The following is a 115,343-nucleotide window of genomic DNA, read 5'->3' as shown; positions in this document are numbered from 1 at the left end:
CTTACTTCAAGCTGACCATCGATGGCAAAGAGCTGATTGAGATCGACACCGTCAATATGGTGGAAATCGTCAATGGCGTTGACCGTCTGGCGGAACACCGCACCGCGCTCGGCCTGTAATCCCCTTCCCTGAGCCGGCAGAACCTTGCCGGCTTCATCTCCGTCAACAGGAAAACTCATGAGCCAGACTGAAAACAACACCGTCATTTTGGATGTGCCGCTAAAACGCGGCGAAACCGAAATCACCGAAATCCAGGTCACTAAACCGACTGCGGGAAGCCTGCGCGGTATCGGCCTTGCCGCGCTGGCCAATGCCGATGTCGACGCGTTAATCACTATTTTACCGCGCATTACGATGCCCAATCTGACCAAAGAAGAATGCACACGCCTGGAACTGCCCGACCTGATTGCGCTGGCAGGCAAGGTGATTGGTTTTTTATCGCCGAAACCGGAGGCGTAAAAATCGCGCCCCGCCTCACCGTCGATGACCTGATGGCAGACATCGCGGTGATCTTCCACTGGCCACCGTCCGAAATGGGCGGTATGTCGCTCACTGAACTCCTGAACTGGCGACATAAGGCTTTGCAACGCAGCGGAGTAAAATCTGATGAGTAATCTCGAACAATTACCCACGACGCTGGGAAAAATGAACGACGAACTGGCGTCGCTGCGCAAGGCGACGGCCAATGTCTGGCAAACCTATACGACAGTGCCCGACAAGAATTTATTCAGCACGATGTCGGAAGATATTGCTGATGCCTCTTTATCGCTTCGCGAGTCGGTTTTTGCCCCAGATAAACCGGCTGAAAAAGAGGCCTATCGTGGCGTAAAAAAAGTCGCAAACGATCAGTCTACGGAGGAACGCCGCCAGCAAGGCCCTGCGCTGATTCAACAAAAAGGGCTGGAGATCGGGCTGCAATATAAAAAGCGTGAACAGCAAGCCGGACAACTTAAAAACGCGGCTTCGTCGGCCCTCGCTTTTGCACAGCCGAAACTCGAGCTGGCCAAAAGCGTTCTCAAACCCGGCGCAGATTTTGAGGCGGGGCTTTCCGAAGTTCAGTCTCAGCTCCGCTTGAAAAACGACGATCCGCACGTTGCTGCGCTGCGCCAGCAGGGACTTTCTATGGCGGCCTCCGGCCATGCACCTTCTGAAGTCGTGGCAAAACAAAAAGACCTGGCCGCAAAAGGCATGAATGCCGAACAGGTTCTGGCGCAAACGCCTGGCGAACTGAATGGCGTTACGCCCGATGCGCAAATGGCCGTGACGGTGAAAGGCGACAACCTGGATGGCGACATCAAAAAACTGTTCGCAGGCTGGGACACGCTGCGCATCAACTTGTTCGGGGGTCAGAATTCCGCGCTGCGCGAGCTGACGCAGACGGCTGCCGGATGGCTAAGCACGCTAAATACCTGGATCACCGATAACCCGCAGCTGGTGAGTTCACTGCTCGGGCTGGCATTAGGCGTCACCGGCATTGTCGGCGGGTTGGGCTCGCTGGGCATGGTCATTGCGCCGGTTCTGAGCGGTGTGAATATGCTGATCGCCGGTGCCGGTCTGTTAGGCACTATTTTTACCGGCACAGGCGGTGCGATTGCCGCAGCTTTCGCCGCCATCGGGCTTCCGCTTCTGCCCATCATCGCACTGATTGCCGGTATTGGGATTGCCGTGGTGAAACTCTGGGAGCCGATCAGCGCCGTTGTTGGCGGCATCATTGAAGGCTTCAGTTCCGTGATGGGGCCGGTCAGCGAAGCGTTTGCACCTTTCAAAAGCGCGCTGGGCTGGATCACGGATTTGTTCGAACCGATAAAATTCAGTCAGGACGAGTTGAGTAAATACACCAATTTAGGCAAAGAAATCGGCATCGCCATTGGTGAAGTCTTTGTCACGCTGAACAAGGCGGTTTCCCAGATCGGCGAAATCTTTAGCTGGGCTAAAAAAGGGTGGGATTCCATTTTCAGCGGCGACGAACCTGGCGCTGCCCCGGATATTTCAACGCCGTCTGTGGAGAGCATCTCCCCTACGGGCGGCGTTCTGGGCATGTATCAGCCGGCCAAAAACAGCGTGGCGAATAACCTGACCGACAACCGGGCAACCACTGTCAATGTCAGTTTCACCGCCACGCCGGATACCGATCAGAATCAAATTCGCGAGCTTATCGCGAACACGATGAACGAGCGGGATTGGAACGCCACCAACGCCGGATACAGCCAGTTTACTAACGGAGGGTTTTACCGATGATGATGTCACTGGGTTTGTTCGTTTTTAAACTAAACACCCTTCCCTACCAGACGATTCACCGGGAGGTGAATTACAACTGGCAGGAAAACACCCGTATCGGGCAGCGTCCGGTTTCCCAGTTTCTGGGGCTGGGAAAGGAGTCGATGAAACTCAGCGGACTGCTTTTGCCGGAAGTCACCGGTGGAATAAGCTATTTGCAAGTTTTAGAAGGTATGGCCGAGTCCGGGCGGGCGTGGCCTTTGATCGAAGGCAGCGGGACAATCTACGGCATGTTTATTATCGAGAACGTGACGCACGATAACACCGAGATTAATTCGAACGGTCAGGCCCGGAGCATCAGCTTTTCGGTCCTGTTAAAACGCGTCGATGAATCTCAGGCGGCCATGTTTGGCGATCTGCTGGCTCAGGCTGAAGGGCTCTTTAACAAGGCCAGTTCGGCAGTCAGCAACTTCATTCACGGAGCCTGACCATGATTACCGATTATCAGTTACCGGCTGGCGCGCGCATTGCGCCAGCGTTTACCCTGACGGTAAAAAACAAAGTCCTGGAAGAGAATATTTCCAGCCGCATCATCAGTTTATCGGTGACGGATAACAGCGGTTTTGAGGCGGATACTCTGAACCTGACTTTCGACGACAGCGACGGTCGCTTGCAGATGCCGGTCCGGGGAACCGTTTTGCATTTGCATCTGGGGTGGTCCAAGCTGGCGTTATACGACTGCGGCTATTTTATTGTCGACACGGTGAAGTATTCCGGCGCGCCGGACATCATCACCGTCACCGCTCGCAGTGCGGATTTTCGGGGTTCTTTTTCGACCAAACTCAGCCAGTCTTATGACGATTACACGCTGGGGGCAATTGTCCGCATCATTTCCGCACGCAATCAATACCCTCTTCCGGTGATCCCGGCGGATCTTGATAGCATCAAAATTTCGCACATTGATCAGACAACCGAGACCGACAGCTATTTCCTGACACGGCTGGCGCAGTGCTACGGCGCTCAGGTAACAGTCAAAAACGGCGCAATCATCTTCTATAAAGCCAGCGTCGGACGTACTGCGTCCGGTCAGGCGTTGCCCTGGAGAACCATCGAACGCAACGACGGGGATAAATACGCCTTTAAAATGGTGGATCAACTGGCGTATGACGGCGTGAAAGCGCAATGGCATGACGTCAAAACGGCGATCACCAGCAACGTCGATCTCAAACGGACAGCCAGCCAGAACAAAGAAACTGCTGGGGCAAGTTATACGGCAGGCTCAGGGCAAAATATTCTCCATCTGGATAAAATTTACCCTGACGAGGAAACAGCAAAACGGACGGCTGATTCGGTGTTTAATCAAATCCAGAATGACGTTGCGGCCTTCACTATCCGCCTGGCGCTTGGACGTGCAGACCTGAGCGCACAAACGCCGGTTAATGTGCAAGGTTTCAAGGATGTGATTGATAGTACGCGTTGGATTATTGATTCAGCACAGCATGAAATCAATGCCACCGGATTTACCACGACATTGAATTTGAAACCATATATTGCAGATATCACTTATCAGTCTTCAATATCGCAATTATAACTTGCTTTTGCGAGTTATGGATTTCATAATAACCTCATCGCTTACCTGTCATGCCGGAGGTTTTTATGATGCATTGCCCGCTGTGTGGAAAAGTCGCTCATACCCGTTCAAGCCGCTATCTGAGTGAATCGACCAAAGAACGTTATCATCAGTGCCAGAATATTGAATGCAGCTGCACGTTTGCCACCCACGAATCCGTCGCACGGGTTATCTCTAAACCCGGCAGCCAGCGCCCTGCCGCGTAGTCAATTTGTAGTCACTGAATACAAAAAAAGGGGTTAGCCTATGGCTAACCCCTTGTTCTCTATTAACTAGTCGATGTCGCGTTAGCGATACCTTAGTTAAGACGCTCTTTGATACGAGCTGACTTACCAGTACGCTCACGCAGGTAGTACAGTTTAGCTTTACGAACGGCACCACGACGTTTAACAGTAATGCTGTCGATTACTGGGGAGTGAGTCTGGAATACACGCTCAACACCTTCGCCGTTAGAAATTTTGCGAACAGTGAATGCAGAGTGCAGACCGCGGTTACGAATAGCGATAACCACGCCCTCGAATGCCTGCAGACGCTTTTTAGAACCTTCAACGACCCATACCTTAATTTCCAGGGAATCACCTGGACGGAATGCAGGTACGTCTTGCTTCATCTGCTCTTGTTCGATTTGTTTAATGATATTGCTCATAATATGTCTCTTACCCTAGGTAAACTGATATATCGGGAGGGCTCAGCGTAACGCTTAAGCGTTCCCTTCATAGTTTTGTTGACTGAGTCGATGTTCCTTTTGGAACTCTCTCAGCAACACCTCTTGCTCGTCAGTCAGAGCTAGGTTTTCCAGAAGTTCAGGTCTTCTAAGCCAGGTTCGACCCAGCGACTGTTTCAGGCGCCAGCGACGTATATCAGCGTGGTTTCCCGACAGTAAAACTGACGGAACTTCCATGCCTTCCAACACTTCAGGGCGGGTATAGTGGGGGCAATCGAGCAATCCGTCAGCGAAAGAATCTTCTTCTGCTGAAGCCTGACGACCCAGAACGCCCGGTATAAAGCGGGAAACTGAATCTATCAGAGTCATTGCCGGTAACTCTCCACCGCTGAGAACATAATCGCCAATTGACCATTCTTCATCAATTTCGGTTTTGATTACGCGCTCATCAATCCCTTCGTAACGGCCACAAACCAGAATAATTTTCTGATGGGCCGCCAGTTCACACACACCGGTTTGATCCAGTTTGCGTCCCTGAGGTGAAAGATAAATCACCTTCACACCTTCGCCTGCCGCTGTTTTTGCTGCATGAATAGCTTCCCGTAAAGGTTGCACCATCATCAGCATACCGGGACCACCGCCGTAAGGGCGCTCGTCCACGGTACGATGTCGGTCGTATGCGAAGTCACGAGGACTCCAGCAATTTACGCTCAACAGGCCATTTTTAACTGCCCGGCCAGTTACCCCGTAATCGGTGATTGCGCGGAACATCTCAGGAAACAGGCTAATTATACCAATCCACATAGCCTACCCCTTTCGAATGCTTTATCGCTCAACCCATCGTTGTTTACATCAGTAAACGTTACGGAGGTCAAAAACCAGGATCCCAATCTACTTCAACAGTCCGAGTAGTGAGATCGACTTTCTTGATAACCTGCCCATCGAGGAACGGAATCAACCGCTCCTTGAGTCCGAAGGCATCTTTCAGGTTGGCTTTGACTACCATCACATCGTTAGAACCGGTTTCCATCATATCGATGATTTTGCCCAGTTCGTAACCGGAAGTTGTCACTACCTGGCAACCAAAAAGGTCTTTCCAGTAGTAGTCACCGTCTTCCAATGTTGGTAGCTGCTTTGAATCGACGACAATTTCGCAATTGGTCAGAAGATTCGCTGCATCCCGATCATCAACGCCTTTGACTTTGATAATCAGGTCCTGAGTGTGGCGTTTCCAGCCTTCCAGCTCGACAACTTGCCACTTACCGGCACGCTGGATAAACCAGGGCTGGTATTCGAAGATGCTTTCAGCGTCTTCGGTGGATGAAAACACTCTGAGCCAACCACGAATGCCGTACGTTGAACCCATTTTGCCGAGTACTAACGGCTCAGCGGGTACCACTGGATTGGATTGCTTGCTCATTGCCACCACCGCGACAGATTAAGCTGCTTTCTTAGCGTCTTTGATCAGCGAAGAAACGCGATCAGAAACAGTTGCACCCAGATCTACCCAATGGGTAATACGATCCAGATCCAGACGCAGTGCTTCAGCCTGGCCAGAAGCCAATGGGTTGAAGAAACCTACGCGTTCGATGAAACGACCATCACGAGCGTTGCGGCTGTCGGTCACTACTACTTGATAAAATGGACGCTTTTTTGCGCCGCCACGTGCTAAACGAATTGTTACCATAACATCCTCTATAGTTAATAAAACAACCAGACCCCATCGGGGAACGGGGTCTGGTTGCAATATAAAAAAGCCCGAAAATTTTACTCATTTTGGCGCAAAAAGCAATCAAAAGCGTAAAGCGCTCAGACCGCATTTTACATGAGCCGCCTATGTGGCTGATATATAGACAGTGATGTCGATTAACGGCCCGGGAAACCTGGTGGCATCATACCCTTCATGCCACGCATCATTTTCGCCATGCCGCCATTCTTCATTTTCTTCATCATGCGCTGCATATCGTCGAACTGCTTGAGTAAGCGGTTAACGTCCTGCACCTGCATGCCGGAACCCAGCGCGATACGGCGCTTGCGGGAACCTTTAATAATTTCTGGCTTGGCGCGTTCTTTCATCGTCATCGAGTTGATGATCGCTTCCATCCGCACCAGAACCTTGTCATCCATCTGAGATTTGACATTGTCAGGCAGTTGACCCACGCCCGGCAATTTGCTCATCATGCTCGCCATGCCGCCCATATTACGCATTTGCTTGAGCTGCTCGAGGAAATCGGTCAGATCAAAGCCATCGCCTTTTTTGAGCTTATTGGCCAGTTTCTCAGCCTGCGCGCGGTCAACTTTGCTCTCAATATCTTCGATAAGAGAAAGCACGTCGCCCATGCCCAAAATACGGGACGCGATACGATCAGGGTGGAACGGCTCCAGAGCATCGTTTTTTTCACCCATACCCAGGAATTTAATCGGTTTGCCGGTGATGTGACGAATCGACAACGCGGCACCGCCACGGGCGTCACCATCGACTTTCGTCAGGATCACACCGGTCAGCGGCAGCGCTTCGTTAAACGCCTTGGCGGTATTCGCCGCATCCTGGCCGGTCATCGCATCGACCACAAACAGCGTTTCTACCGGATTAATCGCGGCGTGAACCTGTTTGATTTCGTCCATCATCGCTTCGTCGACGTGTAAACGGCCGGCGGTATCGACAATCAGAACGTCGTAGAATTTCAGTTTTGCGTGTTGCAGGGCGCGGGTTACGATATCCACCGGTTTTTCCTGCGCGTCGGACGCGAAGAAATCCACTTCAACTTGCTGCGCCAGGGTTTCCAGCTGTTTAATCGCCGCAGGGCGATAAACGTCGGCGGACACGACCAACACTTTTTTCTTTTTCTTTTCTTTCAGGAATTTAGCCAGTTTACCGACGCTGGTTGTTTTACCGGCACCTTGTAAACCCGCCATCAGAACGACAGCCGGCGGCTGTGCCGCTAAGTTGAGCTCGGTATTAGCCTCACCCATCGCGGTTTCCAGTTCTTTCTGGACAATTTTGACGAATTCCTGACCCGGCGTCAGACTCTTATTGACCTCATGGCCAACTGCGCGATCTTTCACCCGGCTAATGAAGTCGCGAACCACCGGCAGCGCAACGTCCGCTTCCAGTAACGCCATGCGGACTTCACGTAATGTCTCTTTGATATTTTCTTCGGTCAGCCGCCCGCGGCCGCTGATATTGCGCAGTGTGCGCGACAATCGATCGCTTAAATTCTCAAACATCGTCTCTTGCTCAACGTAATGACAGGCCGCTTTTGCGACGTAATTGCGGGATTATAACACGAAGCGCGGACGATCTCTGCTTTGGCATCTCAGATAGGTTGGAGCGTGACGCGGGTAACGTTATACTGCGGTTCTCATTCACCCTTCGATGCAACCGAACGCTATGTCAGTTTTTGCTCTCGTCGCCATGTTGGCCTATCTGCTCAGCCTTGCACTGATCATTCCGAGCATCATCCGGAAGAACAGCGCATACCGGCGTTTAGCACTGATTTCCGTTGTTATTGCGCTGATTTGTCACGCTTTAACATTGCAGGAACGCATCTTCGACGTCAGCACCGGACAAAACCTGAGTCTGGTGAACATCGGTTCGGTCGTGAGTTTAATCATCGGCACCGTTATGACCATTGTCGCCTCACGCAACCGCGGCTGGTTCATTTTGCCGATTGTTTACAGCTTTTCGCTGATCAACCTGGCGTTTGTCACCTTCCTGCCGGGCGAATTCATTACGCACCTGGAAGAAAGTAAAGGCTTGCTGGTTCACATCGGCCTGGCGCTGTTCTCCTACGCCACATTGATGATTGCCGCGCTGTATGCGCTTCAGCTTGCCTGGCTCGATTATCAGCTGAAGAATAAACGGCTGACGTTCACAACGGATATGCCTCCGCTGATGACCATCGAGCGTAAACTTTTTCACATCACCCAGATTGGCGTCATTTTACTGACGCTGACGCTGTGCACCGGATTACTGTATCTGAACAACCTGTTCAGCCCGGAGAATATCGACAAGGCCGTCTTATCGATACTGGCATGGTTCGTTTATATCGTCCTGCTGTGGGGACATTATCACGAAGGGTGGCGTGGCCGCCGCGTGGTATGGTTCAGCATGGCCGGCGCCATCTTACTGACTCTTGCCTATTTTGGCAGCCGCCTGATCCAGCAAATCATGGTTCACTAATCAAAAGGAATACCCGTTGGAGCACGTCTCGACAACAACCCTGATCATCACATTGATCATCATGGTGGTGGTTTCGGCTTATTTTTCAGCCTCCGAAACCGGTATGATGACACTCAACCGTTACCGGTTACGTCACCTGGCAAAACAAGGTAATCGCGGAGCGCGTCGCGTCGAAAAGCTGTTAAAACGCCCGGATCAGCTGATCAGCCTCGTGCTCATCGGCAACAACCTGGTCAACATTCTTGCTTCCGCTCTGGCAACCATTGTGGGTATCCGTCTGTATGGCGATGCCGGCGTGGCAATTGCGACCGGCGTGCTGACTTTCGTGGTTCTGCTGTTTGCCGAAGTCCTGCCGAAAACCTTTGCTGCGCTCAATCCTGAACGTGTTGCTTTTCCGAGCAGCATTTTATTGCGCCCGCTGCAAAAAATCATGATGCCACTGGTGTGGATCCTCAACAGCCTTTCACGTCTGCTGATGCGCATGTGTGGTATCAAAACCACGGCCAGCCTGAGTGATGCCGTGAGTAAAGAAGAGTTGCGTACCATTGTGAATGAATCGCGCTCCCAAATTTCCCGCCGCAATCAGGATATGCTGCTGTCTGTTCTGGATCTCGAAAAAGTATCCGTTGATGACATCATGGTGCCGCGCAACGAAATCGTCGGTATCGATATTAACGACGACTGGAAATCGATCATCCGCCAGCTCACGCACTCGCCGCACGGACGCATTGTGCTTTACCGCGACTCGCTTGACGACGCTATCGGCATGTTGCGTTTGCGCGAAGCTTACCGCCTGATGACCGAGAAGAAAGAATTCACCAAAGAAAACCTGCTGCGCGCCGCCGACGAAATTTACTACATTCCGGAAGGTACGCCGCTGAACATTCAGTTGGTGAAGTTCCAGCGGAATAAAAAGAAAGTCGGCATTGTAGTTGATGAATACGGCGATATTCAGGGGTTGGTGACCGTCGAAGATATTCTTGAAGAGATCGTCGGCGATTTCACGACGTCGATGTCACCAACGCTGGCGGAAGAAGTCACCCCGCAAAGCGATGGTTCTGTGCTGATTGAAGGCAGTGCAAACGTTCGTGAGCTGAACAAAGCCTTTAACTGGAATCTTCCCGATGACGGCCCGAGAACGATCAATGGTATGTTGCTGGAGGTCCTGGAAGAGATCCCCAAAATTGGTACTAACTTGCGCATTGAGGATTATGAAGTCGAAATTCTTGATGTGCAGGACAACATGATCAAGCAGGTTCAGGTACGCCCGCTGCGTCCGTTACAAAGTAGCGTAAACCAACACTAACCTGCTGAATCAAAGACATAAAAAAGACGCGAAAAACGCGTCTTTTTTTACCTGCGACAATCTAAAACTAGATGTGCAGTTCGGACAATTTTTCTTTTGGCAGGGCCAGATCATCATTACGGTTCACGACAACGTCATGATCGAGAATGTGCTGCGCGATTTCCTGAGCTTCTTTCAGGGAATGCATCTCGAAAGTACCGCATTGATATTCATTCAGCTCAGGGATTTGACGCTGTTCTTTCACTTTCAGAACATCCGCCATCGCCGCTTTCCAGGCATCAGCGACAAACTGCTCTTCCGGTACACCGATCAGGCTCATGTAGAAACCTGTACGGCAGCCCATTGGAGAAATATCAATGATCTCTACGCCGTTGCCGTTCAGATGGTTACGCATGAAACCTGCGAACAGGTGCTCCAGCGTATGAATGCCACGCTCAGGCATCACTTCAATATTCGGGCGGCAGAAGCGCAGATCGAACACAGTGATAGTATCCCCGTGCGGGGTTTTCATGGTTTTTGCGACGCGAACAGCAGGTGCTGCCATACGGGTATGGTCTACGGTAAAGCTATCCAACAGTGGCATATCGTCACCTCTCCTAAATAAATTAATTTTTTTTACGAACTCAGGAAACCTTTTCCCAGCATGCGGGTCTTAATTAGTGAAAGACGCGCATTTGTTATCATCATCCCTGTAAACAGAGATGTTTATTTGGCCACATTAATTGTGGCCTTTTTCTTTTCTACTCTTCGGTACTGCCTGCGTTCGCAGCCAGATATTCTTCAAAGCTTAGCGTATCGCCTGCTTCAAGTGCGCGCTGACGCTGCCATGAACCATCCTGCTCAGCCATTAATGCACTGGCATCCAGAACTTCCAACGGTTCGCCGACCAGCATCTGACGATATTTTTCTGCCAGTTCCAGCCCGAGGCTACCCACGCCGCCCTGCTGTTTCAGATCTTTGAGGATCCGCGCGGAATACGTCAGTTCAGGATCATCAAACGCAGCAACCAGTTCTTTGCAAACATCCTGATACAGATGATCACCATTCTGCTCGTCCATCACCTGCGCCACACGGCTCAAATCGTCAAACAACGCATTCCCGACACTGACCAGCGGCTTACGCGCATCATCACAACCGATACCAATTGTCTGACCGGGTTTACGACCTTCGAGGATCACCCGGTTCCAGTTTTTGCGCGTACAAAGCAGCTCATCACTGTTCATTTCCGGGGCATCCGCTAAGGCACACCATACCAAAAACAGATCAAGGAAACGCGCCTGAGTCGCATCGATGCCCACTGGGGAGAACGGATTGACGTCCAGCGAACGGACTTCAATGTATTCGATCCCGCCGCGCATCAGTGCGTCTGAAGGGGTTTCACCTGATTTGGTGACCCGCTTAGGACGGATTGGCGCATAAAGTTCGTTCTCAATCTGTAACACATTGGTGTTCAGCTGCAGGTATTTACCGTCTTTCTTCACGCCCATTTCCGCGTATTCCGCAGAAGGGGTATGAATCGCTCTCTTCACGCCTTTAACGTACGTTTCCAGATCGTTAAACGTGATCCCCAGATTGCTTTGTGATTTGTTGGTATAACCCAAATCACTCAGACGCAGCGAGGTGGCGTACGGCAAATAACACAATCCGGAGTCGGTGTATTCAAACGGCAGATCGGTTTCACGCCCTTTCAGGAAAGACTTACAGATCGCAGGCGACGCACCAAACAGGTAAGGGATCAGCCAGCCAAAGCGGTAATAATTGCGGATCAGCTTGAAGTAACCCGCAGAAATCGCTTCTTTGCCGCTTTCAACATCCGTCACGCCCAAACGCTCCTGCCAGAAAGACAGCGGAAGCGAGAAGTTGTAGTGGATGCCGGAAATCACCTGCATCAGCGCACCGTAACGGTTCTTCAGGCCTTCACGATACAGAGTTTTGAAACGTCCGACATTAGACGAACCGTACTGTGCCAGTTCGATATCCTGTCCGGATTCGATGAAGCACGGCATGCTGAACGGCCACATGCGCTCATCACCCAGTTCACGGGCAACATGACGATGAATGTCACGAAGAAACGCCATCAGATGCTCAATGTTGTCATCGACAGGCGTAATAAATTCTAATAAGGCTTCAGCAAAATCGGTCGTTATCCAACGATGCGTCAAAGCCGCACCCAAGGATTCAGGGTGTCCCGTTGTCGCCAGTGAACCATCCGCGTTAACACGAAGCGTTTCACGCTCGATTCCGCGACGAATACCTTTTAATGCCTGAGGATGGGCTTCCAGCCAGGAAAGCGCCTGAGATACATCCGGGATCAAATTGACCTCCCGCTCGGTGAAACCATTAATTTGCAAGCATAATGAATCTGCATAGATGTGACCATAATTGATAACTGATGCCAATCTAACCGAACCATGAAAGTCCCTGTAACGTCACAACAGTCAACACGATGTAACGCACGGCTTTTCCAATCAACATGAAAAAGACCACCAGACCCCATGGCATTCGCAGCCAACCTGCTAACACGCACAACACATCGCCAATCACCGGCAACCAGCTCAGCAGCAATGCCGCGGGTCCAAAACGCTTCAGCCAGTTCTGTGCAACATCAAGTCCACGTTGCGGTTTGAGCTGCGGCACAAAGCGTCCGATGATGACGTTGGTTATGCCACCTAAGGTATTGCCAACAGTTGCAGACAAAACCAGTGCCGCTGGCATTGCACTGCCGGCTGACAATAAAGCGACTAATAAGACTTCTGAATTTCCGGGTAATAATGTCGCGCTGAGAAAACTGCTGCCAAATAATGAAGTCAGCGCCACAACACTGCTCACAGCGTACGCACGTCCACAAAATCCATATTGGCACGCCGGGCCGCCTCAATACCGAAATCTGCGTCTTCAAACACAACGCATTTTTCAGGAGGCACACCGATTAACTCAGCGCAGCGTAAAAAGGTGTCGGGTGCCGGTTTGTGGTTTTGCACATCATTTGCACCCACGATCGCATCGAAGCAATCGCGCAGCCCAAGATGACGCAACAACGCATCCGCCATCCAGTGCTCACTGCCCGTCCCAACCGCCATTGGCCGGCGGCCATGATAAGCCTTCACGACATCAATTAATGGCAAAGGACGCACGGTATCAAGCAACATTTCCTGTACGGCAGCGGTTTTCTCTGCGGCAAGGAGATGGGGGTCCATTTCGACGTTGTTGCTGTCGATAACAAACTTAGCAATACGCCAGGTTGGAGAACCGTTCAGAGCGACCATGGACGCGATATCATAATGCATGCTGTATTTGGTCAATACCTGGTGCCATGCCTTACGGTGCGTAGGTTCAGTATCCAATAGGGTGCCATCCATATCAAATATTAGCCCTTCGTATCGATCGTACATCGAATGCTCCATGATCACGAAAAAACAGAAAACTACTTTATCGCAAAGTTTGCCGAAAGTCGCATTTTGTCCGCATCTACAGCACATCCGAACACGTCAGAAAAATCAGGGAAATGAAAAAGAAAGGAGGAAAATAAGTGATGAAAATCAGAAAGCAAAAAACCCGCCGAAGCGGGTTTTTCTAATACCGTATGAGCTAAATCATTTCGGCATCATAAAATAGAGTGCACCCAGGAAGATTACTCAGCTACCGCCTTGCACTTCGGGTCGTTGCTACAGCAACGTTATCTTAATTTTTGCCACCTGCATGTCGCCGAGTTCTGATAAAACCTAAATCGCGGCAACATGTTTTGAATATGGTGCACCCAGGAAGATTCGAACTTCCGACCGCTCGGTTCGTAGCCGAGTACTCTATCCAGCTGAGCTATGGGTGCTTGGGGGTCGTGCTGAGTTTTTTCGGAAAATACTAAGAAGAATGGTGCACCCAGGAAGATTACTCGGCTATGGCCTCGCCCAACGGGCCGTTGCTAAAGCAACGTTATCATCCTTCGTGCTACTGCATGTTAAGTGCGATTTAATTTGATTCTCGTCGCTTCAACATACACAAAATATGGTGCACCCAGGAAGATTCGAACTTCCGACCGCTCGGTTCGTAGCCGAGTACTCTATCCAGCTGAGCTATGGGTGCATTTTGATTCTTACTGCAGATTTACCTGACCATTTTTCCGTACTACATTGGCTTTCGCCTTTGCCCATCACGCTCATTTGATTGCAAATCAACATACGCTCTGGAAAGTATGGTGCACCCAGGAAGATTCGAACTTCCGACCGCTCGGTTCGTAGCCGAGTACTCTATCCAGCTGAGCTATGGGTGCATTTTAAATGGCGGTGAGGCGGGGATTCGAACCCCGGATGCAGCTTTTGACCGCATACTCCCTTAGCAGGGGAGCGCCTTCAGCCTCTCGGCCACCTCACCATACGCCTCTTGCGAGTGTGCTGACTTACTTTGTTCAAGCTCATCGGCACTGCGTGGCGCACATATTACTTTCTGGCCCTTATAAGTCAAACCCTTTTTTCCTAACAATCACCCGTTTGGACATTTCACGCGCAACATGAGCAGTTTGAAGGCAAAAACAGAGCCCAAAGGTCAGAAAAAAGACTTAGTTTCAAAGAAAGACAGGTTTGGAGGAAGTCGCAGAAAGAAAATAAAAACCGGGGAGGCAGTAAAATAAGGGAAGAAAAATCAAAAACGGGCAGAAAGGAAGTTCAGCGCCTCGCCATCGGCGAGACGCCTCGTAAATCAGAAACTCGTCTGTTGAGATTTTTCAGCCTGGATACGCTGGTAGATCTCTTCACGGTGAACAGAAACCTCTTTCGGCGCATTCACACCAATACGCACCTGATTACCTTTAACACCTAAAACGGTAACAGTCACCTCATCGCCAATCATGAGGGTTTCACCAACTCGGCGAGTTAGAATAAGCATTCTTTGCTCCTTGAATAATTAAAAGAGTCGGGTCTCTCAGTTTCCCGGCCATTATCTATCATAAGCAGGTAAAACGTAAGCCATGACCCCTGCATAAACTGTAAGCGGCCTGCAACTCAAGCCAGATACTTTCAGTTTAGCCGATATCATCATTGCCGCGACTTTTATCGCGAGGCTTACCCTGCCATTAAGACCGAAAACGCCATATTGCACAACACATTATGGCGTTTTCCAGGTTAGCTATTTATTTCTTATCACAGCCTGGATTCAACCCAGGCTTCTACCGTTGCCAGTGCAGCCGGTAATGCCTGTACGTCACTTCCCCCTGCCTGCGCCATATCAGGACGACCACCGCCTTTGCCGCCCACCAGCTGGGCAACAGAAGCAATAAGTTCCCCTGCTTTGACGCGATCAGTCAGATCTTTCGTGACACCAGCAATCAGGCTAACTTTATCGTCAACGATGGTAGCCAGAACAATAATCACTGAGCCCAACTGATTTTTCAGGTCATCAACCATCGTACGCAGAATTTTAGGCTCTACGTTATCCAGTTGACGAACCAACAGTTTAACGCCTTTCACTTCTTTCGCCTGGCTGGAAAGTGAAGCACTCTCCTGCGCGGCTTGTTGCCCTTTCACCTGCTGAAGTTCTTTTTCCAGCACGCGGGAGCGTTCAATCAGGGTACGGATTTTATCGGTAATGCTGTTCACATCACCCTTCACCATATGCGCAACATCTTGCAGCAAATCACTTTGCTGATGCAGTGCATTAATAGCGTTTTCACCGGTAATGGCTTCGATACGGCGAATACCTGCCGCCGTGCCTGACTCGCTCTGGATACGGAACAGACCGATGTCACCAGTACGGTTGGCGTGAGTACCGCCGCACAGCTCGGTGGAGAAATCACCCATGGTTAGCACACGAACGCTGTCTTCGTATTTCTCACCAAAGAGCGCCATCGCGCCTTTTTCTTTCGCGTCATCCAGATCCATGATAGTTGTCTGAATAGGCAAGTTACGGCGGATTTGCGCATTCACCAGATCTTCGACCTGACGAATTTCCTCCGGTTTCATCGCTTCGAAATGCGAGAAGTCGAAACGCAGATAATAATCGTTAACCAGCGAGCCTTTCTGAGCAACATGTTTGCCCAGCACCTGACGCAGTGCAGCGTGCAGCAAGTGAGTGGCGGAGTGATTCAGGCGAATACGCTCACGACGCTCAACATCAACTTCTGCTTCAACGCTGTCGCCAACACTGAGTTTGCCTGCGTTCAGCGAGCCCTGATGACCAATGGCTTTACCATATTTTTGGGTATCAGAAACCGCGAAGGTACCTGCAGACGTTTTTAGGATGCCTTTATCGCCAACCTGCCCGCCAGACTCACCATAGAATGGTGTGTCATCCAGAACGACGATCGCATTATCGCCCGCCTGGATTTCATTTACAGGCTGACCATTGATGAACAGCGCCACGACTTTAGACTGACGTTGCAGATGCTCATAACCGGAGAACTGTGTAACACCGTCAACGCGCACCATGCTGTTGTAGTCCGCGCTGAAACCGCTGGACTCACGCGCACGACGACGCTGAACTTCCATCGCTTTCTCAAAACCAGCTTCGTCAACTTTCAGATTGCGCTCGCGGCACACGTCCGCCGTCAGATCCAGCGGGAATCCAAAGGTATCGTACAGGCGGAAAGCAATTTCGCCGTCCAGCGTATCGCCTTTCAGCGCAGATAATTCATCGTCCAGCAGCGCCAGACCACGCTCCAGCGTACGTGCAAACTGTTCTTCTTCGGTTTTCAGCAACTGCTCAACCATGGCTTGCTGTGCTTTAAGCTCTGCCGCAGCCGGGCCCATCACGTCAACCAGCGGAGCAACCAGTTTATAGAAGAAGGTGTCTTTCGCGCCCAACATGTTGCCGTGGCGGATTGCTCGACGAATGATACGACGCAGCACGTAGCCACGGTTTTCATTCGATGGGATCACACCGTCTGCAATCAGGAATGCGCAAGAACGGATATGGTCCGCGATAACACGCAAAGATTTGCTGGTCAGATCGGTTGCACCGGTCACTTCAGCCACGGCAGCAATCAATTTCTGGAAGAGGTCGATGTCATAGTTTGAGTTCACATGCTGCATAACAGCAGTGATGCGCTCAAGCCCCATCCCGGTATCAACAGAAGGTTTTGGCAGGGGAAGCATGGTACCGTCAGCCTGACGGTTGAACTGCATGAACACAAGGTTCCAGATTTCGATGTAACGGTCGCCATCTTCTTCAGCAGATCCCGGAGGACCGCCCCAGATATGGTCGCCATGATCGTAGAAAATTTCGGTACAAGGGCCGCAAGGACCGGTGTCACCCATCTGCCAGAAGTTGTCAGAAGCGTAAGCACCGCCTTTATTATCACCAATGCGGATAATACGTTCTTTTGGAACGCCGACTTCTTTTTCCCAGATTTCAAACGCTTCGTCATCAGTCTCATAGACGGTGACCCAAAGCTTCTCTTTCGGCAGATTGAACCAGTTTTCGCCGGTCAGTAATTCCCAGGCGTAGTTGATTGCGTCGTGCTTAAAGTAATCGCCAAAGCTGAAATTACCCAACATTTCGAAGAAGGTGTGGTGGCGGGCGGTGTAACCGACGTTTTCGAGGTCGTTGTGTTTACCCCCGGCACGCACACAACGCTGGGATGTGGTGGCACGGCTGTAGTCGCGTTTATCCAGACCGAGGAAAACGTCTTTAAATTGGTTCATCCCGGCATTGGTAAACAACAGTGTCGGATCGTTTGTCGGGACAAGCGAACTGCTTGAAACAACGTTGTGTCCCTTACTCTGGAAGAAATCGAGAAACGCTTGACGGATCTCAGCGGTGCTCTTGCTCATAAATATCCCGGAATCATGCTGGAAGAACAGATCTTGAGCCGGTTAACGCTGCATATTGCAGCAATCTGTACGGCTCACGAACGAAAAAGTGCGGATAAGATAAAATTTCTGCGCGGGGAAGTAAAATACCGTATGCGGTCAATCGTCAAAATCGCGATAAATAGACTGTATTTCTTCCTGAAAGAAGCCTCGATAGAGCAAATAACGCAAAACTTTCGATTTTTCTTTCCAGTCTTTCGGTAAATTTTCTCCAAACTTTCTGACGGCAATATCCCGCGCCAGAATACACCAGTCAACCTCCGTTTCCTCCAGCGCTGTCGTTATGATTTCTTTATCGACACCTTTTTGCAGTAATTCCGAACGGATGCGCTGTGCGCCATAGCCTTTGTTACTGCGGCCAGAAATATAATGGCTGGCGAATTTGGCATCATCAAGCCAGTGATGCTGATAGCAATAATCGATTACCGCCTGAACGTGTTCTTCCTGGATCTCTTCCGGCACAGGGCGTGGTTCCGCGCGTGCTTTTACTGCATTCTCCTCATCAAATGAATTTTCATCAGGCCGCTTTCGTGAAGACCAGCGACTTTGCTTATTCTGAGGTTTTACAAACGGGACAGGCGGGATAAGCAGTTTACGTCGCAGTTCCGCTTCACCGTGATCACGCTGGGACAGCAGGCGCATGGCGCGACTCATCAGGGCATTTATTTTCGCCGCACTGGCGTCCTTTTCCTGAGGTGCAAACAGCGTGGCTTCGCTGTTTTGTTCTACTTCTTCAAGAATCCGCTTCAGATCGATGACTTTTTGATTAGATGCTTTTTCATTGGACATTTGAGTCCCTCAGATATGCAAAATGCCAGCCTGAAACCAGGCTGGCATTATATCGACTGTGACTTCAGACAACCGCGAAATTAAAACTCTTCGCTGGTTTCCACGTTGTCATCAGCGTTTTCCGCTGTCGTGGCAACGCTCAGTTCACCGTTACCGTTCAACAGCATATCACGCAGTTTTTTATCCAGCTCAGCCGCAATTTTCGGGTTTTCTTTGAGATAGTTGCAGGAGTTCGATTTACCCTGACCAATTTTCTCACCGTTATAGCTGTACCATGCACCGGCTTTCTCGACCAGTTTGTGCTTAACGCCCAAATCGATCAACTCACCGTTAATGTTGATGCCTTCACCGTATAAGATCTGGAATTCAGCTTGTTTAAATGGTGCAGCAATTTTGTTCTTCACCACTTTCACACGGGTTTCGCTACCGATCACCACGTCGCCTTCTTTGATAGCGCCGATACGACGGATATCCAGACGAACAGATGCGTAGAATTTCAGCGCGTTACCGCCGGTAGTAGTTTCCGGGTTACCGAACATCACACCGATTTTCATACGGATCTGGTTGATGAATATCAGCAAGGTATTGGCGTTTTTCAGGTTACCTGCGAGTTTACGCATCGCCTGACTCATCATACGTGCCGCGAGGCCCATGTGAGAGTCACCAATTTCACCTTCGATTTCAGCTTTAGGTGTCAGTGCAGCCACGGAGTCGACGATGATAACGTCAACCGCGCCTGAACGGGTCAGCGCATCACAAATTTCCAGCGCCTGCTCACCGGTATCCGGCTGAGAACACAGCAGGTTATCGATATCTACGCCCAATTTCTTAGCGTAGATAGGGTCCAGTGCATGTTCCGCATCGATGAACGCACAGGTTTTGCCTTCGCGCTGTGCGGCAGCGATAACTTGCAGGGTCAGCGTTGTTTTACCGGAAGATTCCGGCCCGTAGATTTCCACGATACGGCCCATCGGCAAACCGCCAGCGCCTAACGCGATATCCAGAGACAAAGAGCCGGTAGAGATCGTTTCTACGTCCATAGAGCGATCTTCACCCAGACGCATGATGGAGCCTTTACCGAATTGCTTTTCAATCTGGCCCAGTGCTGCAGCTAACGCCTTTTGCTTGTTCTCATCAATAGCCATTTTTACTCCTCGTCTGATACAGGGGAACATCCGAACTGCATCACTGAATATAATTTATGTACAGGTAATTGGCAGTAATTATACTGTATGCTCATACAGTATCAAGCCTAATTTTGCAGAAACTCAGATAACGCAGTTTGTAGCGAAAAAACAGCGGCTTGCAAACGTACCGCTTCACGATCGCCGGAAAATTGTTGTTTTGCCGTCAGGACACGCCCGTCTTTTCCCGCGAAACCAAACCAAACGGTTCCCACGGGTTTGTCTTCAGAACCCCCGTCAGGCCCGGCAATACCGCTGACGGACACCGCAATATCTGCCCCCGCCGCATGCAAAACGCCCTGCGCCATTTCATGCACGACCTGCCCGCTTACCGCGCCGTACTGTTCCAGCGTCGCCTCAGAAACCCCGAGCAATTCATGCTTTGAAGCGTTGCTGTAGGTGACAAAACCGCGATCAAACCACGCAGAACTTCCTGCTATGTCGGTGATGGCCTTGGCAATTAATCCGCCGGTACAAGATTCCGCGCAGGTGATCCACAATCCCTGAGATTTAAGCTCAGTGCCAATTTCTGCACTCAATTCACGTAAACGTTTTTCGTCCATATTTCATCCTGACGGTTCAGCTGAATTCAACCTGATGTTAGCATTTCTCTTTCGCTGTGTGAGTCCCGTCGGTGCGTTTTGCGCGATGTATCCAGAACTGGAATAAAAGACAAAAAGAGGGGCCCACTAAGCGGCCCTCCGTAATAAAGCAAAAATCAGGCTCAGCGCGCCGCTTTTACCGCCTCACCCAACTGCCAGACCGCCATCGCGTAATGCACGCTGTGGTTGTAACGGGTGATGGTGTAGAAGTTCGGCAACCCGTACCAGTACTGGTAACTGGTCCCCATATCCAGCCGCAACAGGCTGGCTTCCTGATAACCGCCCAGCGAACCCAGCGGACTCAGTCCTGCCGCAGTCAGCGTATAAAGCGGATATTTCGTCTTGAAGCCATTCTCAAGCAATGGCGCTTGTCCTGTGGCCGGCACGGCAATTGGCGCGCCTTTCGTCCATCCGTGTGCCTTGAAGTAGTTAGCTACGCTGCCGATAGCATCCACCGGATCCCACAAATTAGCATGGCCGTCGCCGTTAAAGTCCACGGCATAATCTTTATAAGAGGATGGCATAAACTGGCCGTAGCCCATCGCGCCGGCAAACGAACCGCGCAGACTCAGCGGATCATCCCCTTCACGACGGGACATCAGCAGGAAGGTTTCCAGCTCCCCGGAGAAATAATCCGCCCTACGCGGATAAGCAAAGGATAAGGTCGCCAGCGCATCAATAATGCGGGTTTTACCCATTACGCGGCCCCAGCGGGTTTCGACACCGATAATACCGACAATGATTTCCGGCGGAACACCGTACACCTGCTCAGCACGCTGCAGCGCATCCTGATACTGATTCCAAAACGCAACGCCATTCTGGACGTTATCCGGTGTAATAAATTTGCTGCGATAGCGGTTCCATGCACCATTCGGCACAGTTGACGGCCCGCCGGACGGCGCCTGCTGATCCATCAGACGTAATACAAAATCCAGACGCTTGGTCTGTGCCAATACATCATGCAGTTGCTGACGGTCAAAACCATGTTCGCTGACCATTTTGTCCACAAAGCGATTCATGGCCGGATCGTAAGCGAAGTCCCCGGTCTGCGCTGCGCCGGTATGTTCAGGTTGCAACAAAAAGCCCCCGCCGGGCGTGGAATTGCCGCTGGCATTTCTTCCGTCAGAGAAGGGGTTGCGCGGGCCTTCAGGCTGAGCCGGAGGCTTATTACTGCTACAAGCAGAAAGTGTTAAAACCAGGGGAAGAATGACTGCCAGGAGGCGCATCGGATATCCGTAACCATGCAATAAAAGAGGTAGTGATATGGTAGAGCATTATCAGGGCCGAAAAAACTGAAAATCACCGTATTTACACCGAGGCATGAAGATCCAGAACCCAATGAATTGCGGGGCATTACGCAACTTCAAAACACAGCGTGGTTTTTTACCTCTACTCACGTTAGGATCCGTTGTAAAGTCGTTGCCCCGGGTGGTACGAGCCAACAGGATGATTTAAAATTGAATGAAATCAAGAATAAAAGCAGTGATATGAGCGGCCTGGATGCCCACACCCCGATGATGCAGCAGTACCTGCGTCTCAAGGCAGAGAACCCAGAAGTTCTGCTGTTCTATCGTATGGGTGACTTCTACGAACTGTTTTATGACGACGCAAAACGTGCGTCTCAGCTGATGGATATTTCCCTGACGAAACGCGGTGCTTCGGCAGGCGAACCGATCCCGATGGCAGGCGTGCCTTATCATGCCGTAGAAGGGTATCTGGCAAAGCTGGTGCAACTGGGTGAATCCGTCGCCATTGCTGAACAAATTGGCGATCCGGCGCTGAGCAAAGGGCCGGTTGAGCGCAAAGTCGTGCGTATCGTGACGCCCGGCACGGTCAGTGACGAAGCTTTGCTGAGCGAACGTCATGACAACCTGCTGGCTGCTATCTGGCAGGACGGACGTGGCTTTGGCTACGCAACGCTGGACATCAGCTCCGGGCGTTTTCGTGTCGCCCAGCCTGACGATCTGGAAACCATGGCCGCTGAGCTACAGCGGACAAATCCGGCAGAACTGCTGTATCCGGAGAGTTTTGAAGCCATGCAGCTGATTGCATCCCGCCGCGGTCTGCGCCGTCGTCCGATGTGGGAATTTGAGCTGGAAACCGCAAAGCAACAGCTGAATCTCCAGTTCGGTACACGGGATTTAAGCGGCTTTGGCGTTGAACAGGCCACTCAGGCACTACGCGCCGCCGGTTGCCTGCTGCAATATGTGAAAGATACCCAGCGCACCGCCCTGCCGCATATCCGTGGTGTGACCATGGAACGCCAGCAGGATGGCATCATTATGGATGCGGCGACGCGCCGTAATCTGGAACTGACGCAAAATCTGGCCGGCGGTGTGGAAAACACCCTGGCAGCCGTATTGGATCAGGCCGTCACGCCGATGGGCAGCCGTATGCTCAAACGCTGGATCCACATGCCGAGCCGTGACATCAAAATGCTGGCTCACCGTCAGCAAGCGATTGGCGCATTGCAGGATCTGACCGCAGACTTGCAGCCCGTGCTGCGTCAGGTCGGCGATCTCGAACGTATTCTGGCACGCCTTGCCCTGCGCAGCGCCCGGCCACGCGATCTCGCCCGTATGCGTCATGCGTTGCAGCAATTGCCGGAAATCCGTGGGATTTTGCAAGATGCCGGTGCCGCTCACGTCACGACGCTGGTGGAACAAACCGGTGAATTTACGGAACTGGTAGCGCTGCTCGAACGTGCGGTTGTCGAAGCCCCGCCGGTTCTGGTTCGTGACGGTGGCGTGATTTCGCCGGGCTATAACGCGGAACTGGACGAATGGCGTGCACTGGCTGACGGTGCAACAGACTATCTTGACCGCTTAGAAATCCGCGAACGCGAAAAGCTGGGGCTGGAAACGCTGAAAGTCGGGTTTAACGGCGTCCACGGTTATTACATCGAGGTGAGCCGTCGCCAGAGCCATCTTGTTCCTATTCATTATGTCCGCCGCCAGACGCTCAAAAACGCCGAACGCTATATCATTCCGGAACTGAAAGAGTACGAAGATAAAGTTCTGACTTCCAAAGGCAAAGCCCTGTCGTTGGAAAAAGCGCTGTATGAAGAGTTATTCGATTTGCTGATGCCGCATCTGCCGGCTTTGCAGCAAAGCGCCAGCGCGCTGGCCGAACTGGATGTTCTGAGCAATCTGGCAGAACGTGCCTACACGCTCAGTTACACCTGCCCGACGATGAGCGAGAAACCCGGAATCAACATTACCGGTGGCCGCCATCCGGTAGTGGAGCAGGTACTTAAAGAACCGTTTATTTCCAACCCGCTGAACATGTCTCCGGTGCGCCGGATGCTGATCATTACCGGCCCGAATATGGGCGGTAAAAGTACCTACATGCGCCAGGCGGCGCTGATCGTCCTGATGGCGCATATCGGCAGCTATGTGCCTGCAGATACGGCGGTCATCGGCCCGGTGGACCGGATATTCACCCGCGTCGGCGCGGCAGATGATCTGGCGTCTGGCCGTTCAACCTTCATGGTGGAAATGACCGAAACCGCGAACATCCTGCATAACGCCACGGAAAACAGCCTGGTGCTGATGGATGAGATCGGTCGCGGTACCTCGACCTATGATGGTTTGTCCCTGGCGTGGGCCTGCGCCGAGAACCTGGCCAGCCGCATTAAAGCCATGACGTTGTTCGCGACTCACTATTTCGAGCTGACGACGCTACCGGAAAAAATGGAAGGAACGGTCAACGTCCACCTTGATGCCATTGAACACGGTGACACCATTGCCTTTATGCACAGCGTGCAAGATGGCGCAGCCAGCAAAAGTTACGGTCTGGCCGTCGCGGCGCTGGCGGGTGTCCCGCGTGACGTCATCAAGCGTGCGCGCCAGAAACTGAAAGAGCTGGAAACGTTGTCCAACAACGCCGCAGCCAGCAAAGTGGATGGCCCGCAACTGGCGCTGCTGGCAGAAGAAGTGTCGCCCGCCGTTGAAGCGCTGGAATCTTTGGATGCAGATTCTCTGTCGCCACGTCAGGCGCTCGAATGGATTTACCGTCTGAAAGACATGGTGTAGAAGCCGCGCGGTCTGGCGGCAGAAATGAAAAACGGTGGGGATTAACCCACCGTTTTTTTGATATCGAACTGTCTTTCCGGCGAACAGTTTTTCTCAACGAAAAGTTATTCGCGGAACAATCTACTCGCGGAACAGTGCTTCGATGCTCAGCCCTTGCCCCTGCAGAATTTCACGCAGGCGACGCAGACCTTCTACCTGAATCTGACGAACACGTTCACGTGTCAGACCAATCTCACGACCTACATCTTCCAGCGTCGCAGCTTCATACCCTAACAGGCCGAAACGACGCGCCAGAACTTCACGCTGTTTTGCATTCAACTCGAATAACCACTTCACGATACTCTGTTTCATATCGTCGTCTTGCGTGGTGTCTTCCGGTCCGTTGTCTTTTTCATCCGCCAGAATATCTAACAGCGCTTTCTCTGAGTCACCACCCAACGGGGTATCTACAGAGGTAATACGCTCATTCAGGCGCAACATACGGCTGACGTCATGTACCGGTTTGTCGAGTTGCTCAGCAATCTCTTCGGCACTCGGTTCATGGTCCAGTTTGTGTGCAAGTTCGCGTGCGGTACGCAGATAAACGTTCAGTTCTTTAACGATGTGAATTGGCAAACGAATGGTACGGGTTTGATTCATGATCGCCCGTTCAATCGTCTGACGGATCCACCAAGTTGCATAGGTAGAGAAACGGAAGCCGCGCTCAGGGTCAAATTTTTCAACCGCACGGATCAGACCCAGATTACCTTCCTCGATCAAATCCAGCAGTGCCAGACCGCGGTTACTGTAGCGGCGGGCAATTTTAACCACTAAACGCAGGTTACTTTCAATCATACGGCGGCGGGAAGGAACATCTCCCCGCAACGCGCGTCGTGCAAAATAAACTTCCTCTTCTGCGGTTAGCAGAGGGGAATAACCGATTTCACCGAGGTACAGTTGAGTTGCGTCCAGCACTCGTTGGCTTACAGTCTGCGATAACAATTCTTCTTCAGCATCGTTGTCGGCAGTCTCTTCAACTATTGTTTTCTCGTCGAAGGCTTCAGCGCTGTTCTCATCGAAATCTACATCATCATGTAACTCGTTAACTTTCAGCGTATTCTGACTCATAAGCTGCTCCTACCCGTGGTCCCGAGGGCAGAATCAATGCTCTGCCCGGATTTATCGCTGCGGAAGATAACGCAGCGGGTTTACGGATTTCCCCTTGTAACGAATTTCAAAATGCAATCTTACTGAACTGGTTCCGGTGCTACCCATAGTCGCTATTTTTTGTCCCGCCTGCACTTCTTGTTGTTCCCGGACCAGCATTGTATCGTTATGTGCATAGGCGCTCAGGTAATCATCATTGTGTTTGATGATGATTAGATTACCGTAACCGCGAAGAGCATTACCGGCATAAACAACACGCCCCGAGGCAGTTGCTACGACAGCTTGTCCACGCGAACCAGCGATATCGATCCCCTTATTTCCCCCTTCAGCAGCAGAGAAATTATCGATAATTTTCCCGTCAGTCGGCCATTTCCATGTGGAAACCGGACCGCCATTATTCGTTGAAGTGGCAACGGGAGTGCTGGCTACAGCAACAGGTGTTGTGGTGGTGACTGCACCTGATGAAGGCAACATCTTACCTACATTCTGTTTACCAGAAGATTCAGAATACGTGGTAGTTGGTTGAGATGCAACCACAGAACCTGTGAGCATTCCCCCAGTTGGAACTTTCGGAACACCACCATTTGTTGCGTCTGTGACAGCCGTCGTACTGCTCGTACTGGCGACTGAAGAGACGTTATTTATCTGGACGGTCTGGCCGACTTCAAGGCTGTATGGCGCAGGAATATTATTGCGCGCAGCAAGGTCGCGGAAGTCATTACCGGTGATCCACGCGATGTAGAATAAGGTGTCTCCGCGCTTCACCTGATAGGTGCTGCCGCTGTAACTTCCTTTTGGAATTGAGTTATAGCTTCGGTTGTACACAATGTGTCCGCCAGACCCGACGGCAGGTGCCATTGGCGGAGGGGAATTCAGAGTATTCTGACTGCTGCTGCCGCTGTTTCCGCCGCCATTAACGCTGCTGATCGGTGCGGATGTGTTTGAATTGTTCGTACATCCTGCCATCCAGGCACTGATAAACGTACACACTGCAATGCGGCTTAGTGTTTTTATTGGGCTTCCCGTGCTCATATTTTCCCCCGTTACGGCAATCTCAGAATATCTCTTTATTCGCGCGCACCGCGCCAACTGGCGCTTCTCGTGTCATCTGACACTGTGCGCGCAGGCAACATGCCAGTTCAGGTTTCTCACCGGAACAGGCCATGCCATAAAAAACTGTAGTGGATGCTATCAACATCGCCAGTACAGCACCATATAACAGTTGTATTTAAATTTTAAGGGGTTAGTCCTGCAGGGTTTTGCGCGCGTCAGGGTTCAGGCCAGTTCGCCTTTCACCAGCGGCACAAAACGGACAGCTTCCACGGTCTCCGCGACGAACTCATCACCACGCCGGGTGACGCGCTGGAGAGTCTGGTTTTCTTCGCCGACCGGCAGCACCATTACGCCGCCCTCGTCGAGCTGTTGCAGTAAATCTTGAGGTATTTCAGGGGGGGCGGCGGTTACGATGATGGCATCAAACGGGCCGCGCGAAGGCCAGCCCTGCCAGCCATCGCCGTGGCGCGTGGAGACGTTATGTAAATCGAGCTGTTTGAGACGTCTTTTGGCCTGCCACTGCAACCCTTTAATACGCTCGACCGAGAACACATGTTCAACCAGATGAGCCAGAATAGCGGTCTGGTAGCCTGACCCGGTGCCGATTTCCAGCACGCGTGATGTCGGTTTCAGGCGCAGTAATTCTGTCATTCTCGCCACGGTATAAGGCTGAGAAATGGTCTGACCTGAACCAATCGGCAAAGCGGTATTTTCGTAAGCTTTGTGCTGAAACGCCTCATCCACAAAGCGTTCACGCGGTACGGATTCAATGGCATGTAACAGTTTTTCATCATGAATGCCCTGCTGGCGAAGCTGCTCCAGCAGGTTATACATCGGCTTATTCACCATTCGCGCTCACCCCGGCCTTTTCCAACCATGAGACCACGACATCCTGAGCCGCATAGGCGGTCAAATCCACCTGAAGTGGCGTCACGGAAACATAACCTTGCGCGACAGCCGCAAAATCGGTGTCAGGTGCGACGTCAAACTTATCGCCTGGCGGGCCAATCCAGTACAGATCTTGCCCGCGCGGATCCTGCTGACAAAATACCTGCTCGGCAGGATGACGGCTACCGCAACGCGTCACCTTGATCCCTTTGATCCCGGAAAGTGGCAGGTCCGGAACGTTAATATTCAGAATTTTGCCAGTACGAAGAGGTTCGCGTGCCAGCGCCCTGAGAATCCGGCAGGTGATAATCGCCGCCGTGTCATAATATTGATGCCCGTCGAGTGAAACCGCCAGCGCAGGAAAGCCCAGATGACGCCCTTCCATTGCCGCCGCGACGGTGCCGGAATAAATCACATCGTCGCCCAGATTCGGGCCTGCATTGATACCGGACACGACGATATCCGGCTTCGGCCGCATCAGTGAATTGACGCCGAGATACACGCAGTCGGTGGGCGTACCGTTTATGACTGCGGTATCACCGTTAGGATAGGACTGAATACGTAACGGACCGTCCAGCGTCAGCGCGTTCGACGCACCGCTGCGGTTACGATCTGGCGCGACAAGCTTTACATCTGCAAATTCACGCAGCGCAGAGGCCAGTGTCTGAATGCCGGGAGCCAGTACGCCGTCGTCGTTACTCAGTAATATCCGCATTTATTTCATCCAGATGCATCAGTTCACGCACTACGCTGGTGGCATAACTGCCCGCCGGTAACCAGAATTTAAGTTCCAGAGTGACGTCATCCTGGCGCTGCCATTTCATCTGCAACGGCTGGAGCATAATGGCTCGTCGCGCAGGTTCTACGCGCTCGCGTTTCAGCAGCGAAAGTAAATCGTCCTGCCCGGTCAGACAAGCCTGCTCAAAAGCTTCGGCGTCTTCTGACGTGCCTAACGGCCCGTCACCCGGCAATGGCGCAGTCACCAGCAGTTCACCGCTTTCGACACGCGGTTGCAGCGATTCAAACTCTTCCGCTTTCGCTACAAACCAGCTGCCGCGCCCGAAAAGTTGTAACGCGTCGCCCAGTATTGCCTGACGAACGGTGCCTTCTGCCAGACGCTGACTGGCGACAATGTTAAACATCGCACTGCGGCTGGCGGATAAATAGAAACTGCGTTTGGCACGTTCTTTCGGGCGGGCTTCATTGGTTGCCCAGCGTTTCGCCTGCACCAGATTATTGCCGCCACGGCCAAAGCGCTGTGTGCCAAAATAGTTTGGGACGCCCTGCTCAGCAATTTTCGCCAGACGTTCTTCGACATTGTCGATATCACTTATCTGACGCAGAACCAGCGTAAACGCATTGCCTTTCAAGGTTCCGATGCGCATTTTCTTGCGATGGCGCGAGGCGCGGATCACCTCGCAGCCTTCGAGACTGAACTGACTCAAATCAGGATCTGTCTTGCCGGGCAGATGCAGGCAAAACCACTGTTCTGTCACTGCGTGCCGGTCTTTAAGCCCGGCGTAGCTGACGTCACGCGGGTGCACTTTGGCAAATCGCGCCAGTTGCTCGGCAACAAACTGGGTGTTGCAGCCATTTTTGCGGATCCGCACTAACAGATGTTCACCCTCGCCATCCGGTTCAAACCCCAAATCCTCTTCGACGATAAAGTCTTCCGGATTGGCCTTCAGCAGGCCGGTGGCGGTCGGTTCACCCAGCAACCAGGTGAGACGCGACATATCTATCATGCGGTAATCTTCCACAACATCATTCCTTAATCAGCAGCGCAACGGCTTCGCAGGCGATACCTTCGCCGCGGCCGGTGAAGCCCAGCTGTTCGGTTGTGGTCGCTTTGACGTTCACGTCATCCATATGGCACTGCAAATCTTCGGCCAGAAATACGCGCATTTGCGGGATGTGCGGCGCCATTTTCGGTGCCTGAGCGATGATCGTGATATCGAGGTTGCCCAGCTTGTAGCCTTTTGCACGAATGCGGCGATAGGCTTCGCGCAGCAGTTCACGGCTGTCCGCGCCTTTGTAGGCCGGGTCAGTGTCCGGGAAAAGTTTGCCGATATCGCCTAATGCCGCCGCGCCCAGCAGTGCGTCGGTGGCAGCATGCAGCGCAACATCGCCGTCGGAATGCGCCAGTAAGCCCTGCGGATAAGGAATACGCACACCACCGATCACCAGCGGGCCTTCGCCGCCAAACTTATGTACATCAAAACCGTGACCGATACGCATTATGCGTTCTCCTCCTGATACAAGCGGGTTAAGTAGAATTCAGCCAGCGCCAGATCTTCTGGTCTGGTGACTTTAATATTATCGGCCCGCGCCGGGATCAGCATAGGATGAAAACCGCAATATTCCATTGCGGAAGCTTCATCAGTGACCACAGCGCCTTCATTCAGTGCACGGCGCAGACAGGTTTTCAATAATTCGAGAGGGAAGAATTGCGGCGTGAGCGCGTGCCAGAGTTCCTGACGATCTACCGTATGGGCGATCGCGTGGGTTCCCGGCTCACCCCGTTTCATGGTGTCGCGAACCGGCGCGGCGAGGATCCCGCCAATCTTGCTGGTCGTAGAAATTGCCAGAAGGTTATTGAGATCATCGGGATGCAGGCAAGGACGCGCCGCGTCATGCACCAGCACCCAGCCATGATCGCCAGCGACTTCAAGGCCAGCCATCACAGATTCGGCGCGTTCACGCCCACCGATAACCCGTTGGATCCGCGGATCACTGGCGACGGGCAACAGCCGGAACTGCGTATCATGCGGGCTCAGCGCCACAATAACTTTGGTGACGTTACTGCTACGCAATAAGGCGCGGATCGCGTGCTCTATCACCGTTTTACCGCCGATAGTCAGATATTGCTTGGGGCATTCTGCCTGCATACGGCTGCCGATTCCGGCAGCAGGTAACACGGCAATGACCTCAGGAAGGGAAACTGCAGTATGGCTCATGGCTATTGATTCGAGTTGCTTTGCGATACGGTGCTGCCCGGCGCACGTTTGTTGTCAGGCACCAGACGATAGAAAGTCTCACCGGGCTTGATCATGCTCAGTTCGTTGCGTGCGCGTTCTTCGATCGCTTCCTGACCGCCGTTCAAATCGTCGATTTCTGCGAAAAGTTGATCATTGCGTGACTTCAGTTTGCCGTTATTAACTTGTTGCACCTGAACGTCATCGTTTACACGAACGTAATCGTGAATACCATTCTTGCCCAGCCACAGCGAATACTGTAACCAGCCAAGTAAAATCAGTAATAGCAGTGTTAGTTTGCCCATCCCCGCCCCCTAAAAAAGCTGGACAATCATCCCACAACTTTCCTTCTGACTCCACTGTGGCAGGGTAAATGCCTGCGAGAATCAGACTTACGCACGCAATTATGGGTGAGAATGACACAATGGGTTACATCGTGAAGGCGAATTGCAGGGAAAAGCGCCAGAAAAACGCCGGGCCGCCGCACGGCTTCCCCGAAGAAAAGGCAGGAGAAAGTCGTCAGTCTGCATCACCAGCCCGATAAAAATGAGAAGACCGTCCAGAACATACTGATCACGCAAATCGCGCTGGTCACCGACGTCTTAAACCAGCTACCGCGAAAGAACATGCTGAGTGCGATGCCGATCAGAACGGAAACGGGCATCAGCGCCAGGAAGAAAGGCCAGGTGTAGAGCAGAAAAAACAGGGTGTTGGATCCGTAGAGCAGAAAAGGGATCGCAAAGGCCAGCCAGTAAAAGACAAAGCCAAGAAACCCGCCCTGCATTGAGTAGGACGGCTCTTCGGTGTCTGAACTGTCTGTGACCTGCACCAGCCTCTGATAACGGATGTTCTCGACCCGGATCCGGCTGACAAGTCTGCTGAGTAAAGCCTGCATAGATGATCCCTGTATTTCAGTAAACCGGCACGCTCTATGGCGTTTGGCCGGCAACCATTCAGGGATTGATAATAGCGCGCCGACGCATCACATCTAATAATTGGGGAACCAAATGTGTTACCAATTGTTCACCCTTCAGATGCACATCCGGCTCTTCCGGCGGCTGATATTCAGAGTCAATTCCGGTGAAATTCTTCAGTTCTCCCGCACGCGCTTTTTTGTATAAACCTTTCGGGTCACGCGCTTCGCAAATCGCCAGCGGCGTATCAACGAACACTTCGATGAACTGCCCTTCTTCGAGCAAATTGCGTACCATATCCCGCTCCGCGCGATGCGGGGAAATGAAGGCGGTCAGCACGACCAGACCGGCATCTACCATCAGTTTTGCCACTTCACCGACGCGGCGGATATTTTCGCGACGGTCGTCATCCGTAAACCCTAAATCACGGCAAAGCCCGTGGCGGACGTTATCGCCATCAAGCACATAGGTCCTGATGCCCTGTGCATGCAGCGCCTGTTCCAGTGCGCCCGCCACCGTGGATTTCCCCGAGCCGGAAAGCCCGGTGAACCAGAGCACGGCACCACGATGACCCTGCTGCTTTTCGCGATCCGCGCGCGTCACCGCGTGCGGATGCCAGACAACATTGTCGTCTTTTAAGAAAGAGCCGTCCTGTAACGCCATCTTATTTGCCACCCAGCAAATCACGCGCGCCCCAGTGCGGGAAATGACGGCGAACCAGGCTATTGAGTTCCAGCTCAAACGCGCTGTATTTATCAGCTTCCTGATAAACCTGTTCTACGGCTTCGCGGACCAGGCCTGCGCCCACGGTCACGTTTGTCAGACGATCGATAAAGATCATGCCACCGGTCACCGCATTACTCTGGTAGTTATCCAGCACCAGCGGTTCGTCGAAGGTCAGTTCGACCAGACCGATACCGTTAAGTGGCAGGTTTTCCACCACACGCTGAGTCAGTGAGTTGATCTCAACCTGATATTCAATGTTCTCTACTCGCGCACGGGCTTTCTTGCCACCGACTTTGATGTCATAACTCTGGCCGACGCTCAGCGGTTGTTCCGCCATCCACACCACGTCAACTTTCGCGTTTTGCACCGGTTTCACGGTTTCATTTGCGTCCACCAGTGTATCGCCACGGCTGATATCACGTTCATCGGCCAGCACCAGCGTAATCGCCTCGCCAGCCCAGGCTTCCTGCAAGTCACCGTCGAAGGTCACGATGCGTGCCACTGTAGATTCTACGCCAGACGGCAGAACTTTCACTTTCTGGCCGACGCGAACGGAACCGGAAGCCAGCGTACCGGCGTAACCCCGGAAATCCAGGTTCGGTCGGTTCACATACTGCACCGGGAAACGCATCGGCTGCTGTTCACGGATGTTGATAATGTTGACCGTTTCAAGCACGTCGAGCAGCGTGGGTCCGGTATACCAGCCCATTTTTTCGCTTGGCGTTGCCACGTTGTCGCCTTCCAGTGCGGAAAGCGGAACGAATTTGATGTCCAGATCGGTCGGCAGTTGCTGAGCGAAATCCAGATAATCTTGTTTAAACTGCTCGTACACAGACTCGCTGAAATCCACCAGATCCATTTTGTTCACCGCAACAACCAGATGGCGGATCCCCAGCAGAGTGGCGATAAAGCTGTGGCGGCGGGTTTGATCCAGCACGCCTTTACGGGCGTCGATCAGCAGGATCGCCAGATCACAGGTTGATGCGCCGGTTGCCATATTACGGGTGTACTGTTCGTGCCCCGGCGTGTCCGCGATGATGAACTTACGCTTTTCAGTGGAGAAATAACGGTAAGCCACATCGATGGTAATACCCTGTTCGCGTTCCGCCTGCAGGCCATCAACCAGCAAGGCCAGATCCAGTTTTTCGCCCTGCGTGCCGTGACGCTTGCTGTCGTTATGCAATGAGGACAGCTGATCTTCGTAGATCTGACGGGTGTCGTGAAGCAGACGCCCGATCAGTGTACTTTTGCCGTCATCGACGCTGCCACAGGTCAGGAAGCGCAGCAGGCTTTTGTGTTGCTGAGCGTACAGGTAAGCTTCGACACCGCCCTGCTCCGCGATTTGTTGTGCAATTGCGTTATTCATTAGCTGCGGCTCCTCAGAAGTACCCTTGACGCTTTTTCAGTTCCATCGAACCGGCCTGATCGCGGTCGATTGCCCGCCCCTGACGCTCACTGGTGGTGGAGACCAGCATCTCTTCAATGATTTCCGGCAGCGTTTGCGCTTCGGATTCCACAGCGCCGGTCAGCGGCCAGCAGCCCAGTGTGCGAAAGCGCACCATTTTCTTCTCGATCACTTCGCCCGGCTGGAGATCAATACGATCGTCATCCACCATCAGCAGCATGCCGTCACGCTCAAGAACCGGACGCGGCGCGGCCAGATAAAGCGGAACGATTTCAATATTTTCCAGATAGATGTACTGCCAGATATCCAGCTCAGTCCAGTTGGAGAGCGGGAACACACGGATGCTTTCGCCTTTGTTAACCTGGCCGTTGTAGTTGTGCCACAACTCCGGGCGCTGGTTTTTTGGATCCCAGCGATGAAAGCGGTCGCGGAACGAGTAAATACGTTCTTTGGCACGGGATTTTTCTTCGTCACGGCGTGCACCGCCGAAAGCCGCATCAAAACCGTATTTGTTCAGCGCCTGTTTCAACCCTTCAGTTTTCATGATGTCAGTGTGTTTGGCACTGCCGTGAACGAACGGGTTAATGCCCATCGCCACGCCTTCCGGGTTTTTATGCACCAGCAGTTCGAAACCGTAGTTTTTCGCCGTGCGGTCGCGGAACTCGTACATTTCGCGGAATTTCCAGCCGGTGTCCACATGCAACAACGGGAACGGCAGCGTACCCGGGAAGAAGGCTTTACGAGCCAGATGCAGCATCACCGAGGAGTCTTTCCCGATGGAATACATCATCACCGGGTTGGCGAATTCAGCAGCCACTTCACGGATGATATGGATACTCTCCGCCTCCAGTTGCCGCAAATGAGTCAGTCGTTTTTCGTCCATAACAGATCCTTTAAGCCAAATTCACAACCGACGGACGTTGCGTCCTGTCAGTCTCAGGATGATGCCCAAACCACGCCAGTTGCTGATGAAGTGCCACCACTTCACCAATCACCAGCAGCGCCGGTGTCGGCGCCTGTTGAGCCAGATGTTCAAGATTATCGAGCGTTCCGGTCAGCACCTGCTGATCGGCCCGCGTTCCCCGTCCGATTACCGCAACAGGTGTCGTTGCTGCACGTCCGTGAGCAATCAGCTGTTGGCTGATTTCCGCCGCTTTCAGCGTGCCCATGTAAATCGCCAGCGTTTGTTTTCCTTTCGCGAGCGTTTCCCACTGCACGCCGTTGTCGTCAGAACGACAATGCCCCGTCACAAACATCACGCTCTGCGCGTAATCACGGTGCGTCAGCGGGATCCCTGCATAGGCCGTGGCCCCTGCCGCAGCGGTGACACCCGGAACCACCTGGAAAGGAATTCCGGCCGCTTGCACCGCCTGTAATTCTTCACCGCCACGCCCAAAGATGAACGGGTCGCCGCCTTTCAGACGCACGACTTTTTTCCCCTGCTGCGCCAGTTCGACCAGCAGACGGTTGGTTTCTTCTTGCGATACGGAATGGCCACCGGCCCTTTTCCCTACGCAGATCTTATCAGCGTCACGGCGGACTAAATCCAGCACGTCGTCGCTGACCAGATAGTCATACAACACCACATCAGCCTGCTGCATCACCTGCAAGCCGCGTAAGGTCAGTAATCCTGCATCACCCGGCCCGGCGCCGACCAGCGTGACATTGCCATTTTGCGCGACGCCTTCCGCACTTTCTAACTGCTCCTGCAACGCTTTCTCCGCTTGTGCGAGTTTCCCCGCAGAAGCCAGGCTGGCAAAGCGCCCGGAAAACGCCTGTTCCCAGAAGCGACGGCGTGCACGCATTGAGCTGAACCGGGTTTTGACCTTTTCACGCCAGCGCCCGGCGATATCCGCCATTTGCCCCAGACTTCCCGGCAGCAGTGTTTCGAGTTTCTCACGCAACATTCTGGCCAGCACCGGCGCTTTACCGCTGGAAGAAATCGCCACCACAATCGGCGAGCGATCGACAATTGAAGGAAAAATAAAAGAACACTTGGGTTGATCGTCGACCACGTTAGCCATAACGAAGCGCTGATTAGCCTGCTCAAAGACCTCAGCATTCAGTGCGGCATCATCGGTCGCTGCAATCACCAAAAACACATCATCAAGCTGCTCTGGCAGAAATGCCTGCGCCAGCCAGCTGACTTCGCGGGCGTGTTCACGTTGTTCCAGCTCGGGAGAAAGTGCTTGTGCAACTATCCGAACTTGTGCGCCCGCCCGCAGGAGAAGATCTATTTTGCGTGCAGCGACTTCGCCCCCCCCACAACCAGCACCGGGCGTTGTTTGAGGTCGGCAAATATTGGTAGATAGTCCACAAAAGCCTTTATTGATTGTCAGGATTAATCTTCAAACTATACGTGCAGGCAATAATTGATCTGAAATGACGAAAAGGAATGAATAGTTACTAAATGGAATATAGCCCGCTATCAGGGGCGCAGATTTTTTATAATCCTCCCAGCCTGAATATTTTTCATGACATCTCACGCCCCTTCCTGACTACAAAAAGAGCGGTTTGAGATAACGGGAAATTGTCTAATGGCGCGTACAATCGCATACTGTATCGTCCACAAAGACCGCCACACGCGGCCTGTCAGGTGTTGTGCCCTTTCCGGTCATTTCGACCCGCAAACAAGGATTTTTGGCTATGTTTTCTTTTTTACGCATGAAGCGGACGCTGCTCGCCATCGGGCTGAGCGGCTTCTTAATGGGTCATGCGGTGGCGGCCTCGTCGCCACTTCCGGCGATGGGCGAGATCGCCAGTCAGCAAATTCGTCATATCGCGACCTATTTTCCCGGCCGCATGGCAGGCAGCCCTGCCGAACTTATCGCGGCAGATTACCTGAATCAGCAGTTCAATAAATTAGGCTATAAGAGCGACCTGCGCGGATTCGATACGCGTTATTTGTACACCAGCAACGACGGCAAAAAGAACTGGCAAAATATTCACGCCACGTCCGTCATTGCAGCGCGTACCGGCGAGGTTCCACAGCAAATTATTGTGATGGCGCACTTTGATACCTATGTGCCGCAAAGCGACAGCGATACCAACCATAATCTCGGCGGCCTGACCTTGCAGGGCGTGGATGATAACGCGTCAGGCGTCGGCGTGATGCTGGAGCTGGCCGAACGTATGCAAGCCATTCCGACGCATTACAGCCTGCGTTTCGTGGCGCTGAGTGCAGAAGAAACCGGTGCGAAAGGGGCGGAAGATTTCGTGAAACGTATGAGCGCCGAAGAGAAGAAAAACACGCTGCTGGTGATCAACCTGGATTCACTGATTACCGGCGACCGGTTGTATTTCAACAGTGGCGTGAATACGTCTGCGGCGGTGGCAAAACTGACCCGCGTCCGTGCCATCAAAATTGCGCGCAGTCTGGGGATCCCGGCGGAAAGCCACGACAATACGCATTGCTGCAACGGTATCGGCGCGCTGGATGAAGCACGATTACCGCTGCTGAACGTGACGGCAACGAATTATGCATTAGGCAAGAAAGATGGCGAACAGCAACGCACCATCAGCAGCCACTTCCCGCTGGGCACGACACGCTATCAGAGCCAGTTCGATAACCTGCAATATCTTGATACCGCGCTGCCGAGCCGCATTGAAAAACGTTCACGGGATACCGTGAAAGTATTGTTCCCGCTGCTCAGGGATCTGGCGAAACCGGCGAAACACGCCTGACAGAAAAGGATATTTCAGGGACACGTAATATGGAATCCCCTAAATAATTCGGGCTACAGAAAGGCGGCAAGCGAAGAAGTCCCGATGAGCTGACATAAGTCAGTGATTCGGGCGACTGAGCGCAGCCAACGCCTCTGTAGCCCGAAGTATGACGGGGATTTTATTCGTGCAGGCCGCACTCTCTTTTAAGCCCAAAAAAGCGCGTGTCTTCTTCTTTCATTCCTTCTTCCCACTTCTTCGTCGTGTGCGTATCGCCGACGGAAAGATAGCCCTGATCCCACAGCGGATGGTAGCTCAGGCCATGTTCTTTCAGATACTGGAAGACCTGACGGTTATCCCAGTCAATGATCGGCAGAATTTTAAATACGCCGCGCTGAACTGCCAGCACCGGCAGATGCGCCCGGCTGCCGGACTGCTCGCGCCGCAGACCGGCGAACCAGGTCTGCACGCCGAGCGTCTGAATCGCACGATTCATCGGCTCAACTTTATTGATGTGATTGTACTTCTCAATGCCCTCGACGCCCTGCTCCCACAGTTTGCCGTAACGCGCTTCCTGCCACGCGGGCGATTGCTCCGCGCGGAAGATCTGCACGTTCAGGCCGAGCTGTTCGGTTAACGAATCAATGAACTGATAGGTTTCCGGGAACAGATAACCGGTATCGGTGAGGATCACCGGAATGTCCGGTTTCTGCTGCGTCACCAGATGCAGACTGACAGCCGCCTGAATACCAAAACTGGAGGACAACGCAAATTCACCGGGCATATTCTCCAGCGCCCACTGCACACGCTCCTGCGCAGACAGTTTTTCAAGGCTGACGTTAATTTCCGCCAGCGCCATGGCCTGTCCGGACTTCGGCATGTCGTTCAGTTCGGCCAGCGTCAGATTCAATGAACTCATGGTGCCTCCTGTCAGTCGTAAAGGTTAATCGTAGAAATCACGGGCCGGATCAAGTACCGGCCGGATGATCCCCGCGCGGATCACAAAATCACCAAAGCCTTCACCGGTTTCACGCTCTTTTGCCCAGCGCCCGACCAGTTCGTCGATGATCGTCAGGATCTCTGCGTCTGAAATATTTTCGCGGTACATCCGCGGGATACGCGTCCCGGCGCGGTTACCGCCGAGGTGCAGGTTGTAACGGTTGAGGGCTTTGCCCACCAGACCGATTTCCGCCAGCAGCGCGCGGCCACAGCCGTTCGGGCAGCCGGTCACGCGCAGAACGATGTGTTCATCGCCCACGCCATGGCCGTGCATGATGCTTTCGACTTTGGTCACAAACTCCGGCAGGAAACGTTCGGCTTCGGCCATCGCCAGCGGACACGTCGGGTAAGACACGCAGGCCATTGAGTTTTTACGCTGCTCGGTCAGGCCATCGTCGATCAGGCCGTGATTACGCGCCAGCGTTTCGATCGCGTCTTTGTCTTTTTCGGCGACACCGGCGACGATCAGGTTCTGGTTAGCAGTTAGCCTGAAATCGCCTTTGTGGATCTTAGCAATTTCTGCCAGACCGGTTTTCAGCGGCTTGCCCGGATAATCCAGGATTCGGCCATTTTCGATGAACAGGGTCAGGTGCCACTGTTTGTCGATGCCTTTCACCCAGCCGATACGATCGCCGCGACCGGTGAATTCGTAAGGGCGGATTTCAGCGAACTGAATTCCCGCGCGTTTTTCCACTTCGGCTTTGAAGACTTCAACCCCGACGCGTTCCAGCGTGTATTTCGTTTTGGCATTTTTACGGTTGGTACGGTTTCCCCAGTCGCGCTGTGTCGTCACCACGGCTTCGGCCACGGCCAGCGTGTTCTCCAGCGGGATGAAGCCCAGCTCGCTGGCGGTACGGGCGTAAGTGGCTTTGTCGCCGTGCGCGATAGAAAGACCGCCGCCGACCAGTACGTTGAAACCAACCAGTTTGCCGTTATCCGCAATCGCCACAAAGTTCAGATCGTTCGCATGAAGATCGACATCGTTCTGCGGCGGGATCACCACGGTCGTTTTGAATTTACGTGGCAGGTAAGTCGCGCCCAGAATCGGCTCTTCGTCGGTGGTTTCGACTTTTTCCTGATCCAGCCAGACTTCAGCGTAAGCACGGGTGCGAGGCAACAGATGCTCGGAGAGCTTTTTCGCCCACTCGTAGGCTTCACGATGCAGTTCTGATTCCACCGGGTTCGACGTACACAACACATTGCGGTTAACGTCGTTGGCGGTCGCCAGCGCATCCAGACCGAGTTTGTTCAGCAACTGATGCACCGGTTTAACGTTCGGTTTCAGAATGCCGTGGAACTGGAATGTCTGACGGTTAGTAATACGAATGCTGCCGTACAGCGTGCTGTCTTCGGCAAATTTGTCGATGCCCAGCCATTGCGCAGGCGTCATCACCCCGCCCGGCAGACGGCAGCGCAGCATCATGGCGTGACGTGGCTCCAGCTTTTGCTCGGCGCGTTCAGCACGAATATCGCGGTCGTCCTGCTGATACATGCCGTGGAAACGAATCAACAGGAAATTGTCACCGTTGAAGCCGCCGGTCAGGCCGTCTTTTAAATCTTCGGAAATGGTTCCGCGCAGGAAATTGCTTTCCTTTTTCAGGCGTTCGGCGTCGGCCAGCGGCGCATCAACGATCAGCGGACCAGGGCCGGGATTGAGTTCACTCCACAACTTTTTGCTCATTATTTTTTCACTCATAACTTTATGCCCAAAATCATTCGATTTGCAGGTAGGCGGCAAATGAAGGAATCCCGATGAGCTGACTCAAATCAGTGATTCGGGTGACTGAAAGAAGCCAACACCCCTGCAATTTGAAGGATGCAGGGCATTAGTAGACGTCACGCTGATAGCGGCGACCCAGACGTAACTCGCTGAGGTATTCGTCGGCGGTTTCCAGATCCATCACGCCATATTCTGCAATGATCTCCAGCAACGCCTGCTCTACGTCTTTCGCCATACGGTTGGCGTCGCCGCAGACATAGACGTGCGCGCCTTCCTGCAACCATTGCCAGACTTCAGCGCCGCTCTCGCGCAGTTTGTCCTGTACGTAAACTTTTTCCGCCTGATCACGCGACCACGCCAGACTGATGTTGGTCAGCAGGCCGTCTTTCACGTAGCGCTGCCATTCCACCTGATAAAGGAAATCGTCGGTGAAGTGCGGATTGCCGAAGAACAGCCAGTTTTTGCCGCTGGCCCCGTCATTATCACGCTGCTGGATAAACGCGCGGAACGGCGCAATCCCGGTTCCCGGCCCGATCATAATCACCGGCGTTTCCGGATTCGCCGGCAGACGGAAGTTGTCGTTGTGCTCGATAAAGACTTTCACTTCACCGTCTTCTTCCAGACGGTCGGCCAGATACCCTGACGCGCCACCGGAACGCGGGCGGCCATCAATGTCATAGCGCACAACGCCGACGGTAATATGCACTTCGGATTCGGTTTCCGCCTGCGAAGAGGCAATCGAATACAGGCGCGGCGTCAGCGGACGCAGTAAATCCACCAGTTGCTGAGCGTCGAGTTCGGTCGGTGCGCGACGCACCATGTCGACGAACGGCACGGTTTGCGCGTATTGCTGAAGTGCAGGTTTGTCGGCCAGCAATCCGGTCAGATGTTCGTCGCGACACAGCGCAGCGTATTTCTCAATGATTGGCGTGGTGTTTTGCGTCAGCTCGATATGATGCTGAAGGGCTTCAGACAGCGGCAGTGATTTGCCGTTGATGTCGACCGTTTCATCACCTTTCAGCCACAGCAGTTCCACGACTTCCTGCACCAGTTGCGGATCGTTTTCAAACCAGATACCCAGCGCATCGCCCGGCTGATAACGCAGGCCGGAATCACCCAGATCGATTTCCAGATGACGCACATCTTTATCCGAGTCGCGGCCGGTGATTTTCTGGTTAACCGCCAGCGTCGCCGTCAGCGGCGCTTCTTTGGTATACGGGCTGCTGTCGATCTGATTCACGCTGCCCGCCAGGGTCGGGGCGGCTTGCCCAGAAATGTCCGCAGGCACGCGCTGTTTCAGAACGTCAACAATGCGCTTGCGCCATCCGGCGGCGGTCTCTTTATATTCAACGTCCGCATCCACGCGGTCTAACAGACGCTCCGCGCCCAGTTCGCCCAGACGCGTGTCGAAGTCTTTACCGGCCTGGCAGAAGAACTCATACGAGGTATCGCCAAGCGCAAACACCGCAAAGGCCGTGTCCGTGAATTTCGGCGCTTTTTTGGATTGCAGGAATTTATGCAACGCGACCGCTTCTTCTGCCTGTTCGCCTTCGCCCTGCGTGGAAGCCACAATCAGCAGCAGTTTTTCCTGCGCGATTTGCTTGAATTTGTAATCACCGGCATTGACCAGATTCACATTCAGTTTTGCGGCAATCAGGTCATCGCGTAACTGTTCGGCCACGCGGCGCGCGTTACCGGTTTGCGAGGCCGAAATCAGGGTAATCGACGCGGCGGCCTGCACCGGTGCCGGCGCGGCCACAGCGCCCGGTTGCTGGTTAACCATTCCCCAGAAATAACCGGAAAGCCATGCCATCTGAGTCGGTGAATAATCACTCGTTGCCGATTGAAGTCGTGCCAGTTGCTCGGGGGTCAGCGGGAGCAGTGAAATTGGAGGAGCCTGAGTCGTCATCGCAGTACGAATTCCCTTATGCATAAGCCAGTCATCAATCCGGCCTTCAGCGGCTTTCAGGGAATATCTGCGCGCGGAAAAGACCTTCAGAAAGTGTAAGGTTAACGAGGCGGATAATAACAATTAAAGAAGTGATGGAAATAATAAATAACCAAAATGACTAAGAGGATTTAGCGGTAAGTTCTATCTGAAAAAGTGGTAAAGGGAGTTTTTTATCGTACTGAAATCGCTATGAAATTTCCCACACAGTTCGCGGGCATTTTCAAAGTGATGGAAAGTAAAAGAAAAACCCCGCCGGAGCGGGGTGATGAATTTTTTTCAGGACGCGGCTTTTACGCCGACGCCTCAGAGATGGAAGGCATTATGCTGCTCGAACCATGCAAACTGACCGGCGGCAAAGACCGACATTTTACTGCCGCTGTGGCCGATGTCAGACAGGTCCATAAAGTGCCAGTTAAACGGTGTGTTGTTTTGTTCGGCACGCTGCTGGGATGTGGTGAAATAGCTTTCCGCACGTTCCAACCGGTCAGTCCCCTGCGCCATCGCCTGTTTAGATTTACGCAGCAGATGGTTTTCCGGATCATCATCCTCAGCGCCCACGGCAATCAGAACCGGCTTCGCAAAGTAATCATTGAGCTGTTGCTGGTTCACCGCCACCGGCGCTTCACGCAAACCGTACGGCCAGCGCTGATCGGTATCCGGTAATGTCCACCAGCCCGCTGCGGCGCACACGGCAGCTTTGACATTCGGCTCCGGCAATAACGTCAGCATACGGTGCACAAACTGGCAGCCCGCGCTGTTGCCAAACAGGTAGTATTGCTTCTGGCTGATCACGCCCTGCTTTTGCAACGTCGTAAAGAGATTATCGACCATGCTAAATGCCCACTGGGATTTCGGCAGGCGGTGGTGCGTTTTGCTGTCCACCAGATTGCCGAGGTTATACCCCGCCGCGCCCGGAAATTCCTGCTCACTGAAATGCGGCACCATCACCCGCAGGTGGTACTGATCCGCGACGGTAATCCAGTCATTACGGTAGGTCGACGCATTTCGGTCAACCCCGGTCATCACCATCACCACCGGCGTGTTTTCATCGGCACCGGCGGGCTGGTAAGTAAAGACTTCCAGCGTTCTTTTACTTTGGGTCAGAGGAACATGTATGACACCCGGTCCCGGCGGGAAAACCAGCGGGATTTTGGCCGCAGCAGGTTTGGCGACGGGGGGCACTTTTACAGCAGGTTGAACAGTTTTAGCCGCGGCAGGCGCGGCTTCCTGTGCGGGGGCCGTAGTTTCTGCCTGCACGCCAGCAGAGAACAACAGCGCCAGAACAGCGCAACGAAGCACAGTAATCATTCACTATCTCAACAGGTTAGTTTCTACCGGCTCACTGTAAGCCAGCAATGCAGGCGGAGTAAAGAGAGTAAAAGTCAGGATTTGGTGAAGAAAAGCGCAGTTAAGTCATGGCACGTAAGCCGGTATTCCGGTACTATGCCGCGTTTTTTCGAGCAACGAGACAGCCTTATGACCACCACATTATTTAAAGATTTTCAGTTCGAAGCCGCACACCATTTACCGCACGTCCCGGCCGGACACAAATGCGGCCGGTTGCATGGCCACTCTTTTACCGTTCGTTTAGAAATTACCGGTGAAGTGGATCCGCACACAGGCTGGGTAATGGATTTTGCTGATCTGAAAGCTGCATTCAACCCGACTCTCGACCGCCTCGATCACTATTATCTCAACGATATTCCCGGTCTGGAGAATCCAACCAGCGAAGTGCTGGCAGAATGGATCTGGAATGAGATGAAACCGACGTTACCTTTGCTTTCCGCCGTGCGCGTGAAAGAAACCTGCACAGCGGGTTGCGTCTATAAAGGCTGATCTATCCGATCCCCAAAATCATTCGTGTTGCATCAAGGCGGCAAACGAATGATCCCCGGGAGCTTACATCAGTAAGTGACCGGGGTGAATAAGTGCAGCCAACGCAGAGGCATCGCGAAGGATGCAGGGGATTAGGCGATGTTGAGATATTTATGAGTTTGCATCGACAGCCGCCAGTTCTTTGCAATGCAGGTCGCAATGCAAAGTTTGGTGGCTTCTTCTTTTTGGCTGATAGGCTGCAACGCAATAATGCGCGATTTGCTGTCGGTCAGCGTTTCCAGCAAGGCTTCCAGTGCGTCGATATCACGCTGACGCGCCACAGGATGTTTCACTTCATCAGCACGTTTCAACGCCTGCGGCAGAATGTCGTACCCGCCACGCATATTCACTTTAGGTGAAACGGTGACCCAGGTATTCACTGAACAACGCACTTCATGCGTACCGCTGGTTTCAATCTGGCAACTGAAACCATTTTTCTCAAGCAACGAGGTCAGCTCCGTCAGGTCATAAATACACGGTTCTCCACCAGTGATAACCACATGTCGCGCGGTGTAACCCTGCTGCGTAATGACGCCCAGCAACTGTTCTGACGTCGCGTTACCCCAGGCATCACTCTCTTCGGTTTTGACCAGAATCCGCTGCATATCGACTTCCCGATCGGCAATTTTATCCCAGGTGTGTTTGGTATCGCACCAGCTGCAACCCACCGGACAGCCTTGCAGGCGCACAAAAATCGCCGGCACGCCGGTAAAATAGCCTTCCCCTTGAAGGGTTTCGAACATCTCATTAATCGGGTACTGCATCGTTTTCTCAGTCATCTCTAAAAAATCAGCGCGCATTATCACAGATAAGACGGGTGAGGCCAAACTTGTGCTGTAAATGAGTATGGCAGATTTGCCCGCCGCTATCTTTCAGGCATAAAAAAACCCGCCGGAGCGGGTTTTTAAGAAAGCGTTACGGGGCAGTAATTACTGACCTTTAACTTCTTTCAGACCGTTGAACGGAGCAGGAGTCCCCTGTGCCGCCAGCGCTTCTTCGATACGGATCAGCTGGTTGTATTTAGCAACGCGGTCAGAACGGCTCATAGAACCGGTTTTGATCTGGCCAGCAGCAGTACCGACCGCGAGATCTGCGATGGTTGCATCTTCAGTTTCGCCTGAACGGTGAGAGATAACGGCAGTGTAGCCAGCATCTTTAGCCATTTTGATCGCAGCCAGAGTTTCGGTCAGTGAACCGATCTGGTTGAATTTGATCAGGATGGAGTTAACGATGCCTTTGTCGATACCTTCTTTCAGGATCTTGGTGTTGGTGACGAACAGATCGTCACCGACCAGCTGGATTTTGTCGCCCAGAACTTTAGTCTGGTAAGCGAAGCCATCCCAGTCAGATTCGTCCAGACCGTCTTCGATAGAAACGATTGGATACTGTTTGGTCAGGTCTTCCAGGAAGTGAGTGAACTCTTCAGAAGTGAAAGCTTTGTTGCCTTCGCCAGCCAGAACGTATTTACCGTCTTTGTAGAATTCAGAGGCTGCACAGTCCATCGCCAGGGTGATGTCTTTACCCAGTTCGTAGCCTGCTGCTTTCACTGCTTCTGCGATAACAGCCAGTGCTTCTGCGTTGGAACCCAGGTTTGGCGCGTAGCCACCTTCGTCACCCACAGCAGTACCCATGCCTTTAGATTTCAGAACTTTCGCCAGGGTGTGGAAAACTTCAGAACCCATACGGATGGCTTCTTTCAGAGTTTTCGCGCCAACAGGCTGAATCATGAACTCTTGAATATCAACGTTGTTATCCGCGTGTTCGCCGCCGTTGATGATGTTCATCATAGGCAGTGGCATAGAGTATTTGCCTGGGGTGCCGTTCAGTTCTGCAATGTGCGCGTACAGTGGCAGACCTTTAGAAGCCGCAGCCGCTTTAGCCGCAGCCAGGGAAACAGCCAGAATCGCGTTAGCACCGAACTGAGATTTGTTCTCAGTACCGTCAAGATCGATCATGATCTTGTCGATGTTAGCCTGGTCTTTCGCGTCTTTGCCCAATACAGCCTGAGCAATTGGACCGTTAACAGCAGCAACGGCTTTCAGAACGCCTTTGCCCAGGAAACGGGATTTGTCACCGTCACGCAGTTCCAACGCTTCGCGGGAACCGGTAGAAGCACCTGATGGCGCAGCAGCCAGACCAACAAAACCACCTTCCAGATGAACTTCAGCTTCTACAGTCGGGTTACCACGGGAGTCGATGATTTCGCGACCGATGACTTTAACGATTTTGGACATTAGGATTTCCTCAGTACAAGTTAACTAAAGCTTCAGACAAACGACGCATCTGCGACACGTCGTTTCCCCTGTATTTTATTTTACCTGACGCTTCTGATACTCACCGGCAGCCTTCACGAAGCCTGCAAACAGCGGATGACCATCACGCGGCGTAGACGTAAATTCTGGATGGAACTGGCAAGCGACAAACCACGGATGATTTGGCAGCTCGATAATTTCCACCAGTTGCTTATCGCCAGAGCGACCGGCTACGCGTAAACCTGCGGCTTCGATTTGTTTCAGCAGCATATTGTTCACTTCGTAACGGTGGCGATGACGTTCAACTATTGTCGGCTCGCCGTACATCTCACGAACCAGGCTACCTTCGTTCAGGTGACATTGCTGGCCACCTACACGCATGGTTCCGCCTAAATCACTGTCTTCGGAACGTACTTCGACGTTACCTTCTTCATCGCGCCATTCAGTGATGAGGGCGACGACAGGGAACTTACAGTCTGGCACAAATTCCGTTGAGTTGGCGTTATCCATACCCGCAACGTTGCGGGCAAACTCAATCAGCGCAACCTGCATTCCGAGACAAATACCCAGATAAGGAATGTTATTCTCACGTGCATAACGGGCTGTTGCGACTTTCCCTTCCACACCACGGTAACCGAAGCCACCAGGAATAAGGATTGCGTCCAGGCCTTTCAGCACTTCGACGCCACGGGTTTCGACATCCTGTGAATCGAGAAGTTTAATGTTCACGGTCAGGCGATTTTTCAGGCCGCCGTGTTTGAGTGCCTCAATCACAGACTTGTAGGCGTCTGGCAGCTCCGTGTACTTACCGACCATACCGATGGTGACTTCACCACCCGGATTAGCTTCTTCGTAAACAACCTGTTCCCACTCGGACAGGTTGGCTTCCGGCACGTTGATGCTGAAACGTTTACAAATATAGTCGTCCAGACCCTGGGATTTCAAGAGGGCCGGGATTTTATAAATGGAATCAACATCTTTAAGGGAGATAACCGCTTTTTCCGGCACGTTACAGAACAGCGCAATTTTTGCACGTTCATTGGCAGGAACAGCACGGTCTGAACGGCAGATCAGCACGTCTGGCTGGATACCGATAGACAGCAGTTCTTTTACAGAATGCTGGGTCGGTTTCGTTTTCACTTCACCGGCAGCGGCCATGTAAGGCACCAGCGTCAGGTGCATATACAGCGTATGTTCACGGCCCACTTCAACCGCCATCTGACGAATCGCTTCCAGGAATGGCAGGGACTCGATATCGCCGACAGTACCGCCAATTTCAACCAGCACGACATCGTGGCCTTCGCCGCCTTCAATGATGCGTTCTTTGATGTTGTTGGTGATGTGCGGGATAACCTGGATGGTTGCGCCGAGATAGTCGCCGCGGCGCTCTTTGCGCAGCACGTCAGAATAAATACGGCCTGTGGTGAAGTTATTGCGTCGGGTCATCTTGGTGCGGATGAAACGCTCGTAGTGACCCAGATCGAGATCAGTTTCAGCGCCATCTTCGGTAACGAAGACTTCACCGTGTTGAGTTGGGCTCATCGTGCCCGGATCCACGTTGATATACGGGTCCAGTTTCATGATGGTCACGTTGAGGCCACGGGCTTCGAGAATAGCCGCCAGAGAGGCTGCGGCAATGCCTTTACCCAGAGAGGATACGACCCCGCCGGTCACAAAAATATAATTAGTTGTCATGCTGAACCTGAGAGGTTAGGTTTAAAGATGATGGAGTAACCAAGACGGGAAAACAGTATACCGGAACCTTGTGTGCGCCACAAATAATCGTTTTGCTGTCCATCGTCGTTTCCTTGCCGTCAGTTCAGTAGGGTTTTGCCTTTCAGCCCTTCCCTCTCAGTCTTTCAAAAACAAACAGTTAGCCTGTAAAAAGTGCGTTACCGTTCGCATGACACACTAAAACATCTTAGATTTCAATTTGTTGGACTTTAATGCACGCAGATCAGCGTTTTAGCCCCTGAATGACATTGAGCTTAACCGTTTCAGCACCTTCAGATCTTGTCGCCGATCAAAGTCGCATTCGCCGATTTCAGCCTTCCTGCTTTTTCACCTGTTGCCAGGCGGCTTCCATCTGTTCGAGTGTCGCGTCTTCCATCGTTAAACCTCTGCCGCGAATAATCTCCTCAACCTGCCGGAAGCGGCGCTCAAACTTGCGGTTGGCCGCCTGTAACGCATCTTCCGCTTTGTGGCCGAGATGACGGGAAAGATTGACGGTGGCGAACAGCAGATCGCCAATTTCCTCGCCGAGCTTTTCTTCATCAATAACCGCCTGACGCGCTTCGAACATCACTTCGTCAATTTCTTCGTACACTTTGTCGAGCACCGGCCCGAGCGTCGTCCAGTCAAAACCGACGTTCGAGCAGCGTTTTTGAATTTTATGCGCCTTCATCAAAGCAGGCAGTGCGGAAGGAATATCATCGAGCGCGGAATGCAGCGATTTATCCGCACGCTCAAGCGCCTTACGCGCTTCCCACTTCACCAGAACGTCTTTGCTGCTGGCGTTTTCCGACCACGCGGCTTCATCACCAAAAATTTGCGGATGACGGCGTTCCAGTTTGTCGGCAATCGCATTGCAGATATCGTCGAATTCAAACAATCCCTGCTCACTGCCCATCTGGGCATAGAACACCACCTGAAACAGCAGATCGCCCAGCTCGTCTCGTACATCGGCGTAATCTTTACGGGCAATCGCGTCCAGCACTTCGTAGGTTTCTTCCAGCGTATACGGCGCGATGGTCTCGAAAGTCTGCTCTTTGTCCCACGGGCAACCGGCTTGCGGGTCGCGCAGAGTTTTCATGATGGTGAGCAAGCGTTGCAAAGAAGTTTCAGTCATAGCGCCTATCCGTATTAAGTTTTTTTCTGAAAGAATAAAAATAAGAAAGGCCCGACTGGCGGGCCTTAAGATGAAGAAATCAACTGCCGTGCAGTCGTTTCGCTTCAATGACATCCGGAAGCTGATTCAGTTTGGCAATCACGCGCCCCAGCACCTGAGGGTTGTAGATTTCGATATCCATATCGATGGTGGCCAGTTGCTGCTTGGTATCACTGCGGCTGGCAACGCCCAGCACGTTCACTTTTTCGTTGGCGAGAATGGTCGTGATATCACGCAACAGCCCGCTGCGGTCGTTCGCGACGACGCGCACCACCAGCGAATAGCCGCTGGAATAGCTTTCGCCCCACACGGCATCCACCACACGTTCCGGTGCATTCGAGCGTAAATCTTCCAGTTGATCACAATCGGCGCGGTGGATGGAAATCCCACGCCCCTGCGTGATGTAGCCGACGATTTCATCGCCCGGAATCGGCTGGCAGCAACGCGCAATGTGGTGCATCAGATTGCCCACGCCTTCGACCACAACACGGCCATTGTCTTTGTTGCGTGCCGGCGGCGGCGTGGTTTTCTGCGTCAGCTGGCGCAGCGCTTCCCTGTCCAGCTCTTCCGCACTCGGCTTTTTCAGCTGCGATTGCAGGAAGTTGACCATCTGGTTGATGCGGATATCACCGTTACCGATCGCCGCCAGAACTTCGTCGAGCGAGTTAACGTTGTAACGCGGCATCAGCAGTTTTTCGGCATCTTTGATGCTGATATCCAGCCGGTCCAGTTCATCGTCGAGGATCTGTTTACCGGCAATAATGTTTTTGTCGCGATCCTGCTTACGGAACCAGTTCTGAATTTTAGAACGCCCGCGGCTGGTGGTGACATAACCGAGGCTCGGGTTGAGCCAGTCACGGCTTGGGTTCGCATGTTTCTGGGTGATGACTTCAATCTGGTCACCCATCTGCAACTGATAGGTGAACGGCACGATGCGCCCGCCGATTTTGGCACCGATACAACGGTGACCGACATCGCTGTGGATGTGGTAAGCAAAATCGAGCGGCGTTGAGCCCATCGGCAGGTCGATAACATCGCCTTTTGGCGTAAACACGTAAACCCGATCGTCGAAGACCTGGCTGCGAACTTCGTCGAGCATTTCGCCCGAGTCGGCCATTTCTTCCTGCCACGCGATAAGTTTACGCAGCCACGCGATGCGGCCTTCGTAACCTCCGCTGCGGCCACCGACCACGGCGGTGCCTTCTTTGTACTTCCAGTGTGCGGCGACGCCCAGCTCGGCGTCTTCGTGCATCTGGCGGGTACGGATCTGTACTTCCAGCGTTTTACCGCGCGGGCCCAAAACAACGGTGTGAATCGACTGATAACCGTTCGGTTTCGGGTTGGCCACGTAGTCGTCAAACTCATCCGGCAGATGGCGGAAATGCGTGTGCACAATCCCTAATGCGGCGTAACAATCCTGCAAGCGTTCCACTACGATACGCACGGCGCGCACATCGAACAGCTCGTCAAAGGACAGGGATTTTTTCTGCATCTTGCGCCAGATGCTGTAGATATGTTTCGGACGGCCATAGACATCTACTTTGATGCCTTCTTCCAGCATGGCATTTTTCACCGTCGACACGAAATCGTCGATGTATTGCTCACGGTCGATACGACGCTCATGCAGTAGTTTCGCAATGCGTTTGTATTCGTCGGGATGCAAATAGCGGAAGCAGAAATCCTCCAGTTCCCATTTGAGCTGACCGATACCCAGACGGTTCGCCAGCGGCGCATAGATATTGGTACATTCTTTGGCGGCAAGAACGCGCTCTTCTTCCGGCGCGTCTTTGACTTCACGCAGATGCGCGATACGTTCGGCAAGCTTGAGCACCACGCAGCGGAAATCTTCCACCATTGCCAGCAGCATACGGCGGACGTTGTCCACCTGCTCGGACCCCATCGAATCATTTTGTGTGGCTTTCAGCTGACGAATGGCATCCATATCGCGGACACCGTGGACGAGATCCGTGATGCCTTTGCCAAACTGCTGAGTGAGGGTTTCTTCGTCAATAATGCCGTCGTCGACCAGCGGGAACAGCAGCGCCGCGCGCATACTGTCGTTATCCATGCTGAGGGTCGAGAGGATTTCAACCATTTCCAGCCCGCGCCACAGCAGAAGTGACGCGTCAGCATGGCCCTGCGTTTGTTGTTCGCAGTAGCGCCAGGTTTCGGCTAAACGCTCACATGATTGCTGGCTGGACAGCCCTAAACTGTTGATCCAGTCGTCGAGCGCAAACTCGCCAGCCGTATTCAAATGTGCACTTCTTACCGCAACCATACCCTCTCCCTACGTTTCTGATACAACGCCTGTATCAGACGGGTTGATAAACAGAGCCATCGATTCAAGGTGCCCGGTGTGCGGGAACATATCCAGCATACGAACCTGAGCTAAGCGATAACCCGCCTCCAACAAAATTTTACTGTCCCGGGCCAAAGTCGTGGGATTGCAGGACACATACACCACGCGCCTCGGGGCAAGCTTAATAATATGCGCCATTACGCCAGCAGCGCCGCCCCGGGCCGGATCCAGCAGGACTTTCGAGAAGCCTTGCGCCGCCCAGGGTTGTTTACTGACATCGTCTTCCAGATTTTCATGGAAGAAGGACACATTTTCTACACCATTATTCCGGGCATTATCTTGCCCATTCGCCACCAGTGTAGCAACACCTTCGACGCCGACAACCTGCTTCGCTCTTTTTGCCAGCGGCAGGGTGAAATTTCCCATCCCGCAGAACAAATCCAGCACGCGATCTTCAGCCGTCAGTTCCAGCCATTCCCGCGCCTGTGCCACCATTTGCTGGTTAACGGCATCGTTAACCTGAATAAAATCGCGCGGGCCGAATTTCAGATTCAGGCCATCAATCTGATAATACGGCGTTTCGCCGCATAACTGTTCGAGCGACTCACTGTCCGGTGCCAGAAAAATGGATAACGGATGTCGGGCACCGAAAGCCATCAGGCGCGCACGATCGGCCTCGCTCAGCGGATCCAGATGACGCAGCACCAGCACCGCGCAGTTATCGGCCAGTACCAGCTCCAGATGCCCCAGACGTTTCACTGCTGACAGCGATGACAGACATTCCTGCACAGGCACCAGCAGCGTTTCCAGTTCCGGGCGCAGCACCGGGCAACGGGTGATAGCCACCAGATCGTTCGACCCTTCCTGACGGAACCCCATCACCAGCGGGCCATTGGCGGAGCCGGTTTTACGGCCCGGTTTCACGCCCGCGATTTGTAAACCCAGACGCGCACGACGCCGGTAGCCATATTGCGGGCCGGCAATCACCGGTTGTTCCTGCGCCTGTACGCCAGTTTCGCGGGAAATCAGCCGCAGCAGTGACGCCGCTTTACTCCGCTGTTGCAGCGCCTCGCTGGCATGTTGCTGCTGACAGCCGCCGCACGTCGAATAATGTGGACACAGCGGTTTGACGCGCTCAGCACTGGTCGTCAGCAAACGTTTCACCCGCCCTTTGGCGTACTTGCTTTTATCTTCTGTTAAAGTGACTTCCGCCTGTTCGTCAGGCAATAAACCCCTGACAAATACGGCTTTGCCGTTGTGGCGCGCGACACCCTGCCCGAAAGCATCCAGGTCGGTGGCGGTCACAGTTATCGTTTGCCGGGTCGTCACGCGGCGGTTCGGAGAGTAGAATTGAGCCATTATTGTCGATTGCACGCTGGTTTATTAAGCTTACTTTAGGTAATTCTCCCACATTGGAACCTCATGACCAAATATAGCCTTCGCGCACGGATGATGATCCTGATTCTGGCACCGACGTTAATGATCGGTTTGCTGCTCAGCACCTTCTTCGTGGTACACCGCTACAACGAGTTGCAGAACCAGCTGACAGACGCCGGAGCCAGCATTATCGAGCCTCTGGCGGTCGCGAGCGAATACGGTCTGACGTTCCGCGAACGTGAGCCGGTAAAGCGCCTTATCAGCCGTCTTCACCGCAATCATTCTGATATTGTCCGCAGCATCAGCGTCTACGACGGCGACAACAAACTGTTCGCCACCTCCAATTCGCTGCGCGAAGGCAGCCCGTTGCAGGTGAAAAATGTCGACGATATTCCGCGTAATCTGACCAAAGTTCGCGCCGGCGATATGTTAATTCTGCGCACGCCTATTCAGGCCGAAAACCACACGGAAACCGATGATGAAGCGTTCAGGATGTCGCCGGAACACATGCTGGGTTATATCGCCATTGAGCTGGATTTGCGTTCCGTTCGCCTCGCGCAATATCAGGAAGCGTTTGTTTCCACCATGCTGCTGTTGCTTTGTCTGGGGATCGCGACGCTGTTTGCTTACCGTCTGATGCGCGACGTGACCGGGCCTATCCGCAATATGGTCAACACGGTTGACCGTATCCGCCGCGGGCAGCTCGACAGCCGCGTGGAGGGGAACATGCCGGGTGAACTGAGCATGTTGAAAAATGGCATCAACTCGATGGCGATGTCGCTGACGGCGTATCACGAAGAAGTGCAGCAGAACATCGATCAGGCCACGTCAGATTTGCGTGAAACGCTTGAACAGATGGAAATTCAGAACGTCGAGCTGGATCTCGCGAAGAAACGTGCGCAGGAAGCCGCGCGTATTAAATCTGAATTCCTGGCCAATATGTCGCACGAACTGCGTACGCCGCTGAACGGCGTGATTGGCTTCACCCGTCAGACGCTCAAAACGCCGCTCTCGCCAACGCAGGCGGACTATCTGCAAACTATTGAGCGTTCCGCGAATCACCTGCTGACCATCATTAATGACGTTCTGGACTTCTCGAAGCTGGAAGCCGGCAAACTGGTGCTCGAACATATTCCGTTCTCCCTGCGCGAAATGCTCGACGAAGTGGTCATTCTGCTTGCCCACACCGCGCACGATAAAGGCCTCGAGCTGACCCTGAACGTCCACAACAATGTGCCGGAAAACGTCCTCGGCGATCCGATGCGCATGCAGCAAGTGGTCACCAACCTGCTGGGAAATGCGATTAAATTCACCGAAAGCGGCAACATTGATATCAATGTGGAATTACGTTCGCAGAATAATTTGCAGGTGGAACTGGAAGTTCAAATCCACGATACCGGCATCGGGATTTCCGAACGCCAGCAGTCGCAGCTTTTCCAGGCCTTCCGTCAGGCGGATGCCAGCATTTCACGCCGTCACGGCGGCACCGGGCTGGGGCTGGTCATCACCCAGCGTCTGGTGAAAGAAATGGGTGGCGACATCAGCTTCTACAGCCAGATTAACCGCGGTTCGACATTCTGGTTCCACGTCACTCTCGAGTTGAATGAAAACCGCCACGTCACACCGGTTTCCATGAGCGGCCTTGAAGGCAAACGTCTGGCCTACGTCGAAGCCAACCCGGCGGCGGCAAAAGCCACCATGGAAATCCTGCAAGCCACGCCGCTTGATGTCACGCACCGCACCACCCTGGCGGCACTGCCGGACGCTTATTACGACATGATGTTGTGCAGCATTCCGGTTATACCAGACCAGACGCTGTCCGATTACGAAGGCAAACTGAAAAAAGTGCTGAGCATGACGCGGCATCTTCTGCTGGCGTTGCCGAGCCAGTTCCAGGTCGATGCCGAAGAGCTGAAAAGCCGCGGCGTGCAGGCGTGCCTGATCAAACCGATGTCCAGCATCCGCCTGCTGCCTTTGCTGCTTAAAGAGCAACAGGCCTCGGTCAGAGTGATCAAAAACGACGAAGGCAGAACCTCGCGCCTGCCGCTGACGGCGATGGCCGTGGACGATAATCCGGCGAACCTCAAACTGATTGGCGCGTTACTCGAGGAACTGGTGGAAACCACCTTGCTGTGCCACAGCGGCGAGGAAGCGATTGAGGTCGCCCGTCATACCGATCTGGATATTATTTTGATGGATATTCAGATGCCCGATATCGACGGCATACGCGCCAGCGAAATCATTCATCAGATGGCACGCCACGCAAATACGCCGGTAGTGGCCGTGACCGCACACTCACTGAGCGGCGAGCGCGAGCAATTACTGAAACTCGGCATGGATGATTATCTGGCGAAACCTATCGACGAAAGCATGCTGAAAAATGTGCTGTCGCGTCATTATTCTCATCAGACGCAGCTGGATTCGCCGTTACAAACTGAAGAGAAACTCGCGCCAATCAGTACGCTCGACTGGCAACTGGCACTGAGCCAGTCCGCCAATAAAGTCGCGCTGGCACAGGATTTACTGCAAATGCTGGTCGAATTCCTGCCGCAAGTCGCAGAACGGGTGGAGGCCATCACGCGCAATGAACCGGATGACGATATTCTGGCGCTTATCCACAAATTGCACGGCAGTTGCAGCTACAGCGGCGTACCGCGCCTGAAACAGCTGTGTTTCTATATCGAACAGCAACTGCGTCAGGACGTCACTGTCGACGCGCTGGAACCGGAATGGTACGAGCTGCTCGACGAAATCGAAAATGTGAAACAGGCTGCGGTGGCGTATTTGCCGAGATAGGTTTGCAAAATGAAAACGCCCGGTCATGCCGGGCGTTTTTGCTTCTACAAATTAGCACGCCAGAATCCGCGAATCAGAACCAGGTTTTCACCGCGCCGGTGACATCCCATTGTTCATTGACCAGCAATAACTGACGCCATTTGTCGAACGTCAGGCACGGGTGGCAGATATCAAACACCAGCATGTCGCCGACTTTCAGATCCGCATTTTCCGGGATCGACATAAACGCATGCTGATCCATCATTGCGTAAACTTTCCAGTCGTCAGGCGCGGGTACCACGGTGGTGTAACCGGCCTGCGTGGCGCTGCGCGGGCGGAAATGCCCGGCGGCTTTCGGATAACCGGCGTCATAACCCGCATCGCGCTTACCTAAAGCGATAATCGCCCTGCCCGGCTCCGGCAGAGACTGCACCGCCGCCCAGACCTGCAACGCGGGCTGTAAACTGCTGTTCATCTCACGCGCCACCGGATTGCTGGTTTGCATACGCTCCAGTGCCGCCTGATACGCGCCGACGTCATGCGTCACGTAACAACCGGAGCGCAAAATGATATCCAGCGTATAACGCTTTTCGGTATCCAGATGCGGGTCTTGCCGCGTCAGTTCTTCCGCCACCACATCAAACCAGGCCGAACCGGCACCGGTTAAAATCACCGTAGGTTCAGCGAACTCCCCGGCCTGCGCCAGCACTTCGGTGCGTGCCAGAACGTGACGCAGAAAAGTGCGGATGACCGCTTCGTCGTTGCTGACTCCTTCATAAAGTTCGACGCCCACCAGCGCCAGCGATTGCGGCCAGCGTTTCACGGCGGCGAGTACGTCAGATTCCTGCTGATCTGTGCGGATCCCGGTACGGCCGCCTAAAATCCCGTATTCAAACATGATCCGCAGTTTCAGTTGCTGGCCCGCAAAATAGTGCCCGAGCGCTTCCACGTTTTCGGCAGAATCCACAATGCAGGTGAAATCAAAATCAGGATCCTCGCGCAGCAGTCCGGCGATCATCGCCATATTGCCTTTGCCAACCAGCTGATTGGCCATAATCACTTTGCGGACGCCGTGCTGAAATGCCGCGTTCACCTGTGGCGCGGTTGCCAGCGTGATCCCCCATGCGCCGTATTCCATTTGCAGCTGATACAGCTCGGGGCTCATGGTCGTTTTGCCGTGCGGTGCCAGTTTGAGCCGGTAGCGCTGGATAAATTCACGCATCCAGGAAAGATTGTGTTCGATTCGTTCTTCAAGCAGAACTGCGACCGGCAGGCTGACGTCTTCACGCAGAATATTCCAGCCCTGAGCACGAATATCGCCTGTCAGTGCACCGGCTTTTAGCGTGCCTAATCCTTTGGTTTGGGTTTCTACCGGCTGCTTCGAAAAATCAGTCTCTGACATGCGTGTTTTCTCATTGGCGAATGTCCTTAAAACCTAACGTAAAATTGCCGCAATTAAAATACAAAAACCGGCGCAGGCTGGGCCTGAACACCGGTTTTTTATACTGACTGTTTTGGCTTAGAGTTTTTGTGACAACTTAATGGTAGCGGCGATATTGCGTGCGGACTTGCGCAGATTGTCTGCTGCATTTTTCAGCGCGTCTTCCAGCGTACACACGCTGTAAAGTACGCTAAAAACGGCGTCCAGTCCGTGGCTGTAAACGACATCAACATCTTTGGTCAGGCTGCCTGCGATACCAATGACGGGTTTGTTATAGCGTTTGGCTACCCGCGCCACGCCAATCGGCACTTTTCCGTTGATGCTCTGGCTGTCGATCCGGCCTTCACCGGTGATAACCAGCGTGGCGTCTTTCACCAGCGCATCAAGACCCAGCGCGTCGGTCACAATTTCAATGCCCTGACGAAGTTCTGCATGGCAGAAACCGAATAACGCAGCGCCCATGCCGCCTGCCGCGCCAGCACCCGGAACATGCTCAACATCGATGCCCAGATCCCTTTTGATTACCCGCGCATAATGATGCAGATAGCCGTCGAGCAGCCCAATCATCTCCGGCGTCGCGCCTTTTTGCGGCCCAAAAATCGCAGAGGCACCGTCTTTTCCGGTCAGCGGATTGGTGACATCACAGGCCACTTCGAAGCGGCATTTTTTAATTCTTGGGTCCAGTTCGCTGATATCGATATGGTGCAGTTTCTCCAGTTCGCCGCCACCCTGACCAATTTGCTTGCCTTCTTTGGTCAGCAGCTTCGCGCCCAACGCCTGCATCATGCCCGCCCCGCCATCATTAGTGGCACTGCCGCCGATGCCAATAATGCAATGTTTCACGCCATGGTTCAGTGCAGAATGGATAAGCTCGCCCGTCCCGAAAGAGGTGGTTTTCAAAGGATTGCGTTGCGCAGCAGGCACACTTTCCAGCCCGCTGGCGGCCGCCATCTCAATGAATGCGATTTTCTCATCCCCTGAAAGCCCGAAGAAGGCTTCAAGCGGCGTGCCCAGCGGCCCGGTGACATTCACCTTAACCACCCGGCCTCCGGTCGCCGCCACCATCGCTTCGACAGTGCCTTCGCCGCCGTCAGCCACCGGCAGCTTGACGTACTCCGCTTCGGGGAAAATCTCGCGGAAACCACTCTCGATGGCTTTTGCCACATCCAAAGCAGACAAACTTTCTTTGTATGAATCCGGTGCGATCACTATTTTCATAAAGTCATTACCTTCATAAACTGCACGCGCCGATGTGGAAAAGCGTCCTGTCAGTTTTGCATCCTGCCTGAAGGGAAACGCGGCCTTTTGACGATTTCCGGCCACGTTGCCACCGCAGACTAACGGGTAACTTCAACCTTCGCTAAGGTTTCATAATAGCGTGCAATGGCGCTATGGTCAGATTGCCCGTGACCATCCGCTTTCAGTGCCTGCATCATTTCCATGACCAGCGAGGTCAGAGGCAGTTGCGCACCGACACCATGAGACGTGTCCAGTGCATTGGCTAAATCTTTGATATGCAAATCGATGCGGAATCCCGGTTTGAAATTGCGGTCCATCACCATCGGTGCTTTCGCTTCCAGAACCGTACTTCCCGCCAGGCCGCCGCGAATCGCCTGGAAGACTAAATCAGGATTAACACCCGCTTTGGTCGCCAGCACCAGCGCTTCGGACATCGCCGCGATGTTCAGCGCCACAATGACCTGATTTGCCAGTTTGGTGACGTTACCTGCGCCAATATCACCGGTATGCACCACGGAACCGGCCATGGATTTCATAATCTCAAAGCATTTGTCGAAGACCGCTTTATCGCCGCCGACCATGACGGACATCGTGCCGTCAATCGCTTTCGGTTCACCGCCGGAGACTGGCGCATCGAGCATCGCGATTTGTTTCGCGGCTAATGCCTGGCTGATTTCACGGCTGGCCAGCGGTGCGATAGAGCTCATGTCGATGAAAATCGTGCCCGGACGCGCGCCTTCAATCAGGCCATTTGCACCCAACGCCACTTCTTTGACCTGCGGTGAGTTCGGCAGCATGGTGATGATGACGTCAGAAATCGCCGCGACAGCTTTCGGTGTCTCAGCGGACGTTGCACCCAGCTTCACCACTTCGCCGACCGCGTCCTGATTACGGTCCATCACGACAACCTCATAACCTGCTTTCAGCAGGTTTTTGCTCATAGGTTTGCCCATGATGCCTAAACCAATAAAGCCAATTTTCATTCGGGTATCCTCTTAATATTGATGTGATGAGACCGGATCACTTAGTGAAGCGATCGCACAGCGCCTGAGTACCGGCACGGAAAACGCCTAAATCACTGCCGACGGCAACAAACGTTGCGCCCCAGTCCAGATAACGACGTGCGTCCGCTTCAACCGGCGCCAGAATGCCGCTGGCTTTTCCGTGTGCTTTTGCACGTTCAAAAATGTGGCGGATTGCCGCCTGAACATCCGGGTGCCCGGCATTGCCGAGGTGTCCCATGGCTGCTGCCAGATCGCTCGGGCCGACAAAGATGCCGTCGATGCCGTCAACGGCCGCAATCGCGTCAAGGTTGTCGACGCCTTGCTGACTTTCGATCTGCACCATCACCGCGATGTTGTCGTTAATGCTGGTGAAGTAATCCGGCACGGTGCCGAACATATTGCTGCGATGAGAAACAGAAACGCCGCGGATCCCTGCGGGCGGATAACGGGTAGAAGCCACCGCGCGTTCGGCTTGTTCCTGCGTTTCAACAAACGGGATCAGGAAGTTATAGAAACCGATATCCAGCAAACGTTTGATCACTACCGGATCGTTAAATTGCGGGCGCACAACCGGCGCACTGCGGCTACCTTTCAGCGCCATTAATTGCGGAACAAACGTGCCGACATCATTCGGGGCGTGTTCACCATCAAGCAGCAGCCAGTCAAAACCCGCCAAACCGAGCACTTCTGTGGAGATCGGGCTACACAGTGCTGACCAGCAGCCAATCAGGGTTTTCCCCTGCAATAAGTCCTGACGGAACCGATTTGGAATCATTTGATTACTCATCTCTAACCTCGTTAATTTTGGAATAATGTTTTATTTTTAAAATTTATATTATCCCCCTGCGAAAAATTTATATAAACACCGAAACCCGTGCGTTTATCCCTCCCTTAAATTAACTCACAGGGTATTCCACACTGCTTCCAAAGAGCCAATACAGTATAAAAAACAGGGCTCAAAATAACACTGTGCAATCGCACAAGAATGCGCGATGTTATTGTGACTATTCTTTTGCATCCACACATCAACGTGGGAGGAGAATCACAGATTGTGAAGAGCTGATATCCCTGCAAAACAAAGGGTGATGTTCATCACATTTAATCTGTCACCTGCCCGACAGAATGACGTGCTGCGGGCAAAAAGCTGGTCAGTTGCACAATGAGCTTCCGGCATCAGTCCTTTATAATGAATTCCCTCTTCCGTACGGACAGCAAGCGTGTCAGCGTAACGTTCAGAGAATTACCTAATCCTTTTTTCGGGATATTTAATAAAGCGGAGACAGTTATGTCACGTAATAAAGATAAAGAACATGCTACCGAAGCGCTTTTTATAAAGGTTCACGAAAGCGACAACGTCGCTATTATTGTGAATGACAATGGTTTAAAGGCCGGCACCCGATTTTCTAACGGTCTGGAATTAATTGAGCACATCCCGCAAGGCCACAAAGTTGCTTTAGCGCCTATTGCGAAAGGCGGCGATATTATTCGTTATGGCGAAGTCATTGGTTATGCCGTGCGTGATATCGCGCAAGGCGGCTGGATTGATGAATCCCTGGTGGAACTGCCGGTTGCACCGGAACTCAACAGCCTGCCGCTGGCGACACGTATTCCGCAACCCTTGCCACCGCTGGAAGGCTACACCTTTGAAGGCTACCGCAACGCCGACGGCAGCGTGGGCACAAAAAACCTTCTGGGGATCACCACCAGCGTTCACTGTGTGGCGGGCGTGGTGGATTACGTGGTGAAAATCATCGAACGTGATTTATTACCCAAATTCCCCAACGTCGACGGCGTTGTTGCGCTCAATCACCTTTACGGCTGCGGCGTGGCAATCAACGCACCTGCCGCCATTGTGCCGATCCGCACCATCCACAATCTGGCGCTGAACCCGAATTTTGGCGGCGAAGTGATGGTGGTCGGGCTGGGTTGTGAGAAATTGCAGCCGGAACGTCTGCTGGAAGGCACGCCGGACGTGCAGGCGATTTCGCTCGATGACACCCACATCGTGCGATTGCAGGATGAACAACACGTCGGCTTCCAGTCGATGGTTGACGATATTCTGACCGTTGCGCAGTTCCATCTGGAACGCCTGAACCGCCGCCAGCGCGAAACCTGCCCGGCATCGGATCTGGTTGTCGGCACCCAGTGCGGTGGCAGCGACGCGTTCTCCGGCGTTACGGCGAATCCGGCGGTCGGTTTTGCCTCTGACCTTCTGGTGCGCTGCGGAGCGACCGTGATGTTCTCGGAAGTGACCGAAGTCCGCGACGCAATTCACCTGCTGACACCACGCGCGGCAGATGTGAATGTCGGGAAACGCCTGCTGGAAGAAATGGCCTGGTACGATAATTATCTGTCATTGGGTCAGACTGACCGCAGCGCCAACCCGTCTCCGGGCAACAAAAAAGGCGGCCTGGCAAACGTGGTCGAAAAAGCGCTGGGCTCGATTGCCAAATCCGGCACCAGCGCTATCTCAGAAGTCTTGTCACCCGGACAACGCCCGACAAAAAAAGGCCTGATTTACGCCGCCACGCCTGCGAGCGATTTTGTTTGCGGAACCCAGCAACTGGCGTCAGGCATTACCGTTCAGGTGTTCACCACCGGTCGCGGGACGCCCTACGGCCTGCTGGCCGTTCCGGTCATTAAGATGGCAACGCGCACCACGCTGGCCAACCGCTGGCATGACCTGATGGACATCAACGCCGGCACGATTGCCACCGGCGATGCCACCATCGAAGACGTCGGCTGGGAGTTGTTCCACTTTATTCTGGACATCGCCAGCGGCCGCAAAAAAACCTGGTCCGACACCTGGGGCATCCACAATGCGCTGGCGGTATTCAACCCGGCACCGGTGACCTGAGTTTTATGGTTTCAGGAAAGCAAAAGGCCAGCAAATGCTGGCCTTTTGCTTTCGTGCGTCTGAGGCGTCAGGATTTATTTCGCCGCAGCACCGGTCTGTTCTGCACCGACCAGACCGACTTTCAGGTAACCGGCTTTACGCAGGTTATCCATTACACTCATCAGTGTTTCGTAATCCACCGTCTTATCCGCACGGAAGAAAATCGTACTCTGCTTGTTGCCCTGCGTGCGCTGGTCGAGCATCGCCGTCAGGTTGTCGCTGTTTACCGGGTTATCGCCGAGGAACAGCTGCTTGTCAGATTTCACCGTCAGGAAGATCGGCTTCTCAGGACGCGGCTGTGCTTTTGCCGTCGAGGCCGGTAAGTCTACCCGCACATCGACGGTGGCCAGCGGCGCTGCCACCATGAAGATAATCAGTAACACCAGCATGACGTCGATAAAAGGCGTGACGTTGATGTCATGCATTTCACCGCTTTCGTCGATATCGTCGTTTAACCGAATAGCCATAATCTGTTCTTACCCTACGCGTAACTGACCCGTCTGACCGCGCGGCGCATCGCCTTCGCTGGCAGCCAGGTCCAGATCACGGCCCTGTAACAGGATAATCTGCGCCGCCACATCACCGACCTGATGACGGTAAGACGTAATAGTGCGGGCGAAAATGTTGTAGATAACCACGGCGGGGATTGCGGCAATCAGGCCGACAGCCGTTGCCAGTAAGGCTTCTGCGATACCCGGCGCGACGACCGCAAGGTTGGTAGTCTGCGTCTGAGCAATACCGATGAAGCTGTTCATGATGCCCCAGACGGTACCGAACAGGCCGACGAACGGAGAGATTGCCCCGATGGTCGCCAGTATCCCGTTGCCACGGCCCATATAACGACCGGCGGCACCGACGCGGCGCTCAAGACGGAAACCTGTACGCTCTTTGATGCCGTTGTTGTCAGCTGAACCGGCGGAAAGCTCGAGTTCGTTCTGCGCATCGCGAATCATCTGCGCGCTGAGGCTGCTGGCGGCAAAGCTTTCAGCCTGTTCAGCGGCTTCGTCCAGCGTTCGCACCGAAGACAGCGCATCGAATTCACGACGCATGCGGCGTTTACCGCTGAAGACTTCAGCGCCTTTGCTAAACAACAGCGCCCAGGTGACGACGGAAGCCAGCAGCAGGCCAATCATCACGGTTTTCACCACCACGTCAGCGTGGTGATACATGCCTAATACAGACAAGTCGGTAGGAATGATAGGCGTCGCTTCGGTCGGCGCAGGTTGCATTAATGGAGCAGGCGTCGCATCAGCCGGTGCCGGGGTGTCAGCCGTTGCAGGTTGAGTCGCCGCAGAAGTCACGGCTTGTGCCGCAGGCGTCGCAGGTGCCGCCATCGCGTTGCCGCTTAAGCCAGCAACCAACATTAACGACATCAGGAGTGAAGTCGCCTCTTTCATCTTATTGCGAGCCGTTTTCACGCGTCGCCTCCAGCCAGAATCAGTGTGTAGAAGGAATGAATAACGCCGAATGATATCAAAGAAAAAGCCCTAATTGATAGTCGTTCTCATTATTATTTACATTGTCGCGCTTCCCGCCACGGGTGTCATTGATGGATGACAAGGTTTTTCCCGTTTGGACAGGGCGTGAACAATTTACCCTCGTCACACTTTTCATAAAAATGTCGCGGTAAATAAATCAGCCAATAAAAATTATCAACGTTAAAAAACAGAAGGTTAATTCGTCAGCATCCGCACCTGACCACTTTTACAGAATGAGAATAATGCGCAGATATTGCATAACCGTGGAGAGGAACGTTTTTAACTGACCGTCTGTATTCGCGATGAGACTGCATGCACAGCGACCGGTATGAAGGCCCTGCAGCCGGCGGGCTTTTGTTTTAGCTGAAATTTTCTCATCCAACGGGCAAAAACCTGACCCGTAAAATTCATCATGTTAAGTTAATTACATATCAGCCGCTGCCACAGAGCGCGGGTCTACATGGTTAAACAGGGTGAAATACGGATTATGTCGTCTAAAAAAATCGAAACCGCGCTGATCAGCGCCGGGCGAGACAAAAAGTACACACAGGGTTCAGTGAATGCCGTGATCCAGCGCGCTTCGTCGCTGGTGTTTGAGACCGTGGCCGATAAAAAACACGCCACCGCCAACCGGGCAAACGGCGAGCTGTTTTATGGACGTCGCGGCACCCTGACGCATTTCTCCCTGCAACAGGCGATGGTTGAGCTCGAAGGCGGCGCGGGTTGCGCGCTTTATCCGTGCGGGGCGGCGGCGGTCAGCAATGCGGTGTTATCGTTTGTCGGCACCGGTGACCACATTCTGGTGGCGGGTTCGTCTTACGAACCGACGCAAGATTTTTGCGAAAAAGTGCTGAAAAAACTCGGGGTCGCGACCACTTATTTCCGCGCAGATATCGGCGCTGAGTTAGGTTCGCTGATGCAACCCAATACCAAAGTCGTTTTTCTCGAATCGCCGGGGTCGATCACGATGGAAGTCCCGGATATCCCGGCGATGGTGAAAGCCGTGCGCGCCGTGTCTCCGGACGTGGTGATCATGATCGACAACACCTGGGCGGCCGGCATTCTGTTCAAAGCGCTGGAATTTGATATCGATATTTCCATTCAGGCCGGAACCAAATATATCGTCGGCCATTCCGACGCCATGATTGGCACGGCGGTATCCAACGAACGCTGCTGGGAACAGTTGCGCGAGCACTCTTATCTGATGGGGCAAATGGTTGACGCCGACACCGCCTATGTCGCCAGCCGCGGGCTGCGGACGATGGGCGTGCGGCTGAAACAACACGAAGAAAGCGGCATTCGTATCGCGCAATGGCTGGCAGAACGTCCGGAAGTAGAAGCTGTAAATCATCCGGCGCTACCGGGCAGCAAAGGCCACGAATTCTGGAAACGTGATTTCTCCGGCAGTTGCGGTTTGTTCTCGTTTATCCTCAAACAGCGTCTGAGCAAACAGCAGCTTTCAGACTACCTCGACCACTTCGAACATTTCAGCATGGCGTATTCCTGGGGCGGTTTTGAATCGCTGGTTCTGGCCAATCAGCCGGAAGAAATTCAGGCGATTCGCCCGGCAGAAATCGTTGATTTTTCGGGTACGCTGGTGCGCCTCCACATCGGGCTGGAAAATTGCGATGACCTGATCGCCGACCTTACAGCCGCATTCGAAAGAATTGCGGCGGCCTGAGCGGGAGAGATTGCGACACACCGCGCAGATCGGTAAGGTCTCTGTCGGATTTTCATTCGCAAAATGAGAATAATCTGTAAGCTCTACCTAGAGCTCCGGTGAATCAATACCGGAGTGTTCTGTCTTTTTACAGCCGCCTCAGATCAACATACGGACAAGGGATCCTTGGTACACTGGCAAGTGACAGTTTTTCATGATTAGAAACAGGACAGAATATGGCAGTTATTTGCGACATTTTTCATGCACTCTGGCGGCATGATTTCAGTATGCTCGCCGACCCGAATCTTCTCTGGGTTATCTACGCTGTACTGTTCACGACGCTATTTCTTGAAAACGGACTTCTTCCCGCTTCTTTCCTGCCGGGCGATAGCCTTCTGCTGCTGACCGGTGCACTGATCGCCAAAGGCGTGATGAGCTTCATTCCGACGATGATTATTCTGGTGACCGCCGCCAGCCTCGGCTGCTGGCTGAGCTACATTCAGGGGCGTTGGCTCGGACACACCAAAATGGTCAAAGGCTGGCTGTTACAGCTTCCCGCACATTATCATCAGCGCGCCCACCAGATGTTCACACGTCACGGGCTGACGGCGCTGCTGGTTGGCCGTTTTCTGGCGTTCGTCCGCACCTTGTTGCCGACCATTGCAGGCATCTCCGGCCTGAACAATGCACGCTTCCAGTTTTTTAACTGGCTGAGCGCCATCTTGTGGGTGGGCGTGGTGATCTCGCTGGGCTTCGCGCTGAGCCATATTCCGGTGGTGAAACGCCATGAAGATCAGGTCATGGCGGGGTTGATGATTTTACCGGTTCTGCTGCTCTTTATCGGGCTTGCTGGCGGTTTGCTGGTGATATGGAAGAAACGCAAATGCCGCTTATGAGAACGCAAATCACGCTTTAAATGCCACATCCGCTAATACTAATACGCCCGAACTGCCCTCGCGCAGACGGGCCATTTCATCGCTCGGCGTCACACCAAAATAGCGCTTAAACTCCCGGCTGAACTGTGACGCACTTTCGTATCCCACCTGCAACGCCGCCACGCTGGCTTTCACCCCGTCGTAAATCATCAGCATCCGCGCTTTATGCAGACGGTAGGTTTTCAGATACTGCAAAGGCGACGTGCTGGTCACCGCTTTGAAGTTGTGGTGAAACGCCGAAATACTCATGTTCACTTCACTCGCCAGCGCTTCAACACTGAGATTATCCGCATACTGCGCTTCGATGCGGCGCAGGGATTTGGCGATCTGGCTAAAGTGCGTGTGGCGGTTAACCAATGCCTGCAGCGCGCCGCCGTTTTCGCTGGTCAGGATAAAGAACAGGATTTCGCGGATAATCTTCGGCCCCAGAATGCGCGCGTGAAGCGGTTTATCCAGAACGCTCAGCAGGCGTTCTGTCGCACACAAAATATCGTCGTCCAGAACTCCGGAGTTGATCCCGGTCGAAGAGTCTTTCTGGCGCGCCACGGTTTCATCACCCATGTCCATCAGCAAATCCTGCAACATCAGCGTATCAATGCTGATCTGGATCCCGGCCAGCGGCTCTTCTGGGCTGCTGAACGTTTCACATTCGAAAGGCAGCGGAACGGTCAGCATCAGGTAATTATGCGGATCGTAGGAGAAGGTTTTCTTGCCCAGATAGCCAACTTTGCGGCCCTGAAAGAGGATAACCAGGCCAGGATTGTATAAAACCGGCTGGCGGGGATGGATGCGTGTGGTGTACATCAGCGTGACCTGCGGCACCGCCGACGGACAGAGGGCCTTACTCCCGCTGAGGTACGCCACCCTTGCCGCCAGACGCGCGCACAAACTGTCCACATTTTCCATTATTCCTGCTCCGGATTGACGATAAACTGGCATCGATTCTGCCACAGACGCTTGATTTTCTACAGAGACTTGCAGAATCAGGCAAGACTCTGGCAGAAATGTGCATCAACCTGCCGGCGATTTTCTCTTACAGTTAAACCCTCTTTCCGCTGGCGTATCACCCTGCATAAATGCAGTGAACTGCTAGTCTGTATGAACGCACCTTTCATACGCTGTTTGTGACAAACATCTTTGTCACCGGCCCGTTTTCTCAATAACTCCCTAATTTTTAAAAACTCAATGTCAGGAGAAAATTATGTCTGCACCTACCGCTGCCGAAAATACCTTTAACGCCTGGGCCGCCGCCGGTCCGAACCAGCCTCTTGAAGCTTTCCAGTTCGACGCCGGTCCGATCGGTGATGAAGAGATCGAAGTCGCCATTGATTACTGCGGCGTCTGTCACTCCGATCTGTCAATGCTCAATAACGACTGGGGCATCACCCAATATCCGTTCGTGCCGGGCCATGAAGTGGTCGGTAAAATTGTCAAAATCGGCGACCATGCACGCAATAAAGGGCTAAAAGTCGGCCAGATTGTGGGCGTGGGCTGGAACCGTGGCAGCTGTATGCATTGCCATCCTTGTATGTCCGGCGACCAGCATCTTTGCCACGATGTTGAAGCCACAATCATTGGTCATCACGGCGGCTTCGCGGATCGTATCCGCAGCCACTGGGCGTGGGCGATTCCGTTGCCGGAAGGTGTGGACATCACCAGCGCAGGCCCGCTGTTTTGCGGCGGCATCACCGTGTTTAACCCGCTGTTGCAGTTTGGCGTTCTGCCAACACACCGCGTGGGCGTCGTGGGTATCGGCGGTTTAGGCCACATGGCGCTGCGCTTCCTGAATGCGTGGGGCTGCGAAGTCACGGCGTTTACCTCGTCACTGGCAAAACGTGACGAGGCGTTGTCACTCGGCGCGCACCGTGTGGTCGCCACCCGCGACAGCGAAGAGCTGAAGAAAATCGCCGGTGAACTGGATTTCATCATGGTCACCGCCAACGCCTCACTGGACTGGGACGCCTTTATCGGCACACTGGCACCGAAAGGCCGCCTGCACTTTGTGGGCGTTGTACCGGAAGCCGTACCGCTGCACGTCATGGCGCTCATCAGTAAACAGGCTGAAATTTCCGGCTCTCCGACCGGCGCACCTTCGCGTCTGGCAGACATGCTGGCGTTCTGCGCCCGTCACCAGATTACGCCACAGGTTGAGCACTTCCCGCTGAGCAAAATTAACGATGCGGTTGAACATCTTCATGAAGGAAAAGCGCGTTACCGCGTCGTTCTGGATATGAATGCGTAACACTTTTTCGCAATCAAATAAGTAGCCTGCTCAGCAAGATGACGTTTCGTTAACTAGACTTAATGTCAGGCTGAAGCCTTCCCTACCTTGTGCCCGTGCTTTGTGGCGGGCACGCTGCCCTGAAAGGAGAACCTCATGGCAACGCAACCCATCATTAAACTGCACGATGGCAACCTGATGCCTCAGTTAGGACTTGGCGTATGGAAAGCCAGTAATCAGGAAGCCTGCAGCGCGGTGAAAACGGCCATCGAAACCGGCTACCGTCACATTGATACTGCGGCTATCTATAAAAACGAGGAAGGCGTCGGCGAAGCGATTGCCGCCAATCTCGTTCCCCGCACAGCGCTGTTTATTACCACCAAACTGTGGAATGACGACCAACTGAATGCGCCAAAAGCGCTGGAAAGCAGCCTTAAAAAGCTGAGAACCGATTACGTTGATTTGTATCTGATCCACTGGCCGCAGCCTGCACAAGGGCATTATGTTGATGCCTGGAAAGCACTGCTGAAACTGAAAGAACAAGGGCTGGCGAAAAGCGTCGGCGTCTGTAATTTCCCGCTGGAACATTTGCAGAAACTGAAAGATGAAACCGGCATTTTCCCGGTGGTGAATCAGATTGAGCTGCACCCGCTGATGCAGCAGCGCCAGCTGCACGCCTGGAACGCCACACACACCATCGCCACTGAATCCTGGAGCCCGCTGGCGCAGGGCGGTAAAGGTGTGTTTGATCAGCCTCTGATTCAGAAACTGGCTGAGAAATACGACAAAACCCCGGCGCAGATTGTTATCCGCTGGCATCTGGACAACGGGCTGATTGTTATCCCGAAATCCGTGACGCCAAAACGCATTCGCGAAAACTTCGATGTGTTTGATTTTAAGCTGGAAAAAGAAGAACTGGCGGAAGTCACCAAACTGGATAAAGGGCAGCGTCTGGGGCCGGATCCGGCTAAAGACCTGTAATTTTTCCGACGCCATAAGACTAAAAACCCGCCGCGGCGGGTTTTATTTTTGATGCGAACGCGTCAAGTCATTACATCGACGGCTGAACCAGCATATTGCCTGCGGAACCGCGATCGGCCAGTTCCAGCGTTCCGCTGCGGTAGACAAACGGGAAATGGTCATACGAAGGCTGATTGAAAAACACCAGCAATTCCACGTCGCCATCCACCCAAACGGTGTCTTTGAATCCGGCATCTTCCACCAGCGGTGCCGCGCCGTTCACGCTTTTCACCAGGAAAGACACGCCTTCGACATGGAAGGTCTGCGGCATATCCGCATGTACGGCCCAGCGTTCCCACGTTCCTTGCTGTGCGGTGAGGTCAAGGCGGTTGATGTCCCACATCGCACCATTGATGCCCGGCTGGCTGTCGCCAAGGCGCAGGTCGCGGCTGCGAACCACATTGCCGGTCAGGATTTGATCAGCCAGTAAACGCATCGGCAGATTGTCCGTCACCAGCGGCAACAGGCCGGTAGGTTTGAGCGTCAGAACGACGGTAGATACCAGAATGCTCGACGGCTCAAACAGCCCGCGCAGCCGGTCCATCACCCCCGCCGCATCGCCCGCGGTAATCGACACTTCTTCTCCCTGCGACATATCCACCAGCACTTCGCGACGTTCACCCGGCCCGAGCGACAAACGTTTGACGGAAATCGGCGCAGGCAGGAAACCGAGATCGGAAGCCACCACGTGGAACGCACGGTTGTCGGTCATGCTCAGTTCGTAACGGCGCGCATTCGACGCATTCAGCAAACGCAAACGTACCCAACCGCGCGACACTTCGACATACGGGCTTTGCACGCCGTTCACCAGCATAGTATCACCAAAGAAACCGCCGGACGCCGGGGTGTCATATTGCGGCACACCGAAACCGTCCAGACGTTTGTCCTGAATGATCAGCGGGAAATCGTCAACGCCGTAATGGTTTGGCAACGGCAAATTTTTACTGACTTCATCCTCAACAATCCACATCCCCGCCAGCCCGTTATAGACGTGCGGCGCCATGCGGTTGGGCGTATTGGCGTGATACCAGCAGGTAGCAGCCGCCTGACGGATGGGCAATACCGGCGACCAGTCGACGCCCGGTTGCATCATGCGCGCACCGCCGCCGGTCAGCGTGCCCGGTTCCATTAATCCGCTGATGGTCATCGATACGGGTTCGGCCAGCCGGTTGCTGTAGATAAGTTTGACGTCATCACCGTTATGTACTTTGACTGTCGGGCCAAGATACATGCCATTGATGCCCCAGACAGGGGCTTTAGCGCCACCCAGGAATGACCAGTGAGCCGCCTGTAACGTCAGAAACAGGGGTTGTCCACGGCGGGATTCCAGCAACGGGGGAACGGGTAATGCCGGTTGCGAACCACTCGCTTCTGCTTTGAATGGCAGAGCACCTGCGGCAAGAGCCACGCCGGAGGCTTGCAGGAACGAGCGACGACTGAGTGACATATTTTCTCCATGAAAACAAAATCAAGAGCTGTGTTAATAACCATCGCCATCAATGGCAACAGAATTTCGGCTCTGATGACGCCGGGTTGCAGGGACGCTGAAAACCTGCAAGCCGGCGTCACCGGTGCGTGAATAAAAACGCGATTATTTTTTTGCTGCGGCTTCGCGCTGCGCGACTTCGGCGTCCAGCTCGGCGATTTTATCGGCCATGATCTGGCGGCAATGTTCGGACAGTTCGCGCAGACGATCTTTGGTGTAACCGGTGGTATCGATAGGTGACAGAATTTCAACAATCACCAGCCCGTTAGACCAGCGGTTAAGCTTCACCTTGTTGCTGGTGTTCGACACGCAAATCGGCACAATCGGCACGCCGGCGGAGATAGCAGCATGGAAAGCGCCCGTTTTAAACGGCATCAGGCCACGACCACGGCTGCGGGTGCCTTCCGGGAACATCCAGATGGACAGATCCTTTTTCTTAATCTGCGCCACCACCTGAGCAATTGTCCCGTGCGCTTTGGCGCGGTTATTGCGGTCAATCAGCAGGTTACCGGTCAGCCAGTACAACTGACCAAAGAACGGGATCCAGGCCAGACTTTTTTTACCGACGGTCACCGTCCCCGGCATCACAACAGATGACGCGGTCACCATGTCGAAGTTGTTCTGATGGTTAGCAATGTAGATGCATTTGCCGTTCTTCGCCGCTTCGGCCGGAATGCGCTTTTCTACAGTCAGACCCAATACCGGGGCCAGATGACCAAACAGCTTGCCGAACGTCGACACATGTTTCGGGTTACGTGGGCTGAAAAGACAATAAATGGAGCCAAAAACACAGACCAGAATCGAGTAAATAACCACGATAATCAGACGCAAAATAAATAACATAACATCCTCTTAAAACTACAGCCGAAGCCGGTAAGAAACCTGTGCAGTTTCGCCCCTTGTGCGGAGGACTATTCTCAAGCCTCATTCAACGCCGCACAACGGTTTTATGAATACAAATGTAAAATCTTTGCACTGCACAACAGTCTCAGGCCACTGCATTCCCCTAAAAAGAGTTCAGGGCACAAATGTGCCCTGACTGGATAAGGTCAACAGCCGTTTTATTCTTCGCTGTCAACGCCGCTGGCGCGGACAGGCGCATCGACTTCAACGCGATCAACACGTTGCAGGCCGCGTGGCAGAAGCGTTCCTTTGCGTCCGCGTTCAGCACGGAATTTCTGCAACTCTTCCGGACGGATAACCAGTTTACGTTTACCGACGTGCAGCGTAATGGAGGTTTTCGGCGGCAGAACCAGCAACCACTCCAGTTTATCTTCACCGCTTGCCGCCTGCGCCGAAGGTATAGAAACAATTTTGTTACCTTTACCTTTCGACAACTGCGGCAAATCAGCCACCGGGAACAGCAGCATACGGCCAGCGGCGGTGATGGACAGCAACATGTCATCGTTGCCGTTGATTTCAATCGGCGCAAACGCTTTGGCGTTATCCGGCAGGGTAATCATGACTTTACCGGCACGGTTGCGCGCGACCAAATCACTGAAAGTACACACGAAGCCGTAACCGGCATCGGAGGCCATCAGCAATTTCTGATCGTCAGACGCCATCAGAACGTGTTCGATGGTTGCACCCGGCGGCGGCGTGAGTTTACCGGTCAGCGGCTCGCCCTGCCCGCGCGCCGATGGCAGCGTCATCGGGTCAAGCGCATAACTGCGTCCGGTGGAATCCATAAACACCACCGGCTGATTGCTCTTGCCTTTCGCTGCGGCGCGGAAGCTGTCGCCCGCTTTGTAGCTCAGGCCGGACGCATCAATATCATGGCCCTTGGCGCTGCGCACCCAGCCCGATTCAGAAAGCACGATCGTCACCGGCTCGGACGGCACAAAGTCGTGCTCGCTCATGGCTTTGGCTTCTCCACGTTCGATGATTGGCGAACGGCGATCGTCGCCAAAGGCTTCGGCATCGGCCTGAATTTCTTTACGGATCAGCGTACTGAGTTTGCGTTCAGACGCCAGCAGCGCCTGAAGATGATCGCGCTCTTTCGCCAGTTCATCCTGCTCGCCGCGAATTTTAGTTTCTTCGAGTTTTGCCAAATGGCGCAGTTTCAACTCAAGGATCGCTTCCGCCTGCGTATCCGAAAGTTCAAAACGCTGCATCAGTACCGGCTTCGGTTCATCTTCGGTGCGGATGATATGAATGACTTCGTCGATATTGAGGAACGCGACCAGCAAACCGTCCAGGATATGCAGGCGTTTCAGTACCTTATCGAGTCGGAAGCTCAGGCGACGGTGCACAGTGTCACGACGATAAGCCAGCCATTCTGTCAGGATCTCCAACAGCCCTTTTACCTGCGGGCGGTGATCCAGGCCGATCATATTCATGTTGATTCGGTAGCTGCGTTCCAGATCGGTGGTCGCAAACAGATGGTTCATAACCTGATCGAGATCGATACGGTTGGAACGCGGCACCACAACCAGACGCGTCGGGTTTTCGTGATCCGATTCGTCACGCAAGTCTTCAACCATCGGCAATTTCTTGGCGCGCATCTGGTTGGCAATTTGTTCCAGCACCTTCGCACCGGAAACCTGATGCGGTAAGGCGGTGATCACCGCACTGCCATCTTCTTTGTGCCAGACCGCACGCATGCGCACCGAGCCTTTGCCCGATTCGTACATTTTGCGGATTTCACTGCGCGGCGTGATGATCTCAGCTTCGGTCGGGAAATCCGGCCCCTGAACAAACTCCAGCAGATCTTCGAGAGAACTGCCTGGTTTTTCCAGCAGCGCGACAGCGGCTGCGGCCACTTCACGGATGTTGTGCGGCGGAATATCTGTCGCCATACCGACGGCAATACCGGTGGTGCCGTTAAGCAGAATGTTAGGCAGGCGCGCAGGCAGCATTTTCGGCTCCTGCATGGTGCCGTCAAAGTTCGGGACGTAATCGACCGTTCCCTGACCTAATTCACGTAACAGAACTTCCGCATATTTCGACAGGCGCGATTCGGTATAACGCATCGCGGCGAAGGATTTCGGGTCATCCGGCGCACCCCAGTTACCCTGCCCGTCAACCAGCGGGTAACGGTAAGAGAACGGCTGCGCCATCAGCACCATGGCTTCGTAGCAGGCGCTGTCGCCGTGCGGATGGTATTTACCCAGCACGTCACCCACGGTACGGGCTGATTTTTTGAATTTGGCGTTATTACTCAGGCCCAGCTCGGACATCGCATAAATAATGCGGCGCTGTACCGGCTTCAGCCCGTCGCCGATAAACGGCAGCGCGCGGTCCATGATGACGTACATGGAATAGTTGAGATAGGCGTTCTCGGTAAACGTGTGCAGTGCTAAACGCTCTGTCCCGTCATGAGTCATTTCGCTCATTGATGTGTAATCCTCAGACCCGTGGCGTTATCGTTTTGGAAATTAAGGAAGCTCGCACCCGCTGGCGGACGAAGACGTTTCCGCGGGGCAATGATGTTCGCGATAGTACATCATCTGCCGTATGGCTGTCACAGTTGCTGTGTTTCCGCGCGATTTTTAAGCGGTTATCAGAACGCAGGATGATGAAATCCGACGTCTTTTCTTTTCATTATTGCATCTGAGTCAACAGTCTTGTGCGCAATATCACATTTTTCCGCGATACCGAGTTGGGTACACTACGTGATAACAGTCTGACAGCCAGAATTCAATTTAAGGAAAAGACCATGAGCAACATCCTGATTATCAATGCCGGCAAGACTTTTGCCCATTCAAAAGGCGCCCTGAACAATAGCCTGACCGACGTCGCCAGCAGCTTTCTGCGTGACGCCGGCCACGACGTGCGCGTGACCGTCCTCGAAGCGGGTTACGACGTACAGACCGAAATCGACAGTTATCTGTGGGCCGACGCCATCATTTATCAGCAACCGGGCTGGTGGATGGGAATGCCGTGGACGCTGAAAAAATACATCGATGAAGTCTTCACCGAAGGCCACGGCAAACTGTACGCCAGCGATGGTCGTTCCCGTTCTGATGAATCCAAAAAATACGGCTCCGGCGGCTTGTTGCAAGGCAAATGCTACATGCTTTCTGTGACCTGGAATGCCCCGCGTGAAGCGTTCGAAGACAAAGAGCAGTTCTTCCATGGCGTTGGCGTCGATGGCGTTTACCTGGCGCAGCACAAAGCAAACCAGTTCATCGGCCTGGATACCCTGCCAACCTTCATGTGCAATGACGTGATCAAACAACCTGATGTTGAACGTGATTTTGCCAACTACCGCGCTCACCTTGAAAATGTGTTCGGGCAGGCCTAAGGTAAAAAGTCATCCGGGAAAGAGGTATTTATGATTACCGTTATTGCTGAAATCAAAGTAAAACCAGGCCGTCGAGATTCGGTCATGGAAAAAATCACAGCGCTGCTGCCAAGCGTTCTCGCCGAGAAAGGCTGTCACCGCTATGAGCCTTACATTGATTTCAACGGTCAGGTTCCGTGGCGTAAAACGGTACCGGACTCTATTTTCATGCTGGAAGACTGGGAAAGCCTGGCACATCTCGAAGCGCATCAGCAGGCCGATCATATGGATAAGCACCGCGAAAACATCAAAGCCGACGTACAGGATGTGGTGATCCATATTATTGAGAAAGCCTGATTTTCTGACAGGCTTTACCAAAAAAAATGCCGGTGCTGCAAAGCATCCGGCATTTTTTATTGTATTGGTACGATCGAAGGGATCAAACGTCCAGTTCGGCAATATCGCCTTTTTCCTGTAACCAGTTACGGCGATCTTCAGAACGTTTCTTCGCCAGCAACATATCCATCATGCTGATCGTCTGGTCGATATCGTTCTCGTCAATGGTCAGTTGCACCAGGCGACGGGTATTAGGATCGAGCGTGGTTTCGCGCAGTTGCAGCGGGTTCATTTCACCCAGACCTTTAAAGCGCTGCACGTTCGGCTTGCCTTTTTTGCGTTTAAGCTGATCGAGCACGCCTTCTTTTTCCTGCTCGTCCAACGCGTAGAACACTTCTTTGCCCAGATCGATACGGTATAACGGCGGCATCGCCACATACACGTGACCGCCGCGAACCAGAGAGCGGAAATGTCGGACAAACAGTGCGCACAGCAACGTGGCGATGTGTAAACCGTCGGAGTCCGCATCCGCGAGGATACACACTTTGCCATAACGCAGTTGGCTCAGATCTTCGCTGTCCGGATCGATGCCGATCGCCACGGAAATGTCGTGCACTTCCTGCGAGGCCAGCACTTCATCGGAAGAGACCTCCCACGTATTCAGAATCTTACCTTTCAGCGGCATGATGGCCTGATACTCACGGTCGCGCGCCTGTTTGGCAGAACCGCCTGCGGAATCCCCTTCCACCAGGAACAGTTCGGTCATGTTCAGATCCTGCGACGTACAGTCCGCCAGTTTCCCCGGCAGCGCAGGGCCGCTGGTCAGTTTCTTACGCACCACTTTTTTCGCGGCACGCAGACGGCGCTGCGCACTGGAAATACACAGTTCGGCAAGCTGTTCTGCAGCCTGCACGTTCTGGTTCAGCCACAGGCTGAACGCATCTTTCACCACGCCGGACACAAAAGCAGCGCACTGACGAGAAGACAGACGCTCTTTGGTCTGGCCGGCGAATTGCGGATCCTGCATTTTCACCGAAAGCACGTAGGCACAGCGCTCCCAGATATCTTCCGCCGACAATTTTACGCCGCGCGGCAGGATATTACGGAATTCACAGAATTCACGCATGGCGTCCAGCAACCCCTGACGCAGGCCGTTAACGTGCGTACCGCCCTGCATGGTCGGGATCAGGTTGACGTAGCTTTCGGTCAGCAGTTCGCCGCCTTCCGGCAACCACAACAGCGCCCAGTCAACCGCTTCGATATCACCGGAAAACGTGCCGACAAACGCTTTTTCCGGCAAGGTGATCAGGCCGTTAACCGCTTCCATCAGGTAGTCGGTCAGACCGTCTTCATAACACCAGCGTTGCTCGGTGTTGTTCACTTTATCTTTGAAAATGATTTCAGCGCCCGGGCACAGGACGGCTTTCGCTTTCAGCAAATGGCTGAGGCGGCTGACCGAAAAACGCGGGCTGTCGAAGAAACTGACGTCAGGCCAGAAATGTACGCTGGTACCGGTATTGCGTTTGCCGCAGGTTCCGGTGACGTGCAGTTCTTCCACTTTATCGCCGTTTTCAAACGCCATTTCATACACTTCGCCGCCGCGTTTTACCGCCACTTCGACGCGTTTGGATAAGGCGTTGACCACTGAGATCCCCACGCCGTGCAGGCCGCCGGAGAACTGGTAGTTTTTATTGGAAAATTTACCGCCTGCGTGCAGACGGCAGAAAATCAGCTCAACGGCTGGCACGCCTTCTTCCGGATGGATATCGACCGGCATGCCACGGCCATCATCAATGACTTCGAGGGACTGATCTTCGTGGAGGATCACTTCGATACGCTTCGCGTGACCGGCTAATGCCTCATCGACGCTGTTATCTATGACTTCCTGACCGAGGTGGTTTGGCCGGGTGGTATCGGTATACATGCCCGGACGGCGGCGCACCGGTTCGAGTCCGCTGAGGACCTCTATGGAATCCGCGTTATAAGTTGATTGGCTCATCGTTGATTATTCGTGGCTCATAGGTTTGTGGGCTAACGATACAGTATTTGGGCGGGCGGAAGCACTGACAGCAAGCAGACGTGAAACATGCGGGGAAAACGTCACCCTGACGATGTTAGTCTGCCGCCAGTTCAAGAAAATCTACAATCGGCGAAAAGTAGCGTTCGAAGCCGACAAATGCATGATTCCCTTGAGGTTCGACCGTCTGGCGACAGGCAGTGTAATACGCTACAGCCTGACGGTAATCGAGGATTTCATCGCCCGTTTGTTGCAGCAACCAGAGTAAATCCGGCGACTCCAGCGGTTCGATCTGCATGACTTTCAGATCGTAAACGTGGCGTGACTCTAACACATATTGCTGGCCGGTGTAGGGGTTCTCGTTTTGCCCCAGGAAGTCAATCAGCAGCTCGTACGGTTTGACCGCAGGGTTAACCACCACGGCGGGCACGGCAAAACATTGCGACAGCCAGGTGGCGTAATATCCGCCCAGCGAGGAGCCGACAATGCCCAGTTTTTTACCGGCTTTTTGAATCACCAGATTTTCCAGCTGCTCCGCTGCATCCATCGGATAAGGGGGTAATTGCGGAACCACCATGTCGATTTCAGGATGATGCTGCGCCAGCCAGTTTTTGAGCGCAGTGGCTTTGGCCGAGTTCGGTGAGCTGTTGAAACCGTGCAGGTAAAGTAAGGTATTCATTCGTACCCGTCCGACTCGGTGTCAGGGTGAAACTCGCTGGTTTCCAGGCGGAAAACCTGCGTTTCGACACGGCCATCGGGATACAAATCGAGATAACGCCAGCCCGGCGCAACGGTATCAATCGTGAAATTGGTGCAATGCGGTTTGAACTGGACGCAGGTTGACGGCGTGGCGTACAGGCGACGTCCGTACCAGTCGAGATCGAGCTCCTGATGAATATGGCCGCACAAAAGCGTATTCACTTTCGGGTAATTCACCAGAACATTCGCCAGCATATGCGCATTCCGCAGGCTGTGCTGATCGAGCCAGGTGCAGCCCGACGGCAGCGGGTGGTGATGCAGCATCAGCAAGGTAAAGCGATCAGGATAGGCGTTCAGGCAGCGTTCCATCCATTCCAGCTGATACTCGCTCAGTTCACCGTGCGGCACGCCGAAAACCTGCGTGTCGAGCAGAATGATCTGCCAGTCCTCACCGAGGAGAACATGCTTGGAGGGGCTGATCCCGGCATCCTGTAAGGCATTCACCATCGCAGGCTGGAAATCGTGGTTACCGGGCAGCCAGACGCAGGGGGCCGCCAGTTCGCTGATTCCACGGGCAAACTGATGGTAGGCTTCCACCGACTGATCCTGAGCCAGGTCACCGGTTGCCGCGATAATATCGACGTCGCGCCGCTGTGCATTGATAGCGTCCAGCACCGCGCGATAGCTGTTAAACGTATTTACGCCCAGCAGTGTCTCATCTTCACCGGCAAAAAGATGGGTATCTGTTATCTGTAGAATTCTGACTTTGGCCCCATTCACCAAAGGCAGTTTAAACAGGCTTTCCAAATCGTTTCCTTTGTTATTGAAGTCTGTCTAACACACCGGAATTGCCATCGCTCCGTGCGCAAGGCAATAACGCAGCCAGTCCGCCAGGAACTGGTTAATTTGATGCTTTTCATCACGCTGATGCAACTTTTTATTAGGGTAATCATAGCGTGCTTTGAAGCGAAAGATCTGCTGACTCGCACACACTTCGGCCACCATGGCGTCGTGATACAGCCGAACCGTCAGCGAAGGCAGGCTCCAGTAACTGACGGCGGGTGCTGTCTGTTTGATTTCCACCAGCGACGTATAGCGCGTCGATTCGAGGATCGTCAGGCAATATGTGGCGCTACTCACCTGATATGTCACTGTTTCACCGGGCTCATCGGTGCGCGGCATCAAACGGCGTAATTGTGCGAAATTGGTTTCACACAATCTCATCATTTCAGGGAAATCAGGGGTATAGCGCTTGATCATTCGTTGGCCCACTCTTTTCTCAGGGATTCATGGTGTAGCTGCAGCCATTGCAGGACAATCACTGACGCCGCATTGTCTATCGCTCCTTCTTCCACCCAGCGGTAAGCCTGTTCGCGGCTGACCACATGTACTCGGATGTCTTCATTTTCTGCTTCCAGACCGTGAATTCCTTCTGCCGTTGTCGCATCAACTTCGCCGACCATAATAGAAAGACGCTCGCTGGTTCCGCCCGGGCTGGCCAGGTAATTCAGAGCCGGTTTACAGCGTTTTACCACAATGTTAGCTTCTTCGAGTGCTTCGCGGCGGGCCACATCTTCGACTGTTTCGCCCTCTTCAATGATACCGGCGACCATCTCCAGAAGCCAAGGGGTATCACTGGAATCAATACATGGGATGCGGATCTGTTCAATCAGCACCACTTCATCGCGCTGCGGATCATAAGGCAATAAGACTGCCGCATGGCCCCGTTCGAAAACTTCGCGCACCACTTCGCCGCTCATTTCCCCATTAAACAGCCGATGACGAAACCGATATGCAATAATAGAAAAAAAACCTTTATATCGCGTCTCGCGTGCAATAATTTCTACATCATCTTTACCGAAAGTAACCGGTGAACTTTTAAATGCACACATGGATTGTTTTCCTCTTCCCTCATAAAGGTAATTTATCGTCTTTTGAGGTCAGTTTGATGAAAATGCGTTAATAATAATCAAGGTTGTTTGTGATAGATTTAGGCACATCCCGTGGGGAAGGCACGTTAAGCCAACCTCCCCGCTAGCCTGACTCTGCTAGAATCCGCGTCTATTGGTTAATTTGACTGCGCCACCATACATAACAACATTGCTGCACAACAAGGAATGCAAATGAAGAAACTGCTCCCCCTTCTCATCGGACTCAGCCTGGGCGGCTTCAGTACGATAAGCCAGGCCGAAAACCTGATGCAGGTCTATCAGCAAGCCAGGACGAGTAACCCGGACCTGCGCAAATCTGCTGCTGACCGGGATGCTGCATTCGAAAAAATCAACGAAAGCCGCAGCCCTTTATTACCGCAACTCGGATTGGGTGCGGATTATGGTTATACCAATGGCTACCGCGATGCGAATGGCGTAAATAGCGATGTGGGCAGCGCCAGCCTGCAATTAACGCAGACCCTTTTTGATATGTCAAAATGGCGCGCCCTGACATTGCAGGAAAAAACTGCCGGTATTCAGGACGTGTCTTATCAGACTGACCAGCAATCCTTAATCCTGAATTCTGCGACGGCTTATTTCAACGTATTGAGTGCTATTGATTCACTCTCCTATACCGAAGCGCAGAAACAGGCAATTTACCGTCAGTTGGATCAAACCACGCAGCGTTTTAACGTCGGTCTGGTTGCCATCACCGACGTCCAGAACGCCCGTTCACAATACGATACCGTATTAGCGAACGAAGTGACTGCCCGTAATAATCTGGATAACGCGCTGGAAGCACTGCGTCAGGTGACAGGGGTTTACTATCCACAGCTGTCGTCCCTGAACGTCGATAATTTCAATACCACGCGTCCGCAACCGGTCGCCACGCTGTTGAAAGAAGCAGAAAGCCGCAACCTGAGCTTGCTGTCTGCGCGTCTGTCACAAGATCTGGCGCGTGAGCAAATCCGTTATGCGGAAACCGGCCACATGCCAACACTTGATCTGACCGCGTCTACCGGCATCAGCAACACCAAATACCACGGCGACAAAACCGGCGGTTCGTCCAGCTATCAGGACGCCGATGCGGGCCAGAACAAAGTGGGTCTGAGCTTCTCTTTGCCACTGTACAGTGGTGGTTCGGTAACCTCTCAGGTGAAACAAGCTCAGTACAGCTTTGTGGGTGCCAGCGAGCAGCTTGAAAGCGCGCACCGCAGCGTTGTTCAGACCGTCCGTTCTTCCTTCAACAACATCTCTGCCTCTATCAGCAGCATCAACGCTTACAAACAAGCCGTTGTTTCTGCTCAGAGTTCTTTAGATGCTATGGAAGCCGGTTATCAGGTCGGTACCCGTACAATCGTTGACGTTCTGGATGCCACTACCACGCTGTATAACGCCAAACAACAGCTTTCCAGCGCTCGTTACACGTACCTGATCAACCAGCTGAACATCAAATCAGCACTGGGTACGCTCAACGAAAGCGATCTGCTGGCACTGAACGGTGCTCTGGGTAAACCTGTGCCAACGGCACCGGATCAGGTCGCACCTGAAACCCCGCAGCAGGACGCCACGGCGGACGGTTTTGGCAACAGCACGGCGGCCGCACCACGTACTGAAAAAGCCAGCGCAACCACCAAAACGCAAACCACGAAGAAAAGCGGCAACCCTTTCCAGAACTAAATCTGGCGGGTTTCTTTTTTCATCGGAACGACCAAGGCAGCCTGAAAAGGCTGCTTTTTTTTGCCTCCGTCACGCCCCTCTGTAAAGTCTTGTAACAATTGCCTTCGCTGCTTTAACAATCACCCGCTTTCCCCTATTCTTAGTCCCTACTGGGAAAGGGCAAAAAAGCCCTACACATGGGATAAGAACGATGAAACGGACACAACACGTTAACCTGGCTACCTTCCGTAAATCATGGCGTAGCTATCGGATCACACCTGTCGCACTGGCGGTCAGCGCCGTCTTTATGTTGTCTGCCTGTGAGAAAACCGACGAAACGGTTTCCTTGTATCAGAATGCTGACGACTGTTCGAAAGCCAATCCATCCGGCAGCGCACAATGCGTCGATGCGTATAACGCCGCCAAAACAGAAGCGGCAAAAACGGCCCCGAAATATGCCAGCCGTGAAGACTGTATCGCTGAATTCGGCGAAGGCCAGTGTACTCAGGCTCCTGCGCAGGCCGGTGTGGCTTCTGCCGAAGGCCAGAGCAGTGGCAGCATGTGGATGCCGCTGATGGCAGGCTACATGATGGGCCGGATGATGGGCGGCGGCGGTTACGCGCAGCAGCCTCTTTTCAGCTCTAAAAACCCTGCGAGCCCGGCAAACGGCAAGTTCGTTGACGCGACCGGCAAAAACTACGGCCCGGCAACTGCTGGCGGCCGCAGCATGAACGTGCCGAAAACTGCCATGGCACCGAAACCGGCCGTCACGAATACGATTACACGCGGTGGCTTCGGCGACAGTGTGGCCAAACAAACCTCAATGCAACGCAGCTCTTCTGCGGCACCTCGCAGCCCTGGCCGCAGCATGGGTGGCTGAGAAACAAAATGAAACGTTTAGTGATTAATGAGCGCCCGGACTGGCGCGAAAAAGCCACGGAGTTTGGCTTCAATTTTCACACCATGTATGGCGAACCGTACTGGTGTGAAGATGCTTATTATCAGTTCACGCTGGCGCAGATCGAAGAGATCGAAGACGCCACCGCCGACATCCATCAGATGTGCTTAAAAGTGGTGGAGCGCGTGGTGAATGACGACAAACTGATGGCAAAATTCCAGATCCCAAAACACGTCTGGGAATTCGTCCGCAGCTCATGGCGCACGCAGCAACCTTCGCTGTATTCCCGTTTGGATCTGGCTTACGACGGTGTCAATCCGCCTAAGCTTCTGGAAAATAACGCAGATACGCCAACCTCGCTTTACGAAGCAGCCTTCTTCCAGTGGCTCTGGCTGGAAGATCAAATCGCTGCGGGCAATCTGCCGCAGGATGCCGATCAGTACAACAGTTTGCAGGAAAAGCTGATTGAGCGTTTCAGTCAACTGAAAAACGAGCACGGTTTTTCGTTGCTGCACATTGCCTGCTGTCAGGACACCGAAGAAGATCGCGGCACCGTTCAGTATTTGCAGGACTGTGCGCAGGAAGCGGAACTTGCCAGTGAATTCCTGTTTATCGAAGAAATCGGTCTGGGCGAGCGCGGGCAGTTTACCGATACGCAGGATCAGGTGATTTCCAATCTGTTCAAGCTGTATCCGTGGGAATTTATGTTCCGCGAAGTGTTCGCCACCAAACTGGAAGATGCCGGCGTTCGCTGGCTGGAACCGGCCTGGAAAGCCATTTTGTCGAACAAAGCCCTGCTGCCGTTACTGTGGGAAATGTTCCCGGATCACCCGAATCTGTTACCGGCATATTTTGCCGAAGATGCACATCCGGAGCTGGAACATTACGTGGTTAAACCGTTGTTCTCCCGTGAAGGCGCCAACATCAAAGTCATCGAGAAAGGCCAGGAAGTGGCCCGCGTTGACGGCCCGTACGGCGCAGAAGGCATGATCGTGCAGCAGTTCCACCCGTTACCAGTATTCGAAGGCAGCTTCACGTTGATCGGCAGCTGGCTGGTCAACGATCAGCCTTGCGGCATCGGCATCCGTGAGGATAAAGCGCTGATCACGCAGGATCTGTCACGTTTTTATCCGCATACGATCGTCGGTTAAAAATGCATGAAAAAGGATAATGACGAAATTCATTATCCTTTTTATTTTTAGCCAACTTGTACTGAAAGCATGCTCAACGATCCCATAACGATCCCATTGGTCGGTTGAGTGATCGGCTCTGCACCATCCCACGCACCCAGCACATACAACAACGGCAGGTAGTGATCCGGAGACGGATTGGATAACGCGCCGCCATCATGCTCCATGAAATTCACCAGCGGATGATCTTTCGCCTCGCCTTTCCAGTCGAGATTGTCTTTCACGAATGTTTCGAAAGACGTCGCCCACGGATACGGCTCGCCTTTATCGTCCCACTTCACCATCCGCAGGTTATGCACCACGTTCCCGCTGGCGACAATCATCACGCCTTCGTCACGCAGCGCGGCCAGTTTTTTGCCCAGTTCATAGTGATATTCCGGTGGCTGCGTGCCGTCGATGCTCAGCTGGATCACCGGGATATCGGCGTCAGGATACATCTTGATCAACACGCCCCAGGTGCCGTGGTCAAAACCCCACTCGCGGGTATCGGAAATCACATTCACCGGGCTGAGTAATTCCTGAACACGTTTTGCCAGTGCCGGTGAACCCGGTGCCGGATAGCGTTTATCAAACAACGCCTGTGGGAAACCGCCAAAATCATGAATGGTGCGCGGGTTTTCCATCGCTGTTACCGCCGTACCACGGGTAAACCAGTGAGCCGAGACGGCAAGAATCGCTTTTGGCCGTGGCAAAGATTCGCCCAGCGCATGCCAGGCGCGGGTATAAATATTGTCTTCCAGCACATTCATCGGACTGCCGTGGCCTAAGAAAAGTGCGGGCATACGTTGAATCGTCATCATGAATTCCTTACCGCAAAATGAAAGAGAGCGGCGTTACCTGACAACCTGCCGCGTAATGAAAATACGGTACTCTTTTTCATTACGGGTTACAGCCGGATAACCATGAAGGAGATGTTCAATAATTTTGAAGAAGCAAATCAAAGACGACGGGCGTGGATTTTCAGTACAGATAAAATGCGGGAATACATAGCAAAAAGGCCGCATAAGCGGCCTCGTCACATCAGCACAACCGGTCAGTCAGCTTGCCTGACGGGTTTGCGCCTGACGGTATGCCACCAGATCGGCAATCGTTACCACCGGCATGTTGTGCTCGCGGGCAAAGACCACCACTTCCGGCGCATGCGCCATGCTGCCGTCGTCGTTGGTCAGTTCGCAGAGTACGCCGAACGGCTTCAGCCCGGCTAATGTCGCCAGATCAACCGATGCTTCAGTGTGACCACCACGGGTCAGCACGCCGCCTGCCTGTGCGCGCAGCGGGAAGATATGCCCAGGGCGGTTCAGGTCAGAAGGTTTTGCGCCATCTTTGATAGCAGCACGAATGGTGGTCATGCGGTCAGCCGCAGAAACACCGGTCGTCACGCCTTCAACCGCTTCAATCGTCACGGTGAAAGGCGTCTGGAACGGGCTGGAGTTGTGCTCAACCATCATCGGCAAATCCAGCTTTTTACGGCTGTCTTCGTTCATGGTCAGGCAAACAATGCCGCTGCCGTGGCGAATAGTCAGCGCCATTTGTTCAACGGTCATGTTTTCGGCGGCAAAGATGAAATCGCCTTCGTTTTCACGATCTTCGTCATCCAGTACTAACACACCCACACCATTACGGATGGCGTCAATTGCACGCTCAACACGTTCAGTGGATGTACCGAATTCGGAAAGTAGGGTCTGATTCATGGTAAAAATAACCTCATGTTCTGTATATGGATTACCAGAATCAGGGCGTCTTGAGGAGGCTAGCTGCGGCAGCCAGAGGGCGTGCTACAGTTATAAAAAATAACGCAGCGGACAAATAATTGCCCGGCTTGAATCGTTACTCTCTCCCATCCGGACTTTAACCGTCGGCCCCGGAATTACACCGGATCTGCTGACCTCTAACCCCGAAGGATTGAGCGCTCGCGGGCTTCCACGTGGAAGGGATTATGATCACCTTCCGGTATTCTGTGGTTTACCGCCGGTGGGGACTTTCACCCCGCCCTGAGAATAAGCAAAGCAACTATAACGCCAATAAATGAGCAGAGCAATCCTGTGGATTGGCCATTTAGTGCCTCTGAAGGTTTATAGAAACAGCATCAGGGATTACACTAAGGAAAAGCACCTCCTTCGAGAAAAGGAAATAACATGATTGACCCGAAAAAAATTGAACAAATTGCCCGCCAGGTTCACGAATCTATGCCGAAAGGCATCCGTGAGTTCGGTGAAGATGCCGAGAAGAAAATCCGTCAGGTATTGCAGGCGCAGTTCAGCCGCATGGATTTAGTCAATCGCGAAGAGTTCGACGTGCAGACACAGGTTTTGCTGCGTACCCGCGAAAAACTGGCCGTGCTGGAACAACGTCTGGCAGCGCTGGAAGGCAAACAGACCGAAGCGGAAAAACCGCAAGATCCTGCCTGACTTTTCGGTTAGCGAACGTCCGCCGGAAACAAGAAAGGCCTGCTCAGCAGGCCTTTTTCATGTGTTTTACTCAGGTTTTATTGCGGGTGAAGTACCGTTTTTGCCCGTGGCAGTAGCCACCATAACGCCGCAAATACCACCAGCGCATACAGCGATTTCCAGCCGACCATCGCCAGTAGCCCGCAGCACAAAATCGCCCCGAGCATCGCCATCCATTTTGAGCGGCTCGTCAGGATTTTTGCCCCGGAAATCATGCACAACAGATAAATCAGAATGAAGATTCCGTTGGCGTAAGTAATCAGCGCGCCGAGCGGTAAATGCAGCCAGTAAATCAGCAGAGTAAACAACATACAGCAGCCGACCACCAGGTTAAGCGCCGCAACCGGAACCTGCTGCGAAGAGAGTTTCGCCAGTTTGCTTTCAGGTTTCAGCTGCGCCTGCGACCACACCAGACGGGCGAAGCTTTGCGTATAGATATTCACGCTGGCAAAACAGGCCAGATAACCAATTATGCAGGCCACCCACAACGCTTTTTGCCCGAACAACTGCACCACAATCCCCGGTAATGACGCGCCCGCCTCCCGCCCTTCACCCCACGCATGGAATTTCAACACCGCGACGGTACACCCCCAGTAAACCGCACCGGCCACCAGCATGCCGATTAACAACGCGCGCGGGAAATCGCGTTCCGGATTGCGGAATTCTGTCGCCAGATGGGCAAAGGCTTCCAGCCCGACAAAGCACCAGAACATCACCGCCAGCGCATCAAACAGACTGGAGGGCGAGACATCGCGAATTGCTGGCAACGGGATTTGCGGCAACGTGATATCCCCTTTCCACCAGATAGCCACAACCAGCGCGACCACCAAAAGCGCGACCAGCGTCTGGATATTCGCACTGGATCCCGCGCTGCGCGTGCCCAAAAACCAAATGACGAACAGCGTTCCCAACTGAACCAGCAGCAGATTTCCGCTGCTCCAGCCAAAAGCCGCCTGCCAGAAACCGGCGGCAATATGCAGCGCAGCGGGCAATCCGACCGGAATAACAGACAAAAATAACCAGCCGGTCACCCGCGCCATGTGCGGCCCGAACGCTTTCCCGACGAAATGCGCGGCACCGCCTGCGCTTGGGAAATGGCGACCCAGCGCGGCAAAGCCGATAGCAATCGGGAATACCAGCAGGATCAGCACCGGCCATGCCCACAGACTGTCGTCTTGCGCCAGTTGCGCGGCAAGCGCAGGCACCGCGAACACGCCGGTTCCCAGCAATGAGGTGGAGAGCAGCCCGACGCCCTGCGCCAGACTTAATTCCTGTTTTAATCCGCTCACAACAGAGTCACTTCCGTTTTGTGTTTTTGAGAGAAAAATCAAAAAGAAAAGGGCTTATCAGATAAGCCCTTCGGTGCGAACATCAGAAATTCAACCGCAGAAAATCAGTCCTGCGCTTTGATCTGATTGATGATTTTGGTGGTGGATAACCCATCTTCAAAATTCAGCACGCGCACTTCGCCGCCGTTCGCCCAGACTTCCTGACAACCGGCAATTTGCTCCGGTTTGTAGTCGCCACCTTTCACCAGCAGATCGGGCAAGATCCCGGCGATCAGACGCTGCGGGGTATCTTCTTCAAACGCCACAACCCAGTCGACAGCGCCGAGCGCACCCAGCACGATCATGCGGTTTTGCAGCACATTTACCGGACGGGTTTCGCCTTTCAGACGTTTGGTAGAAGCATCGCTGTTCACCGCCACAATCAGACGATCGCCGAGCTTACGGGCATTGGCCAGATAAGAGACATGGCCCGCGTGCAGGATGTCAAAAATGCCATTGGTCATCACGACTTTTTCGCCGCGCTGACGCGCCATTGCGACCGCGGCTTTCAGCTGCTCTTCGGTCATCACGCCGAAGCCCACGTCTGAACGTCCGCCGATCGCATTTTCCAGCTCGACCGGAGAAACGGTAGACGTCCCGAGTTTACCGACCACAACGCCCGCCGCCGCGTTCGCTAGGAAGCAGGCTTCTTCCAAAGTATTGCCCGCTGCCAGTGCCGCCGCCAGCGTACCGATCACGGTGTCACCGGCGCCGGTCACGTCGTACACTTCCTGCGCCTGCGTGGGCATATGGAAAGGTGCTTTACCCGGCTGCAACAGCGTCATGCCGTGTTCTGAACGGGTCACCAGCAACGCGGAAAGTTCAAAATCAGCGATCAGTTGCATACCGCGCGCCACAATTTCGTCTTCGTTTTTACAATGGCCAACGACGGCTTCGAACTCAGACAGATTAGGCGTCAGCAGCGTCGCGCCACGGTAACGTTCAAAGTCAGAACCTTTAGGATCCACCAAAACAGGCACGCCCGCTTTTCTCGCCAGTTGGATCATTTTCTGCACTTCGGTCAGCGCGCCTTTGGCGTAATCCGACAGCACCAGCGCACCACTTTGCGGCAGTGCCTGTTCAATTTTGGTCAGCATCGGTTGCAGATCAACGCCTTCAAAACCTTCTTCGAAGTCGAGGCGGATCAGTTGCTGGTTGCGGGAAAGAATACGCAGTTTAGTGATAGTCGGGTGCGTAGGTAACGCCACGAAATCGCAGTGTACCTTTACTTCAGCCAGACGCTCGCCCAGCGCACGGGCCGCATCGTCCACACCGGTCAGGCCAATCAGACGGGAAGAGGCACCGAGAGACGAAATGTTCATCGCCACGTTAGCCGCGCCGCCAGGGCGTTCTTCGATGGTATTCACCTTTACGACCGGTACCGGGGCTTCCGGTGAAATACGGTTGGTCGGGCCATACCAGTAGCGGTCTAACATTACGTCACCGACCACCAGTACACCCGCGCGGTGAAAATCAGGCAAAGTCACTTTCATCCCAAGACTCCAAAACAGGCAAAACTCAACATAGAAATAGTGCGCCGGATAATATCACAAGCGCCTGTGCCCCGAATAAAAACCCTCAGCTCAGCCATTTTTCCCAGCTGGCACGGATTTGTGCCCGTTCGCTGGCAAAACTGTCAGCGGCAACTTTACCGCTGTGCTCCTGTAACGCCAGATGATGAATTTCATCACGTAGCGTCACGTACGCCTGCGTCAGGTTGCGGGCTTCGTCTTCCGGCATGATGTCGTGTTGCGCCATCAGCTCAAAAATCCTCACGTTATCAGACCAGCGCGTCAGCTTCGGCTGATCGTGGGCGAAACGTAACACCAGATATTGTGCAATGAATTCAATATCTGTGATGCCACCGGGATCGGCTTTCAGATCAAACTCACTGGCTTTTTTACTGCCGAGGTGCGTGTACATTTTCTCGCGCATTTCGCGGACTTCTTTGCGCAGCTCCGCATCGTCGCGCTGACGGCAGAGAATCTCGCGGCGCGTGGCATCAAACTGCTGCGTCAGAATCGGCTCGCCGTAGACCACGCGCGCGCGCACCAGCGCCTGATGTTCCCACGTCCAGGCTTCGTTGGCCTGATAATCAGCAAACGCCTCAATCGTGCTGACCAGCATGCCAGAAGCGCCGGAAGGCCGCAGACGCGGATCCACTTCATACAAAATACCCGACGACGTGCGCGTGCTGAACAGATGCATAATCCGTTGCGCCAGACGCAGATAGAACTGTCGCCCGTCGATTACGCGTTCGCCGTCGGTCATCACCTCCGGCGCGCAATCGAGCAGAAAAACCAGATCCAGATCTGAGCTGTAACCCAGCTCCCAGCCACCTAATTTTCCATAACCGACCACCGCAAAACCACGGCCTTCACGGTGCTGAAGATGCGCCGGCTGACCGTATTTTACGACCATCTGATCCCACGCCTGTTGCACCACAACTTCAAGAATCGCTTCGGCCAGATAGGTCAGATGGTCGCTGACTTTCATGACCGGCAGCGCGCCGGAAATATCCCCGGCGGCGATGCGCAAATGCTGCGCCTGTTTAAACTGGCGCACCGCTTCCAGTTGCTGTTCTTCATCTTCCGTCGGCACGCGCATCAGATATTGGCGCAGTTCATCACGGTAAGCGCCCAGCTCAATCGGCTGATAAAGGGTGCGCGGGTCGAGCAGTTCGTCAAGCAGTAGAGGATGTCGTGCAAGCTGACTGGCCACCATCGGCGAGGCCGCGCACAGGCGAATCAGTTGCTTGAGCGCGCCGGGATATTCCACCAGCAGCTCGATGTACGTCGTGCGTGTGACGATGTTGAGCAGCAATTGCATCAGGCGTTGCAGCGTGACGTCCGCATTTTTATAAGTACAAACCTGCGCCAGCAAACGCGGCATCAGTAAATCAAGCTGATCGCGGCCACGCGGCCCGATGGTACGTTTATCCACATCACGGCGAAATTCAGCGATTTGTTGCAGGATATGGCGCTGAGCATTTTCCTCAAGCTGAGGCACCAGCGGCGCGAGTTCGGCAGGCTCCAGCGCATCAATCCACAAACTGCTGAACTGCGAATGCAACTGATCGTCTTCGGCGTCCGGCGTGTCATCACCAATCAGATCATTAAAGACCGAACGCACGGCCTGCATGTGTGCGTTCAGCGCATCAAGCAGCTGTGGCCAGTCGTCAAAATTCATGCCCCATGCCAGACGCGCCTGATTGAGTTCATCGGAAGGCAGCGTTTGCGTCTGTTCGTCGGCGATGGCTTGTAAAAGATTTTCCAGACGGCGCAGGAACAGATAGCTGGTGCGTAATTGCAGAACCTGTTCAACCGGCAATAAGCCCAGGTTTTCCAGCGCCTGAAGCGTCGGTAACAGCGCCCTTTGCTGTAACGCAGGTTCACGCCCGCCCCGGATCAGCTGGAAAACCTGCACGATAAATTCAATTTCGCGGATGCCGCCCGCGCCGAGTTTAATGTTGTCTTTCAGACCCCGACGCCGCACCTCGCGGGCGATCATCCCTTTCATATTACGCAATGACTGGATCACGCTGAAATCGATGTAGCGCCGGAACACAAACGGCATCAGCATCTTGCGCAGTTCCTGACTGCTGGCGTCATCCGCGCCGCCCATCAGACGCGCCTTGACCATCGCATAACGCTCCCAGTCGCGGCCCTGTTCCTGATAATAATCCTCCAGCGCCGGGAAGCTCATCACCAGAGGTCCGCTGTCGCCAAACGGACGCAAACGCATATCCACGCGATACACAAATCCGTCAATCGTCGGCTGATCCAACGCTTTAATCAGCCGCTGCCCGAGACGGGTAAAGAACTGCGCGTTATCCAGCTGACGGCGGCCACCTTGCGTCTGGCCGTTTTCCGGGTAGGCAAAAATCAGGTCGATGTCGGAAGAGAAATTCAGCTCGCCGCCGCCCAGTTTCCCCATCCCGAGGATCAGCATTTTTTGGGCTTCACCCGCCGCATTTACCGGGGTACCGAATTCACGGCAACAGGCGTCATACAACCAGTCGCGGGCGCTGACAATAAGCAATTCCGCCAGTTCACTCAGTTGCTGCAGGGTATCCTTGGCTTCACTGGTTTGCGCCGATTGCGACCAGGCGATGCGGGTCAGAATGCGACGGCGAAACAAGCGCAGCGCTTTCATTAACCCGTTTTCATCGGTCACTTCCGCCAGCGATTCTTCAAGCCACTGGCGATAAAGTTGCCACTCCTGCGCCTGCGGAGGGTTTTGCTCGATTTCATGCCACCACTGCGAAAAAGCCAGCAAACTGTCCGTCACGAATTCACTGCTCGTCAGTACCGCAAGCGAGGCGTCATCGGGAAGAGAGCGTTTTTCGGGATGTTCACGCCAGCGCGCAAGGACATTCCGGGCGTGGTCGTGTAAGACAGAAGAGAGTGGCAGCATGAGATCGGGTTCCTTGCAAAAAAAAGCCCGGGCTTTTTGCCCAGGCTTATCAGTCAATTAACGAGGTTGTCCATTTAACCAGAAGGCATCCATCATCACCGCGTGAGAGCGGGCGGAATCCTCCCACGCATGTTGTTGCTGAACGATAGCCTGCTGCAAATCCCCCCAACCGGCAATATACGCGGCGGCGTCTTTGTCCGGATACGCACCGCCGAGCAGATGGAAGGTAATAATCTGGCGTTTGAGGCGGGCTAACTGGTCGCGATACCCTTCTTCGGTCAGTGGCTGCGCGAACGCTTCTTTCAGATCCGCCGCGGTACGGCCCAGCATAATGTCCGCGAAACGCTTGAAGGAGCCTTCCAGCTTTTTAGCGGATTTATCATCAACAAATGGCGTCCAGCCGGATGTCGCCAGCCAGGAGGTGAGGACCAACTTACACTTCAGGTAGGTCGCGCTGTAGCAAACATCCTGCGCGTCAGCTGATTTCTGTTCCAGCACCGGCACCAGATCAGTCAGCAGCGTACGCAGTTCAGAAGAAGCCTTGCGCGGCACCAGCCCGCCGAACAGGACCAGAACCTGACGCACGGTTTCAACCGCCTGCAACACGGTCAGGCGTGCCGTTTTATCACCGCGAACCCAGAGTTCTTCGTGATACTGCCAGTGATCGAGCGCCAGCTCGAACATTGCTGACATCGCCTGTTCAACGGTAGCTTTGGGTTTGGCTTTAAACACCGGCAGCGGTTTGATTTCACGCGCAGGATTGCCTTTCGCCAGATGATAACCGCGAGCCGCCTTGCTGAAACCGCCCTGACGTAAGCCGCCGTGCGCACCGATTTCTGCCGCCAGTTTCAGCAGATCTGCGGTATTGCCTTTTTTCAGCTCAAGCTCAATTTCAGCCAGCGCCTCAGTCAACTCACCGGCGACCACTTCGCCCTGATCCAGACCCAGCTCAATCTCGCTTTGGCCGTAAGTAATCACCCACTTCTCACGGGTGAAATCTGTACGGAACAGCGGAGCCAGCTCTTTTTGCAGTGCGGCAGGTTTACACCCTTCCGGCCAGATATCTTTCGGGAACGCGCTGAGTTTCAGCACCGGCTTTTTCAGCTCAACATTATATTCAGGCCGCTGATGCAGACCGCCCATCACTTTCCCGCCGGTTTTGATGGTCATTTCGTACTGATCGTCAAAACCACGGATGCGCAGACCGATATCATGCGAACGTAAATAGTTATCCGCGGTCTCAAAATAGATGTTGGTCAGTTTCGACGGCGCGGTGTGCTCAGCGTTGAAACCCGCGAGCTGCGAAGGGAGTTCGGCAATTGCAGCCGGGGTGGCGATAAATTTTAATTCTATTTCTACGGTCATAGGAGTCTTCACACCGATTCTTTGCTGCCAATAAGGGATTAACGCGTCGCTCCAATTCTACCATAAGCACAGCGCGCAAGCCGCATGTTGCGGGATTGTAAGATAGTTCTCATTCCGGTTTATGCATTGCGTCGTCAGACTGTTGCCCTTAATATCGGTTTCCAACGTTTTGCAATAACCAAACTTTTATTGCATTTACCGGATAATTTGCCGCAATGGCCTGAAAACGGCGGTTGCCAGAAGACGTATCCCGATAAAACGGATCCGCACTTCACGTTCCCTAAATTCACAAAGAAACGATGAAATAATGCAGAAATTACGCCTAATTGGTTTTGCTTTGCTTGGTTTAAGCATCACATGGACTGCCCACGCCGACGAGAAGCGCTATATCTCTGATGATCTGATCACGTATATCCACAGTGGTCCGGGCAATCAATTTCGTATCGTTGGAACGCTGAATGCCGGTGATGAAGTCACCTTGCGCAGCGTGAACGACAGCACTAAATACGGCGAAATCATTGACTCGAAAGGGAAAACCGCCTGGATCCCTCTCGACCAGTTAAGCAACGTCCCCAGCCTGCGTACCCGCGTTCCGAATCTGGAACAACAGGTCAAAACCCTGACCGACAAGCTGACGAATATCGATTCCAGCTGGAACCAGCGCACCGCTGAAATGCAGACCAAAGTCGGCTCCAGTGACAGCATTATCAATAACCTGAAGAAAGAAAATCAGGATCTGAAAAACCAGCTGATCGTCGCGCAGAAGAAAGTGGATGCCGTTAACGTCCAGCTCGACGACAAGCAACGTACCATTATTTTACAATGGTTTATGTACGGTGGCGGCGTTGCCGGTGTGGGTCTGGTACTGGGTCTGGTGCTACCGCATCTGGTTCCGCGTCGCAGGAAAAAAGATCGCTGGATGAGCTGATCGCTTAATCCCGCGCCCACTTTCCGCATTAACGTTAAGGCACTCCGGTGCCTTTTCGTGTTTCCATCAATCCGCAAATCAACGACACAACTTTGCTATGATAAAAACAGAGCGCCCTGCTCGGCTTTCAGCAGCATAATGCGTTGGAATTGACTTATTTCAGGAGTTATCGCGTGGAGATTTACCTGGTCGGCGGCGCAGTCCGAGACAGTTTATTAAACCTGCCTGTGTCTGAGCACGATTGGGTGGTGGTCGGCGCAACGCCTGAATATATGCTCGAAAACGGCTATCAGCAGGTCGGCAAAGATTTCCCGGTGTTCCTGCATCCCAAAACTCACGATGAATATGCGCTGGCGCGGACGGAAAGAAAATCAGGCTCCGGCTACAATGGTTTTACCTGTTATGCCGCGCCGGATGTGACGCTAGAACAAGATCTGATGCGACGTGACCTGACTATTAACGCTATCGCTAAAAGTGACAACGGTGAACTTTTCGACCCTTATCACGGCCAGCGTGATATCGAGCAGCGCCTGCTGCGCCACGTATCCGATGCGTTTGGCGAAGATCCATTACGCGTTCTGCGTGTTGCCCGTTTCGCGGCGCGATTTGCCCATTTAGGTTTCACCGTCGCGCCTGAAACCCAGACGCTGATGCAACAAATGGCAGAAAGCGGCGAGCTGGAAGCCCTGACGGCAGAACGCGTGTGGAAAGAAACAGAAAAGGCGCTGCAAACACAGGATCCGCAGGTGTATTTCCAGGTGCTGCGCGATTGCGGCGCGCTGAAAGTGCTCTTCCCTGAAATCGATGCGCTGTTTGGCGTGCCGGCCCCGGAAAAATGGCATCCGGAAATTGATACCGGCGTTCACACAATGATGACGTTGAAAATCGCCAGCACGCTGACACCTGACGTCGACGTGCGTTTTTCCGCACTCTGCCACGATTTAGGGAAAGGCCTGACGCCACCGCAATACTGGCCGCATCATCACGGTCACGGCCCGGCGGGCGTCAAACTGGTGGAGAATATTTGTCTGCGACTGAAAGTCCCGACGCATATCCGCGATCTGGCAAAACTGGTCGCCGAGTTCCATGATCTCATCCACACGGTGAATAAGCTGCGCCCGGAAACCTTGCTGAAACTGTTCGATACCCTCGACGTCTGGCGTAAACCGCAGCGTCTTGAGCAGATGATCATGACCAGCGAAGCCGATGCGCGCGGGCGTACCACGTTTGAAAACAACCCTTATCCGCAGGGCGATTACTTGCGTGAAGCCTTCAAAGTGGCGAACAGCATTTCTAATAAAGAAGTGCTGGATGCGGGTTTTCAGGGCATAGCTATTCGCGATGAACTGAAAAAACGACGTACTCAGGCACTGGCTGACTGGAAACAAACGCAGGAAACGGCTGTTTAATTTTCTTCGTTTCAGCGCTTAAAAATAAAGCCCCGCACGGCAAAACCGGCGGGGCTTTTTCTTGCATGATTGAATGAAAAATCAGGCAATAAAGACGAAATATACAGCCAGAGCGACGAAGAAACGGTAAATCGCAAACGGGATAAACGAAATACGTTTAATCACCGCCAGGAAGGTTTTAATCGCGATCAGTGCCACAATAAACGCAGTAACAAAACCGGTGGCGAACATTGGTAAATCCGCCAGAGTGAGGAAGCTGTAGCTCTTGTATAGATCCAGAACCGTTGCGCCCATCATCATCGGCACAGCCAGCAGGAAAGAGAACTCAGACGCAGCAAAACGACTGATCCCCATTAACATCCCCCCACTGATGGTCGCTCCTGAACGGGAAAAACCCGGCCAGAGAGCCAGACATTGGAAAACACCAATCATAAATGCCTGCACGTAGGTGATATCATCCAGCCCCTTCGCACGCGGTTTTTTGGGCTTAAGCAACTCCGCCACAATCAGTAAAACACCGCCCACAACCAGCGAGTACATGACGTATTTGGGCTCAAAAAGGGATTTGATTTTTGAGTGCAACAGCAAGCCGAGAATGGTTGCCGGGATCATCCCTAAAATAATATGCCCGAGATTCAGACGGCGCGTACCGGTGCCTTCATGAGCAGGCGGCTTGCCAAAATGCAAACCAATCATGCCAAACAAACGACGCCAGAACATCACCACGACAGCAAGAATAGACCCCAACTGAATGACCACTTCAAAGGATTTCGACGTATCTCCCGTAAAGCCAAGAAGGTTGCCCACAATAATCAGGTGTCCCGTGGAAGAGACAGGCAGGAATTCCGTCAGCCCTTCAACAACACCCAAAATAGCAGCAACAAGCAAAGAATGACTTTCAACAATCATTATCAACCCCAACCCTGTTAAGTATCCGCGAATGGAAAAAAGCGGCCAAAACGATAAACAAAAAAAAAGCGGCATCAACTTCGCGACTGCAGTTAAGAACAGCCGGTGACCCCGAGTGCTCTTTTAACGTTTTTTTATGACAATTCATATACGACCGGATTCCGAATTTCATCCCTGACAGGATTTACAATCGTTTTCCGCGCTCAATGACCACGCCAACATTCGCTGCCTGAGCGACTGCGCCCGGTTTGCTGAGCTTAACCCGCACCCACGGTGAATTAAAACGCGCCAACAGCAGCGCCGCCACTTCTTCTGCAACGCGTTCCACCAGCGCAAAATTCTGCGATGAGACATGTTCAATGACGGCATCACTGACGTCGGCGTAGCTTAAACAGTCATTCACATCGTCGCTGGCGGCGGATTTTCGGTTATCCCAGGCCATTTCGATATCGAACACCAGTTTCTGTTTAATGGTCTGTTCCCAGTCGTAAGCGCCGATAGTGGTGATTACATTTAGTTGCTCAATAAATACGATATCCATCACGCGATTCTCTGTTTTTGGCCCAGCCGGATACCACTTCCAGCAGAAAATGCGTATTATCCATGGATGTTGCGATTAAAACGACCCTTATTAGACGGAACGGCTTTATGAGTGCTACCGCGCTTGGAATGATTATTTTCGCCTACCTTTGCGGCTCGATTTCGAGTGCAATTCTGGTCTGCCGGGTCGCCCGCTTACCGGATCCGCGCACTGCTGGCTCTGGCAATCCCGGTGCCACGAACGTTTTGCGCCTGGGTGGACGCGTGGCCGCAGCGGCCGTTCTGATTTTCGATGTGCTCAAAGGCATGTTGCCCGTCTGGCTGGCCTATCGCCTGAACATTCCGCCGATGTATCTCGGTCTGACAGCCATTGCGGCGTGCGTCGGCCATATCTACCCGGTTTTCTTCCGCTTTAAAGGCGGCAAAGGTGTGGCTACGGCGTTCGGTGCCATTGCTCCTATCGGCTGGGACTTAACCGGCCTGATGACCGGCACATGGCTTCTGACCGTGCTGCTCAGCGGATACTCGTCGTTGGGTGCGATTGTCAGTGCGCTCATTGCGCCATTCTATGTCTGGTGGTTTAAACCTGAGTTCACGTTCCCGGTCGCCATGCTTTCCTGCCTGATTTTATTGCGTCATCACGACAATATTCAGCGTCTGTGGCGCGGTCAGGAAGGGAAAATCTGGGATAAACTGAAGAAAAAGCGTAAAGCAGTGAAAGACGAAAAAGCACAATAACGTCAGATTTCAGACATAAAAAAACGACCTCATTGAAGATTAATGCCAGTCAGTTAAGCAACTGACTGGCTTTTTTCCTGTGCTTTTGGATACTTCCGGGGTCTTTCCTTCACCACTCTCGGAAAGGCCCTTTCTCTTCTTATCGGCAGCTTCACCATCTGCGCCATACTCTCCAGATTACGCAACAGTTCGGGGATCCGGCCCGGAGATGCGCCCTGAAGCGTCATTAACATCCTCATCACCAGACTGCACGAGTCTGAGAAGCTTAGCTGATTCGGCCAGTAACCCTTTAGGGTTTTAGACATCTTAATCATCTGATAACGAACAAGATTATAGGCTAGTAATACCCCCCATAACTCCTGCTCGACAAGTTCTGGTTTTTTACTTCTCAGCGTTAACCGACTCAGTAACATCGTCTGCTTAATTTCACGATAACCCAGTTCGATTTCCCAACGGTGGCCGTAGAGATCGGCCATTTCCCCCCCCGGGTACCGCATGGCATCTGTCATTGAGGTCAGCAGATGGCAGACTTTGCCTTTACGGGTAAACGTCAGAAGGCGAGCCGTCATTTCCTCCCCCAGATCAGGCCACTTTTTCCGGGCCTGAGGACTGGTTTTCATCCTTATCAGATGATCGCCTTTACCGAGTTTTCGCACCTCTTCGTACTGCGCTCCTTTTTTCAACGGGATCATCCAGTGACGGCTCTCTCCCGCCTGATGCCAGGCATTCAGCAGCCCCAGAGAATAATAACCTTTATCGAGTAAAGTCAGTGTGTTATCGCCTGTTTGTTCTATCAGTTTTTCTGCCAGCGTATATTCGCTTTCTTTCATCGTACCGAAGGCGGCAGCCGTAAGCAGGTGGCTGGTCAGTTCCATCTGGCAGACCATTTTCACCTGCGGATAAAGCCCCGGTTGCCCGGCATAGGTCTGTCGCGGGAAAGCCACATCATTTTCTGGTGTATCCTGGGTTCGCCAGACGACACCGTCCACCGCCAGTAATGTCAGACCACACCAGTGTGGATGGGTGACGGAGTTGTGCCACACCTGTGCCGTTTGGGTAAACACGCGGCGAACGGCATCACTTCCCAGGCGCTGGCGGGCCTGGATAACGGCGCTTGGGGCAACGAAGGGCCGGTTGCCGGGGAGCATAATATCCAGACGGTTCACGATTTGGTGGAGGGGTTCTTCGCGTTCGAGCGCCATGCCAATGATGCACCAGACCATCATTTCCAACGGGAGACGGCGTTTACGCAGCGTGACGGAACCTGACTCGGCCAGACAGCGGGAGACAAGGTCGGGATCCAGAACATCACCGAGAGAAGTCAGAGGGTTACGGGTAGAGTCGTAGCAGGAAACGAGCTCAAGAGCCTGAGCAATGCGCATAAAAAAAATCCAGAAACGAAGAACGTTTCTGGATTTTTACACAGCCACTGGATCGTTCAACTGATCCTTAACTGATCGGCATTACCTCATTGAAGATCGTTTTTTTTCGCACTTATTTAACAACGCAGCCCCGATCAGACTGGCGGAAGTTCGGCCAGAGGCCAGCGCGGGCGCACGGTCACGCCTAAGTCCGGCGTTGCGCCCGTTTTCAGCCGCACCATGCCCGCATAAGCGATCATCGCACCGTTATCGGTACAAAATTCAGGACGCGCATAGAATACTTCGCCGCCACGCCGGGTCATCATTTCGGCTAATTTCGCGCGTAACGTGCGATTCGCACTGACGCCCCCAGCCATGACCAGACGTTTAAAACCAGTCTGGTCCAGCGCACGTTTGCACTTAATAGCCAGCGTATCGACCACGGCATCTTCAAAAGCGCGGGCAATATCGGCGTGCGTTTGGGGATCGCTGTCATTACCGCGGATCGTGTTGGCCGCGAACGTTTTCAGGCCGGAAAAGCTGAAATCCAGCCCCGGACGGTCGGTCATCGGACGCGGGAACGTAAACCGCCCGGCGACACCTTGCGCGGCCATTTTTGACAGCAGCGGCCCTCCCGGATAATCCAGCCCTAATAATTTGGCTGTTTTATCAAACGCTTCGCCTGCTGCATCATCAATAGATTCACCGAGTAAAGTATATTCACCGATGCCGGTCACGCTGATTAACTGCGTATGGCCGCCGGAAACCAGCAAAGCGACAAACGGGAAATCAGGCGGATTATCTTCCAGCATCGGAGCCAGCAAATGGCCTTCCATATGATGAACCGGCACGGCAGGCACATTCCAGGCAAACGCCAGAGAGCGACCGATAGTTGCGCCGACCAGCAACGCACCGACCAGACCGGGACCGGCGGTATACGCCACGCCATCGATATCCTGAGCGGTCAGCCCTGCCTCTTTCAGCGCAGCCTGAATAAGCGGTACTGTTTTACGTACATGGTCACGCGAGGCCAGTTCAGGCACAACACCGCCGTAATCTGCATGCAGTTTTACCTGACTATACAGTTGGTTGGCTAACAGACCGGCTTCGCTGTCATAAACTGCAATTCCGGTTTCATCGCAGGACGTTTCAATACCCAGTACTCGCATCACTCTTTCCATCATGGTTTCAGGCTAACTCGCGGCGCGCAGTTTATCACACAAGCCCCGGCAGGTGCTGCACTGGTGAAGGAATTCCTCACGCTGCGGACAATTAATGTCGAGCAATTTTGATTGATTGGTATATAATCGCCGCCCGACGCAAAAGCGAGCGCACGATGTTGCAGAAGGGTTGCAAGAGGCGCCCGCTTCAATTTGCCGTTGTGCTTTACAAGTCGACGGGAATTGAAGTAAAATTCCGCACCATTTTGAAATGTGCTGGTACAACACCAGCAAACAAACCGATTTTATCGAGGTGAGAGGCACATGCCTGTAATTAAAGTACGTGAAAACGAGCCGTTCGACGTAGCTCTGCGTCGCTTCAAGCGTTCCTGCGAAAAAGCAGGTGTATTGGCAGAAGTTCGTCGTCGTGAATTCTATGAAAAACCGACTACCGAACGTAAACGCGCTAAAGCATCTGCAGTAAAACGCCACGCCAAGAAACTGGCTCGCGAAAACGCACGCCGCACTCGTCTGTATTAATCTTCGGGGCAACCCCAAATCGCGTGATTTGCAATATTAAGAACGCGCAGACTGCGTAGTAGCATACGAAGGCCGTGCTTTCCGAAAGGAATGCGCGGCTTGTTCTCGTTTATAGGCTAGTGAGTAAGGGGCTTATGGCTGGGAGAATTCCGCGCGTATTTATCAATGACTTGCTGGCTCGTATCGATATCGTCGATTTGATCGACGCTCGTGTAAAGCTCAAGAAACAGGGTAAAAACTATCACGCGTGCTGCCCTTTCCACCATGAGAAAACACCCTCATTTACCGTAAATGGCGATAAGCAGTTTTATCACTGTTTCGGCTGTGGAGCCCACGGCAATGCCGTCGATTTCCTGATGAACTATGACAGACTTGAGTTTGTCGAAAGCATTGAGGAACTGGCGACAATGCAGGGTTTGGAAGTGCCGTACGAAGCAGGCACTGGCCCGACTCAGATGGAGCGTCATCAGCGTCAAAGCCTCTACCAGTTGATGGCACCGCTTAGCGAGTTTTATCAGCAATCACTTAAACAATCCGCAGGTGCACTGGCCAGAGACTATCTTGCCCGGCGCGGTTTAAGTGAAGACGTCATCAACCATTTTGCCATTGGTTTCGCCCCGCCGGGCTGGGACAACGTGTTAAAGCGTTTCGGTAAGAATGCCGATGATAAAGCGTCTCTGATCGACGCCGGTATGTTGGTCACCAATGACAACGGACGCAGCTATGATCGTTTTCGCGAACGGGTCATGTTCCCGATCCGCGACAAACGCGGCCGCGTGATTGCATTTGGAGGCAGGGTTTTAGGCAACGATACGCCGAAATACCTGAACTCACCGGAAACCGAGATTTTCCATAAAGGCCGCCAGCTGTATGGCCTGTATGAAGCACAGCTGAAAGCCCCCTCCCCGGCGCGTTTGCTGGTGGTTGAAGGGTATATGGACGTCGTCGCACTGGCGCAGTTCGGCATCGATTATGCCGTTGCGTCGCTGGGAACCTCCACGACAGCGGACCACATTCAGCTGATGTTCCGCAGCACGGATAACATCGTTTGTTGTTATGACGGTGACCGCGCGGGGCGTGAAGCCGCATGGCGCGCACTGGAAACGGCATTGCCGTATCTCAATGATGGCCGTCAATTGCGTTTTATGTTTTTACCCGACGGCGAAGATCCGGACACGCTGGTGCGTAAAGAAGGCAAAGAAGTGTTCGAACAAAGGATGGAGCAGGCGATGCCGCTTTCCACTTTCCTGTTTGATTCGCTGATGCCGCAGGTAGATTTGAGCAGCCCTGACGGCCGGACCAAATTGAGCATGCTGGCATTGCCGCTGATCCGCCAGGTTCCCGGTGAAACGTTACGGATGTATTTGCGTCAGCAGTTAGGGAACAAGCTCGGCATTTTAGATGACAGCCAGTTGGAAAAGCTGATGCCTAAACAGGCAGAAGGTAGCAATGTCTACCAGGCGCCACAGCTAAAACGCACAACCATGCGTATACTTATAGGGTTACTGGTACAAAACCCACAACTGGCTACACTTATACCCTCGCTGCAAGGTTTGGAGCAAGCGAAGCAACCAGGATTGGATCTGTTCAGCGAGTTAGTGACGACTTGCTTAGCCCAGCCGGGGCTGACAACAGGACAATTGCTGGAACTGTATCGTGACAATAAGTTCTACCAGCAGCTTGAAACTCTGGCGACATGGAACCACATGATCGTAGAGGAGATGGTCGAAGAAGAATTTCGTGCCACGCTGGCCAGCCTGTATGACTCTATTTTAGAGCAACGGCTTGAAACCTTGATTGCAAAAGCCAGGACGCATGGCCTGAGTCCGGAGGAACGCACAGAAGTCAGTTCCCTGAACCAGGTACTTGCGAGAAAGTCTTAAAAAATAAGAACATTAGAAGGTTACCCTAAATAATTCGAGTTGCAGGAAGGCGGCAAACGAAAGCGTCCCGATGAGTTTACTCAAGTAGATAATTCGGGCAAATGAGAGCCGCCAACGCATCTGTAGTTTGAAGAATGACGGGTAACACAAAAGACACGGCTTAAGTGCCGATATATAGCGGGGCATGGCCCTGCGCAGAGCCGCCCTGGTGGGCCGCGGCACAATAAACGCCCCTAACGTTATTGTTGGCGATGTTACCCGACCGACACCAACCCAAATACTCTGAAGTGTGGATACCGTCTTATGGAGCAAAACCCGCAGTCACAGCTTAAGCTACTTGTCACCCGTGGTAAGGAGCAAGGCTATCTGACCTATGCTGAGGTCAATGACCATCTGCCGGAAGATATCGTCGATTCCGACCAGATCGAAGACATCATCCAGATGATTAACGACATGGGCATTCAGGTTCTCGAAGAAGCACCTGACGCCGATGATTTGATGCTGGCCGAAAACCGCCCTGATACCGATGAAGACGCTGCAGAAGCGGCGGCGCAGGTACTTTCCAGCGTTGAATCTGAAATTGGCCGTACCACCGACCCCGTGCGTATGTATATGCGCGAGATGGGTACCGTTGAACTTCTGACCCGTGAAGGCGAAATCGACATCGCTAAACGTATCGAAGACGGTATCAATCAGGTCCAGTGCTCCGTTGCTGAATATCCTGAAGCTATCACTTATCTGTTAGAGCAATATGACCGCGTTGAAGCAGGCGAAGTTCGTCTGTCTGATTTGATCACCGGTTTTGTTGACCCTAACGCCGAAGAAGAAATCGCACCAACTGCGACTCACGTGGGTTCTGAGCTGACCACAGAAGAGCAGACTGATGACGACGAAGAAGAAGATGAAGATGACGACGCTGAAGACGACAACAGCATCGACCCGGAACTGGCTCGCCAGAAGTTCACAGAACTGCGTGAACAGCATGAAGCGACGCGTCTGGTCATCAAGAAAAACGGCCGCAGCCACAAGAGCGCAGCAGAAGAAATCCTGAAACTGTCTGACGTGTTCAAACAGTTCCGTCTGGTGCCAAAACAATTCGATTTCCTGGTTAACAGCATGCGTTCCATGATGGATCGCGTACGTACTCAGGAACGCCTGATCATGAAAGTGTGCGTTGAACAGTGCAAAATGCCGAAGAAAAACTTCGTCAATCTGTTCGCCGGTAACGAAACCAGCAATACCTGGTTTGATGCCGCTCTGGCAATGGGTAAACCGTGGTCTGAGAAGCTGAAAGATGTCACCGAAGATGTCCAACGCGGCCTCATGAAACTGCGTCAGATCGAAGAAGAAACTGGCCTGACTATTGAACAGGTTAAAGATATCAACCGTCGCATGTCGATCGGCGAAGCGAAAGCCCGTCGCGCGAAGAAAGAGATGGTTGAAGCAAACTTACGTCTGGTTATTTCTATCGCGAAGAAATACACCAACCGTGGTCTGCAATTCCTCGACCTGATCCAGGAAGGCAACATCGGCCTGATGAAAGCCGTTGATAAGTTTGAATATCGCCGTGGTTATAAGTTCTCAACTTATGCGACCTGGTGGATCCGTCAGGCTATCACCCGCTCTATCGCCGACCAGGCGCGTACCATCCGTATCCCGGTACATATGATTGAGACCATTAACAAACTCAACCGTATTTCCCGTCAGATGCTGCAAGAGATGGGCCGCGAACCTACGCCGGAAGAGCTGGCTGAACGTATGCTGATGCCGGAAGACAAAATCCGTAAAGTGCTGAAAATCGCGAAAGAGCCAATCTCCATGGAAACGCCAATCGGCGACGATGAAGATTCGCATCTGGGTGATTTCATCGAGGATACTACTCTCGAGCTGCCGCTGGATTCTGCAACGTCTGAAAGCCTGCGTTCTGCAACGCATGACGTTCTGGCTGGCCTGACCGCACGTGAAGCGAAAGTTCTGCGTATGCGTTTCGGTATCGACATGAACACTGACCACACGCTGGAAGAAGTGGGCAAACAGTTCGACGTTACCCGTGAACGTATCCGTCAGATCGAAGCGAAAGCGTTGCGTAAACTGCGCCACCCAAGCCGCTCTGAAGTGCTGCGCAGCTTCCTGGACGATTAATCGCCTTCAGGCTGTCAGCCATTAAAAAGCCCCGCCTTTCTCTGGAAATGGCGGGGCTTTTTTGTTCGTATTCATGTAAAAGTCAGGGATTAAGCGACGCATATAACTCACGATACGACTCAACCAGCTCTTCGAGCGTCGCACGATTCAGCCCGCTGGGATTAGGCAAAACCCAGACATCACTCCGGCCAATTTTCAGCGTCTGGCGCCCCCAGTTTACCTTGCTAATGCCAAAGGCTTTACTGAAGGCCTGTTTACCCAGGATCGCTAATGCACGTGGTTGGTAATGAAATATTTTCTCTTTTAACACCTCACCGCCATCGCGCAATTCATCGCGATTCAACTCGCTGGCTTCCACCGTCGGACGCGCCACAAGCGCCGTGATACCGCAGCCAAAATCCTGCAACTGCTGCCACTGCTCCGGCGCTAACTGACACCCTGTGAAACCCGCCTGATGAATCACCTTCCAGAAACGATTGCTACCATTAGCAAAAGGGTAACCCTTATGGGCAGATGAAAGGCCGGGATTAATACCGCAGAACACGACCTGAAGATCCTCCGCGAGGATATCTGTAAGCATAATGTTTTCCTGAGACGTATTTGCTCGAGTTATGGGTAAAAAAGTCTGCGAACACAACATACTAGAACTGTGCACAAAACACGCATACAGACCGAACACATATAGACCTGTAAGCAGAGTTTACCGTATAATCCCGCACCTCGGCCCTTTAGCTCAGTTGGTTAGAGCACGCGACTCATAATCGCTTGGTCGCTGGTTCAAGTCCAGCAAGGGCCACCAAATTTTAGCTTTTAAATCATATAATTAAGCCACTTCGCAAGAAGTGGCTTTTTTGTTCCCATGATTCCCGCCTTAACCAGACCTTTACCCTCGATCTGCCCCTCCCGCGATTGACCGCGCCGCGCCTAAATATAATAATGAGAACCATTAACATTAAAAATTAGGGAATGGATCCAATGAATAGCGCTGGTTTTCGCATTTTTGCAGGGATCGCCGGGCTTTTTTTATCACTAATTTTCACCACTCATGCCTTTGCAGAAGGCTGGCCTCGCGAGATCAAAACCTCTCACGGCATCCTCACATTACAGCAACCTCCGCAGCGAATTGTGTCCACCAGCGTGACGGTCACGGGGACATTACTGGCCATCAACGCGCCGGTAATTGCCAGCGGGGCTTCCGGGCCAAACAGCCGCATTGCCGATCAACAGGGTTTCTTCCGCCAGTGGGGAGATGTCGCGAAAAAACGCGGAGTTGAACGTCTGTACATCGGCGAACCGAATGCAGAAGCCATTGCCGGTCAGGCTCCAGACTTAATTATTATTGCTGCCACCGGCGGCGACTCCGCCCTGAAACTGTATGATCAGCTCTCCGTGATTGCGCCGGTCATGGTGGTCAATTATGACGACAAAAGCTGGCAGGATCTGGCGAAGGAATTAGGTCAGGCAACGGGCAAGGAAGCCGATGCTGCAGCCGTTATTGCCCGATTTGATGCACGCGAAAATGCATTGAAAAAAGCCATGAAACTACCACCACAGCCCGTTTCTGCGCTGGTTTACAGCGCCGATGGCAAAACGGCAAATCTCTGGACCCCCGCCTCGCCGCAGGGACAGTTGCTGCAAGAGTTAGGGTTTACGCTGGCATCGGTGCCTTTAAACATTGCCGCCAGCCTGAGTCAGGGAAAACGTCATGATATCATTCAGCTTTCCGGCGAGAAAATGCCTGACGCGCTGAACGGCCAGACCCTGCTGTTGTTCTCTGCCAGTCAAACCGACGCGGAGCGTCTGCTGAGCAATCCGTTCCTCGCAAAATTGCCCGCCGTAGAAGGTAAGCGCGTTTATGCGATGGGTGATGACACTTTCAGGCTGGATTATTACAGCGCCAGCAATATGCTGACGCAGCTTGAAACCCTGTTCGCCTCCCGCTGATGCCTCGTCTTATGCACCCGGTTTCTGTGCCCCGCGTTTCATCGCCGGGGCAGTTTTCGCGACAAGCCACCGGGTTACTGTTTGCCGTGCTGCTGCTTGTTCTGATGATGGCGCTGAGTCTGTTACTGGGTGCGAAATCTCTTTCATTCAGCACCGTGATTTCAGCACTCAACGGGCACTGCACCGGCGCTGACTGCGTGATCGTGACCGATGCCCGGTTGCCGAGAACGCTGGCCGGTTTGCTGGCGGGAATGGCGCTCGGATTATCGGGCGCGCTGATGCAAACTCTGACCCGCAATCCTCTGGCCGATCCCGGCATTCTTGGCGTTAACGCCGGAGCGGGGTTCGCGGTCGTTCTCGGGATTGCCTTCTTTGGTGCCACCGATGTCAGCGGTTATCTGTGGTTCTCGTTTGCCGGAGCCTTATCAGCGACGCTGCTGGTCGCCATGATTGGCGCACTCGGGCGCGGAAGGCTGGATCCCGTTCGTCTCACGCTGGCAGGCGTTGCGCTGGCGGCCGTTCTGGAAGGGTTCTCGTCGGGAATTTCCCTCCTAAATCCGCAGGTTTACGATCAGTTGCGCTTCTGGCAGGCCGGTTCGCTGGATATCCGCAATATGGCGGTGATCCGAACCGTCACACCGCCGATCCTTTTCGCCGTTTTCCTGAGTTTGCTGATGATCCGTTCCCTGAATAATCTGACGATGGGCAGTGAACTGGCGACCGCGCTGGGCACTAAAATCATCACCACCCAACTGCTGGGATTACTGGCCATCACGCTGTTATGCGGCAGCGCGACGGCGGCCGTCGGCCCTATAGCGTTTGTTGGTCTGATGGTGCCGCATATGGCGCGCTGGATTTGTCGTGCGGATCCCCGCTGGATGTTGCCGTGGACGCTGGTTCTCACGCCGGTGCTGTTGCTGGCGGCGGATATCGCCGGGCGGCTTCTGGTCGCCGGTGAGCTGCGGGTTTCAGTCGTCGTCGCCTTTATCGGCGCGCCGGTGCTCATTTTTCTGGTTCGCCGCCCCGGCGGATTACGCAGAGGTTAGCCATGAGCCAGATCTTATCTGAATTCCGCACACTGAAAAAAAACACGCTAATTTCGCGGCCGTTTCTGACCGCGTTTGCGCTAGTTTTATGCACACTCTTATTGACAATACTTGCGCTGGGCAGCGGCGCGCTGGCGCTGAAACCGGCTCAGGTCGCCAGCGCCCTGCTCGGTGACGGCCCGAAAAACCTGCACATCATTGTGACTCAGTGGCGTCTGCCGCGTGTGGTGATGGCGCTGGTTATCGGCGCTGCACTGGGCGTCAGCGGCGCGATTTTCCAGTCACTTCTGCGTAACCCACTGGGCAGTCCGGACGTCATCGGTTTTAACACCGGTGCCTATAGCGGCGTTTTGCTGGCCATCGTGCTGTTCAACGCCAGCGCAGGTGAAACCCTGATCGGCGCCATGGCCGGAGGCACCGTCAGTGCGCTGCTGGTTTATGTGCTGGCGTGGCGTCAGGGCGTCGAAACCTTCCGGCTGATTATCGTCGGCATCGGCGTGCGTGCGCTGCTGATTGCGGGCAATACCTGGCTGATTATCAACGCCTCGCTGGAATCTGCGCTCACCGCCGGGTTATGGAATGCGGGTTCGCTCAACGGTATTACATGGGAAAAAAGTCTGCCGGTGATCTGCCTGATTGTTGCGGCGCTGTTCCTCGCACGTCTGCTTTCCGCGCGAATGCGTTTGCTGGAAATGGGTGACGATACCGCGTGCGCGCTGGGTGTCCCGGTGGAGCGTTCGCGCCTGCTGCTGATGCTGGCGGGCGTGGCATTAACCGCCGCCGCGACGGCGCTGGCCGGACCCATTTCGTTTATCGCGCTGGTGGCACCGCAGATTTCCCGCCGCCTGTGCGCCAGCCAGCAGCACGCGTTATTTTTTGCCGCGCTGACCGGCGCGCTGCTGCTCCTCGCCGCTGACGTCGCGGCGCAGCGTCTGTTCCTGCCTTATCAGCTGCCCGTCGGCGTGCTCACCGTCAGTCTTGGCGGTATTTATCTGATTGGTTTGCTCATCCGGGAGTCCCGCCGCTCATGAAGTCCGAACATTTTTCACCGCTGTATGCGCAGAACCTGACGCTGGGTTATGACAAAAAAGTCATCGCGCGGGATTTGTCGGTGTCGATCCCGGAAGGGAAACTGACGGTAATTATCGGGCCGAACGCCTGTGGAAAGTCGACGTTATTACGCACGCTGAGCCGCCTGATGCAGCCGCAATCCGGCGCGGTTTTTCTCGACGGAAAACGGATTGGCGATTACGGCACAAAAGACGTGGCGAAACGGCTGGGCTTATTACCGCAAAGTTCAACCGCGCCGGGCGATATCACGGTCGCCGATCTGGTCGGTCGCGGGCGCTATCCGCACCAGAATCTCTTCAGCCGCTGGAACGCACACGACACGCAAGCTGTCGATGACGCGATGCGGGCTACCGGCGTTGATGAACTGGCGGAAAGCACGGTGAATTCGCTGTCCGGCGGGCAGCGACAGCGGGTGTGGATAGCGATGGTGCTGGCGCAGCAAACGCCGCTGCTGCTTTTGGACGAGCCGACGACCTGGCTGGATATCGCTCATCAGATTGATTTAATGGAGTTAATGTGTCGTCTGAATCAGGAAAATGGCCGGACGCTGGTCGTCGTGCTGCACGATCTGAATCAGGCCTGCCGCTACGCCGGGCATCTTATCGCCATGCGCGACGGAAAAATCCTCGCGGAAGGCGCGCCTGCCGATATCGTCACGCCGGAACTGATTGAGCAGGTTTTCGGATTGCGTTGCTCAATCATCGACTGTCCGGTATCACATACGCCGTTAATTATTCCGCTCGGCAATTTAGCCGTTTGACGGAGGATCCCCGGCGGCCCACGGCGTCTCATCCCACAGACTGCACAGGCCGTCGAGCAAACCGCCGCGCCACCACAGCGCGTCGTGTCCGCCTTCCAGCACGCGGTAACGCACCTGATTGGGGGTCGGTTTCAGCAGCGCCTCCATCTGATTATTTACCTCATAAATCAGCTTTTCGTTTCTGCCGGCTTCCATAAAGATTTTCAAATGGCTGCTTTCCCCCAGACCTTTTTCAACCTGCGACAGGATGCTTTCCGCTTCTTGCTGATCATCACTGGCTTGCTGACGGTTACGCCGCGGCCACCAGAAAGACCCCGACTGACTGAGCACGCACCCGAAACGTTCAGGCCAGTGCAAACCGGCGTACAGCGACGACAGGCCACCAAAACTCTGCCCCGCGACCACCGTTTTTTGCGCGTTATCGCTGTGCGCTGCCAGGTTTTTCACCTGCGGCAATAACTCGTCCTGCACCGCCAGCCAGAACTCAGGATTACAGGTCAGCTCGCGGCTGCGACTTTGAATATCAATGACATCAATCAGAACGTAGACCGCTTCGGGCAGCGCCCCTTCGCGCGTGAGCTGCATCAGTGGCTGCCAGACAGGCATCTGTTTCGCCCAAAACTGGCCGTCGAGCAGGATTGCCAGCGGGCGCGAGGCAGGCTCCAGACCTTCGCCGGTGGTAAACACCCAGACGTTTCGCATATTCCCCAGACGCGCACTTTTCCAGCGAAACGTTTGCAGCAACGCCGGGGCTTGCGGTGCTTTCGGGCCATGAAGGTCAAACTCTGCCCAGGCGGGCTGGGGCAACGCTCCCGGCATATGCAGGCCGGACAACGCATGGGATTTTGCACCGGGCCACGGGCGATGCGGGTTCAGCGGATCGTGCGTCGCGAGGCGGAACAGGTTTTTCCACCATTCGCGTGCAGCAAGCATGCTTTGATAATCATCGTTATTTTTCGGAAATTCAGCGCCGGCTTCGGTACGCGGGATCAGGCTGTAACTCCCGCGCCAGTCCGCACGCAATTCGGTCTGCCAGTACCAGACATCCGTTCCGGCCAGCCGCTGTAAACTCTGCGGCGGCGACGACTGATGGTGATCGGTAATCCCGTTGATATTGATCCAAACCCGCTGAGTCTCCGACGTCATTTCGTCGCCCTGCGGATCCCGCCAGAAAAAAGTCACACCGCAAAAACCGTCACGCAAAGGTTCTGTCCACGGCGTTCCCCGCGAGGCAATTTCATGCCACCACGCAGCACTTCCCGCCTGAGGGCTCAATAACATGGCCTGCGCCGTGCACTTTTCCGGATGCTGAGATTTCATCATTTTTACGCTTTACAGCCTTTTGGCAGACAAGAAAAGACATTCCCGGCATGACCGCTTTACGCTTTTCATACAGATCAAGAATGGTAATCGCATTGATAATTATTTTCATTTGCAATAATGTGTTACAGCCCGTAACGCGGGTCAATAAAAACTACACATACAACAGGCCATCCTCCTGTTCAATCTCGATATTTTCAGGAAGGGATGGAATTTCAGGGCAGAATTCGACATGAAAAACAGGCTACCACATTATTCTCTGGCAACCTTAATCGGGCTGGGATCAGCGCTTACCTTGCCAGCCAGCGCAGCAGAAACTACCGCAACAAACGCAACAGAACCGGGAACAACGGCTGCAGAAACGCCGAAAAAAACCGAAGAGACACTGGTCGTCACCGCTGCACAGCAAAACCTTCAGGCACCGGGCGTTTCCACCATCACTGCCGATGAAATCCAAAAACGTCCCCCGGCACGCGACATCAACGAACTGATCCGCACCATGCCTGGCGTAAACCTTACCGGTAACTCCACCAGCGGACAGCGCGGCAACAACCGTCAGATTGATATCCGCGGGATGGGTCCGGAAAACACCCTGACGCTGATCGACGGTTTACCGGTTAACAGCCGCAACTCCGTGCGTCAGGGCTGGCGCGGCGAGCGTGATACCCGCGGCGATACCAGCTGGGTTCCGCCCGATATGATTGACCGTATCGAAGTGATCCGTGGCCCGGCAGCAGCGCGGTATGGCAATGGCGCGGCGGGCGGCGTGGTGAACATCATCACCAAAAAAGATACCCAGGAGTGGCACGGTTCATGGAATACCTACATGAACGCGCCGCAGCATAAAGAAGAAGGCTCCACGAAACGCACCGATTTCAGCCTGTCCGGCCCGCTCAGCGATCAGTTCAGTTTCCGTCTGTTTGGCGGGTACAGCAAAACGCAGGCTGATTCGCAATATATCAACGACGGCCATCAGTCCGAACGTACCGGCACCTATGCCGACACCGTTCCGGCCGGTCGCGAAGGCGTTATCAACAAAAATATCGACGCCATGCTGCACTGGGATTTCGCCCGCATGCAGTCACTGGAGTTTGAAGTATCCAACAGCCGTCAGGGCAACCTGTACGCCGGTGACACGCAAAACACCAATACCAGCACGCTGGTTAAAAGCATGTACGGCAAAGAGACCAACCGCATATACCGCCAGTCCTACGCCCTGACGTACAAAGGCGCGTGGGACAACGGCGTTTCGACGACCAATTATGTGCAGTACGAAAAAACCCGTAACTCACGCATGGATGAAGGTCTGGCTGGCGGCACCGAGGGGATTTTCTCTGACGATAGCTTCAACACTATCGAGCTGGGCGACATTCTCGCGCACAGCGAAGTCAGTATTCCGTTTGATTTAGGCGTGCCGCAAACCGCCACGTTCGGTACCGAATGGAACCAGCAGAAGATGAAAGACCCGTCTTCCAACATTCAGTCCATGCTCGGCGGCGCCATTGACGGTATCGACAGCACGGGTCGCAGCCCGTATTCGCAGGCGGAGATCTTCTCGCTGTTTGCTGAAGACAACATTGAGCTGACCGACAGCACAATGCTGGTGCCGGGCCTGCGTTTTGATCATCACTCGATTGTCGGCAATAACTGGAGTCCGTCCCTGAATCTGTCTCAGGAACTGGGTGATGACTTCACGCTGAAAATGGGGATCGCGCGCGCCTACAAAGCGCCGAGCCTCTATCAGACCAACCCGAACTACGTGCTCTACAGTAAAGGTCAGGGCTGCGCGGCCAGCGGCGGTGGCTGTTATCTGGTGGGGAATAAAGATCTCGATGCAGAAACCAGCATCAACAAAGAGATCGGTCTGGAGTTCCACCGCAACGGTTATCAGGCGGGTGTGACGTACTTCCGTAACGATTATCGCAATAAAATCGAGGCGGGTTATCTGCCAACCGGCACATCAACGACGGGCACCACTGACGTTTATAAATGGCAAAACATCCCTAAAGCCGTGGTTCAGGGGCTGGAAGGCACGCTGAATATTCCGGTCAGCAGCACCATTTCCTGGAATAACAACGGTACCTACATAATTGAAAGTAAAAACAAAGAGACCGGCGATTATCTGTCGATCATCCCTGAATTTACGATCAACTCCACGCTGAGCTGGCAGGCAACGGAAGATTTTTCCGTGCAGTCCACCCTGACCTGGTATGGCCGTCAGAAGCCGAAGAAATACAACTACAAGGGTGAAGCTGTAACCGGAAGTGAGAAGAATGAAGTCAGCCCGTATTCTGTGGTTGGCCTGAGCGGCACCTACGTTGCGACAAAAAATGTCAGCGTAACCGCCGGTATTGATAACGTGTTCGACAAACGTCAGTTCCGCGCGGGTAATGCCCAGACCGTGGGTAACGCCACCACCAACGCCTATATGTATGGCGCAGGTGCAGCGACCTATAACGAACCGGGACGGACTTTCTACATGAGTCTGAACACGCACTTCTAAGCCTTCGCGACCTGTAAAAAAGCCACCTGAAAAGGTGGCTATCTTGTTGGTGTGACAGCTATTTTTTACAGCACGCCTTGCGCCTGCATGGCATCCGCGACTTTCACGAAACCGGCAATATTGGCGCCTCGCACATACTGCGTCTGTTTGCCTTCACCGCCGTACTCCACGCACGACTGATGAATATCGAGCATGATGTGGCGTAAGCGTGCATCCACTTCTTCGGCTTTCCAGCTCAGACGCGCGGCGTTCTGCGCCATCTCCAGCCCGGACGTCGCCACACCACCGGCATTGGCCGCTTTGCCCGGCGCGAACAATACGCCCGCCTCAACGAACAGGTCGGTGGCCTCGATGGTCGTCGGCATATTCGCGCCTTCTGCCACGGCTTTCACGCCGTTGGCGATCAGCACGCGGGCGGATTCTACGTCCAGCTCATTTTGCGTGGCGCACGGCAGCGCGATGTCCACCGGTACGTTCCACGGCTGCTGGCCTTCAAGGTATGACAGCCCCATTTTTTGCGCATAGTCAGACACGCGGCCATCGCGGCTGGCTTTGATTTCCGTCAGCAGCGCCAGTTTTTCCGGCGTAAAACCGGCTTCATCGACCACCGTGCCGTTTGAATCCGACGCCGTAATCACGCGCGCGCCCAGCGACATGGCTTTTTCTATTGCGTATTGCGCCACGTTACCCGAGCCGGACACCGCCACGCGCATGCCTTCGAAATCCAGCCCATGACGGCGCAGCATGGATTGCGTGAAGTAAATCAGACCATAACCGGTGGCTTCCGGGCGGATCAGGCTGCCGCCAAATGACAGACCTTTGCCGGTGAAAACGCTCGCCGTGTTGTTGGAGAGTTTTTTCATCATCCCCGCCATATAACCGACTTCACGCCCGCCGACGCCGATGTCACCCGCAGGAACGTCAGTGTCCGGCCCCAGATGACGGTAAAGTTCCAGCATCAGTGCCTGGCAGAAACGCATGATTTCGCCTTCGCTTTTGCCTTTAGGATTGAAATCACTGCCGCCCTTCCCGCCGCCCATTGGCAGCGTGGTGAGCGCGTTTTTAAACGTCTGTTCAAAACCGAGGAATTTCAGAATCGACAAATTGACCGACGGATGGAAACGCATGCCGCCTTTATACGGGCCGATGGCAGAGCTGAACTGCACGCGCCAGCCGCGGTTTACCTGCACCTGATTTTTGTCATCAACCCACGCAATGCGGAACTGAATCACGCGTTCCGGCTCAACCAGACGCTCTAACAGAGAAGCACGGCGGTATTGCGGGTTTTGTTCGAGGAACGGCCAGAGCGTGGTCATGACTTCACGAACGGCCTGAGAAAATTCGACCTGATGCGGGTCGCGTTGCTGGACTGAGGATAAGAACTGTTCGAGGGATTGAATTTGATCCATGAGGGTAAAACTCCGTTTCGTAAGGGATGTTGTCTTTGTTATTTGCTGCTTAATTATTTACTGCTTATTTTTTGACTATGCATCGACTTACGAACGGACATCAAGCAATTTTTCGCCCTTTTTATTGGGTAAAAATCACCAAAAATCCCCTCAGGATTTGCGACCTTCCAGTTTGAGCAACAGCGCTTTATTGTCCAGCCCGCCAGCAAAACCGGTTAACTTACCGGATGTTCCGATTACACGGTGACAAGGTGCAACGATGGAAATCGGGTTGCGGCCATTGGCGGCACCCACGGCGCGGACGGCTTTCGGGCGGCCAATACGCCGGGCGATATCGCCGTAGCTTCGCGTTTCACCAAACGGGATTTCCAGCAGGGCAGCCCAGACTTCTTTCTGAAACTCGGTGCCGGTGAAATCGAGATCCAGCTCAAAGCGCGTGCGTTTGCCCGCAAAATATTCATTCAGCTGTTGTTCGG

General features: G+C 53.5%; 101 protein-coding genes, 5 tRNA genes, 1 pseudogene and 1 riboswitch (2 of these 108 running past the window's edge). Of the genes and pseudogenes, 36 read left to right on the top strand and 71 right to left on the bottom strand.

Annotated elements, in window-relative coordinates; translation table 11 throughout:
- The 7 genes from ACM5QY_RS08010 to ACM5QY_RS07980 all read left to right on the top strand — a co-directional run.
- Positions 1 to 119, top strand: the 3' portion of a protein-coding gene (locus tag ACM5QY_RS08010) for a phage major tail tube protein (RefSeq protein ID WP_416120086.1). The gene continues 391 nt to the left of window position 1, outside the view; 119 of the gene's 510 nt are visible here — the last part of the coding sequence; the start codon falls outside the window, past its left edge; it ends in the stop codon at positions 117 to 119.
- 58 nt (positions 120 to 177) lie between these two features.
- Positions 178 to 459 carry a phage tail assembly protein gene (locus ACM5QY_RS08005; protein ID WP_416120084.1) on the top strand — a complete coding sequence of 94 codons (282 nt, stop codon included), beginning with the start codon at positions 178 to 180 and terminating at the stop codon, positions 457 to 459.
- Positions 460 to 491: 32 nt separating this feature from the next.
- Positions 492 to 614: a GpE family phage tail protein gene (locus ACM5QY_RS08000; protein ID WP_416120083.1), complete on the top strand. Its 123-nt coding sequence runs from the start codon at positions 492 to 494 to the stop codon at positions 612 to 614.
- The gene (locus ACM5QY_RS07995; protein WP_416120082.1) at positions 607 to 2,238 is read left to right on the top strand and encodes a phage tail tape measure protein; all 1,632 of its coding nucleotides are present in this window, start codon (positions 607 to 609) and stop codon (positions 2,236 to 2,238) included. The genes ACM5QY_RS08000 and ACM5QY_RS07995 overlap by 8 nt, the downstream gene beginning before the upstream one ends.
- The gene (locus ACM5QY_RS07990) at positions 2,235 to 2,705 is read left to right on the top strand and encodes a phage tail protein (RefSeq protein ID WP_416120081.1); all 471 of its coding nucleotides are present in this window, start codon (positions 2,235 to 2,237) and stop codon (positions 2,703 to 2,705) included. Before ACM5QY_RS07995 ends, ACM5QY_RS07990 begins: the two co-directional genes overlap by 4 nt.
- A gap of 2 nt (positions 2,706 to 2,707) precedes the next feature.
- A complete protein-coding gene (locus ACM5QY_RS07985; protein ID WP_416120079.1) occupies positions 2,708 to 3,808 on the top strand; it encodes a contractile injection system protein, VgrG/Pvc8 family in 1,101 nt (366 codons plus the stop codon).
- A 65-nt stretch (positions 3,809 to 3,873) separates the two neighbouring features.
- Positions 3,874 to 4,053 carry an ogr/Delta-like zinc finger family protein gene (locus ACM5QY_RS07980; RefSeq protein WP_104924474.1) on the top strand — a complete coding sequence of 60 codons (180 nt, stop codon included), beginning with the start codon at positions 3,874 to 3,876 and terminating at the stop codon, positions 4,051 to 4,053.
- 92 nt (positions 4,054 to 4,145) lie between these two features.
- On the opposite strand, the gene rplS is transcribed toward ACM5QY_RS07980, so the two are convergent.
- The 5 genes from rplS to ffh all read right to left on the bottom strand — a co-directional run bounded on the left by rplS (position 4,146) and on the right by ffh (position 7,739).
- Positions 4,146 to 4,493 carry a 50S ribosomal protein L19 gene (rplS, locus tag ACM5QY_RS07975; RefSeq protein ID WP_013574038.1) on the bottom strand — a complete coding sequence of 116 codons (348 nt, stop codon included), beginning with the start codon at positions 4,491 to 4,493 and terminating at the stop codon, positions 4,146 to 4,148.
- Between the two features lie 54 nt (positions 4,494 to 4,547).
- Positions 4,548 to 5,315 (bottom strand): tRNA (guanosine(37)-N1)-methyltransferase TrmD, encoded by a 768-nt coding sequence (trmD, locus tag ACM5QY_RS07970; protein WP_416120078.1) that lies wholly within the window; start codon positions 5,313 to 5,315, stop codon positions 4,548 to 4,550.
- Between the two features lie 67 nt (positions 5,316 to 5,382).
- The gene (gene rimM / locus ACM5QY_RS07965) at positions 5,383 to 5,931 is read right to left on the bottom strand and encodes a ribosome maturation factor RimM (RefSeq protein WP_416120076.1); all 549 of its coding nucleotides are present in this window, start codon (positions 5,929 to 5,931) and stop codon (positions 5,383 to 5,385) included.
- 18 nt (positions 5,932 to 5,949) lie between these two features.
- A complete protein-coding gene (gene rpsP, locus ACM5QY_RS07960; RefSeq protein ID WP_104924471.1) occupies positions 5,950 to 6,198 on the bottom strand; it encodes a 30S ribosomal protein S16 in 249 nt (82 codons plus the stop codon).
- A gap of 179 nt (positions 6,199 to 6,377) precedes the next feature.
- Positions 6,378 to 7,739: a signal recognition particle protein gene (gene ffh / locus ACM5QY_RS07955; RefSeq protein ID WP_416120075.1), complete on the bottom strand. Its 1,362-nt coding sequence runs from the start codon at positions 7,737 to 7,739 to the stop codon at positions 6,378 to 6,380.
- Positions 7,740 to 7,902: 163 nt separating this feature from the next.
- Here ffh and ACM5QY_RS07950 point away from each other — a divergent pair, with 163 nt between their 5' ends.
- Together ACM5QY_RS07950 and ACM5QY_RS07945 are read left to right on the top strand one after the other, a co-directional pair.
- Positions 7,903 to 8,694 (top strand): cytochrome C assembly family protein, encoded by a 792-nt coding sequence (locus ACM5QY_RS07950; RefSeq protein WP_416120073.1) that lies wholly within the window; start codon positions 7,903 to 7,905, stop codon positions 8,692 to 8,694.
- Between the two features lie 16 nt (positions 8,695 to 8,710).
- Positions 8,711 to 10,000 carry an HlyC/CorC family transporter gene (locus ACM5QY_RS07945; protein WP_416120072.1) on the top strand — a complete coding sequence of 430 codons (1,290 nt, stop codon included), beginning with the start codon at positions 8,711 to 8,713 and terminating at the stop codon, positions 9,998 to 10,000.
- Between the two features lie 67 nt (positions 10,001 to 10,067).
- Here the strand turns inward: ACM5QY_RS07945 and luxS are convergent, their stop codons facing one another.
- From luxS to mltB, 14 genes are all read right to left on the bottom strand, one after another.
- Positions 10,068 to 10,583, bottom strand: coding sequence for an S-ribosylhomocysteine lyase (luxS, locus tag ACM5QY_RS07940; RefSeq protein ID WP_104924467.1), 516 nt, complete (start codon positions 10,581 to 10,583; stop codon positions 10,068 to 10,070).
- 157 nt (positions 10,584 to 10,740) lie between these two features.
- The gene (gene gshA / locus ACM5QY_RS07935) at positions 10,741 to 12,315 is read right to left on the bottom strand and encodes a glutamate--cysteine ligase (protein WP_416120070.1); all 1,575 of its coding nucleotides are present in this window, start codon (positions 12,313 to 12,315) and stop codon (positions 10,741 to 10,743) included.
- Positions 12,316 to 12,400: 85 nt separating this feature from the next.
- Positions 12,401 to 12,829 carry a YqaA family protein gene (locus ACM5QY_RS07930; protein ID WP_416120069.1) on the bottom strand — a complete coding sequence of 143 codons (429 nt, stop codon included), beginning with the start codon at positions 12,827 to 12,829 and terminating at the stop codon, positions 12,401 to 12,403.
- Positions 12,826 to 13,392 carry a fructose-1-phosphate/6-phosphogluconate phosphatase gene (gene yqaB / locus ACM5QY_RS07925; RefSeq protein WP_416120067.1) on the bottom strand — a complete coding sequence of 189 codons (567 nt, stop codon included), beginning with the start codon at positions 13,390 to 13,392 and terminating at the stop codon, positions 12,826 to 12,828. Before yqaB ends, ACM5QY_RS07930 begins: the two co-directional genes overlap by 4 nt.
- Before the next feature lie 357 nt (positions 13,393 to 13,749).
- Positions 13,750 to 13,826, bottom strand: a tRNA-Arg gene (locus ACM5QY_RS07920).
- A gap of 177 nt (positions 13,827 to 14,003) precedes the next feature.
- Positions 14,004 to 14,080, bottom strand: a tRNA-Arg gene (locus ACM5QY_RS07915).
- 110 nt (positions 14,081 to 14,190) lie between these two features.
- A tRNA-Arg gene (locus ACM5QY_RS07910) sits at positions 14,191 to 14,267 on the bottom strand.
- A gap of 8 nt (positions 14,268 to 14,275) precedes the next feature.
- A tRNA-Ser gene (locus tag ACM5QY_RS07905) sits at positions 14,276 to 14,368 on the bottom strand.
- Between the two features lie 324 nt (positions 14,369 to 14,692).
- A complete protein-coding gene (gene csrA, locus ACM5QY_RS07900; RefSeq protein WP_009639031.1) occupies positions 14,693 to 14,878 on the bottom strand; it encodes a carbon storage regulator CsrA in 186 nt (61 codons plus the stop codon).
- Positions 14,879 to 15,132: 254 nt separating this feature from the next.
- Positions 15,133 to 17,760 carry an alanine--tRNA ligase gene (gene alaS, locus ACM5QY_RS07895; RefSeq protein WP_416120066.1) on the bottom strand — a complete coding sequence of 876 codons (2,628 nt, stop codon included), beginning with the start codon at positions 17,758 to 17,760 and terminating at the stop codon, positions 15,133 to 15,135.
- 138 nt (positions 17,761 to 17,898) lie between these two features.
- Complete coding sequence (recX, locus tag ACM5QY_RS07890) at positions 17,899 to 18,588, bottom strand: recombination regulator RecX (protein WP_416120064.1); 690 nt, start codon at positions 18,586 to 18,588, stop codon at positions 17,899 to 17,901.
- A gap of 80 nt (positions 18,589 to 18,668) precedes the next feature.
- Positions 18,669 to 19,733 (bottom strand): recombinase RecA, encoded by a 1,065-nt coding sequence (gene recA / locus ACM5QY_RS07885; protein WP_416120062.1) that lies wholly within the window; start codon positions 19,731 to 19,733, stop codon positions 18,669 to 18,671.
- Between the two features lie 107 nt (positions 19,734 to 19,840).
- Positions 19,841 to 20,335, bottom strand: a complete 495-nt coding sequence (gene pncC / locus ACM5QY_RS07880) for a nicotinamide-nucleotide amidase (RefSeq protein WP_416120060.1) — start codon at positions 20,333 to 20,335, stop codon at positions 19,841 to 19,843.
- 161 nt (positions 20,336 to 20,496) lie between these two features.
- Entirely contained in the window at positions 20,497 to 21,600 is a 1,104-nt protein-coding gene (gene mltB, locus ACM5QY_RS07875) for a lytic murein transglycosylase B (protein ID WP_416120058.1), read from the bottom strand.
- A gap of 261 nt (positions 21,601 to 21,861) precedes the next feature.
- Between mltB and mutS the strand changes: the two genes are divergently transcribed.
- Complete coding sequence (gene mutS / locus ACM5QY_RS07870) at positions 21,862 to 24,408, top strand: DNA mismatch repair protein MutS (RefSeq protein WP_416122843.1); 2,547 nt, start codon at positions 21,862 to 21,864, stop codon at positions 24,406 to 24,408.
- 120 nt (positions 24,409 to 24,528) lie between these two features.
- Here the strand turns inward: mutS and rpoS are convergent, their stop codons facing one another.
- The 13 genes and pseudogenes from rpoS to cysG form a co-directional block, all read right to left on the bottom strand.
- Positions 24,529 to 25,515, bottom strand: a complete 987-nt coding sequence (gene rpoS / locus ACM5QY_RS07865; protein WP_416120056.1) for an RNA polymerase sigma factor RpoS — start codon at positions 25,513 to 25,515, stop codon at positions 24,529 to 24,531.
- A gap of 51 nt (positions 25,516 to 25,566) precedes the next feature.
- A complete protein-coding gene (nlpD, locus tag ACM5QY_RS07860; RefSeq protein WP_416120054.1) occupies positions 25,567 to 26,586 on the bottom strand; it encodes a murein hydrolase activator NlpD in 1,020 nt (339 codons plus the stop codon).
- A 243-nt stretch (positions 26,587 to 26,829) separates the two neighbouring features.
- The gene (locus ACM5QY_RS07855; RefSeq protein WP_104924456.1) at positions 26,830 to 27,456 is read right to left on the bottom strand and encodes a protein-L-isoaspartate(D-aspartate) O-methyltransferase; all 627 of its coding nucleotides are present in this window, start codon (positions 27,454 to 27,456) and stop codon (positions 26,830 to 26,832) included.
- Positions 27,446 to 28,210 (bottom strand): 5'/3'-nucleotidase SurE, encoded by a 765-nt coding sequence (surE, locus tag ACM5QY_RS07850; protein ID WP_416120052.1) that lies wholly within the window; start codon positions 28,208 to 28,210, stop codon positions 27,446 to 27,448. The genes ACM5QY_RS07855 and surE overlap by 11 nt, the downstream gene beginning before the upstream one ends.
- Complete coding sequence (truD, locus tag ACM5QY_RS07845) at positions 28,191 to 29,237, bottom strand: tRNA pseudouridine(13) synthase TruD (RefSeq protein ID WP_416122842.1); 1,047 nt, start codon at positions 29,235 to 29,237, stop codon at positions 28,191 to 28,193. The genes surE and truD overlap by 20 nt, the downstream gene beginning before the upstream one ends.
- Before the next feature lie 22 nt (positions 29,238 to 29,259).
- Positions 29,260 to 29,733 carry a 2-C-methyl-D-erythritol 2,4-cyclodiphosphate synthase gene (gene ispF / locus ACM5QY_RS07840; protein WP_101078465.1) on the bottom strand — a complete coding sequence of 158 codons (474 nt, stop codon included), beginning with the start codon at positions 29,731 to 29,733 and terminating at the stop codon, positions 29,260 to 29,262.
- On the bottom strand, positions 29,733 to 30,452 hold the full coding sequence (gene ispD / locus ACM5QY_RS07835) for a 2-C-methyl-D-erythritol 4-phosphate cytidylyltransferase (RefSeq protein WP_416120050.1): 720 nt from the start codon (positions 30,450 to 30,452) through the stop codon (positions 29,733 to 29,735). The genes ispF and ispD overlap by 1 nt, the downstream gene beginning before the upstream one ends.
- A 2-nt stretch (positions 30,453 to 30,454) precedes the next feature.
- A complete protein-coding gene (gene ftsB / locus ACM5QY_RS07830) occupies positions 30,455 to 30,775 on the bottom strand; it encodes a cell division protein FtsB (RefSeq protein ID WP_104924453.1) in 321 nt (106 codons plus the stop codon).
- 224 nt (positions 30,776 to 30,999) lie between these two features.
- A complete protein-coding gene (locus ACM5QY_RS07825) occupies positions 31,000 to 31,365 on the bottom strand; it encodes a DUF3561 family protein (protein ID WP_416120048.1) in 366 nt (121 codons plus the stop codon).
- A gap of 58 nt (positions 31,366 to 31,423) precedes the next feature.
- Entirely contained in the window at positions 31,424 to 32,110 is a 687-nt protein-coding gene (gene cysC, locus ACM5QY_RS07820; RefSeq protein ID WP_416122841.1) for an adenylyl-sulfate kinase, read from the bottom strand.
- Positions 32,049 to 33,476, bottom strand: a complete 1,428-nt coding sequence (cysN, locus tag ACM5QY_RS07815; protein ID WP_416120046.1) for a sulfate adenylyltransferase subunit CysN — start codon at positions 33,474 to 33,476, stop codon at positions 32,049 to 32,051. The genes cysC and cysN overlap by 62 nt, the downstream gene beginning before the upstream one ends.
- A gap of 13 nt (positions 33,477 to 33,489) precedes the next feature.
- The gene (cysD, locus tag ACM5QY_RS07810) at positions 33,490 to 34,398 is read right to left on the bottom strand and encodes a sulfate adenylyltransferase subunit CysD (protein WP_416120044.1); all 909 of its coding nucleotides are present in this window, start codon (positions 34,396 to 34,398) and stop codon (positions 33,490 to 33,492) included.
- Positions 34,399 to 34,408: 10 nt separating this feature from the next.
- A pseudogene (cysG, locus tag ACM5QY_RS07805) lies at positions 34,409 to 35,832 on the bottom strand (siroheme synthase CysG).
- Between the two features lie 329 nt (positions 35,833 to 36,161).
- Here cysG and ACM5QY_RS07800 point away from each other — a divergent pair.
- Positions 36,162 to 37,199 carry an aminopeptidase gene (locus ACM5QY_RS07800; RefSeq protein ID WP_416120042.1) on the top strand — a complete coding sequence of 346 codons (1,038 nt, stop codon included), beginning with the start codon at positions 36,162 to 36,164 and terminating at the stop codon, positions 37,197 to 37,199.
- A gap of 160 nt (positions 37,200 to 37,359) precedes the next feature.
- Here ACM5QY_RS07800 and ACM5QY_RS07795 read toward each other — a convergent pair whose 3' ends face one another.
- From ACM5QY_RS07795 to ACM5QY_RS07780, 4 genes are all read right to left on the bottom strand, one after another.
- A complete protein-coding gene (locus tag ACM5QY_RS07795; RefSeq protein WP_416120040.1) occupies positions 37,360 to 38,097 on the bottom strand; it encodes a phosphoadenylyl-sulfate reductase in 738 nt (245 codons plus the stop codon).
- 24 nt (positions 38,098 to 38,121) lie between these two features.
- On the bottom strand, positions 38,122 to 39,858 hold the full coding sequence (gene cysI, locus ACM5QY_RS07790; protein WP_416120038.1) for an assimilatory sulfite reductase (NADPH) hemoprotein subunit: 1,737 nt from the start codon (positions 39,856 to 39,858) through the stop codon (positions 38,122 to 38,124).
- Between the two features lie 145 nt (positions 39,859 to 40,003).
- Positions 40,004 to 41,806 carry an NADPH-dependent assimilatory sulfite reductase flavoprotein subunit gene (cysJ, locus tag ACM5QY_RS07785; protein WP_416122840.1) on the bottom strand — a complete coding sequence of 601 codons (1,803 nt, stop codon included), beginning with the start codon at positions 41,804 to 41,806 and terminating at the stop codon, positions 40,004 to 40,006.
- Positions 41,807 to 42,151: 345 nt separating this feature from the next.
- Positions 42,152 to 43,156: a hypothetical protein gene (locus ACM5QY_RS07780; protein ID WP_416120036.1), complete on the bottom strand. Its 1,005-nt coding sequence runs from the start codon at positions 43,154 to 43,156 to the stop codon at positions 42,152 to 42,154.
- A 168-nt stretch (positions 43,157 to 43,324) separates the two neighbouring features.
- Here ACM5QY_RS07780 and queD point away from each other — a divergent pair, with 168 nt between their 5' ends.
- Complete coding sequence (gene queD, locus ACM5QY_RS07775; RefSeq protein ID WP_416120034.1) at positions 43,325 to 43,684, top strand: 6-carboxytetrahydropterin synthase QueD; 360 nt, start codon at positions 43,325 to 43,327, stop codon at positions 43,682 to 43,684.
- A gap of 131 nt (positions 43,685 to 43,815) precedes the next feature.
- Here queD and queE read toward each other — a convergent pair whose 3' ends face one another.
- The 6 genes from queE to rlmD form a co-directional block, all read right to left on the bottom strand.
- Complete coding sequence (queE, locus tag ACM5QY_RS07770) at positions 43,816 to 44,487, bottom strand: 7-carboxy-7-deazaguanine synthase QueE (protein ID WP_416122839.1); 672 nt, start codon at positions 44,485 to 44,487, stop codon at positions 43,816 to 43,818.
- A gap of 165 nt (positions 44,488 to 44,652) precedes the next feature.
- Complete coding sequence (gene eno / locus ACM5QY_RS07765) at positions 44,653 to 45,957, bottom strand: phosphopyruvate hydratase (RefSeq protein WP_416120032.1); 1,305 nt, start codon at positions 45,955 to 45,957, stop codon at positions 44,653 to 44,655.
- 75 nt (positions 45,958 to 46,032) lie between these two features.
- Positions 46,033 to 47,670 (bottom strand): glutamine hydrolyzing CTP synthase, encoded by a 1,638-nt coding sequence (pyrG, locus tag ACM5QY_RS07760; protein ID WP_416120031.1) that lies wholly within the window; start codon positions 47,668 to 47,670, stop codon positions 46,033 to 46,035.
- A gap of 349 nt (positions 47,671 to 48,019) precedes the next feature.
- The gene (gene mazG / locus ACM5QY_RS07755; RefSeq protein ID WP_416120030.1) at positions 48,020 to 48,823 is read right to left on the bottom strand and encodes a nucleoside triphosphate pyrophosphohydrolase; all 804 of its coding nucleotides are present in this window, start codon (positions 48,821 to 48,823) and stop codon (positions 48,020 to 48,022) included.
- Between the two features lie 79 nt (positions 48,824 to 48,902).
- Positions 48,903 to 51,140, bottom strand: coding sequence for a GTP diphosphokinase (relA, locus tag ACM5QY_RS07750; protein ID WP_416120029.1), 2,238 nt, complete (start codon positions 51,138 to 51,140; stop codon positions 48,903 to 48,905).
- Between the two features lie 9 nt (positions 51,141 to 51,149).
- Positions 51,150 to 52,520: a 23S rRNA (uracil(1939)-C(5))-methyltransferase RlmD gene (rlmD, locus tag ACM5QY_RS07745; RefSeq protein ID WP_416120028.1), complete on the bottom strand. Its 1,371-nt coding sequence runs from the start codon at positions 52,518 to 52,520 to the stop codon at positions 51,150 to 51,152.
- 63 nt (positions 52,521 to 52,583) lie between these two features.
- Here rlmD and barA point away from each other — a divergent pair, with 63 nt between their 5' ends.
- Entirely contained in the window at positions 52,584 to 55,334 is a 2,751-nt protein-coding gene (barA, locus tag ACM5QY_RS07740; protein ID WP_416120027.1) for a two-component sensor histidine kinase BarA, read from the top strand.
- Positions 55,335 to 55,407: 73 nt separating this feature from the next.
- Here barA and ACM5QY_RS07735 read toward each other — a convergent pair whose 3' ends face one another.
- The 4 genes from ACM5QY_RS07735 to garL form a co-directional block, all read right to left on the bottom strand.
- Positions 55,408 to 56,715, bottom strand: a complete 1,308-nt coding sequence (locus ACM5QY_RS07735; protein WP_416120026.1) for an amino acid deaminase — start codon at positions 56,713 to 56,715, stop codon at positions 55,408 to 55,410.
- A gap of 117 nt (positions 56,716 to 56,832) precedes the next feature.
- Positions 56,833 to 57,972: a glycerate kinase gene (locus ACM5QY_RS07730; RefSeq protein ID WP_416120024.1), complete on the bottom strand. Its 1,140-nt coding sequence runs from the start codon at positions 57,970 to 57,972 to the stop codon at positions 56,833 to 56,835.
- 119 nt (positions 57,973 to 58,091) lie between these two features.
- Complete coding sequence (garR, locus tag ACM5QY_RS07725) at positions 58,092 to 58,976, bottom strand: 2-hydroxy-3-oxopropionate reductase (protein WP_416120022.1); 885 nt, start codon at positions 58,974 to 58,976, stop codon at positions 58,092 to 58,094.
- 37 nt (positions 58,977 to 59,013) lie between these two features.
- Entirely contained in the window at positions 59,014 to 59,784 is a 771-nt protein-coding gene (gene garL / locus ACM5QY_RS07720; protein WP_416120020.1) for a 2-dehydro-3-deoxyglucarate aldolase, read from the bottom strand.
- 498 nt (positions 59,785 to 60,282) lie between these two features.
- Here garL and garD point away from each other — a divergent pair, with 498 nt between their 5' ends.
- Positions 60,283 to 61,854 carry a galactarate dehydratase gene (garD, locus tag ACM5QY_RS07715; protein ID WP_416120019.1) on the top strand — a complete coding sequence of 524 codons (1,572 nt, stop codon included), beginning with the start codon at positions 60,283 to 60,285 and terminating at the stop codon, positions 61,852 to 61,854.
- Positions 61,855 to 61,928: 74 nt separating this feature from the next.
- Here garD and exbD read toward each other — a convergent pair whose 3' ends face one another.
- Both exbD and exbB read right to left on the bottom strand, forming a co-directional pair.
- A complete protein-coding gene (exbD, locus tag ACM5QY_RS07710; RefSeq protein WP_104924428.1) occupies positions 61,929 to 62,360 on the bottom strand; it encodes a TonB system transport protein ExbD in 432 nt (143 codons plus the stop codon).
- 9 nt (positions 62,361 to 62,369) lie between these two features.
- Entirely contained in the window at positions 62,370 to 63,290 is a 921-nt protein-coding gene (exbB, locus tag ACM5QY_RS07705) for a tol-pal system-associated acyl-CoA thioesterase (protein WP_416122838.1), read from the bottom strand.
- Positions 63,291 to 63,858: 568 nt separating this feature from the next.
- Between exbB and metC the strand changes: the two genes are divergently transcribed.
- Together metC and ACM5QY_RS07695 are read left to right on the top strand one after the other, a co-directional pair.
- A complete protein-coding gene (gene metC, locus ACM5QY_RS07700; RefSeq protein ID WP_416120017.1) occupies positions 63,859 to 65,052 on the top strand; it encodes a cystathionine beta-lyase in 1,194 nt (397 codons plus the stop codon).
- Between the two features lie 215 nt (positions 65,053 to 65,267).
- Positions 65,268 to 65,927, top strand: coding sequence for a DedA family protein (locus tag ACM5QY_RS07695; protein WP_416120016.1), 660 nt, complete (start codon positions 65,268 to 65,270; stop codon positions 65,925 to 65,927).
- Positions 65,928 to 65,936: 9 nt separating this feature from the next.
- On the opposite strand, the gene ACM5QY_RS07690 is transcribed toward ACM5QY_RS07695, so the two are convergent.
- Positions 65,937 to 66,872: an AraC family transcriptional regulator gene (locus ACM5QY_RS07690; RefSeq protein WP_416120014.1), complete on the bottom strand. Its 936-nt coding sequence runs from the start codon at positions 66,870 to 66,872 to the stop codon at positions 65,937 to 65,939.
- A gap of 295 nt (positions 66,873 to 67,167) precedes the next feature.
- On the opposite strand from ACM5QY_RS07690, the gene ahr reads away from it, so the two are divergent.
- Positions 67,168 to 68,208, top strand: a complete 1,041-nt coding sequence (gene ahr, locus ACM5QY_RS07685; protein WP_416120013.1) for an NADPH-dependent aldehyde reductase Ahr — start codon at positions 67,168 to 67,170, stop codon at positions 68,206 to 68,208.
- Between the two features lie 135 nt (positions 68,209 to 68,343).
- A complete protein-coding gene (gene dkgA / locus ACM5QY_RS07680; protein WP_416120011.1) occupies positions 68,344 to 69,168 on the top strand; it encodes a 2,5-didehydrogluconate reductase DkgA in 825 nt (274 codons plus the stop codon).
- A 70-nt stretch (positions 69,169 to 69,238) separates the two neighbouring features.
- Here dkgA and ftsP read toward each other — a convergent pair whose 3' ends face one another.
- From ftsP to parC, 3 genes are all read right to left on the bottom strand, one after another.
- Positions 69,239 to 70,654: a cell division protein FtsP gene (gene ftsP, locus ACM5QY_RS07675; RefSeq protein ID WP_416120009.1), complete on the bottom strand. Its 1,416-nt coding sequence runs from the start codon at positions 70,652 to 70,654 to the stop codon at positions 69,239 to 69,241.
- 144 nt (positions 70,655 to 70,798) lie between these two features.
- Positions 70,799 to 71,536 (bottom strand): 1-acylglycerol-3-phosphate O-acyltransferase, encoded by a 738-nt coding sequence (locus tag ACM5QY_RS07670; RefSeq protein ID WP_416120008.1) that lies wholly within the window; start codon positions 71,534 to 71,536, stop codon positions 70,799 to 70,801.
- 218 nt (positions 71,537 to 71,754) lie between these two features.
- Positions 71,755 to 74,028 carry a DNA topoisomerase IV subunit A gene (parC, locus tag ACM5QY_RS07665; RefSeq protein ID WP_416120006.1) on the bottom strand — a complete coding sequence of 758 codons (2,274 nt, stop codon included), beginning with the start codon at positions 74,026 to 74,028 and terminating at the stop codon, positions 71,755 to 71,757.
- Between the two features lie 323 nt (positions 74,029 to 74,351).
- On the opposite strand from parC, the gene ACM5QY_RS07660 reads away from it, so the two are divergent.
- Together ACM5QY_RS07660 and ACM5QY_RS07655 are read left to right on the top strand one after the other, a co-directional pair.
- Positions 74,352 to 74,939, top strand: a complete 588-nt coding sequence (locus ACM5QY_RS07660) for an NAD(P)H-dependent oxidoreductase (RefSeq protein WP_416120005.1) — start codon at positions 74,352 to 74,354, stop codon at positions 74,937 to 74,939.
- Positions 74,940 to 74,969: 30 nt separating this feature from the next.
- The gene (locus ACM5QY_RS07655) at positions 74,970 to 75,275 is read left to right on the top strand and encodes a putative quinol monooxygenase (RefSeq protein ID WP_416120004.1); all 306 of its coding nucleotides are present in this window, start codon (positions 74,970 to 74,972) and stop codon (positions 75,273 to 75,275) included.
- A gap of 82 nt (positions 75,276 to 75,357) precedes the next feature.
- Here the strand turns inward: ACM5QY_RS07655 and parE are convergent, their stop codons facing one another.
- The 5 genes from parE to nudF all read right to left on the bottom strand — a co-directional run bounded on the left by parE (position 75,358) and on the right by nudF (position 79,862).
- Positions 75,358 to 77,253, bottom strand: a complete 1,896-nt coding sequence (parE, locus tag ACM5QY_RS07650) for a DNA topoisomerase IV subunit B (protein ID WP_416120002.1) — start codon at positions 77,251 to 77,253, stop codon at positions 75,358 to 75,360.
- Between the two features lie 115 nt (positions 77,254 to 77,368).
- Positions 77,369 to 77,950, bottom strand: a complete 582-nt coding sequence (gene yqiA, locus ACM5QY_RS07645; RefSeq protein WP_416120001.1) for an esterase YqiA — start codon at positions 77,948 to 77,950, stop codon at positions 77,369 to 77,371.
- A complete protein-coding gene (gene cpdA / locus ACM5QY_RS07640) occupies positions 77,947 to 78,777 on the bottom strand; it encodes a 3',5'-cyclic-AMP phosphodiesterase (protein ID WP_416120000.1) in 831 nt (276 codons plus the stop codon). Before cpdA ends, yqiA begins: the two co-directional genes overlap by 4 nt.
- 27 nt (positions 78,778 to 78,804) lie before the next feature.
- A complete protein-coding gene (locus tag ACM5QY_RS07635; protein WP_095923552.1) occupies positions 78,805 to 79,230 on the bottom strand; it encodes a DUF1249 family protein in 426 nt (141 codons plus the stop codon).
- Positions 79,227 to 79,862 (bottom strand): ADP-ribose diphosphatase, encoded by a 636-nt coding sequence (gene nudF / locus ACM5QY_RS07630; RefSeq protein WP_416119999.1) that lies wholly within the window; start codon positions 79,860 to 79,862, stop codon positions 79,227 to 79,229. The genes ACM5QY_RS07635 and nudF overlap by 4 nt, the downstream gene beginning before the upstream one ends.
- A 231-nt stretch (positions 79,863 to 80,093) precedes the next feature.
- Here nudF and tolC point away from each other — a divergent pair, with 231 nt between their 5' ends.
- From tolC to ACM5QY_RS07615, 3 genes are all read left to right on the top strand, one after another.
- Entirely contained in the window at positions 80,094 to 81,581 is a 1,488-nt protein-coding gene (tolC, locus tag ACM5QY_RS07625) for an outer membrane channel protein TolC (protein ID WP_416119998.1), read from the top strand.
- Positions 81,582 to 81,771: 190 nt separating this feature from the next.
- Positions 81,772 to 82,440, top strand: a complete 669-nt coding sequence (locus ACM5QY_RS07620; protein ID WP_416119997.1) for a DUF1190 family protein — start codon at positions 81,772 to 81,774, stop codon at positions 82,438 to 82,440.
- 8 nt (positions 82,441 to 82,448) lie between these two features.
- Positions 82,449 to 83,609, top strand: a complete 1,161-nt coding sequence (locus tag ACM5QY_RS07615) for a glutathionylspermidine synthase family protein (protein ID WP_416119996.1) — start codon at positions 82,449 to 82,451, stop codon at positions 83,607 to 83,609.
- Positions 83,610 to 83,656: 47 nt separating this feature from the next.
- Here ACM5QY_RS07615 and ygiD read toward each other — a convergent pair whose 3' ends face one another.
- Positions 83,657 to 84,445 (bottom strand): 4,5-DOPA-extradiol-dioxygenase, encoded by a 789-nt coding sequence (gene ygiD, locus ACM5QY_RS07610; RefSeq protein ID WP_416122837.1) that lies wholly within the window; start codon positions 84,443 to 84,445, stop codon positions 83,657 to 83,659.
- Positions 84,446 to 84,685: 240 nt separating this feature from the next.
- Positions 84,686 to 85,339 (bottom strand): 3,4-dihydroxy-2-butanone-4-phosphate synthase, encoded by a 654-nt coding sequence (gene ribB, locus ACM5QY_RS07605; protein ID WP_416119994.1) that lies wholly within the window; start codon positions 85,337 to 85,339, stop codon positions 84,686 to 84,688.
- A 134-nt stretch (positions 85,340 to 85,473) separates the two neighbouring features.
- Positions 85,474 to 85,651: riboswitch (FMN riboswitch) on the bottom strand.
- Positions 85,652 to 85,783: 132 nt separating this feature from the next.
- On the opposite strand from ribB, the gene ubiK reads away from it, so the two are divergent.
- Positions 85,784 to 86,056, top strand: coding sequence for a ubiquinone biosynthesis accessory factor UbiK (gene ubiK / locus ACM5QY_RS07600; protein WP_416119993.1), 273 nt, complete (start codon positions 85,784 to 85,786; stop codon positions 86,054 to 86,056).
- Between the two features lie 77 nt (positions 86,057 to 86,133).
- Here the strand turns inward: ubiK and yjeH are convergent, their stop codons facing one another.
- From yjeH to ACM5QY_RS07580, 4 genes are all read right to left on the bottom strand, one after another.
- Positions 86,134 to 87,384, bottom strand: a complete 1,251-nt coding sequence (gene yjeH, locus ACM5QY_RS07595) for an L-methionine/branched-chain amino acid transporter (protein WP_416119991.1) — start codon at positions 87,382 to 87,384, stop codon at positions 86,134 to 86,136.
- 104 nt (positions 87,385 to 87,488) lie between these two features.
- Positions 87,489 to 88,916, bottom strand: a complete 1,428-nt coding sequence (gene hldE, locus ACM5QY_RS07590) for a bifunctional D-glycero-beta-D-manno-heptose-7-phosphate kinase/D-glycero-beta-D-manno-heptose 1-phosphate adenylyltransferase HldE (RefSeq protein WP_416119989.1) — start codon at positions 88,914 to 88,916, stop codon at positions 87,489 to 87,491.
- 85 nt (positions 88,917 to 89,001) lie between these two features.
- On the bottom strand, positions 89,002 to 91,839 hold the full coding sequence (gene glnE / locus ACM5QY_RS07585; protein WP_416119988.1) for a bifunctional [glutamate--ammonia ligase]-adenylyl-L-tyrosine phosphorylase/[glutamate--ammonia-ligase] adenylyltransferase: 2,838 nt from the start codon (positions 91,837 to 91,839) through the stop codon (positions 89,002 to 89,004).
- A gap of 57 nt (positions 91,840 to 91,896) precedes the next feature.
- The gene (locus ACM5QY_RS07580; protein WP_416119987.1) at positions 91,897 to 93,204 is read right to left on the bottom strand and encodes a CYTH domain-containing protein; all 1,308 of its coding nucleotides are present in this window, start codon (positions 93,202 to 93,204) and stop codon (positions 91,897 to 91,899) included.
- Positions 93,205 to 93,511: 307 nt separating this feature from the next.
- Here ACM5QY_RS07580 and ACM5QY_RS07575 point away from each other — a divergent pair, with 307 nt between their 5' ends.
- Both ACM5QY_RS07575 and ACM5QY_RS07570 read left to right on the top strand, forming a co-directional pair.
- Positions 93,512 to 94,132 carry a TIGR04211 family SH3 domain-containing protein gene (locus ACM5QY_RS07575; protein ID WP_416119985.1) on the top strand — a complete coding sequence of 207 codons (621 nt, stop codon included), beginning with the start codon at positions 93,512 to 93,514 and terminating at the stop codon, positions 94,130 to 94,132.
- A 173-nt stretch (positions 94,133 to 94,305) separates the two neighbouring features.
- Positions 94,306 to 95,541 (top strand): multifunctional CCA addition/repair protein, encoded by a 1,236-nt coding sequence (locus ACM5QY_RS07570; RefSeq protein ID WP_416119984.1) that lies wholly within the window; start codon positions 94,306 to 94,308, stop codon positions 95,539 to 95,541.
- 81 nt (positions 95,542 to 95,622) lie between these two features.
- On the opposite strand, the gene bacA is transcribed toward ACM5QY_RS07570, so the two are convergent.
- Both bacA and folB read right to left on the bottom strand, forming a co-directional pair.
- Positions 95,623 to 96,447 carry an undecaprenyl-diphosphate phosphatase gene (gene bacA / locus ACM5QY_RS07565; RefSeq protein ID WP_416122836.1) on the bottom strand — a complete coding sequence of 275 codons (825 nt, stop codon included), beginning with the start codon at positions 96,445 to 96,447 and terminating at the stop codon, positions 95,623 to 95,625.
- 187 nt (positions 96,448 to 96,634) lie between these two features.
- The gene (folB, locus tag ACM5QY_RS07560) at positions 96,635 to 96,991 is read right to left on the bottom strand and encodes a bifunctional dihydroneopterin aldolase/7,8-dihydroneopterin epimerase (protein ID WP_416119983.1); all 357 of its coding nucleotides are present in this window, start codon (positions 96,989 to 96,991) and stop codon (positions 96,635 to 96,637) included.
- Between the two features lie 107 nt (positions 96,992 to 97,098).
- Between folB and plsY the strand changes: the two genes are divergently transcribed.
- Positions 97,099 to 97,728, top strand: coding sequence for a glycerol-3-phosphate 1-O-acyltransferase PlsY (gene plsY, locus ACM5QY_RS07555; protein ID WP_416119982.1), 630 nt, complete (start codon positions 97,099 to 97,101; stop codon positions 97,726 to 97,728).
- Positions 97,729 to 97,781: 53 nt separating this feature from the next.
- Here the strand turns inward: plsY and ACM5QY_RS07550 are convergent, their stop codons facing one another.
- Complete coding sequence (locus ACM5QY_RS07550; protein WP_416119980.1) at positions 97,782 to 99,110, bottom strand: IS4 family transposase; 1,329 nt, start codon at positions 99,108 to 99,110, stop codon at positions 97,782 to 97,784.
- A 134-nt stretch (positions 99,111 to 99,244) separates the two neighbouring features.
- Positions 99,245 to 100,258 carry a tRNA (adenosine(37)-N6)-threonylcarbamoyltransferase complex transferase subunit TsaD gene (gene tsaD, locus ACM5QY_RS07545; RefSeq protein ID WP_416119979.1) on the bottom strand — a complete coding sequence of 338 codons (1,014 nt, stop codon included), beginning with the start codon at positions 100,256 to 100,258 and terminating at the stop codon, positions 99,245 to 99,247.
- Positions 100,259 to 100,573: 315 nt separating this feature from the next.
- Between tsaD and rpsU the strand changes: the two genes are divergently transcribed.
- The 3 genes from rpsU to rpoD all read left to right on the top strand — a co-directional run bounded on the left by rpsU (position 100,574) and on the right by rpoD (position 104,814).
- Positions 100,574 to 100,789 carry a 30S ribosomal protein S21 gene (gene rpsU / locus ACM5QY_RS07540; protein WP_001144069.1) on the top strand — a complete coding sequence of 72 codons (216 nt, stop codon included), beginning with the start codon at positions 100,574 to 100,576 and terminating at the stop codon, positions 100,787 to 100,789.
- Positions 100,790 to 100,923: 134 nt separating this feature from the next.
- Entirely contained in the window at positions 100,924 to 102,672 is a 1,749-nt protein-coding gene (gene dnaG, locus ACM5QY_RS07535) for a DNA primase (protein WP_416119977.1), read from the top strand.
- Between the two features lie 303 nt (positions 102,673 to 102,975).
- On the top strand, positions 102,976 to 104,814 hold the full coding sequence (rpoD, locus tag ACM5QY_RS07530; protein ID WP_416119975.1) for an RNA polymerase sigma factor RpoD: 1,839 nt from the start codon (positions 102,976 to 102,978) through the stop codon (positions 104,812 to 104,814).
- Positions 104,815 to 104,896: 82 nt separating this feature from the next.
- Here the strand turns inward: rpoD and mug are convergent, their stop codons facing one another.
- The gene (mug, locus tag ACM5QY_RS07525; RefSeq protein ID WP_416119974.1) at positions 104,897 to 105,394 is read right to left on the bottom strand and encodes a G/U mismatch-specific DNA glycosylase; all 498 of its coding nucleotides are present in this window, start codon (positions 105,392 to 105,394) and stop codon (positions 104,897 to 104,899) included.
- A 142-nt stretch (positions 105,395 to 105,536) separates the two neighbouring features.
- Here mug and ACM5QY_RS07520 point away from each other — a divergent pair.
- The 5 genes from ACM5QY_RS07520 (at position 105,537) to ACM5QY_RS07500 (ending at position 109,635) form a co-directional block, all read left to right on the top strand.
- A tRNA-Ile gene (locus tag ACM5QY_RS07520) sits at positions 105,537 to 105,613 on the top strand.
- 176 nt (positions 105,614 to 105,789) lie between these two features.
- Positions 105,790 to 106,758 carry a Fe2+-enterobactin ABC transporter substrate-binding protein gene (gene fepB, locus ACM5QY_RS07515; RefSeq protein ID WP_416119972.1) on the top strand — a complete coding sequence of 323 codons (969 nt, stop codon included), beginning with the start codon at positions 105,790 to 105,792 and terminating at the stop codon, positions 106,756 to 106,758.
- Between the two features lie 11 nt (positions 106,759 to 106,769).
- The gene (fepD, locus tag ACM5QY_RS07510; RefSeq protein WP_416119970.1) at positions 106,770 to 107,804 is read left to right on the top strand and encodes a Fe(3+)-siderophore ABC transporter permease; all 1,035 of its coding nucleotides are present in this window, start codon (positions 106,770 to 106,772) and stop codon (positions 107,802 to 107,804) included.
- 2 nt (positions 107,805 to 107,806) lie between these two features.
- Complete coding sequence (fepG, locus tag ACM5QY_RS07505) at positions 107,807 to 108,835, top strand: iron-enterobactin ABC transporter permease (protein ID WP_416119968.1); 1,029 nt, start codon at positions 107,807 to 107,809, stop codon at positions 108,833 to 108,835.
- Positions 108,832 to 109,635: an ATP-binding cassette domain-containing protein gene (locus tag ACM5QY_RS07500; RefSeq protein ID WP_416119967.1), complete on the top strand. Its 804-nt coding sequence runs from the start codon at positions 108,832 to 108,834 to the stop codon at positions 109,633 to 109,635. Before fepG ends, ACM5QY_RS07500 begins: the two co-directional genes overlap by 4 nt.
- On the opposite strand, the gene fes is transcribed toward ACM5QY_RS07500, so the two are convergent.
- The gene (gene fes, locus ACM5QY_RS07495; RefSeq protein ID WP_416119966.1) at positions 109,624 to 110,958 is read right to left on the bottom strand and encodes an enterochelin esterase; all 1,335 of its coding nucleotides are present in this window, start codon (positions 110,956 to 110,958) and stop codon (positions 109,624 to 109,626) included. The two genes, ACM5QY_RS07500 and fes, sit on opposite strands and share 12 nt — an antisense overlap.
- A 229-nt stretch (positions 110,959 to 111,187) precedes the next feature.
- Here fes and ACM5QY_RS07490 point away from each other — a divergent pair, with 229 nt between their 5' ends.
- The gene (locus ACM5QY_RS07490; protein WP_416119965.1) at positions 111,188 to 113,458 is read left to right on the top strand and encodes a TonB-dependent siderophore receptor; all 2,271 of its coding nucleotides are present in this window, start codon (positions 111,188 to 111,190) and stop codon (positions 113,456 to 113,458) included.
- Between the two features lie 65 nt (positions 113,459 to 113,523).
- Here ACM5QY_RS07490 and gdhA read toward each other — a convergent pair whose 3' ends face one another.
- Positions 113,524 to 114,867, bottom strand: a complete 1,344-nt coding sequence (gdhA, locus tag ACM5QY_RS07485) for an NADP-specific glutamate dehydrogenase (RefSeq protein WP_416119964.1) — start codon at positions 114,865 to 114,867, stop codon at positions 113,524 to 113,526.
- A 150-nt stretch (positions 114,868 to 115,017) separates the two neighbouring features.
- A protein-coding gene (locus ACM5QY_RS07480) for a methylated-DNA--[protein]-cysteine S-methyltransferase (RefSeq protein ID WP_416119963.1) crosses the window boundary here: on the bottom strand, positions 115,018 to 115,343 show its 3' portion. 160 nt of this gene lie beyond the right edge of the window; 326 of the gene's 486 nt are visible here — the last part of the coding sequence; the start codon falls outside the window, past its right edge; its stop codon occupies positions 115,018 to 115,020.

It is taken from the genome of Rahnella sp. PCH160 (assembly GCF_047784855.1).
In the GTDB taxonomy this organism is placed as follows: Bacteria; Pseudomonadota; Gammaproteobacteria; order Enterobacterales; family Enterobacteriaceae; genus Rahnella.
Note: the sequence above shows the minus strand (reverse complement) of the source record. Positions and strands in the feature narration are given on the sequence as shown.

Bases quoted from the DNA above. Each gene is read 5' to 3' on its own strand.
- ACM5QY_RS08005 (WP_416120084.1), top strand. From the start codon at position 178: ATGAGCCAGACTGAAAACAACACCGTCATTTTGGATGTGCCGCTAAAA.
- ACM5QY_RS08000 (WP_416120083.1), top strand. From the start codon at position 492: ATGGCAGACATCGCGGTGATCTTCCACTGGCCACCGTCCGAAATGGGC.
- ACM5QY_RS07995 (WP_416120082.1), top strand. From the start codon at position 607: ATGAGTAATCTCGAACAATTACCCACGACGCTGGGAAAAATGAACGAC.
- ACM5QY_RS07990 (WP_416120081.1), top strand. From the start codon at position 2,235: ATGATGATGTCACTGGGTTTGTTCGTTTTTAAACTAAACACCCTTCCC.
- ACM5QY_RS07985 (WP_416120079.1), top strand. From the start codon at position 2,708: ATGATTACCGATTATCAGTTACCGGCTGGCGCGCGCATTGCGCCAGCG.
- ACM5QY_RS07980 (WP_104924474.1), top strand. From the start codon at position 3,874: ATGATGCATTGCCCGCTGTGTGGAAAAGTCGCTCATACCCGTTCAAGC.
- rplS (WP_013574038.1), bottom strand. From the start codon at position 4,493: ATGAGCAATATCATTAAACAAATCGAACAAGAGCAGATGAAGCAAGAC.
- trmD (WP_416120078.1), bottom strand. From the start codon at position 5,315: ATGTGGATTGGTATAATTAGCCTGTTTCCTGAGATGTTCCGCGCAATC.
- rimM (WP_416120076.1), bottom strand. From the start codon at position 5,931: ATGAGCAAGCAATCCAATCCAGTGGTACCCGCTGAGCCGTTAGTACTC.
- rpsP (WP_104924471.1), bottom strand. From the start codon at position 6,198: ATGGTAACAATTCGTTTAGCACGTGGCGGCGCAAAAAAGCGTCCATTT.
- ffh (WP_416120075.1), bottom strand. From the start codon at position 7,739: ATGTTTGAGAATTTAAGCGATCGATTGTCGCGCACACTGCGCAATATC.
- ACM5QY_RS07950 (WP_416120073.1), top strand. From the start codon at position 7,903: ATGTCAGTTTTTGCTCTCGTCGCCATGTTGGCCTATCTGCTCAGCCTT.
- luxS (WP_104924467.1), bottom strand. From the start codon at position 10,583: ATGCCACTGTTGGATAGCTTTACCGTAGACCATACCCGTATGGCAGCA.
- yqaB (WP_416120067.1), bottom strand. From the start codon at position 13,392: ATGTACGATCGATACGAAGGGCTAATATTTGATATGGATGGCACCCTA.
- csrA (WP_009639031.1), bottom strand. From the start codon at position 14,878: ATGCTTATTCTAACTCGCCGAGTTGGTGAAACCCTCATGATTGGCGAT.
- alaS (WP_416120066.1), bottom strand. From the start codon at position 17,760: ATGAGCAAGAGCACCGCTGAGATCCGTCAAGCGTTTCTCGATTTCTTC.
- recX (WP_416120064.1), bottom strand. From the start codon at position 18,588: ATGTCCAATGAAAAAGCATCTAATCAAAAAGTCATCGATCTGAAGCGG.
- recA (WP_416120062.1), bottom strand. From the start codon at position 19,733: ATGGCTATTGATGAGAACAAGCAAAAGGCGTTAGCTGCAGCACTGGGC.
- pncC (WP_416120060.1), bottom strand. From the start codon at position 20,335: ATGGACGAAAAACGTTTACGTGAATTGAGTGCAGAAATTGGCACTGAG.
- mltB (WP_416120058.1), bottom strand. From the start codon at position 21,600: ATGCGCCTCCTGGCAGTCATTCTTCCCCTGGTTTTAACACTTTCTGCT.
- mutS (WP_416122843.1), top strand. From the start codon at position 21,862: ATGAGCGGCCTGGATGCCCACACCCCGATGATGCAGCAGTACCTGCGT.
- rpoS (WP_416120056.1), bottom strand. From the start codon at position 25,515: ATGAGTCAGAATACGCTGAAAGTTAACGAGTTACATGATGATGTAGAT.
- nlpD (WP_416120054.1), bottom strand. From the start codon at position 26,586: ATGAGCACGGGAAGCCCAATAAAAACACTAAGCCGCATTGCAGTGTGT.
- ACM5QY_RS07855 (WP_104924456.1), bottom strand. From the start codon at position 27,456: ATGGTGAATAAGCCGATGTATAACCTGCTGGAGCAGCTTCGCCAGCAG.
- surE (WP_416120052.1), bottom strand. From the start codon at position 28,210: ATGCGGATATTACTGAGTAACGACGACGGCGTACTGGCTCCCGGCATT.
- ispF (WP_101078465.1), bottom strand. From the start codon at position 29,733: ATGCGTATCGGTCACGGTTTTGATGTACATAAGTTTGGCGGCGAAGGC.
- ispD (WP_416120050.1), bottom strand. From the start codon at position 30,452: ATGAGCCATACTGCAGTTTCCCTTCCTGAGGTCATTGCCGTGTTACCT.
- ftsB (WP_104924453.1), bottom strand. From the start codon at position 30,775: ATGGGCAAACTAACACTGCTATTACTGATTTTACTTGGCTGGTTACAG.
- ACM5QY_RS07825 (WP_416120048.1), bottom strand. From the start codon at position 31,365: ATGCAGGCTTTACTCAGCAGACTTGTCAGCCGGATCCGGGTCGAGAAC.
- cysN (WP_416120046.1), bottom strand. From the start codon at position 33,476: ATGAATAACGCAATTGCACAACAAATCGCGGAGCAGGGCGGTGTCGAA.
- cysD (WP_416120044.1), bottom strand. From the start codon at position 34,398: ATGGACGAAAAACGACTGACTCATTTGCGGCAACTGGAGGCGGAGAGT.
- ACM5QY_RS07800 (WP_416120042.1), top strand. From the start codon at position 36,162: ATGTTTTCTTTTTTACGCATGAAGCGGACGCTGCTCGCCATCGGGCTG.
- ACM5QY_RS07795 (WP_416120040.1), bottom strand. From the start codon at position 38,097: ATGAGTTCATTGAATCTGACGCTGGCCGAACTGAACGACATGCCGAAG.
- cysI (WP_416120038.1), bottom strand. From the start codon at position 39,858: ATGAGCAAAAAGTTGTGGAGTGAACTCAATCCCGGCCCTGGTCCGCTG.
- cysJ (WP_416122840.1), bottom strand. From the start codon at position 41,806: ATGACGACTCAGGCTCCTCCAATTTCACTGCTCCCGCTGACCCCCGAG.
- ACM5QY_RS07780 (WP_416120036.1), bottom strand. From the start codon at position 43,156: ATGATTACTGTGCTTCGTTGCGCTGTTCTGGCGCTGTTGTTCTCTGCT.
- queD (WP_416120034.1), top strand. From the start codon at position 43,325: ATGACCACCACATTATTTAAAGATTTTCAGTTCGAAGCCGCACACCAT.
- queE (WP_416122839.1), bottom strand. From the start codon at position 44,487: ATGCAGTACCCGATTAATGAGATGTTCGAAACCCTTCAAGGGGAAGGC.
- eno (WP_416120032.1), bottom strand. From the start codon at position 45,957: ATGTCCAAAATCGTTAAAGTCATCGGTCGCGAAATCATCGACTCCCGT.
- pyrG (WP_416120031.1), bottom strand. From the start codon at position 47,670: ATGACAACTAATTATATTTTTGTGACCGGCGGGGTCGTATCCTCTCTG.
- mazG (WP_416120030.1), bottom strand. From the start codon at position 48,823: ATGACTGAAACTTCTTTGCAACGCTTGCTCACCATCATGAAAACTCTG.
- relA (WP_416120029.1), bottom strand. From the start codon at position 51,140: ATGGTTGCGGTAAGAAGTGCACATTTGAATACGGCTGGCGAGTTTGCG.
- rlmD (WP_416120028.1), bottom strand. From the start codon at position 52,520: ATGGCTCAATTCTACTCTCCGAACCGCCGCGTGACGACCCGGCAAACG.
- barA (WP_416120027.1), top strand. From the start codon at position 52,584: ATGACCAAATATAGCCTTCGCGCACGGATGATGATCCTGATTCTGGCA.
- ACM5QY_RS07735 (WP_416120026.1), bottom strand. From the start codon at position 56,715: ATGTCAGAGACTGATTTTTCGAAGCAGCCGGTAGAAACCCAAACCAAA.
- ACM5QY_RS07730 (WP_416120024.1), bottom strand. From the start codon at position 57,972: ATGAAAATAGTGATCGCACCGGATTCATACAAAGAAAGTTTGTCTGCT.
- garR (WP_416120022.1), bottom strand. From the start codon at position 58,976: ATGAAAATTGGCTTTATTGGTTTAGGCATCATGGGCAAACCTATGAGC.
- garL (WP_416120020.1), bottom strand. From the start codon at position 59,784: ATGAGTAATCAAATGATTCCAAATCGGTTCCGTCAGGACTTATTGCAG.
- garD (WP_416120019.1), top strand. From the start codon at position 60,283: ATGTCACGTAATAAAGATAAAGAACATGCTACCGAAGCGCTTTTTATA.
- exbD (WP_104924428.1), bottom strand. From the start codon at position 62,360: ATGGCTATTCGGTTAAACGACGATATCGACGAAAGCGGTGAAATGCAT.
- exbB (WP_416122838.1), bottom strand. From the start codon at position 63,290: ATGAAAGAGGCGACTTCACTCCTGATGTCGTTAATGTTGGTTGCTGGC.
- metC (WP_416120017.1), top strand. From the start codon at position 63,859: ATGTCGTCTAAAAAAATCGAAACCGCGCTGATCAGCGCCGGGCGAGAC.
- ACM5QY_RS07695 (WP_416120016.1), top strand. From the start codon at position 65,268: ATGGCAGTTATTTGCGACATTTTTCATGCACTCTGGCGGCATGATTTC.
- ACM5QY_RS07690 (WP_416120014.1), bottom strand. From the start codon at position 66,872: ATGGAAAATGTGGACAGTTTGTGCGCGCGTCTGGCGGCAAGGGTGGCG.
- ahr (WP_416120013.1), top strand. From the start codon at position 67,168: ATGTCTGCACCTACCGCTGCCGAAAATACCTTTAACGCCTGGGCCGCC.
- dkgA (WP_416120011.1), top strand. From the start codon at position 68,344: ATGGCAACGCAACCCATCATTAAACTGCACGATGGCAACCTGATGCCT.
- ftsP (WP_416120009.1), bottom strand. From the start codon at position 70,654: ATGTCACTCAGTCGTCGCTCGTTCCTGCAAGCCTCCGGCGTGGCTCTT.
- ACM5QY_RS07670 (WP_416120008.1), bottom strand. From the start codon at position 71,536: ATGTTATTTATTTTGCGTCTGATTATCGTGGTTATTTACTCGATTCTG.
- parC (WP_416120006.1), bottom strand. From the start codon at position 74,028: ATGAGCGAAATGACTCATGACGGGACAGAGCGTTTAGCACTGCACACG.
- ACM5QY_RS07660 (WP_416120005.1), top strand. From the start codon at position 74,352: ATGAGCAACATCCTGATTATCAATGCCGGCAAGACTTTTGCCCATTCA.
- ACM5QY_RS07655 (WP_416120004.1), top strand. From the start codon at position 74,970: ATGATTACCGTTATTGCTGAAATCAAAGTAAAACCAGGCCGTCGAGAT.
- parE (WP_416120002.1), bottom strand. From the start codon at position 77,253: ATGAGCCAATCAACTTATAACGCGGATTCCATAGAGGTCCTCAGCGGA.
- yqiA (WP_416120001.1), bottom strand. From the start codon at position 77,950: ATGAATACCTTACTTTACCTGCACGGTTTCAACAGCTCACCGAACTCG.
- ACM5QY_RS07635 (WP_095923552.1), bottom strand. From the start codon at position 79,230: ATGATCAAGCGCTATACCCCTGATTTCCCTGAAATGATGAGATTGTGT.
- nudF (WP_416119999.1), bottom strand. From the start codon at position 79,862: ATGTGTGCATTTAAAAGTTCACCGGTTACTTTCGGTAAAGATGATGTA.
- tolC (WP_416119998.1), top strand. From the start codon at position 80,094: ATGAAGAAACTGCTCCCCCTTCTCATCGGACTCAGCCTGGGCGGCTTC.
- ACM5QY_RS07620 (WP_416119997.1), top strand. From the start codon at position 81,772: ATGAAACGGACACAACACGTTAACCTGGCTACCTTCCGTAAATCATGG.
- ACM5QY_RS07615 (WP_416119996.1), top strand. From the start codon at position 82,449: ATGAAACGTTTAGTGATTAATGAGCGCCCGGACTGGCGCGAAAAAGCC.
- ygiD (WP_416122837.1), bottom strand. From the start codon at position 84,445: ATGACGATTCAACGTATGCCCGCACTTTTCTTAGGCCACGGCAGTCCG.
- ribB (WP_416119994.1), bottom strand. From the start codon at position 85,339: ATGAATCAGACCCTACTTTCCGAATTCGGTACATCCACTGAACGTGTT.
- ubiK (WP_416119993.1), top strand. From the start codon at position 85,784: ATGATTGACCCGAAAAAAATTGAACAAATTGCCCGCCAGGTTCACGAA.
- hldE (WP_416119989.1), bottom strand. From the start codon at position 88,916: ATGAAAGTGACTTTGCCTGATTTTCACCGCGCGGGTGTACTGGTGGTC.
- glnE (WP_416119988.1), bottom strand. From the start codon at position 91,839: ATGCTGCCACTCTCTTCTGTCTTACACGACCACGCCCGGAATGTCCTT.
- ACM5QY_RS07580 (WP_416119987.1), bottom strand. From the start codon at position 93,204: ATGACCGTAGAAATAGAATTAAAATTTATCGCCACCCCGGCTGCAATT.
- ACM5QY_RS07575 (WP_416119985.1), top strand. From the start codon at position 93,512: ATGCAGAAATTACGCCTAATTGGTTTTGCTTTGCTTGGTTTAAGCATC.
- folB (WP_416119983.1), bottom strand. From the start codon at position 96,991: ATGGATATCGTATTTATTGAGCAACTAAATGTAATCACCACTATCGGC.
- plsY (WP_416119982.1), top strand. From the start codon at position 97,099: ATGAGTGCTACCGCGCTTGGAATGATTATTTTCGCCTACCTTTGCGGC.
- ACM5QY_RS07550 (WP_416119980.1), bottom strand. From the start codon at position 99,110: ATGCGCATTGCTCAGGCTCTTGAGCTCGTTTCCTGCTACGACTCTACC.
- tsaD (WP_416119979.1), bottom strand. From the start codon at position 100,258: ATGCGAGTACTGGGTATTGAAACGTCCTGCGATGAAACCGGAATTGCA.
- rpsU (WP_001144069.1), top strand. From the start codon at position 100,574: ATGCCTGTAATTAAAGTACGTGAAAACGAGCCGTTCGACGTAGCTCTG.
- dnaG (WP_416119977.1), top strand. From the start codon at position 100,924: ATGGCTGGGAGAATTCCGCGCGTATTTATCAATGACTTGCTGGCTCGT.
- rpoD (WP_416119975.1), top strand. From the start codon at position 102,976: ATGGAGCAAAACCCGCAGTCACAGCTTAAGCTACTTGTCACCCGTGGT.
- mug (WP_416119974.1), bottom strand. From the start codon at position 105,394: ATGCTTACAGATATCCTCGCGGAGGATCTTCAGGTCGTGTTCTGCGGT.
- fepB (WP_416119972.1), top strand. From the start codon at position 105,790: ATGAATAGCGCTGGTTTTCGCATTTTTGCAGGGATCGCCGGGCTTTTT.
- fepD (WP_416119970.1), top strand. From the start codon at position 106,770: ATGCACCCGGTTTCTGTGCCCCGCGTTTCATCGCCGGGGCAGTTTTCG.
- fepG (WP_416119968.1), top strand. From the start codon at position 107,807: ATGAGCCAGATCTTATCTGAATTCCGCACACTGAAAAAAAACACGCTA.
- ACM5QY_RS07500 (WP_416119967.1), top strand. From the start codon at position 108,832: ATGAAGTCCGAACATTTTTCACCGCTGTATGCGCAGAACCTGACGCTG.
- fes (WP_416119966.1), bottom strand. From the start codon at position 110,958: ATGATGAAATCTCAGCATCCGGAAAAGTGCACGGCGCAGGCCATGTTA.
- ACM5QY_RS07490 (WP_416119965.1), top strand. From the start codon at position 111,188: ATGAAAAACAGGCTACCACATTATTCTCTGGCAACCTTAATCGGGCTG.
- gdhA (WP_416119964.1), bottom strand. From the start codon at position 114,867: ATGGATCAAATTCAATCCCTCGAACAGTTCTTATCCTCAGTCCAGCAA.